Annotated in this window: 115 protein-coding genes, 3 tRNA genes and 1 pseudogene (1 of these 119 running past the window's edge); 46 read left to right on the forward strand and 73 right to left on the reverse strand. The window is 41.7% G+C overall.

Annotated elements, in window-relative coordinates:
* The first annotated feature begins 14 nt into the window (after positions 1 to 14).
* The 4 genes from HPC40_RS00970 (at position 15) to tilS (ending at position 4,207) form a co-directional block, all read left to right on the forward strand.
* Positions 15 to 743, forward strand: coding sequence for a site-specific integrase (locus HPC40_RS00970; protein ID WP_235972257.1), 729 nt, complete (start codon positions 15 to 17; stop codon positions 741 to 743).
* Positions 744 to 1,060: 317 nt separating this feature from the next.
* Complete coding sequence (gene accA, locus HPC40_RS00975; protein WP_208117617.1) at positions 1,061 to 2,014, forward strand: acetyl-CoA carboxylase carboxyl transferase subunit alpha; 954 nt, start codon at positions 1,061 to 1,063, stop codon at positions 2,012 to 2,014.
* 18 nt (positions 2,015 to 2,032) lie between these two features.
* Positions 2,033 to 2,896 (forward strand): pyridoxal kinase PdxY, encoded by an 864-nt coding sequence (gene pdxY / locus HPC40_RS00980; RefSeq protein ID WP_208117618.1) that lies wholly within the window; start codon positions 2,033 to 2,035, stop codon positions 2,894 to 2,896.
* Between the two features lie 9 nt (positions 2,897 to 2,905).
* Entirely contained in the window at positions 2,906 to 4,207 is a 1,302-nt protein-coding gene (tilS, locus tag HPC40_RS00985; RefSeq protein WP_208117619.1) for a tRNA lysidine(34) synthetase TilS, read from the forward strand.
* 27 nt (positions 4,208 to 4,234) lie between these two features.
* On the opposite strand, the gene HPC40_RS00990 is transcribed toward tilS, so the two are convergent.
* Complete coding sequence (locus HPC40_RS00990) at positions 4,235 to 5,578, reverse strand: NCS2 family permease (RefSeq protein WP_208117620.1); 1,344 nt, start codon at positions 5,576 to 5,578, stop codon at positions 4,235 to 4,237.
* 191 nt (positions 5,579 to 5,769) lie between these two features.
* On the opposite strand from HPC40_RS00990, the gene galE reads away from it, so the two are divergent.
* Both galE and HPC40_RS01000 read left to right on the forward strand, forming a co-directional pair.
* Positions 5,770 to 6,786 (forward strand): UDP-glucose 4-epimerase GalE, encoded by a 1,017-nt coding sequence (galE, locus tag HPC40_RS00995; protein ID WP_208117621.1) that lies wholly within the window; start codon positions 5,770 to 5,772, stop codon positions 6,784 to 6,786.
* A gap of 52 nt (positions 6,787 to 6,838) precedes the next feature.
* Positions 6,839 to 8,125: an AmpG family muropeptide MFS transporter gene (locus HPC40_RS01000; RefSeq protein WP_208117622.1), complete on the forward strand. Its 1,287-nt coding sequence runs from the start codon at positions 6,839 to 6,841 to the stop codon at positions 8,123 to 8,125.
* Here HPC40_RS01000 and gloB read toward each other — a convergent pair.
* Positions 8,122 to 8,817: a hydroxyacylglutathione hydrolase gene (gene gloB / locus HPC40_RS01005; protein WP_208117623.1), complete on the reverse strand. Its 696-nt coding sequence runs from the start codon at positions 8,815 to 8,817 to the stop codon at positions 8,122 to 8,124. The genes HPC40_RS01000 and gloB overlap by 4 nt on opposite strands.
* Before the next feature lie 27 nt (positions 8,818 to 8,844).
* Here gloB and HPC40_RS01010 point away from each other — a divergent pair, with 27 nt between their 5' ends.
* The gene (locus HPC40_RS01010) at positions 8,845 to 9,561 is read left to right on the forward strand and encodes a methyltransferase domain-containing protein (protein ID WP_208117624.1); all 717 of its coding nucleotides are present in this window, start codon (positions 8,845 to 8,847) and stop codon (positions 9,559 to 9,561) included.
* Here the strand turns inward: HPC40_RS01010 and rnhA are convergent.
* Positions 9,546 to 10,010 carry a ribonuclease HI gene (rnhA, locus tag HPC40_RS01015; RefSeq protein WP_208117625.1) on the reverse strand — a complete coding sequence of 155 codons (465 nt, stop codon included), beginning with the start codon at positions 10,008 to 10,010 and terminating at the stop codon, positions 9,546 to 9,548. The two genes, HPC40_RS01010 and rnhA, sit on opposite strands and share 16 nt — an antisense overlap.
* Positions 10,011 to 10,070: 60 nt before the next feature.
* Between rnhA and dnaQ the strand changes: the two genes are divergently transcribed.
* The 3 genes from dnaQ to HPC40_RS01030 all read left to right on the forward strand — a co-directional run bounded on the left by dnaQ (position 10,071) and on the right by HPC40_RS01030 (position 11,117).
* On the forward strand, positions 10,071 to 10,832 hold the full coding sequence (gene dnaQ / locus HPC40_RS01020) for a DNA polymerase III subunit epsilon (RefSeq protein WP_208117626.1): 762 nt from the start codon (positions 10,071 to 10,073) through the stop codon (positions 10,830 to 10,832).
* An 89-nt stretch (positions 10,833 to 10,921) separates the two neighbouring features.
* Positions 10,922 to 10,998 (forward strand) — tRNA-Asp (locus HPC40_RS01025).
* 42 nt (positions 10,999 to 11,040) lie between these two features.
* A tRNA-Asp gene (locus HPC40_RS01030) sits at positions 11,041 to 11,117 on the forward strand.
* Positions 11,118 to 11,192: 75 nt separating this feature from the next.
* Here the strand turns inward: HPC40_RS01030 and HPC40_RS01035 are convergent.
* From HPC40_RS01035 to HPC40_RS01060, 6 genes are all read right to left on the reverse strand, one after another.
* Complete coding sequence (locus HPC40_RS01035; protein WP_408021813.1) at positions 11,193 to 11,486, reverse strand: POTRA domain-containing protein; 294 nt, start codon at positions 11,484 to 11,486, stop codon at positions 11,193 to 11,195.
* Positions 11,461 to 11,742, reverse strand: coding sequence for a hypothetical protein (locus tag HPC40_RS01040; protein WP_208117628.1), 282 nt, complete (start codon positions 11,740 to 11,742; stop codon positions 11,461 to 11,463). Before HPC40_RS01040 ends, HPC40_RS01035 begins: the two co-directional genes overlap by 26 nt.
* A 248-nt stretch (positions 11,743 to 11,990) precedes the next feature.
* A complete protein-coding gene (locus tag HPC40_RS01045) occupies positions 11,991 to 12,179 on the reverse strand; it encodes a hypothetical protein (protein ID WP_208117629.1) in 189 nt (62 codons plus the stop codon).
* A 13-nt stretch (positions 12,180 to 12,192) separates the two neighbouring features.
* Complete coding sequence (locus HPC40_RS01050) at positions 12,193 to 12,762, reverse strand: hypothetical protein (RefSeq protein ID WP_208117630.1); 570 nt, start codon at positions 12,760 to 12,762, stop codon at positions 12,193 to 12,195.
* A gap of 187 nt (positions 12,763 to 12,949) precedes the next feature.
* Positions 12,950 to 13,111 (reverse strand): conjugal transfer nickase/helicase domain-containing protein, encoded by a 162-nt coding sequence (locus tag HPC40_RS09475; RefSeq protein ID WP_208117631.1) that lies wholly within the window; start codon positions 13,109 to 13,111, stop codon positions 12,950 to 12,952.
* Between the two features lie 180 nt (positions 13,112 to 13,291).
* Entirely contained in the window at positions 13,292 to 13,750 is a 459-nt protein-coding gene (locus HPC40_RS01060; protein ID WP_235972258.1) for a YhcB family protein, read from the reverse strand.
* A gap of 286 nt (positions 13,751 to 14,036) precedes the next feature.
* On the opposite strand from HPC40_RS01060, the gene rplM reads away from it, so the two are divergent.
* Together rplM and rpsI are read left to right on the forward strand one after the other, a co-directional pair.
* Positions 14,037 to 14,465 (forward strand): 50S ribosomal protein L13, encoded by a 429-nt coding sequence (gene rplM, locus HPC40_RS01065; protein ID WP_208117632.1) that lies wholly within the window; start codon positions 14,037 to 14,039, stop codon positions 14,463 to 14,465.
* 16 nt (positions 14,466 to 14,481) lie between these two features.
* A complete protein-coding gene (rpsI, locus tag HPC40_RS01070) occupies positions 14,482 to 14,874 on the forward strand; it encodes a 30S ribosomal protein S9 (RefSeq protein WP_208117633.1) in 393 nt (130 codons plus the stop codon).
* Between the two features lie 112 nt (positions 14,875 to 14,986).
* On the opposite strand, the gene HPC40_RS01075 is transcribed toward rpsI, so the two are convergent.
* The gene (locus tag HPC40_RS01075) at positions 14,987 to 15,883 is read right to left on the reverse strand and encodes a Dyp-type peroxidase (protein WP_208117634.1); all 897 of its coding nucleotides are present in this window, start codon (positions 15,881 to 15,883) and stop codon (positions 14,987 to 14,989) included.
* 157 nt (positions 15,884 to 16,040) lie between these two features.
* On the opposite strand from HPC40_RS01075, the gene HPC40_RS01080 reads away from it, so the two are divergent.
* The gene (locus HPC40_RS01080; RefSeq protein WP_208117635.1) at positions 16,041 to 16,856 is read left to right on the forward strand and encodes a 5'-nucleotidase, lipoprotein e(P4) family; all 816 of its coding nucleotides are present in this window, start codon (positions 16,041 to 16,043) and stop codon (positions 16,854 to 16,856) included.
* A 56-nt stretch (positions 16,857 to 16,912) separates the two neighbouring features.
* Here the strand turns inward: HPC40_RS01080 and selD are convergent, their stop codons facing one another.
* On the reverse strand, positions 16,913 to 17,998 hold the full coding sequence (gene selD / locus HPC40_RS01085; RefSeq protein WP_208117636.1) for a selenide, water dikinase SelD: 1,086 nt from the start codon (positions 17,996 to 17,998) through the stop codon (positions 16,913 to 16,915).
* A gap of 245 nt (positions 17,999 to 18,243) precedes the next feature.
* On the opposite strand from selD, the gene HPC40_RS01090 reads away from it, so the two are divergent.
* From HPC40_RS01090 to oppF, 5 genes are all read left to right on the forward strand, one after another.
* On the forward strand, positions 18,244 to 19,884 hold the full coding sequence (locus tag HPC40_RS01090) for an ABC transporter substrate-binding protein (RefSeq protein WP_208117637.1): 1,641 nt from the start codon (positions 18,244 to 18,246) through the stop codon (positions 19,882 to 19,884).
* An 80-nt stretch (positions 19,885 to 19,964) separates the two neighbouring features.
* Positions 19,965 to 20,885 (forward strand): oligopeptide ABC transporter permease OppB, encoded by a 921-nt coding sequence (gene oppB, locus HPC40_RS01095; RefSeq protein WP_208117638.1) that lies wholly within the window; start codon positions 19,965 to 19,967, stop codon positions 20,883 to 20,885.
* A 17-nt stretch (positions 20,886 to 20,902) separates the two neighbouring features.
* Entirely contained in the window at positions 20,903 to 21,811 is a 909-nt protein-coding gene (gene oppC, locus HPC40_RS01100) for an oligopeptide ABC transporter permease OppC (protein WP_208117882.1), read from the forward strand.
* Between the two features lie 10 nt (positions 21,812 to 21,821).
* Positions 21,822 to 22,802 carry an oligopeptide ABC transporter ATP-binding protein OppD gene (oppD, locus tag HPC40_RS01105; RefSeq protein WP_208117639.1) on the forward strand — a complete coding sequence of 327 codons (981 nt, stop codon included), beginning with the start codon at positions 21,822 to 21,824 and terminating at the stop codon, positions 22,800 to 22,802.
* Positions 22,802 to 23,800: a murein tripeptide/oligopeptide ABC transporter ATP binding protein OppF gene (gene oppF, locus HPC40_RS01110; protein ID WP_208117640.1), complete on the forward strand. Its 999-nt coding sequence runs from the start codon at positions 22,802 to 22,804 to the stop codon at positions 23,798 to 23,800. The genes oppD and oppF overlap by 1 nt, the downstream gene beginning before the upstream one ends.
* Positions 23,801 to 23,827: 27 nt before the next feature.
* On the opposite strand, the gene HPC40_RS01115 is transcribed toward oppF, so the two are convergent.
* From HPC40_RS01115 to HPC40_RS01130, 4 genes are read right to left on the reverse strand one after another with little or no spacing between them, the layout of a single operon-like run.
* On the reverse strand, positions 23,828 to 24,481 hold the full coding sequence (locus HPC40_RS01115) for an ABC transporter ATP-binding protein (RefSeq protein ID WP_208117641.1): 654 nt from the start codon (positions 24,479 to 24,481) through the stop codon (positions 23,828 to 23,830).
* Positions 24,478 to 25,275 carry an ABC transporter permease gene (locus tag HPC40_RS01120; protein WP_208117642.1) on the reverse strand — a complete coding sequence of 266 codons (798 nt, stop codon included), beginning with the start codon at positions 25,273 to 25,275 and terminating at the stop codon, positions 24,478 to 24,480. The genes HPC40_RS01115 and HPC40_RS01120 overlap by 4 nt, the downstream gene beginning before the upstream one ends.
* Positions 25,275 to 26,426: a capsule biosynthesis protein gene (locus HPC40_RS01125; protein WP_208117643.1), complete on the reverse strand. Its 1,152-nt coding sequence runs from the start codon at positions 26,424 to 26,426 to the stop codon at positions 25,275 to 25,277. The genes HPC40_RS01120 and HPC40_RS01125 overlap by 1 nt, the downstream gene beginning before the upstream one ends.
* Before the next feature lie 7 nt (positions 26,427 to 26,433).
* Positions 26,434 to 27,585, reverse strand: coding sequence for a polysaccharide biosynthesis/export family protein (locus HPC40_RS01130; protein ID WP_235972259.1), 1,152 nt, complete (start codon positions 27,583 to 27,585; stop codon positions 26,434 to 26,436).
* A gap of 207 nt (positions 27,586 to 27,792) precedes the next feature.
* On the opposite strand from HPC40_RS01130, the gene HPC40_RS01135 reads away from it, so the two are divergent.
* The 3 genes from HPC40_RS01135 to HPC40_RS01145 are packed head-to-tail and all read left to right on the forward strand — an operon-like array spanning position 27,793 to position 32,732.
* Complete coding sequence (locus tag HPC40_RS01135; protein WP_208117645.1) at positions 27,793 to 28,908, forward strand: stealth family protein; 1,116 nt, start codon at positions 27,793 to 27,795, stop codon at positions 28,906 to 28,908.
* Positions 28,895 to 31,561 carry a bifunctional glycosyltransferase/CDP-glycerol:glycerophosphate glycerophosphotransferase gene (locus HPC40_RS01140; RefSeq protein ID WP_208117646.1) on the forward strand — a complete coding sequence of 889 codons (2,667 nt, stop codon included), beginning with the start codon at positions 28,895 to 28,897 and terminating at the stop codon, positions 31,559 to 31,561. The genes HPC40_RS01135 and HPC40_RS01140 overlap by 14 nt, the downstream gene beginning before the upstream one ends.
* Entirely contained in the window at positions 31,554 to 32,732 is a 1,179-nt protein-coding gene (locus HPC40_RS01145; protein WP_208117647.1) for an SGNH/GDSL hydrolase family protein, read from the forward strand. The genes HPC40_RS01140 and HPC40_RS01145 overlap by 8 nt, the downstream gene beginning before the upstream one ends.
* 22 nt (positions 32,733 to 32,754) lie before the next feature.
* Here the strand turns inward: HPC40_RS01145 and HPC40_RS01150 are convergent, their stop codons facing one another.
* Positions 32,755 to 32,931: a hypothetical protein gene (locus HPC40_RS01150; protein WP_208117648.1), complete on the reverse strand. Its 177-nt coding sequence runs from the start codon at positions 32,929 to 32,931 to the stop codon at positions 32,755 to 32,757.
* A gap of 105 nt (positions 32,932 to 33,036) precedes the next feature.
* Between HPC40_RS01150 and kdsA the strand changes: the two genes are divergently transcribed.
* Genes kdsA through HPC40_RS01170 form a run of 4 tightly spaced genes read left to right on the forward strand, consistent with a single transcriptional unit; the run spans position 33,037 to position 38,148 of the window.
* The gene (gene kdsA, locus HPC40_RS01155) at positions 33,037 to 33,867 is read left to right on the forward strand and encodes a 3-deoxy-8-phosphooctulonate synthase (RefSeq protein WP_208117649.1); all 831 of its coding nucleotides are present in this window, start codon (positions 33,037 to 33,039) and stop codon (positions 33,865 to 33,867) included.
* A complete protein-coding gene (locus HPC40_RS01160; protein ID WP_235972260.1) occupies positions 33,867 to 35,915 on the forward strand; it encodes a capsular polysaccharide biosynthesis protein in 2,049 nt (682 codons plus the stop codon). Before kdsA ends, HPC40_RS01160 begins: the two co-directional genes overlap by 1 nt.
* A 17-nt stretch (positions 35,916 to 35,932) precedes the next feature.
* Positions 35,933 to 37,177 carry a capsule biosynthesis protein gene (locus HPC40_RS01165; RefSeq protein ID WP_208117650.1) on the forward strand — a complete coding sequence of 415 codons (1,245 nt, stop codon included), beginning with the start codon at positions 35,933 to 35,935 and terminating at the stop codon, positions 37,175 to 37,177.
* Positions 37,174 to 38,148, forward strand: a complete 975-nt coding sequence (locus HPC40_RS01170; RefSeq protein WP_208117651.1) for a DUF1266 domain-containing protein — start codon at positions 37,174 to 37,176, stop codon at positions 38,146 to 38,148. The genes HPC40_RS01165 and HPC40_RS01170 overlap by 4 nt, the downstream gene beginning before the upstream one ends.
* Before the next feature lie 48 nt (positions 38,149 to 38,196).
* On the opposite strand, the gene HPC40_RS01175 is transcribed toward HPC40_RS01170, so the two are convergent.
* Positions 38,197 to 38,535, reverse strand: coding sequence for a carboxymuconolactone decarboxylase family protein (locus tag HPC40_RS01175; protein WP_208117652.1), 339 nt, complete (start codon positions 38,533 to 38,535; stop codon positions 38,197 to 38,199).
* A 128-nt stretch (positions 38,536 to 38,663) separates the two neighbouring features.
* On the opposite strand from HPC40_RS01175, the gene HPC40_RS01180 reads away from it, so the two are divergent.
* Positions 38,664 to 39,572 carry a helix-turn-helix domain-containing protein gene (locus tag HPC40_RS01180; protein ID WP_208117653.1) on the forward strand — a complete coding sequence of 303 codons (909 nt, stop codon included), beginning with the start codon at positions 38,664 to 38,666 and terminating at the stop codon, positions 39,570 to 39,572.
* On the opposite strand, the gene HPC40_RS01185 is transcribed toward HPC40_RS01180, so the two are convergent.
* Positions 39,547 to 40,098: a nitroreductase family protein gene (locus HPC40_RS01185; protein ID WP_208117654.1), complete on the reverse strand. Its 552-nt coding sequence runs from the start codon at positions 40,096 to 40,098 to the stop codon at positions 39,547 to 39,549. The genes HPC40_RS01180 and HPC40_RS01185 overlap by 26 nt on opposite strands.
* 92 nt (positions 40,099 to 40,190) lie before the next feature.
* Between HPC40_RS01185 and sppA the strand changes: the two genes are divergently transcribed.
* Positions 40,191 to 42,053 carry a signal peptide peptidase SppA gene (sppA, locus tag HPC40_RS01190; protein WP_208117655.1) on the forward strand — a complete coding sequence of 621 codons (1,863 nt, stop codon included), beginning with the start codon at positions 40,191 to 40,193 and terminating at the stop codon, positions 42,051 to 42,053.
* Positions 42,054 to 42,112: 59 nt separating this feature from the next.
* Here sppA and trxA read toward each other — a convergent pair whose 3' ends face one another.
* The 3 genes from trxA to hldE all read right to left on the reverse strand — a co-directional run bounded on the left by trxA (position 42,113) and on the right by hldE (position 44,972).
* Positions 42,113 to 42,439 (reverse strand): thioredoxin, encoded by a 327-nt coding sequence (gene trxA / locus HPC40_RS01195; protein ID WP_208117656.1) that lies wholly within the window; start codon positions 42,437 to 42,439, stop codon positions 42,113 to 42,115.
* Between the two features lie 103 nt (positions 42,440 to 42,542).
* A complete protein-coding gene (locus HPC40_RS01200; RefSeq protein WP_208117657.1) occupies positions 42,543 to 43,535 on the reverse strand; it encodes a 2-hydroxyacid dehydrogenase in 993 nt (330 codons plus the stop codon).
* A gap of 9 nt (positions 43,536 to 43,544) precedes the next feature.
* Complete coding sequence (gene hldE, locus HPC40_RS01205; RefSeq protein WP_208117658.1) at positions 43,545 to 44,972, reverse strand: bifunctional D-glycero-beta-D-manno-heptose-7-phosphate kinase/D-glycero-beta-D-manno-heptose 1-phosphate adenylyltransferase HldE; 1,428 nt, start codon at positions 44,970 to 44,972, stop codon at positions 43,545 to 43,547.
* A 142-nt stretch (positions 44,973 to 45,114) separates the two neighbouring features.
* Here hldE and HPC40_RS01210 point away from each other — a divergent pair, with 142 nt between their 5' ends.
* Positions 45,115 to 46,053 (forward strand): Kdo(2)-lipid IV(A) acyltransferase, encoded by a 939-nt coding sequence (locus tag HPC40_RS01210; RefSeq protein WP_208117659.1) that lies wholly within the window; start codon positions 45,115 to 45,117, stop codon positions 46,051 to 46,053.
* Between the two features lie 35 nt (positions 46,054 to 46,088).
* Here the strand turns inward: HPC40_RS01210 and HPC40_RS01215 are convergent, their stop codons facing one another.
* The 3 genes from HPC40_RS01215 to HPC40_RS09390 form a co-directional block, all read right to left on the reverse strand.
* Positions 46,089 to 46,715 carry an MBL fold metallo-hydrolase gene (locus tag HPC40_RS01215; protein ID WP_208117660.1) on the reverse strand — a complete coding sequence of 209 codons (627 nt, stop codon included), beginning with the start codon at positions 46,713 to 46,715 and terminating at the stop codon, positions 46,089 to 46,091.
* Positions 46,716 to 46,718: 3 nt separating this feature from the next.
* Positions 46,719 to 47,276, reverse strand: coding sequence for a YcbK family protein (locus HPC40_RS01220; RefSeq protein WP_208117661.1), 558 nt, complete (start codon positions 47,274 to 47,276; stop codon positions 46,719 to 46,721).
* 143 nt (positions 47,277 to 47,419) lie between these two features.
* The gene (locus HPC40_RS09390) at positions 47,420 to 49,297 is read right to left on the reverse strand and encodes a L,D-transpeptidase family protein (protein ID WP_235972261.1); all 1,878 of its coding nucleotides are present in this window, start codon (positions 49,295 to 49,297) and stop codon (positions 47,420 to 47,422) included.
* Between the two features lie 157 nt (positions 49,298 to 49,454).
* Here HPC40_RS09390 and xthA point away from each other — a divergent pair, with 157 nt between their 5' ends.
* Together xthA and HPC40_RS01235 are read left to right on the forward strand one after the other, a co-directional pair.
* Positions 49,455 to 50,258 carry an exodeoxyribonuclease III gene (xthA, locus tag HPC40_RS01230; protein WP_208117662.1) on the forward strand — a complete coding sequence of 268 codons (804 nt, stop codon included), beginning with the start codon at positions 49,455 to 49,457 and terminating at the stop codon, positions 50,256 to 50,258.
* Between the two features lie 10 nt (positions 50,259 to 50,268).
* The gene (locus tag HPC40_RS01235) at positions 50,269 to 51,039 is read left to right on the forward strand and encodes a TIGR01619 family protein (RefSeq protein ID WP_208117663.1); all 771 of its coding nucleotides are present in this window, start codon (positions 50,269 to 50,271) and stop codon (positions 51,037 to 51,039) included.
* Between the two features lie 47 nt (positions 51,040 to 51,086).
* Here HPC40_RS01235 and HPC40_RS01240 read toward each other — a convergent pair whose 3' ends face one another.
* The 11 genes from HPC40_RS01240 to HPC40_RS01290 form a co-directional block, all read right to left on the reverse strand.
* The gene (locus tag HPC40_RS01240; protein ID WP_208117664.1) at positions 51,087 to 52,448 is read right to left on the reverse strand and encodes a sulfatase-like hydrolase/transferase; all 1,362 of its coding nucleotides are present in this window, start codon (positions 52,446 to 52,448) and stop codon (positions 51,087 to 51,089) included.
* A 10-nt stretch (positions 52,449 to 52,458) separates the two neighbouring features.
* Positions 52,459 to 53,961: a tripartite tricarboxylate transporter permease gene (locus tag HPC40_RS01245; protein ID WP_208117665.1), complete on the reverse strand. Its 1,503-nt coding sequence runs from the start codon at positions 53,959 to 53,961 to the stop codon at positions 52,459 to 52,461.
* A 10-nt stretch (positions 53,962 to 53,971) separates the two neighbouring features.
* A complete protein-coding gene (locus HPC40_RS01250) occupies positions 53,972 to 54,427 on the reverse strand; it encodes a tripartite tricarboxylate transporter TctB family protein (RefSeq protein WP_208117666.1) in 456 nt (151 codons plus the stop codon).
* A 26-nt stretch (positions 54,428 to 54,453) separates the two neighbouring features.
* Positions 54,454 to 55,422 carry a tripartite tricarboxylate transporter substrate binding protein gene (locus tag HPC40_RS01255; protein ID WP_208117667.1) on the reverse strand — a complete coding sequence of 323 codons (969 nt, stop codon included), beginning with the start codon at positions 55,420 to 55,422 and terminating at the stop codon, positions 54,454 to 54,456.
* A 186-nt stretch (positions 55,423 to 55,608) separates the two neighbouring features.
* A complete protein-coding gene (locus tag HPC40_RS01260) occupies positions 55,609 to 56,868 on the reverse strand; it encodes a cytosine deaminase (RefSeq protein ID WP_208117668.1) in 1,260 nt (419 codons plus the stop codon).
* Positions 56,869 to 56,877: 9 nt separating this feature from the next.
* Complete coding sequence (codB, locus tag HPC40_RS01265; protein ID WP_208117669.1) at positions 56,878 to 58,098, reverse strand: cytosine permease; 1,221 nt, start codon at positions 58,096 to 58,098, stop codon at positions 56,878 to 56,880.
* A gap of 116 nt (positions 58,099 to 58,214) precedes the next feature.
* Positions 58,215 to 59,366 carry a chorismate mutase gene (locus HPC40_RS01270; RefSeq protein ID WP_208117670.1) on the reverse strand — a complete coding sequence of 384 codons (1,152 nt, stop codon included), beginning with the start codon at positions 59,364 to 59,366 and terminating at the stop codon, positions 58,215 to 58,217.
* Between the two features lie 63 nt (positions 59,367 to 59,429).
* Positions 59,430 to 59,714 carry a type II toxin-antitoxin system RelE family toxin gene (locus HPC40_RS01275; RefSeq protein ID WP_208117671.1) on the reverse strand — a complete coding sequence of 95 codons (285 nt, stop codon included), beginning with the start codon at positions 59,712 to 59,714 and terminating at the stop codon, positions 59,430 to 59,432.
* Positions 59,711 to 59,965 carry a type II toxin-antitoxin system Phd/YefM family antitoxin gene (locus tag HPC40_RS01280; RefSeq protein WP_208117672.1) on the reverse strand — a complete coding sequence of 85 codons (255 nt, stop codon included), beginning with the start codon at positions 59,963 to 59,965 and terminating at the stop codon, positions 59,711 to 59,713. Before HPC40_RS01280 ends, HPC40_RS01275 begins: the two co-directional genes overlap by 4 nt.
* 112 nt (positions 59,966 to 60,077) lie before the next feature.
* Positions 60,078 to 61,085, reverse strand: a complete 1,008-nt coding sequence (locus tag HPC40_RS01285) for a porin (RefSeq protein ID WP_208117673.1) — start codon at positions 61,083 to 61,085, stop codon at positions 60,078 to 60,080.
* A gap of 341 nt (positions 61,086 to 61,426) precedes the next feature.
* Complete coding sequence (locus HPC40_RS01290; RefSeq protein WP_208117674.1) at positions 61,427 to 62,410, reverse strand: porin; 984 nt, start codon at positions 62,408 to 62,410, stop codon at positions 61,427 to 61,429.
* Between the two features lie 483 nt (positions 62,411 to 62,893).
* Here HPC40_RS01290 and priC point away from each other — a divergent pair, with 483 nt between their 5' ends.
* On the forward strand, positions 62,894 to 63,433 hold the full coding sequence (gene priC / locus HPC40_RS01295) for a primosomal replication protein PriC (RefSeq protein ID WP_208117675.1): 540 nt from the start codon (positions 62,894 to 62,896) through the stop codon (positions 63,431 to 63,433).
* Between the two features lie 14 nt (positions 63,434 to 63,447).
* Here the strand turns inward: priC and HPC40_RS01300 are convergent, their stop codons facing one another.
* Positions 63,448 to 63,798 (reverse strand): YegP family protein, encoded by a 351-nt coding sequence (locus HPC40_RS01300; RefSeq protein WP_208117676.1) that lies wholly within the window; start codon positions 63,796 to 63,798, stop codon positions 63,448 to 63,450.
* 188 nt (positions 63,799 to 63,986) lie between these two features.
* Between HPC40_RS01300 and ycaO the strand changes: the two genes are divergently transcribed.
* Positions 63,987 to 65,741, forward strand: coding sequence for a 30S ribosomal protein S12 methylthiotransferase accessory factor YcaO (gene ycaO / locus HPC40_RS01305; RefSeq protein ID WP_208117677.1), 1,755 nt, complete (start codon positions 63,987 to 63,989; stop codon positions 65,739 to 65,741).
* A gap of 17 nt (positions 65,742 to 65,758) precedes the next feature.
* On the opposite strand, the gene HPC40_RS01310 is transcribed toward ycaO, so the two are convergent.
* From HPC40_RS01310 to HPC40_RS01335, 6 genes are all read right to left on the reverse strand, one after another.
* Positions 65,759 to 66,196 carry a YcgN family cysteine cluster protein gene (locus HPC40_RS01310; RefSeq protein ID WP_235972262.1) on the reverse strand — a complete coding sequence of 146 codons (438 nt, stop codon included), beginning with the start codon at positions 66,194 to 66,196 and terminating at the stop codon, positions 65,759 to 65,761.
* A gap of 34 nt (positions 66,197 to 66,230) precedes the next feature.
* Positions 66,231 to 67,910 (reverse strand): glutamine--tRNA ligase, encoded by a 1,680-nt coding sequence (glnS, locus tag HPC40_RS01315; RefSeq protein WP_208117679.1) that lies wholly within the window; start codon positions 67,908 to 67,910, stop codon positions 66,231 to 66,233.
* Positions 67,911 to 68,125: 215 nt separating this feature from the next.
* Complete coding sequence (gene cspD / locus HPC40_RS01320; RefSeq protein ID WP_208117680.1) at positions 68,126 to 68,335, reverse strand: cold shock domain-containing protein CspD; 210 nt, start codon at positions 68,333 to 68,335, stop codon at positions 68,126 to 68,128.
* A gap of 284 nt (positions 68,336 to 68,619) precedes the next feature.
* Entirely contained in the window at positions 68,620 to 71,220 is a 2,601-nt protein-coding gene (topA, locus tag HPC40_RS01325; protein WP_208117681.1) for a type I DNA topoisomerase, read from the reverse strand.
* 123 nt (positions 71,221 to 71,343) lie between these two features.
* The gene (locus HPC40_RS01330; protein ID WP_208117682.1) at positions 71,344 to 71,970 is read right to left on the reverse strand and encodes a riboflavin synthase subunit alpha; all 627 of its coding nucleotides are present in this window, start codon (positions 71,968 to 71,970) and stop codon (positions 71,344 to 71,346) included.
* A gap of 31 nt (positions 71,971 to 72,001) precedes the next feature.
* On the reverse strand, positions 72,002 to 72,235 hold the full coding sequence (locus HPC40_RS01335) for a hypothetical protein (protein WP_208117683.1): 234 nt from the start codon (positions 72,233 to 72,235) through the stop codon (positions 72,002 to 72,004).
* A 259-nt stretch (positions 72,236 to 72,494) separates the two neighbouring features.
* Between HPC40_RS01335 and HPC40_RS01340 the strand changes: the two genes are divergently transcribed.
* Complete coding sequence (locus HPC40_RS01340; RefSeq protein WP_208117684.1) at positions 72,495 to 73,895, forward strand: MATE family efflux transporter; 1,401 nt, start codon at positions 72,495 to 72,497, stop codon at positions 73,893 to 73,895.
* A gap of 44 nt (positions 73,896 to 73,939) precedes the next feature.
* Here the strand turns inward: HPC40_RS01340 and fdx are convergent, their stop codons facing one another.
* The 8 genes from fdx to trmJ form a co-directional block, all read right to left on the reverse strand.
* Positions 73,940 to 74,278, reverse strand: coding sequence for an ISC system 2Fe-2S type ferredoxin (gene fdx, locus HPC40_RS01345; protein ID WP_208117685.1), 339 nt, complete (start codon positions 74,276 to 74,278; stop codon positions 73,940 to 73,942).
* An 8-nt stretch (positions 74,279 to 74,286) separates the two neighbouring features.
* Positions 74,287 to 76,146, reverse strand: coding sequence for a Fe-S protein assembly chaperone HscA (gene hscA, locus HPC40_RS01350; protein WP_208117686.1), 1,860 nt, complete (start codon positions 76,144 to 76,146; stop codon positions 74,287 to 74,289).
* Positions 76,147 to 76,189: 43 nt separating this feature from the next.
* Positions 76,190 to 76,705, reverse strand: coding sequence for a Fe-S protein assembly co-chaperone HscB (gene hscB / locus HPC40_RS01355; RefSeq protein WP_208117687.1), 516 nt, complete (start codon positions 76,703 to 76,705; stop codon positions 76,190 to 76,192).
* A 3-nt stretch (positions 76,706 to 76,708) separates the two neighbouring features.
* Positions 76,709 to 77,032, reverse strand: a complete 324-nt coding sequence (gene iscA, locus HPC40_RS01360; RefSeq protein ID WP_208117688.1) for an iron-sulfur cluster assembly protein IscA — start codon at positions 77,030 to 77,032, stop codon at positions 76,709 to 76,711.
* Between the two features lie 30 nt (positions 77,033 to 77,062).
* A complete protein-coding gene (gene iscU / locus HPC40_RS01365) occupies positions 77,063 to 77,446 on the reverse strand; it encodes a Fe-S cluster assembly scaffold IscU (protein ID WP_208117689.1) in 384 nt (127 codons plus the stop codon).
* Positions 77,447 to 77,463: 17 nt separating this feature from the next.
* Entirely contained in the window at positions 77,464 to 78,678 is a 1,215-nt protein-coding gene (locus HPC40_RS01370) for an IscS subfamily cysteine desulfurase (protein WP_208117690.1), read from the reverse strand.
* A gap of 30 nt (positions 78,679 to 78,708) precedes the next feature.
* Positions 78,709 to 79,185, reverse strand: a complete 477-nt coding sequence (gene iscR, locus HPC40_RS01375) for a Fe-S cluster assembly transcriptional regulator IscR (protein WP_208117691.1) — start codon at positions 79,183 to 79,185, stop codon at positions 78,709 to 78,711.
* Between the two features lie 113 nt (positions 79,186 to 79,298).
* Positions 79,299 to 80,021, reverse strand: a complete 723-nt coding sequence (trmJ, locus tag HPC40_RS01380; RefSeq protein WP_208117692.1) for a tRNA (cytosine(32)/uridine(32)-2'-O)-methyltransferase TrmJ — start codon at positions 80,019 to 80,021, stop codon at positions 79,299 to 79,301.
* A gap of 159 nt (positions 80,022 to 80,180) precedes the next feature.
* Between trmJ and HPC40_RS01385 the strand changes: the two genes are divergently transcribed.
* Positions 80,181 to 80,558, forward strand: a complete 378-nt coding sequence (locus tag HPC40_RS01385; RefSeq protein WP_208117693.1) for a surface-adhesin E family protein — start codon at positions 80,181 to 80,183, stop codon at positions 80,556 to 80,558.
* Between the two features lie 40 nt (positions 80,559 to 80,598).
* Here HPC40_RS01385 and hpt read toward each other — a convergent pair whose 3' ends face one another.
* Positions 80,599 to 81,138: a hypoxanthine phosphoribosyltransferase gene (gene hpt / locus HPC40_RS01390; protein ID WP_208117694.1), complete on the reverse strand. Its 540-nt coding sequence runs from the start codon at positions 81,136 to 81,138 to the stop codon at positions 80,599 to 80,601.
* Between the two features lie 219 nt (positions 81,139 to 81,357).
* A complete protein-coding gene (pmbA, locus tag HPC40_RS01395) occupies positions 81,358 to 82,710 on the reverse strand; it encodes a metalloprotease PmbA (RefSeq protein ID WP_208117695.1) in 1,353 nt (450 codons plus the stop codon).
* 117 nt (positions 82,711 to 82,827) lie between these two features.
* On the opposite strand from pmbA, the gene yjgA reads away from it, so the two are divergent.
* Complete coding sequence (gene yjgA, locus HPC40_RS01400) at positions 82,828 to 83,358, forward strand: ribosome biogenesis factor YjgA (RefSeq protein WP_208117696.1); 531 nt, start codon at positions 82,828 to 82,830, stop codon at positions 83,356 to 83,358.
* The gene (locus HPC40_RS01405) at positions 83,351 to 84,211 is read left to right on the forward strand and encodes a VirK/YbjX family protein (protein WP_208117697.1); all 861 of its coding nucleotides are present in this window, start codon (positions 83,351 to 83,353) and stop codon (positions 84,209 to 84,211) included. Before yjgA ends, HPC40_RS01405 begins: the two co-directional genes overlap by 8 nt.
* 30 nt (positions 84,212 to 84,241) lie before the next feature.
* Here the strand turns inward: HPC40_RS01405 and recR are convergent, their stop codons facing one another.
* From recR to seqA, 11 genes and pseudogenes are all read right to left on the reverse strand, one after another.
* A complete protein-coding gene (gene recR / locus HPC40_RS01410) occupies positions 84,242 to 84,841 on the reverse strand; it encodes a recombination mediator RecR (protein ID WP_208117698.1) in 600 nt (199 codons plus the stop codon).
* Between the two features lie 41 nt (positions 84,842 to 84,882).
* A complete protein-coding gene (locus tag HPC40_RS01415; RefSeq protein WP_208117699.1) occupies positions 84,883 to 85,212 on the reverse strand; it encodes a YbaB/EbfC family nucleoid-associated protein in 330 nt (109 codons plus the stop codon).
* Between the two features lie 62 nt (positions 85,213 to 85,274).
* Positions 85,275 to 87,293 carry a DNA polymerase III subunit gamma/tau gene (gene dnaX, locus HPC40_RS01420; RefSeq protein ID WP_208117700.1) on the reverse strand — a complete coding sequence of 673 codons (2,019 nt, stop codon included), beginning with the start codon at positions 87,291 to 87,293 and terminating at the stop codon, positions 85,275 to 85,277.
* 9 nt (positions 87,294 to 87,302) lie between these two features.
* Positions 87,303 to 87,851, reverse strand: a complete 549-nt coding sequence (apt, locus tag HPC40_RS01425) for an adenine phosphoribosyltransferase (RefSeq protein WP_208117701.1) — start codon at positions 87,849 to 87,851, stop codon at positions 87,303 to 87,305.
* A 69-nt stretch (positions 87,852 to 87,920) separates the two neighbouring features.
* A complete protein-coding gene (gene lpxM, locus HPC40_RS01430) occupies positions 87,921 to 88,883 on the reverse strand; it encodes a lauroyl-Kdo(2)-lipid IV(A) myristoyltransferase (protein ID WP_208117702.1) in 963 nt (320 codons plus the stop codon).
* Positions 88,880 to 89,647: a TSUP family transporter gene (locus tag HPC40_RS01435; protein ID WP_208117703.1), complete on the reverse strand. Its 768-nt coding sequence runs from the start codon at positions 89,645 to 89,647 to the stop codon at positions 88,880 to 88,882. The genes lpxM and HPC40_RS01435 overlap by 4 nt, the downstream gene beginning before the upstream one ends.
* A gap of 30 nt (positions 89,648 to 89,677) precedes the next feature.
* Complete coding sequence (gene mepA / locus HPC40_RS01440; protein ID WP_208117704.1) at positions 89,678 to 90,526, reverse strand: penicillin-insensitive murein endopeptidase; 849 nt, start codon at positions 90,524 to 90,526, stop codon at positions 89,678 to 89,680.
* Positions 90,523 to 91,611 (reverse strand): chorismate synthase, encoded by a 1,089-nt coding sequence (gene aroC, locus HPC40_RS01445; RefSeq protein ID WP_208117705.1) that lies wholly within the window; start codon positions 91,609 to 91,611, stop codon positions 90,523 to 90,525. Before aroC ends, mepA begins: the two co-directional genes overlap by 4 nt.
* A 157-nt stretch (positions 91,612 to 91,768) precedes the next feature.
* A pseudogene (gene mscK / locus HPC40_RS01450) lies at positions 91,769 to 95,104 on the reverse strand (mechanosensitive channel MscK); the annotation flags it as partial.
* On the reverse strand, positions 95,097 to 96,545 hold the full coding sequence (menE, locus tag HPC40_RS01455; protein ID WP_208117707.1) for an o-succinylbenzoate--CoA ligase: 1,449 nt from the start codon (positions 96,543 to 96,545) through the stop codon (positions 95,097 to 95,099). The pseudogene mscK and the gene menE, both read right to left, overlap by 8 nt.
* Entirely contained in the window at positions 96,517 to 97,125 is a 609-nt protein-coding gene (seqA, locus tag HPC40_RS01460; protein WP_208117708.1) for a replication initiation negative regulator SeqA, read from the reverse strand. The genes menE and seqA overlap by 29 nt, the downstream gene beginning before the upstream one ends.
* Positions 97,126 to 97,248: 123 nt before the next feature.
* Here seqA and HPC40_RS01465 point away from each other — a divergent pair, with 123 nt between their 5' ends.
* From HPC40_RS01465 to HPC40_RS01480, 4 genes are all read left to right on the forward strand, one after another.
* Positions 97,249 to 98,034: an alpha/beta fold hydrolase gene (locus tag HPC40_RS01465; RefSeq protein ID WP_208117709.1), complete on the forward strand. Its 786-nt coding sequence runs from the start codon at positions 97,249 to 97,251 to the stop codon at positions 98,032 to 98,034.
* A gap of 135 nt (positions 98,035 to 98,169) precedes the next feature.
* A complete protein-coding gene (fldA, locus tag HPC40_RS01470; protein WP_208117710.1) occupies positions 98,170 to 98,694 on the forward strand; it encodes a flavodoxin FldA in 525 nt (174 codons plus the stop codon).
* 97 nt (positions 98,695 to 98,791) lie between these two features.
* Positions 98,792 to 99,238 (forward strand): ferric iron uptake transcriptional regulator, encoded by a 447-nt coding sequence (fur, locus tag HPC40_RS01475; protein ID WP_208117711.1) that lies wholly within the window; start codon positions 98,792 to 98,794, stop codon positions 99,236 to 99,238.
* A 110-nt stretch (positions 99,239 to 99,348) separates the two neighbouring features.
* Positions 99,349 to 99,951 carry a YagU family protein gene (locus tag HPC40_RS01480; protein ID WP_208117712.1) on the forward strand — a complete coding sequence of 201 codons (603 nt, stop codon included), beginning with the start codon at positions 99,349 to 99,351 and terminating at the stop codon, positions 99,949 to 99,951.
* Between the two features lie 48 nt (positions 99,952 to 99,999).
* On the opposite strand, the gene HPC40_RS01485 is transcribed toward HPC40_RS01480, so the two are convergent.
* A complete protein-coding gene (locus HPC40_RS01485; protein WP_208117713.1) occupies positions 100,000 to 100,968 on the reverse strand; it encodes an oxidoreductase in 969 nt (322 codons plus the stop codon).
* A gap of 103 nt (positions 100,969 to 101,071) precedes the next feature.
* On the opposite strand from HPC40_RS01485, the gene ybaK reads away from it, so the two are divergent.
* Positions 101,072 to 101,548, forward strand: coding sequence for a Cys-tRNA(Pro) deacylase (ybaK, locus tag HPC40_RS01490; RefSeq protein ID WP_208117714.1), 477 nt, complete (start codon positions 101,072 to 101,074; stop codon positions 101,546 to 101,548).
* Between the two features lie 7 nt (positions 101,549 to 101,555).
* Here the strand turns inward: ybaK and HPC40_RS01495 are convergent, their stop codons facing one another.
* Positions 101,556 to 102,326 carry a lysophospholipid acyltransferase family protein gene (locus HPC40_RS01495; RefSeq protein ID WP_208117715.1) on the reverse strand — a complete coding sequence of 257 codons (771 nt, stop codon included), beginning with the start codon at positions 102,324 to 102,326 and terminating at the stop codon, positions 101,556 to 101,558.
* Between the two features lies 1 nt (position 102,327).
* Positions 102,328 to 103,074 (reverse strand): GNAT family N-acetyltransferase, encoded by a 747-nt coding sequence (locus HPC40_RS01500; protein ID WP_208117716.1) that lies wholly within the window; start codon positions 103,072 to 103,074, stop codon positions 102,328 to 102,330.
* Between the two features lie 280 nt (positions 103,075 to 103,354).
* Here HPC40_RS01500 and HPC40_RS01505 point away from each other — a divergent pair, with 280 nt between their 5' ends.
* Positions 103,355 to 104,473, forward strand: a complete 1,119-nt coding sequence (locus HPC40_RS01505) for a CynX/NimT family MFS transporter (RefSeq protein ID WP_328805295.1) — start codon at positions 103,355 to 103,357, stop codon at positions 104,471 to 104,473.
* Positions 104,474 to 104,533: 60 nt separating this feature from the next.
* On the forward strand, positions 104,534 to 104,923 hold the full coding sequence (locus HPC40_RS01510) for a hypothetical protein (protein WP_208117718.1): 390 nt from the start codon (positions 104,534 to 104,536) through the stop codon (positions 104,921 to 104,923).
* Positions 104,924 to 104,963: 40 nt separating this feature from the next.
* Here HPC40_RS01510 and HPC40_RS01515 read toward each other — a convergent pair whose 3' ends face one another.
* From HPC40_RS01515 to HPC40_RS01535, 5 genes are all read right to left on the reverse strand, one after another.
* Positions 104,964 to 106,880 (reverse strand): ABC transporter ATP-binding protein, encoded by a 1,917-nt coding sequence (locus HPC40_RS01515; protein WP_208117719.1) that lies wholly within the window; start codon positions 106,878 to 106,880, stop codon positions 104,964 to 104,966.
* An 8-nt stretch (positions 106,881 to 106,888) separates the two neighbouring features.
* On the reverse strand, positions 106,889 to 107,788 hold the full coding sequence (locus HPC40_RS01520; RefSeq protein ID WP_208117720.1) for a mechanosensitive ion channel family protein: 900 nt from the start codon (positions 107,786 to 107,788) through the stop codon (positions 106,889 to 106,891).
* 17 nt (positions 107,789 to 107,805) lie between these two features.
* Positions 107,806 to 109,182, reverse strand: a complete 1,377-nt coding sequence (locus tag HPC40_RS01525; RefSeq protein WP_208117721.1) for an MFS transporter — start codon at positions 109,180 to 109,182, stop codon at positions 107,806 to 107,808.
* An 89-nt stretch (positions 109,183 to 109,271) separates the two neighbouring features.
* Positions 109,272 to 110,396, reverse strand: a complete 1,125-nt coding sequence (gene tyrA, locus HPC40_RS01530; RefSeq protein WP_208117722.1) for a bifunctional chorismate mutase/prephenate dehydrogenase — start codon at positions 110,394 to 110,396, stop codon at positions 109,272 to 109,274.
* Positions 110,397 to 110,405: 9 nt separating this feature from the next.
* On the reverse strand, positions 110,406 to 111,476 hold the full coding sequence (locus HPC40_RS01535) for a 3-deoxy-7-phosphoheptulonate synthase (protein ID WP_208117723.1): 1,071 nt from the start codon (positions 111,474 to 111,476) through the stop codon (positions 110,406 to 110,408).
* A gap of 254 nt (positions 111,477 to 111,730) precedes the next feature.
* Here HPC40_RS01535 and rpsO point away from each other — a divergent pair, with 254 nt between their 5' ends.
* Positions 111,731 to 112,000 (forward strand): 30S ribosomal protein S15, encoded by a 270-nt coding sequence (gene rpsO, locus HPC40_RS01540; protein WP_208117724.1) that lies wholly within the window; start codon positions 111,731 to 111,733, stop codon positions 111,998 to 112,000.
* Between the two features lie 164 nt (positions 112,001 to 112,164).
* Positions 112,165 to 112,255 (forward strand) — tRNA-Ser (locus HPC40_RS01545).
* Positions 112,256 to 112,302: 47 nt separating this feature from the next.
* Here HPC40_RS01545 and HPC40_RS01550 read toward each other — a convergent pair.
* Both HPC40_RS01550 and dcuC read right to left on the reverse strand, forming a co-directional pair.
* Positions 112,303 to 113,562, reverse strand: coding sequence for a M20 family metallo-hydrolase (locus tag HPC40_RS01550; RefSeq protein WP_208117725.1), 1,260 nt, complete (start codon positions 113,560 to 113,562; stop codon positions 112,303 to 112,305).
* A 10-nt stretch (positions 113,563 to 113,572) separates the two neighbouring features.
* A complete protein-coding gene (dcuC, locus tag HPC40_RS01555) occupies positions 113,573 to 114,865 on the reverse strand; it encodes a C4-dicarboxylate transporter DcuC (RefSeq protein WP_208117726.1) in 1,293 nt (430 codons plus the stop codon).
* A gap of 128 nt (positions 114,866 to 114,993) precedes the next feature.
* On the opposite strand from dcuC, the gene HPC40_RS01560 reads away from it, so the two are divergent.
* Positions 114,994 to 115,343: the start of a Zn-dependent hydrolase gene (locus HPC40_RS01560; protein ID WP_208117727.1), read on the forward strand. Its footprint extends 886 nt past the window's final position; the window shows 350 of its 1,236 coding nt (coding positions 1-350); the start codon lies at positions 114,994 to 114,996; its stop codon lies beyond the right edge, outside the window.

Here is a 115,343-nt window from a genome sequence, read left to right on the forward strand (position 1 = left end):
GTTTTTGAAGATCATTGACAACCATACGCAATAAATTGTCTTTTTTACGTGCTGCATTAGATGAAGCGATTACTGATGGCGTTATCCAAATTAATCCTGTTGGATTAGTTACAGTAGAACGTTATAAATCAAAAGATAGCACCGATCAATCAGCCTATAAAGTCGATCCATTTACACCTAGTGAAATTGAAAAAATTCTCAATAATTGCAAGTTTGAACAGCATAAGAATCTATTTCAATTTGCATTTAATACTGGATTACGTAGTTCAGAATTGTGCGCACTACGTTGGATTGATATAGACTTTGACGAAAAATCAGCGCACATTCAAAAAGCAAAAGTTGTTGGTATCATTAAAGGTACAAAAACACGCTCTGCAAATCGAGTTATTGAATTATCAGATTCTGCTATTCAAGCGTTAATATCTCAACAGCTCTTCACCGCGGAGTGTTCTGATTATGTTTTTTGCGATCCTAAAACTAAAAAACCTTGGTCAGGTGCTGATGCTATCAGAAAAAAAGCGTGGCTACCGACACTATTAAGTGCAGAACTTCGTTATAGGAATCCCTACCAAACAAGACACACTTTTGCTACTATGCACATAAGCCAAGGTGTAAATCTATTTTGGCTTGCTAAACAAATGGGGCACAAAGGCTTAGAAATGTTGTTTAGAAATTATGGTTCTTATTTGAAAGACTATGATAATAAAACACAAAAAGAGCCGTTGATGAGCCGTACTGATTAATAAAAACAATAATTATTTCAAAATCAATAAGATAATAAAGCATTGCTCTGGGGTTCAACTCCCCCCAGCTCCACCAAATTAAGATAAAATAAAATATAATCCAATATGTTCAAAAAGCCCTAAAAAATCAAGATTTTAGGGCTTTGTTGTTTTCCAGTATGTTCCATGCGATAGCATATATCTAAGTTTTTTAGTAATACGTTATACTAACCCCACAAAAACGCATTATTAAGAGGCGCATTAACACGTTAGAATTTGAAGAATCTGTGCTATACTGCGAAAATAAATAAAATTGACCTTGATATTAAGGATAAATGATGAGCCAAGAATTTTTAGATTTTGAATTACCGATTGCAGAGTTAGAAGCCAAAATTGAATCTTTACGTGCTGTTACACACGAAGACGGTAAAATTAACCTTGATGATGAAATCAAGCGGTTACGCAAAAAAAGTGAAGAACTGACTAAAAAAACTTTTGCTAATCTCGATCCATGGCAAGTATCTAAAATGGCTCGCCACCCACAACGCCCCTACACACTGGACTATATTAGTGAAATTTTCACTGAATTTGAAGAGCTTGCAGGCGATCGTGCTTTTGCTGATGATAAGGCGATTGTCGGTGGAATTGCACGGCTAGACGGAAAACCGGTTATGGTAATCGGACATCAAAAAGGGCGCAGTGTAAAAGAAAAAGTGCTACGAAACTTTGGAATGCCAGCCCCTGAAGGTTATCGCAAAGCTCTACGTTTAATGCAATTGGCAGAACGTTTTAATATGCCAATTATTACCTTTATTGATACGCCAGGTGCATATCCTGGCGTGGGCGCAGAAGAACGAGGGCAATCTGAGGCGATTGCACGCAATTTACGAGAAATGTCCACATTGAAAGTGCCTGTGATTTGTACTGTAATCGGTGAAGGTGGCTCTGGTGGTGCATTGGCAATCGGTGTGGGTGATAAAGTCAATATGTTGCAATATAGTACCTATTCGGTTATTTCCCCCGAGGGCTGCGCTTCTATTTTATGGAAAAGTGCGGAAAAAGCCCCGCTTGCTGCTGAAGCGATGGGCATTACCGCAAAACGATTAAAAGAATTAAAATTGATTGATAACATCATTGAAGAACCGCTTGGGGGGGCACACCGTAATATGCCGTTAATGGCACAAAGTCTTAAAGCTCGTATTGTAGAAGATCTGAACCAACTCTCTGCGTTGGATACAGACGCATTGCTTGCACGTCGCTATGAGCGTTTAATGAGCTATGGCTATTGTTAATACATAGGCAACCTCATCATGAAAAATGTGTTATCAATACAATCCCATGTTGTGTATGGTTATGCTGGCAATAAAGCGGCAGTATTTCCAATGCAGCTACTCGGCATTGATGTCTGGGCTCTTAATACCGTACAATTTTCGAACCATACCCAATACCAAAAGTGGGCGGGAATGGTTATGCCCAAAGGGCAAATTACCGAAATTACCAACGGCATTGCGGATATTGACGCCCTTCAAGAGTGCGATGCGGTGCTTTCAGGTTATATTGGTGCCGCCGAGCAAGGGCAGGAAATTTTAAATACGGTACAACAGATTAAACGTCTTAATCCAAACGCACTGTATTTTTGTGATCCCGTAATGGGACACCCTGATAAAGGCTGTATTGTTGCACCAGGGGTTGCAGAGTTTTTAATTCATCATGCGTTACCACAGGCCGATATTCTCGCCCCCAATTTAGTTGAGCTACGTGAGCTCAGCGGGTTAACTGTTGATAATTTCACCCAAGCATTACACGCTATTGAGTATTTACTCAATCAAGGCGTGAAAAAAGTCCTGGTCAAACATTTAAGCAACGTAGGTAAAGATCGCACCAAATTTGAGATGGTTTTAGCAACGCAAGCTGGTATTTGGCATATCAGTCGTCCATTACACCAATTTGTTGGGCGCGATCCTGTTGGTGTCGGCGATATAACTAGTGGTATTTTTCTTGCCAATATTTTAAATGGGCTAGACGACATTAGTGCATTTGAACACACTGCCAATGCGGTAAATGATGTGATGACAACCACGCAGCAAGCTGGCAAATATGAACTGCAAATTGTGAGTGCACGCCATGCAATCATCCAACCGCAAAGTCACTACTGCGCAGAGAAAATTGCCTAAGGAAAAACAGTGGGGCTATTCACGCACTTTATTCGCACACTTGAGCATTATGCCCCTCAGCAACGCCATTTTCTGCTCGCTTTTAGTGGAGGGTTGGATTCAACCGCACTTTTACTGCTATTCACACACTTAAAAAAGCATCAGCCTGACATCAGCCTCCGTGCAGTGCATATTCATCATGGTCTAAGCCAATATGCCGATCAATGGGCACGCCATTGCCAGCAATTATGCGAGCAAATTGGCGTTGAATTTATAATAAAAAAAGTGCACATTCCCCCTCAAAATCTAGAAGCCAATGCTCGCCAAGCACGCTACCGCACTTTGCACTCACTCTGTCAGTCCAATGAATGGCTTGTTAGTGCTCATCATTTACAGGATCAAAGTGAAACTTTCCTGCTTGCCCTAAAGCGAGGCAGTGGCATTCAAGGCTTAAGTGCTATGCCCATGGTGAAAAAACGTGCTGGTATAATACACTTTCGCCCGCTGCTTAACGTCAACCGTGATGAATTAATCGATTTTGTGAAAGCACAGCACATCACATGGATTGATGATGAGAGCAATGACAATCAACGCTTTGATCGCAATTTCTTGCGCCATAGCATTTTGCCACCACTGAGAAACCGTTGGACACAGATTGACATGATGATTGCACAAAGTGCGGCACAATGTGCTGAGCAACATGCCTTGCTCACAGAGCTTTTACAACCGCACTTTACGCCACGTTTTAATGCACAAAATGGTAGCTTTGATATTGCCCAATTCGATACCTTATCCAAACCATTACAACAGGCTTTATTACGCCATTGGCTTGCTCAACTAGCCTGTCCTATGCCGAGCCAATTTAAACTCAATACCTTAATCACGCATGTCATTTTTGCAAAACACGACGCTATGCCACAACTAACCTTAGGCAACCATGTTATTCGTCGTTTTCAACAACGGTTGTATCTCACGCCTTCCTTTGCGCCAACGCGCCATTGGCAAGGCAATTTAACGTTTGATACGCCTCTCGTCTTGCCTGATAACCTTGGCTCGCTGACGCTACGACAACACGGTAACAAAGTAGAGATCATATGGGACGACCGCACTTTTATATTGCCTATTTGCCCACAGCCACTTACCGTAAAATTTGCATACAGTGGCAAAGTGCGGTTAACGCCGACGGCATGCAACACCGACATCAAAAAAATTTGGCAAACACTTGCCATTCCACCATGGCAACGATCGCGTATTCCACTGATTTTTAGCGATGATAACCTGGTTGCGGCATTAGGCACATTTATCGTTGAACATGAAAAAATCCGCCAATAAGCGGATTTTTTTAGATTTGGAATCGCATTATATTGCCCAATGCCCAGCGTAAAATGTCACCAAGGCAATAGCAATAATCACAGTGCCAATATTGAGTTTTTTAATTTCTCCTGACACAAGTCGACCAATCACAAGGCTTGCGAAACCGAGCATAATCCCAGTGACAATATTCGCCGTTAGCACAATAAACACCGCACAAATTAAACCGCTCATTGCACCGACAAAGTCATTAAAATCCAATTTGGATACATTACTCAGCATCAACAAGCCAACATACATTAATGCAGGGGCTGTCGCATACGCTGGCACGATAAACGCAAGTGGTTGAAAGAAAATCATTAACAAGAATAAAACGCCCACCACAATCGCAGTGATTCCCGTCTTTCCACCTGCCGCGGTGCCTGCCGCCGATTCAATATACACAGCAGCAGGGGCAGTACCCAACACGCCCGAAACAACACTGCTAAGTGAGTCAGAGGTCAGCGCTTTGCCGCCATTAATAATTTGCCCTTGTTTATCAAGTAAATTGCCTTGCCCCGCCACAGCACGGATAGTGCCTGTAGCATCAAAGACTGCCGTCATCACAAGTGCAAACACCACGGGCAAAATGGCAGGTTGCAATGCGCCTAAAATATCCAATTCCATGACAAGCGAATTTTCCCCAAACGATGGCTGTTTAAAAATCTCGCCATTAAAGGTTACTGTCGGATCGGCGATTAAACCAATTAACGTAATCGCAATAATCACTAACAAAATACCCCCTTTGACTTTTAGTTTTTCTAAGCCAATTGTCAGTGCTAAGCCAATAAGTGCCATCATGACTGGAAAAGAGGTAAAATCGCCCATTTTTACGGGTAAACCTGCATCATTTTTAACCACCAAGCCTACGCCATTCGCAGCAATCAGCAACAGAAACAAACCGATTCCGATGCCTGCACCATTAGCAATAGCACTCGGCAGATTTCGTAAAATCCAGCTACGAATTCCTGTGATACTAATTAAGGTAAACACAACCCCCATTAAAAATACAGCCCCCAGTGCCACAGGAATGCTCACTTGCTGCCCTAACACCAAACTAAACGCCGTAAATGCAGTTAATGAAATCGCACAACCAATTGCCATCGGTGCATTTGCCCAAAAGCCGATTAAAATTGAGCCAAGCCCTGCCACCAAACACGTTGCGACAAAAACCGATTCAGGCGGAAATCCAGCCGCACTTAACATATTAGGTACCACAATGACCGAATACACCATCGCCAAAAATGTGGTTAAACCTGCAATTATCTCTTGCCGCAAATTACTCCCGCGGGCACGAAGGGAAAAATGTTTGTCGAGCCAGCCCGACTGGGTTGGTTGAGTTTGGGCGTTCATAGTTGTTCCTCACGTTAAATGTAAAAGTGCGGTGCTATTTTACTCAATGATCGCCTAATAATCCATCGGCTTATTCAAAATTTTTGCAACAGTGTTTTTTATCATCATTCCGCATTTTTTGTGATATTAGGCAATGAAATTTACCGTAAAAGGCATTAAACTAACGTCATTCGTTGATAGAGGATAATATTATGGCAATTTTAGTAACAGGTGGTGCGGGCTATATTGGCTCACATACGGTACTTGAGCTCTTAAACGCTGGGCAAGAAGTCGTGGTGTTGGATAATTTATGTAATGCTAGTGCAAAATCACTTGATCGAGTGCAAGAACTCAGTGGTAAAGAACTGTCTTTTTATCAAGGTGATATTCTCGATAGCACGCTATTACAACGTATTTTTGCAGCACATCATATCAGTGCAGTTATTCACTTTGCCGGCTTAAAAGCGGTGGGTGAAAGTGTGCAAAAACCGATTGAATATTATCGCAATAATGTGGAAGGTACGCTCAATTTAATTGATGAAATGCGCAAAGCTGGCGTATTTACGATTGTATTTAGTTCATCGGCAACGGTATATGGCGATCCACAAATCATTCCAATTACCGAAGACTGCCCCGTTGGCGGCACAACCAATCCGTACGGCACTTCAAAATTTATGGTAGAGCGCATTTTAACTGATGTCGCACATTCCGATTCTCGCTGGAGCGTAACATTATTGCGTTATTTCAATCCTGTTGGGGCACATCCAAGTGGACGAATTGGTGAAGATCCGAATGGCATTCCAAATAATTTATTGCCTTATATCAGCCAAGTGGCTATTGGAAAATTACCTCAGCTCTCCATTTTTGGGGACGATTATAATACCCCAGATGGCACTGGCGTACGCGATTACATTCATGTGGTTGATCTTGCCCTTGGGCATTTAAAAGCATTGGATAAACATCATGCTGATAGTGGCTTACACATCTACAATCTCGGCACAGGGCAAGGCTATTCCGTCTTAGATATGGTATACGCCTTTGAAAAAGCAAATAATATCGCCATTCCCTACAAAATCGTTCCACGCCGTCCAGGTGATATTGCTACCTGCTATTCTGATCCAAGTCGCGCAGCCCGTGAATTAGGTTGGATGACCCAATTTAATCTTGAGCAAATGATGCAAGATACATGGAATTGGCAAAAAAATAACCCTAATGGCTACAACGACTAATCACACAACCGCACTTTGCAGGATAAAAGTGCGGTTTTCTTGAGGGCATTTCATGAGTGAGCAATCTCCAAGCATAATGCAACAAATTTTTACCCGTAGAATGCTGATCTGCGTATTCGCTGGATTTAGTTCTGGCTTACCGTTGTATATTATTATCTCATTAATTCCACTGTGGCTGCGCACGCAGGAAGTGGATTTAAAAACCATTGGTTTTTTTGCACTCACAGGGCTACCCTATATATGGAAATTTCTTTGGTCGCCTATTTTAGACCGCTATGTTCCCCCCTTTTTAGGGCGGCGACGTGGTTGGTTATTTATTTCACAAATCTTGCTGATCATCTCTCTTGCCTTATTTGGTTTTCTTGATCCTAAAGAACACAGCCAACTCACATTAATCGCAGCTCTGGCCACCTTAGTCGCCTTTTTTTCCGCCACACAAGATATTGTCATTGATGCGTATCGACGTGAAATCCTGCCTGATGCCGAACTTGGACTCGGTAACTCACTCAGCGTCAACGCATATCGCATTGCGGGCTTTGTGCCTGGATCGCTATCACTGATTTTAGCGGATATTTTGCCATGGCGCAGTGTATTTATGATCACCGCACTTTTTATGCTGCCTGGCATCTTAATGACGCTCTTTCTCGCTTTCGAGCCTAAAATTGATCTCGGACGAAACCGTACGTTGCGAGCCATGGTCATAGAGCCTTTTAATGAATTCTTCACACGCAAAGGTGTTCTCTCTGCCCTTGGTATATTAATTTTTATCTTTTTATATAAAATTGGCGATACGATGGCGACCGCACTTATCACGCCATTTTATTATGATATGGGCTTTAGCAAAACCCAAATCGGTTTGGTCGTAAAAAATGCGTCCGTATGGCCTATGTTACTGGCAGGCATTGCAGGTGGTATAATTATGCTGAAAATCGGCATTAATCGTGCACTTTGGCTATTTGGCTTGGTACAAATTGTGACGATTTTAGGCTTTGCATGGCTGGCATCGTTCGGGCATTTTGATGTGGTTGATACCAAAGCCCTCGTTATATTGACCATCGTCGTTGCTGCCGAATATATCGGCATAGGGCTTGGCACAGCGGCCTTCGTGGCGTTTATGGCGCGCGAAACCAATCCCCTTTACACCGCTACTCAATTAGCATTAATGACCAGCCTCGCCGCTCTGCCACGCACCATTTTTAACTCCTTTGCGGGCTCTTTGATTGAGTTTTTTGGTTATTATCACTACTTTTGGTTCTGTTTTGTTATCGCTATTCCTGGCATGCTATGTCTGATGTGGGCAGCCCCCTGGAATGGTGAAAAAAGCAAAAGTGCGGTCTAAAAATGATCTTTTGCTTGGCGCAGTTGGGTAAATTGCGCCACTGTTTTCGCCTGTAAAAAAGGGTTAATCTCTCGCTCTTGTGCCATCGTGGTTGGTAATGACGGCTTTCCTTGCGCACGTAACTTTTCCACATGCTTAATCGTGTTCTCAATAACCGCACTCGGATTAACCGATTGTGCAAATGCCAAATTAGACAGCGTATATTCGTGCGCAGGACAAACAATTGTATCATCAGGTAAGGCATTCAAACGCTGTATACCCGCAAACATCGCATCATAGTCATGTGTAAACACTCGGCCACAACCAGCGGAAAATAAACTATCACCACAAAATAAATGCCCTTCAATCAAATAACTAATATGCCCTTTTGTATGCCCAAATGTGGGGATCACCTCCACTTCATACCCTGCGATAGTTATTTTGCTCTCAGGTGCTAGATGATGAACATCGCCTTTCACTTCATCGGGAGCATACACAGGCAACGTGGGATACTGTGCTAAAATGCCATCAATGCCGCCGATATGATCGCTATGATTATGGGTAATCAAAATCGCAGCAGGCGGTGTATTATGTGTACGCAAAAATGCTAATACTGGGTGAGATTCTGCGGGATCGATAATCAAAATGCCGCGATGATGCGAGCAAAAAAGCCAAATATAGTTGTCATTTAGTGCATTTAATGGTATCAACATAATAAATCCCTCATGAGGAGAAACACAATGCAGCGTGCAAAATCCACCACACCAATCCAACAACTGCAAAGCTGGCAACAATTAAAGTGCGGTGAGTGTTATCATCATGCGTTAAAACGCTATTTTACCCCATGGGCGGATAAACGGCAGGCGCAAACACATCTGTTTCTCGGCAATTTAAGTGGTGAAATTATCGCACTTGATAAGCAAAACATCAATTTACAACTAAGTCCAAATCCCGAGTCTTTTATGCCAAGTCATGCACGCCTATTGGTAAAAGCCGATCTCTGTCAGCTTCCGTTGATTGAAACATGCGTGGATAACTGTTGGCTAATCAATACATTAAATTTTAGCCACGATCCCCACCAGATCTTGCGTGAGGTTAATCGCGTATTATGTGATGATGGTTACCTATTTATCGCCCTATTCAACCCGTGGAGTAGCTTGCTTTGCAAACGCCATTTTCACGACCGCCTCCACCGTAACCGCACTTTACCGTTTCGCCAATTTATTTTATGGCGTGTCATCGACTGGCTAGACTTACTCGGTTTTGAAATTATTCAACATACCACGCTGGCACGCCCTTCATGGTTTTCTGGCCATCATTTACGTGCTATTGTTGCTCGAAAAACGGTGCTATCCCCCACCTTAAATACAGAAAAAGTGCGGTTTCACCGCCCCGTACTACACCCAGCGAGTGCATTGACGTCTCAGCAGAACAATGTGCCTCATTCATCACAATAACCTTCATCATGAAGCGTCGGATTTTCCGCTCCTTGCCGAGCCAGCGCATCAACACGCTCATTTTCAAGATGCCCCGCATGCCCTTTAACCCAATGCCATTCTATGCGATGACGGGCAATTGCATGATCCAAGCGTTGCCATAAATCCTGATTTTTCACAGGTTGTTTACTTGCCGTGCGCCAATTATTCCGTTTCCAGTTATGAATCCACTGATTAATCCCATTTTTCATATATTGGCTATCACTAAAAAGCGCGACCTGACACGGACGTTTTAGCGATTCTAATGCCAAAATCACGGCTAATAACTCCATGCGATTATTGGTCGAACGGAAATAGCCCTGTGAAATCGTTTTTTCATGCTGTTTATAGCGCAACAACACCCCAACCCCGCCAGCTCCAGGATTACCTAAACACGAACCGTCGGTATATATTTCTATCTTGTCTGACACTGTGATAAACTCCTTAACGACTGAAAGAATAGCACAAATCTCTGGTATAAAGGAAAAATTATGGCACCAACGCATCCAACCCGCCAAGTGGTACTCGATACTGAAACCACTGGAATGAATACTGATGCTGGCAAACCGCACTTTGAAGGTCACCGCATAATTGAAATTGGAGCGGTGGAAATGATCAACCGTCGCCTCACTGGGCGCACGTTTCACGTCTATATCAAGCCTGATCGCAGCGTTGATCCCGATGCAGTTGCTGTGCATGGTATTACTGATGAAATGCTTGCAGACAAGCCTGAATTTGATGAAATTGCTGATGAATTTATTGCCTTCATCCAAGATGCGGAACTCATCATTCACAATGCCCCGTTCGATGTCGGCTTTTTAGATTATGAGTTTAGCAAAAGCCAGCATCAAAAGGTCAAACAGAACAAAATTGCCGATCTTTGCCTTGTTACTGATAGCCTGAGTATGGCAAAGAAAAAATACCCTGGAAAGCGCAATAACCTTGACGCACTCTGTGATCGCTTAAATATCGACAATAGTAGCCGTACGCTACACGGCGCATTGCTCGATGCGGAAATTCTTGCTGATGTCTATCTCAAAATGACAGGCGGACAATTTGCCTTATTTGAAGAGGAACAAGCCCAAAGCAGCGTAAAAAAAACACAAAGTGCGGTTCAATTAAATAAAACATATTACGACAACCTTACCGTCATCTTGCCCAATGATGAAGAACGTGCCGCCCATGACGAATACCTCAAATTATTGAACAAAAAAAGCGGCGATAATTGCCTTTGGCTGAAACAAATACACTAATTTCGGCTATGGATTAAGCAAACAACACACTTTTCAAAAAAAAGGGTTGACTGAATTGCCCAACCCTTATATTATGCCCCCACTTTAGCGGAGTGGTAGTTCAGCTGGTTAGAATACCTGCCTGTCACGCAGGGGGTCGCGGGTTCGAGTCCCGTCCATTCCGCCAATATTTTCAGGCTTATAGCATATGTTGTAAAGCCCCTAACTCGGAGTGGTAGTTCAGCTGGTTAGAATACCTGCCTGTCACGCAGGGGGTCGCGGGTTCGAGTCCCGTCCATTCCGCCATATATAACGCACAGTTTCTACTGTGCGTTTTTTTATATTATATAAATAAACTAACTTAACCAACTTTACCTCACATTAAATTACATTCAATACCTCACCCGCTCGCATCGGCATCGCTGTCCATAATATACCTGCTGTTGCTGTCGGAAAGCGGCTTTGATCTTGTAGCTGAATGGCTGAAAGCTTTCCTGGAATAATGGTTAACTCCAGTTCACCTGTTCTTAGGTCTTGCGGTTGAACTAACACACGGATCGTCACATAACCTTGCTCAATTAATTTGTTTTGAATACGCTTGAGAAGAATATTCATTCCTTGCATCCCCAAACAATGCGGTAGCTGTAAATCATGTTCTTGATAAATGGCATTCAATGCGCTTGAGAATTGACTTGGTTTGTGTTTTTTGTCGGTGGTTACCGTTGTCAGAAAAATCAGTGAGATAAATATGAGAGATGGGATAACAATTAGCTTCATGTTCTGGCAATTTCCCAGCCAATTCAGATTGCGCATCAATGCGTTGCGCTGCAATCACCTCTGGTTTAATATTGCTTGGACTACTTGCGCAAACGGCTAAGGCTAGTTCTGTGAGTCCAATAACCAATAAAAGTGAACGAGAACATAAACGCATGACATGACTCCAAAAGATAATGACATATCTTTCAGAGTATAGTTTTCTATACTTTTTAGATCAAATAATATCTAGCTGTTTTATTGATCTTTGTCACAGATAAGTTTTAACCTCAACTTGTTGAAAACTTTTTTGTTCGCCAAAATTTTTTTATCTAAAAAATACTTTTTATTAAACTGTTAAATATTATCTTTCTCTAAAGCTATCATCAACAGTAGATTGTAATGGACTGAGTAAATAGCTGATGATTATTCGGTTTCCAGTTGTTGATCAATCACCTCATAAGTATTCAAAAATCGATCAGCCTGGAGTGTATTCAGATGTCTCTCTTTTGTAAATGCATTTTTAATTTCATTCTTAGTTTTAACACTGTCATTAGAGTCAAAAAAATCAATATAAGCAGCTGAGGCTAATAATGCTTTATTTCCATCACTCATGGTGGTCTCCTAACTAAAAATTATAGTTTTTTTGTAAAAACTCTACTAATTTTAAATAATTATCTAATTCGCCAACATTATTATACCCGCCAGCGAGGTATAATGGATAAAGTCCAAAAACATCTTTAACCGAAGCTATAGTCTTATTGATAATTGGATCATAATAGAGGTAATAACTCGTACCTAAAACACACCCACCGAAACTATTTCTAGCTTTTCTATTATCATGATCATATAAAATAATACCTGTTTTTTTATCAATAAAACCCGCCTCATATTTTCGTCCTTCAAATTCAATGCTTTTAGGAAATTCAACATCACTATGCTCAACTTCTCGCAAAGATATCCACTCTAACGGTGGAGTCGAAGAGGTTGCAACGGTGATAATACCTCTTAATCTACGCCATTCATCGGGTTTGACATAAATCTTAATAGCGTCTTTTTCTATCATTTTGGCACGGATAGGGGTGGTGATTTCGGCAATGATCCAAGGTTGGAAAGGAAGGTAAATAAGATAAAGAAAAAATAAACAAATAAAATGTCTAGGTTTAAACTTCGATATAAATTGTATTAATTTATTCATAACATATTCACATTAAAGAGATAAAAAGATTAACTATCATATAATTGCACCTTGTTTCATATTTTCAGAAATTCATCAAAAAAAGCAGGCTGAACAAAAACAACCTGCTTTACTCCAATAAATTAAAATTTTAAGACAAGTATAGTTTTATATATGTTCCTAGTCAATATAAAATACCTATTTTTAGTTAAAGATTCTGATTTCTTTGTATCGTTAATCTAAGGTTATTGAATACTTTTTTCTGACCTAAAATTTTTACTTTATCTTCAATAAGATACCCCACAAGTGAAGAGTCACGACGAGGGCCTGATACAACACACGTCCAAAAATTCGTCGATCCCAAAATCATGACCAGCACTTCTCACATGGTTTGGTTTCTGTGTAAAACAACAAAAAAAATCAATAAGATAACAAAGTATTTCTCGGCAGCTAAACTCCCCCCAGCTCCACCAATTTTCGTGAAATGCAAAGACGCTCCATATTAACGGAGCGTTTTTTCTTAATGAGGAATAATTTTTATTAAATCCCACTATTTTTGTTCATTTTTTAGTAGCCCTGATGATCCCTTTGAATAATCTTTTGGCGGCTCTTGTTCATTAGTGGTTATTTCTGTGGTACTTGCAATTTCACCTTCTAATGTTACATCTTTAGATTCTACAGGAGCTAAAAGTGCGGTTTGATTGAATAGTGCTTTAGATTTGTCCTCTGCGAGTAAATTTACAGAGCTACTCGCAAGGTGTTTGTACAATTTTTGATAGTCCTGTGCAAGAGATTTCATGAGATCCGCACTTTCCGCAAAATGCGCTTCAATTTTTGCTTTTTGCTCATCCACTTCATGACGCACTTGTTTTAATTCAGATTGTGTTTGCAGTTGTTTACGCACATTACCGCTACTAGCACGAATGACAAAAAATGCCAAAATAAAACCTATAACTAGCCCGCCAAGTCCCATAAGCCATAACTGTTGTGTACTTGTTAACTGCTCCATAAATTTCTCCTAAAATACATTGATAAACCACTCATTATTTAAAATTATAATCCCAATTCAACTAATGTCTAACCGAAAAATACGATTTTGCCATGCATAACACGTTTTTTACGAAAAAAATTCGCAATTTAATTTTAAATTAAGTATAATCTTGCAACCCTGTTATTACATTGGTTTTTCCCACCGTGTAAAATTTTGACTGTAACTAGCACTCGAAGGGGTGATTAGGCAGCTTAAGGTGTGCTTTTTAAGCATAGGGTTTAAATTTTTATAAATGGTATTTTTAATGAAAACTTTTGTAGCAAAACCAGAAACCGTAAAACGTGACTGGTATGTAGTTGATGCGACAGGTAAAACATTAGGTCGCTTAGCTACTGAAATCGCAAGTCGCTTACGTGGTAAACACAAAGCTGAATATACTCCACATGTAGATACTGGTGATTATATCATCGTGATCAATGCAGAAAAAGTTGCTGTCACTGGCAGAAAACAAAGTGATAAAATGTACTACTGGCATACAGGTCACATTGGTGGAATCAAACAAGCGACTTTTGCAGAGATGATCGAACGCCGTCCTGAGCGCGTGATTGAAATCGCAGTTAAAGGTATGTTGCCAAAAGGGCCATTAGGTCGTGCAATGTATCGTAAATTGAAAGTGTATGCAGGTGCTGAGCATAATCATGCCGCACAGCAACCACAAGTATTAGACATTTAATCACGGGGTCAAGATAATGGCAGAGAATCAAAATTACGGCACAGGTCGCCGCAAAAGCTCTTCAGCCCGCGTGTTTATTAAACCGGGCAGTGGTAAAATCACTATTAATCAACGTGAATTAGACGTTTATTTCGGACGTGAAACATCACGAATGATCGTACGTCAACCGTTAGAACTAGTGGAATTAACTGATAAATTAGACCTTTATATCACTGTAAAAGGTGGTGGTATTTCTGGTCAAGCTGGTGCTATTCGCCACGGTATCACTCGCGCATTAATGGAATACGATGAAACCCTCCGTCCAGCACTCCGTGCTGCAGGCTTCGTTACACGTGATGCTCGTCGCGTTGAACGTAAAAAAGTGGGTTTACGCAAAGCACGTCGTCGTCCACAATTCTCAAAACGTTAATTTTTACGTTTACTAAACTCAAAAAGCCGATGTTATTCATCGGCTTTTTTATATGGGTATCCTTTCTTTATTAAAGTGCGGTTATGTAGAGAGCTGACCGCACTTTGATACTTTATGTATTTAACGCCTCTAACTGTTCGATTGAGGGTGCATAATAATATCCTCCGCTAACGGCTTTCGTAAACCCTAAGATGCGATCCGTTTTGCCATCTCGCTCACCAAACATGCTGAGCAACTGCTGTTCAATATTGTGTAAACGTGCACAATATGAAGCGAAATACAAGCCATGCGCCCCGCTCACTTTACCATAAGGTAAACTCTGACGTAAAATTTTCAGCCCTTTACCATTTTCTTTAATATCAACACGCCCCACATGAGAGGTCTCAGGCACATTATCCAATTCAACGCTATCAGGTTTGGTACGCCCAATCACATTTTCTTGCTTACTATCACTCAGCTTATGCCACTTGTCTAGTTGATGCTCATAACGTTGTACAAAGAGATAACTGCCACCAGCATCTTGCCCTTCTGCAATCACAGCAACCGTCGGGCGATCTTCACCTTGTGGATTTTCAGTGCCATCAATAAAACCCGTTAAATCACGTTCTTCAATCCAACGAAATCCATGCGTTTCTTCTTGCACTTCAAGTGCGGTTCCAAACACCGCCATCGCCATAAGCCCTGCTGAAAAACACACATCTTGACGTAACGCTTGGATATGAATGAGCATATCACGCTGAGTGGCAGGTGCACTCAAATTTCCTTTCCCAAGTGTTGTAAAGGGTTTGAGTTCCGCGGCACTGCCCGCTTGCCCAATCTGTTTCCAAATCCCATCACTAAACGCCAATACCGCACCTAGCCCCGCATCAGGATATTGATGTTGTAATTGTGTTAGCTGCGCTAAAAATGCAGTGCACTGTTGCTTTATCACGGGTAAATCCAGCACTTTCGCTTCTAAAAAAATCCCTGCTCGGCAATGCTCCAATAAAATTCCGCTTTGTGCAGACATAAGATCTCCTTGCGTTATTATTTTATATCGTATTTTAACGCAAAATTGAGAATTAAAAAATGAAAGGTTAATCACAATTTTTAAATCCGCTCAACCGCACTTGTTATTTTTATGTTAGAGTATGCTCGCATGTCAACTTAAAGGAGAAGTTAGTACTATGAAACAATGGAAATTAGGTGTGTTATCGGTGTCTGTTTTAGTGGCATTAACAGGCTGTGCGACCCATTCATCAGATGATTCAGCGCAAGCTCAGTTAGCACAACAATCTACACTGGGTGTTGTTTGGATGCAACAATCTGGCGAATATCAGGCACTGGCACATCAAGCGTTTAATGCTGCTAAAGTGGCATTTAATCAAGCGAAAGTGCATAAAGGTAAAAAGAAAGCTGTTGTGGCTGACCTTGATGAAACATTACTTGATAATAGTCCTTATGCTGCATGGCAAGCGAAAAATGGGCAACCATTTACAGGCGAAACATGGACAAAATGGGTCAATGCCCGTGAAAGCGGCTCACTTCCAGGTGCGGTTGATTTCGCTAACTATGTTAATAGCCATGGTGGTACGATGTTCTATGTCTCTAACCGTAAAGCAGACGGTGAAACAGAAGGTACGATTGATGATATGAAACGCCTTGGCTTTACAGGGGTAAGCGATAACACATTATTGTTAAAAAGAGATAAATCTGCCAAATCAGCACGTTTTGCTGAAATTGAAAAACAAGGCTATGAAATTGTGCTGTATGTCGGCGATAATTTAAACGATTTTGGCGATGCAACCTATCACAAAGCCAACAGTGAACGCCGTGATTTTGTCGCAAAAAATGCGTCACTTTTCGGCAAAAAATTCATTATGTTGCCAAATCCAAATTACGGCGATTGGGAAGGTGGCTTAGCTGAGGGATATTTCAAAAAAGATAATAATGGTAAGCTCAAAGCCCGCGAAGATGCACTTAAAGCCTGGAGCGGTAAATAAGCTTAAACTTCTCTAAAAAGCAAAGTGCGGTCTTCTTGAAGACCGCACTTTCTCTACTAAATCACCTCAATCAATACTGTATCAGATTTGGCTTCACTCAATGCGCCTATCGCATGAAGCAAAATACCCTGCTCTTGGGCTATTTGTTCAACGTCAGATACCGCACTTGGATCAACGGCGATAAGTAATCCTCCTGACGTTTGTGGATCGCATAAGATTGCACGCTGAGTCTCACTCATTGCGCCAATTAAATGCCCATAGCTGTCAAAATTACGTTTGCTGCCACCAGGAATACACCCTTTTTCAAGGTAATAATCCAAATCGGGTAAACATGGCACTTGTGCAAACCGCACTTTGGCATTGAGATTTGAACCTTGGCAAATTTCACTCAAATGCCCTAACAACCCAAATCCCGTAACATCCGTCATGGCATGTACCCCTGCAAGATGTGAAAATGCTGCCCCAATTTTATTCATTTGGCACATCAATTCCGCAGCCTTACCGTGGTGTGATGTTTTCAGCTTGCCTTTTTTCTCTGCGGTTGTATAAATGCCAATGCCCAATGGCTTGGTTAAAAAGAGTTGGTCGCCCGCTTTTGCTTGGTTATTTTTTTTGACTTTATCCGTATCAATAATGCCTGTAACAGCCAAGCCAAAAATAGGCTCAGGTGAGTCAATACTATGCCCTCCTGCCAGAGATATGCCTGCCTCTTTGCATGCGGTGCGCCCGCCATCAACGATGCGTCGCGCCACTTCAGCGGGTAATTTATCAATAGGGAAGCCCAAAATCGCAATTGCCATTATGGGTTTCCCGCCCATGGCATAAATATCGCTGATGGCATTGGTTGCAGCAATGCGTCCAAAGGTAAATGGGTCATCAACAATCGGCATAAAAAAATCGGTGGTAGAGATAATCCCTTTGCCGTCGCCAATATCATATACTGCGGCATCATCACGGCTATCATTCCCCACGAGCAAATGAGGGTCGAGCCATTTGCCTGCCTCAGAATGAAGGATTTTATCTAAAATTTTCGGGGAAATTTTGCACCCACATCCTGCGCCATGACTATATTGTGTTAAACGAATAACATCACTTACCACCGCATTAAATTGCTGTTCGTTCTGTTCGTCAGTTTGTTTCATTATACGTTCCTTTTTCAAACCATTACCCCTACCATATCATAAAAATGTGTGGTTTAGCGTCTAAATCGCTTATTTATGCAATTTTGCACAAAAAAAAACCACTATTTTAAAAAAAATATCGCCTTACAATAAATTCTGCTATTTTCGTCAATGTTTTATTTTCATTATTTCCATTTTATGAAAAAATAGCAAAATTGGCACATAAACTATACGTCTATTTTTAAATGAAGTTAAGGAGAACGATCATGACACTACGTCTATCTCGTCTAAGTCTTGCAATGGCTTTAGGGCTGACCGCACTTTGCACCAATACATTTGCCGCACAAGTTCCAGCGGGTACGGAGCTTGCTGAAAAACAAGAAATTGTATTTAATAACTCGGCAGAACCCGCCAGCCTTGATCCTGCAAAAATTCAAGGTGATGTTGAAGGTTCTTTGGCACATCAATTATTTGAAGGTCTTGTTAACTCAGACGAAAAAGGCAAAATTTTACCGGGCGTTGCTAAATCATGGGAGCATTCCGATGACTATAAAACCTGGACATTCCATTTACGCGATAACGCAAAATGGTCTAATGGTGAACCCGTGACTGCCCATGATTTCGTGTATTCTTGGCAACGTTTAACTGATCCAAAAACAGCGAGCCCATATCAAACCTATCTTGAATTTTTAGCGGTTAAAAATGTGAAAGATGTTGCTGAAGGGAAAAAACCAACGAGCGAATTAGGCATTAAGGCTTTGGATGACTATACTCTCGAACTGCAACTTGATGCACCAATTCCTTATGCAGATAAACTTGTAGAACATTACGTTTTATTGCCCGTCAATAAAAGTGCGGTTGAAAAATTCGGTGATCAATGGACAAAAGTGGGCAACATTGTTGGCAATGGTGCGTTTAAACTGGATGAACATCGTGTAAATGAAAAAATTGTGCTTACACGCAATCCGCATTATTGGGACAATGAGCATACTGTGTTAAATAAAGTGACATATCTCCCAATTGTTGAGGCAAGCACTGACATTAACCGTTACCGTGCAGGTGAAGTCGATATCACGGGTAAATCATTGCCTCCTGAAATGTTTGAAAAATTGAAAAAAGAATTGCCAGATGAATTAGTCGTTGGGCCAATTTTGTGTACTTATCATTACGAAATCAATACGAAAAAAGCCCCATTTAATGATGCCCGTGTACGCAAGGCGTTAACCCTAGCCCTTGATCGCGACATCATCACCGAAAAAGTATTAGGGCAAGGTCAAACACCAGCTTATGTGTTCACACCACCATATACTGCTGATGCTGATAGCATTAAAAATCCAGAGTGGGCAAGTTGGCCGCAACAACAACGTAACGAAGAAGCTAAAAAGCTGCTTACCGAAGCTGGCTTTAGTAAATCAAATCCACTCACGTTCAATTTGCTTTACAATACAGATGAAAATCATAAAAAAGTGGCCATTGCTACCAGCTCTATTTGGAAGAAAAATTTAGATGGTTTAGTGAATGCCAAACTTGAAAATCAAGAATGGAAAACTTATATCGACACGCGCCACAGCGGGAACTATGACATTGCCCGTGCAGGCTGGTGTGCTGATTATAATGAACCTACAACATTCTTAAACTATTATCTATCCAACTTTGCAGCGAATACTTCATTTTATAACAATCCAGAGTATGACAAACTGCTTGCGGATGCCAAAATTGCGCCAACAGATGAGCAACGTAAAGCTGACTACGCCAAAGCAGAAGAAATTCTCGCAAATGATGTTCCAGCCGTTGATGTCTATCATTATGTTCAACCGCGCTTAATTAAAAGTTATGTGAAAGGGTTTGCTGCATTTAATCCTACGCAATCGTACTATTTCAAAGATGTTTATATCATTAAACACTAAGAATAGCCGATAACATAAAAGTGCGGTCGAGATATGCTTCAACCGCACTTTTCCCTTTTTAACTAACAGACAAAATTACTATGTTGAAACTCATTTTTCGACGGCTATTACAAGCCATTCCAACACTATTTGTGTTGATTACGCTGTCGTTTTTTATGATGCGCTTAGCACCGGGCAGCCCATTTTCTAGCGAAAAAGCCTATCCACCAGAGGTAATGGCAAATATTGAAGCCAAATATCATCTTAATGAACCTATTTTGAAGCAATATGGTCATTACTTAATCGGGCTTGCACATGGGGATTTTGGTCCTTCGTTTAAATACAAAGATTTTACCGTTAACCAACTGCTCGCTGAATCCTTTCCTGTTTCACTGAAGCTGGGTTTTTTTGCCTTTATTATCGCCTTTGTTGTCGGCGTGAGTGCCGGTACGCTCGCTGCAGTAAAACAAAATAAATGGCTTGATTATCTTATTATGACATTTGCCATGACAGGCATTGTCATTCCAAGTTTTGTTGTCGCGCCTTTACTGGTATTTTTGTTTGCGATCATTTTACAATGGCTGCCCGCCGGTGGTTGGAATGGCGGACAATTGACGAATATACTTCTCCCGATGACCGCACTTTCACTGTCTTATATTGCCAGTATTGCGCGTATTACACGCGGCTCAATGATTGAAGTGTTACATTCTAATTTTATTCGCACTGCCAAAGCAAAAGGCTTGCCAGCACGTCGTATTATTTTTACGCATGCGTTACGTCCTGCCCTGCTTCCCGTTATTTCTTATATGGGGCCTGCGTTTGTCGGTATTATTACAGGTTCAATGGTTATTGAGAGTATTTTTGGGTTACCCGGTATTGGGCAACTTTTCGTCAACGGAGCCCTTAATCGTGACTATTCTTTAGTGCTGAGTTTAACCATCTTGGTTGGCACTCTAACCATTACTTTTAATGCAATAGTGGATATTTTATACGCCATTATTGATCCCAAAATTCGCTACTAATTTTTAAGGATAAAATGATGTTAATAAAAAAAGAAGATAGTGAATTATTACAACAAATTGATAGTAGCCTTGAAATAGAAGGCCGCAGCTTATGGCAAGATGCTCGGCGACGTTTTTTACATAATAAAGCGGCGCTGCTTAGCCTATGTGTATTGGTTTTGATTACGTTATTTGTTATTTTTGCACCAATGCTAAGCCCGTTTCCATTTGATGATACCGATTGGTCAATGATGTCCATGCCACCAGATATGGAAAGCCAGCACTATTTTGGTACGGACTCATCGGGGCGAGATTTACTGGTTCGTGTTGCAATCGGTGGGCGTATTTCCTTAATGGTTGGGATCGCAGGTGCGCTTATTGCTGTATTATTTGGTACACTTTATGGTGCAACATCAGGCTATGTGGGAGGCAAAGTTGATGCCATCATGATGCGCATTTTAGAGATTCTCAATTCATTTCCCTTTATGTTTTTTGTCATTTTGCTCGTTACATTTTTTGGGCAAAATATTTTTCTTATTTTTCTTGCTATTGGCATGGTTTCTTGGCTAGACATGGCTCGGATTGTACGCGGGCAAACCTTGAGCCTAAAACGCAAAGAATTTGTTGAAGCAGCTATCGTATGTGGTTCATCAGCACCTAAAATTATTTGGAAACACATTGTGCCCAATGTGCTAGGTGTGGTTGTAGTATATGCTTCGCTGCTGGTACCGAGTATGATTTTATTTGAATCTTTTTTAAGTTTTCTTGGACTCGGCACCCAAGAACCATTCAGTAGTTGGGGCGGTTTATTAAACGATGGTGCACGCTCAATGGAGTTTATGCCTTGGTTATTAATTTTTCCTGCTCTATTTTTAGTTATCACCCTATTTTGTTTTAATTTTATTGGTGATGGCTTGCGTGATGCGCTCGATCCAAAAGATCGTTAAGGACAATTCAATGCACAACACACAATCCGATATATTACTTGATGTAAATAATTTACGTGTTATTTTTAACACGCATGACGGCGATGTAACGGCTGTCAACAACCTAACATTTTCCCTTAACGCTGGGCAAACGCTGGGCATTGTTGGGGAATCAGGCTCAGGAAAATCACAGACGGCTTTTGCTATTATGGGATTACTGGCAGATAATGGGCGTATCGAGGGGTCAGCTAAATTCAATGGTAAAGAAATTTTAAACTTACCAAAACGTGAGCTAAACCGCTTTCGTGCAGAGCAAATTTCAATGATTTTCCAAGATCCGATGACATCACTTAATCCTTATATGAAAGTCAAAGATCAACTGATGGAAGTGTTGATACTACACAAAGGAATGGATAAAAAAACGGCCTATAACGAATCACTTGCGATGCTTGATGCCGTAAAAATGCCTGAAGCCAAAAAACGGATGGATATGTATCCCCACGAATTTTCGGGCGGAATGCGTCAACGTGTGATGATCGCGATGGCATTACTTTGTCGCCCTAAATTATTAATTGCTGATGAACCAACAACCGCACTTGATGTTACTGTTCAAGCGCAAATTATGGCACTACTTAATGAACTCAAACGTGAATTTAATACTGCCATTATTATGATCACCCATGATTTGGGGGTTGTGGCTGGCATTTGTGACAATGTCTTAGTCATGTATGCGGGACGAACCATGGAATATGGTACCGCGGATCAAATTTTTTATAACCCAACGCACCCATATTCCATTGGTTTAATTGATGCTGTACCGAAGCTCAATGAAGAAATTGGCGAACTCACAACCATTCCCGGTAATCCGCCTAATTTATTAAATTTGCCGAATGGCTGCCCATTCCAACCACGTTGTCAGCGAGCCAGCTCCCTGTGCTTAACTGCCCCTGAGCTCACTCGTTTTGATACAAACCGCCTACGTGCTTGCGCTATTCCTGTTGGAGAGATTTAATGTCAACTGAATCAAAAAATTTACTACTGGAAGTTGATAATTTAAGTGTTCACTTCCACATTAAAAATGACAAGAAACGCTTATTCGCTAAAACACAAACATTAAAAGCTGTTAATCACGTTTCTTTTAAACTTTATCAGGGCGAAACTCTCGGCATTGTTGGCGAATCAGGATGTGGTAAATCAACACTGGCGAGAGCCATCATCGGACTTGTTCCTTCTGCTGGCGGGAAAATGGTATGGCTAGGTAACGATCTGGGGCGACAAACACCAAAACAATGGCATGCTTTACGCAATGACATACAAATGATATTCCAAGATCCCCTTGCATCGCTTGACCCACGGATGACTATTGGCGACATCATTGCAGAACCACTACGCAATTATCAGCCACAACTCAACCGACAAGCAGTAAAAGCGCGTGTGCAAGCTATGATGGAAAAAGTAGGATTACTACCAAATCTTGTCAACCGCTATCCTCACGAGTTTTCAGGCGGTCAGTGCCAACGAATTGGTATTGCGCGTGCTCTAATTGTTGAACCTAAACTGATTATTTGTGATGAACCTGTTTCCGCACTTGACGTATCTATTCAAGCGCAAGTCGTCAATTTATTAAAATCATTACAAAAAGAAATGGGATTATCGCTTATTTTCATTGCCCACGATTTAGCCGTAGTTAAGCACATTTCTGACCGTGTGTTAGTGATGTATCTAGGCAACGCAGTGGAGTTAGGCGATTATGTTTCGGTTTATACCGACACCAAGCATCCATATACCAAAGCCTTAATGTCGGCAGTGCCAATTCCCGATCCCAATTTAGAGCGCAACAAACAAATCCAACTACTCGAAGGTGATCTCCCCTCCCCTATCAACCCACCGAGCGGCTGCGTATTTCGCACTCGTTGCCCACTGGCAGACAGTGCCTGTGCACTCAATAAACCTGAACTAAAAGGCAACGCTCATCACCAAGTCGCTTGTGAAAAAGTAGCTATCATCTAAAATGCAAAGTGCGGTTAAACCGCACTTTTACTTTTGAGTGTTATTATAATAGTTATACGCTTCATCAATAGAAGGGAAATTATACATATACCCTTTTTCTAATACCAACGCATTATCACAATATTCGCGAATTGCTGAGGGACTATGAGAAACTAGAATAATCGAACGATCTTTGCGCTTTTCAAACAATTCATACTTGCATTTTGCAGCAAAACGAGAATCACCTACTGCAATCACTTCATCAATCAAATAGCAATCAAATTCCACTGACAGTGAGAGAGCAAAGGCTAAGCGGGCTTTCATTCCTGAGGAATATTTCTTAACGGGCTCATAGAGATAATCACCCAGCTCGGAGAACTCTTCGGTAAAACGCTTGACGTAGTCAACATCCACATCATAAATACGACAAATAAAACGCAGATTATCCATGCCCGTTAAGCTACCTTGAAATGCACCGCTAAATGCGAGAGGCCAAGAAATACTCATACTACGATGAATAACACCTGTTGTAGGAGGCTCTACACCACTAATTAAGCGAATCAGCGTGGACTTACCCGCTCCATTACGCCCAAGAATACCAATTTTTTCACCCTTTTCCAGTTTAAAATTAATGTCATGTAATACTGTTTTCCACCCACTGCGAGTTTGGTAGCGTTTGCTCACATTTTCAACACAAATCATGAAGGCTCCACTCCTTGGCTGAATTTATTTACCAACGCAAGCCCGATCAACAGCATAGTTAAATTACATAAAATTAAAAAATATGGATCTTCGTGCGTAATAACTTGGTTACCAAAATAGCCATGTCGAAGCATTTCGGTACCACTCACCATTGGTATCCATTTCACATATGCTTGCACACTTTCTGGCAACGAGTTTACAAAAAAGAAAGCACCCGATAGTGGTAAAATAATAAAACTCAATGTGCTCCAAATTTTAGAAAATGCCTCAAAATAAAAGGCAATGGCACTAATGATTAACCCAAGCCCTAATGCAAACATTGCCATTAACGACCAAGCAAATAACATATAAAGCGTATCATTTGGCAGATCAATCCAACCAAGCAAAACAAAAACAGCCATAATGATAATTTGCGCAATGCTTGCCCCCGCAATTTCAAGCAACATACGAGCAATCAGCGTATCCAATACTCTGACATTGCGATGATACAACAGCCCAATATTTGCATTAATCGCACCAATGGCACGACTTGACGCATTTCGCCACATCATAGCCATTGGATAACCCGTTATAACAAATGCAATAATATTTAAAGTTGAATAACGATCAGCACGGAAAAATTTCCACATTAAGACAATCGCAAACGTAAGCAATAATGGTTCAACAAATAACCATAAAAAACCAAGATTTTTACGACCATAGCGTGTAATGATTTCGCGCATCAATAATGCACCAATTACTCGCCCTTGAATTGCAAGAGATTGACGAAATGTTGTTTGATCTCCGTATTGCATTAGTTTTTATGCTCTCTAATACTCGCAATTAATAAACTCAACACCCCGTATAAAATGAGACCAATAATAAAGGTCGATAAAATATTATACAGCCGCTGTGGTAATAGTGCTAAATCTGGTTTACTCGGTTGACTTATAACTTCCAAATAAAGTTGCTGGCGTTCAGCTTCATTCTTCGCATTTTGTAAAGCAGTTAATGCACTTGTTAATTGCTGTTGTGCAAGCGTGTTATCTAGCACTAATCGTTGATATTCTGCCGTTTGATTCACCATGGAATCATCCCCACCAAGCACTGATTGCATCTGTTGTGCAATCTCTCGCTTAATACTCTCCTCTCGACTTTTTAGGGTCTTAACTTGTGGGTTATTTGGCGTAATAGACCGCACTTGATCAAGCTGAGTTTGAATAGAAATTAATTCATCCTGAAGCTTAGAAATCAGTGTTAATACAACCTCAGATTGTGATTTCACATCAAAAATTCCGTTTTTGACACGGTAATGACTTAATGCTTGGGCTGATTCGTTAACACGGTTTTCCGCTTCCTTAACTGTTTGTTGTGCAAATAAAATCGTATCTTTACGAGCACGCTCATTCAACAAATTAATTAAACTTTCACCTTGTTTTAATAATTCTTGATTGACTGCTTGCGCATCATCGGCACTAAATGCTTTAATCGACAATGTTGCGATGCCAGAAACCGAATCTAAACTAATATTTTCTTGCTTTTGAAAATAGTGATAGAACGATTCCTCTTCTGAATTAATGCCGAGAGGGGCAAAGCGGGAGAATAAATCCCCTTTCTGCGTATAAAAGTCTCTTAACGGCAATACTTTTTGCAAATCAGCAAGTGCGGTTCGAGAACGCATAAATGCCTGTACTGTATAAGTATCATCTTGAGAACGCGCAAAACCAATGCTTTGCAATAACGCCCCAAAGCCACTAAGTGATGCTTGGCTACGAGATGATCGTACGACAAACGACGACTCTGATACATACACATCAGATGCCCATATGCTAAAATAAAATGCAGAACACACCGTTGGAATAATCACTGTAACCCAAAATAATGGATTAAATTTTTTCCATAATGACTTTTTAGATGAGGTTATAGCAACCGCACTTTGTGTTTTTTTCTCTAAGTCCTCAGTCATACTTACCTCAATCTGCAATACGCTCGATATTAGACACTGTACCTGTTACAGGTGAAGTAATCGAGAAAATTAAACGCAAGAATTTTTGGAATTCAGCTAATGGCGCATTAGACACATATACAATGTCATGATCTTCAATCGGGAAATGTTGTAACCAGAACAGTGATTTAGGCTCAAGCAAATTCAAACGGTAAACGGTTGGAATATCCATACCTGAAGTATAACCATTATTCGCCCACTTTTGCTTATCAACTATATTTAAATCATCAAATGGAATATAACGAAAGACAAAGACACCTCGCGGATCAGAACGGTTATCTAAAAGACCGCCCATTCGCCCAATCGCTTCAGCTAACGTTAGCCCTTTCGCTGCAAACCGCACTTCACGATTTGAACCTACAGCCCCCATTGCAGTGAAACTTAACGGATTATTTAGCAATGTTACTACATCGCCTGAACGTAAAGGAATATTCTCTTTGGGATTAGAAACGAGCGTATCTAAGGCAATTGTTTTCACTTGATTACCACGCGCAAGCTGCACGGACACATTACGCATATTATCTGATGCGCCCCCCACTGCTGCTACAGCATCCAAAACACGCTCTCCGTGGGCAGTTAATGGCATTCGCACACCATTGCCTTGACGTAGCACGGTAACATTAGCAGAATTATTTTTAACAATACGCACCATCACCTGCGGCTGATTCGCCATCCCTGATAAACGTCGTCGAATATCTGTTTGAATCTGCTCAGGTGTTTTTCCTCGCACAGAAATAGCACCAATAAATGGCACTGTAATACGCCCATTCTCACTCACCATTTGCTCAGGTAAACGAGTGACATCCGACGCACCCGCACCCGATTGGCTCAACACAGAGCCAAACAGCACCGCAGGTGGCGCCTCCCAAATCACAATGTCAAGCACATCACCCACATTCACCGTGCCACGATACACACCCGCGCTGCCACTGAGATGGCTAAACGACTGCGCCTGTTTTTGACGAAATAACTGATTTGAAACATGATCATTAACATCAATAACATCCACTGTTGGCAGCTCATTCTCGTCATTTTTCAGCTCAATCACCTTACTTTGGCTCGGACCTGAGGTTGGCATCAGATTGCAGCCTGAAAGCAACACGGCAGAAACGCAAAACATAAAAACCTTTATTTTCATAGTATTACATCTTAATTGACTTATATGATAATTAGCTATAATACACCTAAACACCTTAATCCACAAAATAAATCATATATTCTTGAGTGCATTTATATTATACTAAATGGATAAGTTAGCATTTTCTGCTTAATACACTGTAACAAATATGGCAACGCGTCAGGGAGATAAATTAAGCATAGGTATAGTATGCAGTTTCGTAAAATCCGCAAATTTCTCAAAAGCCCTGGGCTATTTTTCAGGGATTATTTCAATAAAAAGTACCCTGTCATTAATACTGAACAACAGCTAAATGAAGAAGATGAATACGCGATAATCAAAAACCAAACCAACCTGCAAGCACTGGAATCGAGCGTGAAATTCTCACATGAAGTGCCAGTGGACGCTGTGTTCACCTGGGTGAATGACCAAGACCCAGTCTGGCAGGCCAAATTTGCCCGATTTTCAAAATGTAGCACGCAAGATATCGCTCTCTTTGGAAAAGACAAAGCCCGCTTTAGCAACCACAATGAGTTGTTTTATTCCCTGCACAGTGTGCGCACCTATCTGCCTTGGATACGTAAAATTTTTATCGTGACCGACAACCAAGTGCCGCAGTGGTTCACCCCTAGCGACAACATCGTGATTGTGGATCATAAAACCATTATTGATCCCGAGTATTTGCCCACCTTCAACTCCCATGTGATTGAAGCGAATTTGCATAAAATTCCCGATTTAAGTGAAAACTTTATCTATTTCAATGATGATGTGTTTGTAGCCCGCCCGCTACTGAAAGAACACTTTTTCCGCAACAATGGCATTGCCTCTATTTTTATTTCAAATAAAAGCCTCAATGCCATGTTAAAAAAAGGCGTGATCACCCCCACACTCAGTGCCTCACTCAATGCGCGCGCGTTGTTGCGCATTCACTACGGCAGCGAGATCGACATCCCACTGGTGCACACGTATGTACCCTTGAAAAAAAGTGCTTATTTGAAGGCATGGGACACCTTTTTTGAAGAAATTCACGCTTTTTTGCCCAATCGCTTTCGCGGCAAGGAAGACATGAACCTCGCCACCTTCCTCGTGCCGTGGATTATGTACCTTGAAGGCAAATCTGTTTCAAGCAGAGAAATATGCTATTATTTCAACATTCGTTCACCTAATGCACTTACGCATTATAAAAAATTACTGACACAAAACACCAATGGCACGCAGCCACACTCGTTTTGTGCGAATGATTTTAAAGATGCTAAATTAATCCAAAGTTATCAATCTGACTTTGAAAAATTTATTACGGAGTATTTCAAAAATGAATCAAAGTAACGCATTCACCCCATTTTTTTCATTAATTATGCCAGTTTATAATGCTGGACCTTGGATTAGTGAAGCGATAGAAAGTATCATTAATCAAAAAAGAATCTCATTTACTAAAGAAGTACAATTAATACTCGTTGATGACAAATCAACAGATAACAGTTATACCATATGCCAATCTTTTCAAATTAGATATCCTAAAAATATTATATTGATTGAAAACCATTCTAATCAAGGACTATCTAAAACTCGCAATATTGGACTTGAATATGCAACAGGAGAATATATTAATTTTTTTGATCCTGATGATATTCTAACTAAAAATACACTATTTGAAATAAAAAACTTTATCAATAAAAACAATGAAGAAATTGCACATATATCTATCCCTCTAGAATATTTTGAAGCCGCTTCAGGAGCTCATCCAAAATATAAATTTCTTGGTGATAAAAACAGGATTATAGACTTAAATAAAGAAGGACATAATTTCATTTTATCATCTGCAAGCTCTTTTTATAAAAAAGATTTGATCAAAAATTTAAAATTTAATGATGCTATATTTGGTGACGAAGACACTTTATTTAACTTTTCTTTATATAGTAAAATCACTAAGTTTGGTTATATTTGTGAAAAAAACGTTAAATATATGTATAGAAGAAGAAAAACATCGAATTCACAAGTTGATAAAAGTAAAATCACTCCAGAAGCATTTTATACTCCTATTTATGTTCTCAACAATATTAATATCAATAAAAATTCAGAACTGTATTATGAACTGGCCATATATTTATTAAGATCTAGAATAAAAAATATCAAAAAGTCTATTTTTAAAGATTCAAAAGAATTTAACATCATTATAAATAATTATCGAGATATCTTAGAAAAAATACCTCTAAATTTTATTCAACACAAAAGTAAATTTGCAGATAATTCTATCAAGCTTCTGCTTTTAACAAATATATACAAAAATAAATTTGATATAAACAATAATGGAGAAATTTTAATTAAAAACCAGCCTGTTTTAAAAATTAATTATCTACCGTTGGATATTAAAGAAATCAAACTATATAACAATAATTTAGTTATTGAAACCTTATTCAATCATTTTGGTCTAAAAAACATAGAAATAGTAATATTCACTGAAGATAAAAAATTCATATATCCACAAGAAAAATATTACTGTGATAGTGTATACATTTATAGAGTAGATGATATTAAATCAAACGAAACAATTTTGTATAGCAGGTTTGAAATACCTGTATGCAAAAGCATGAAATTCAAATTATATTTTTTAAACAAAAGAAACGGATATATTCATATTATCAACAGACTACAAACTTATTCTGAAAATCCTTTCTTGGGATCTAGTATCTTCAACACTAGATCATTTAGACTATACTGTAAGACTGGTTATGACATCTCTTTCTATAGTAGAACTTTTTTTATCGAAAAATATAATAGAGCTAAAAAGTTCAAAAATAGACTGATCGCCTTCTATTCAATTTACAAAAATCATAAAAAATTTAAATGGTTAAGGCTTGCAAAACAAAGAAAAGCAGAATATTGGCTTTTCAATGATCGACCAATAACTGCAAATGATAATGCTGAAGCCTTATTCAGATATATATGTAATAACTATCCAGACTTCTCGAAAAGATGTTATTTCGTTTTAGATAAAAAATCTCCAGATATTAAAAGAATTAAAGCTATAGGAAATGTTGTAATTCAGAACAGTCTTAAGCATAAATATTTATACTTAAATGCAAAATATATTTTTACATCACATTTAGCATTAAATTTTTTCAAACCTATTCAGTATAGATTTTTAAAATATTATAATGATTTAATTGAAAGTAAAATAATTTGGCTGCAACATGGAATAACAATGAATAATATTGAAAGCGCTGCGAACAAGTTCAATAAACATGTTGATAAAGTTGTTACAGCTGCTAGTTTCGAAAAAAATATTTTTGGAAATAAAAGTTTCTTTTATAAGAAGACTGAAATCATTGAATCTGGATTTTCTCGCTATGATATACTAAATTCAAAAAGTGAAAATATTATTTTAATAATGCCCACTTGGCGTTCTTATTTAAGCGGAAAAATATTATCAAGTGGCATGCACGATAAGATAGACGGATTCGTTGACTCCGACTATTATAAAAATTTTAGCGAACTATTATCCAGTTCAAAATTACATAATTTAATTACTAAAAATAATTATCGAATTAAATTCGTACTACATCCTGGACTTAGACAGTATGCTGAGTACTTTTTTAAACTTCAAAGTGAAAGGATAGAAATAATATCCAAAAACTCTATATCGTATAGTCAATTATTTAATAAATCAGCTATCATGATAACCGATTATTCAAGTGTATTTTTTGATTTTAGTTATCTAAGAAAACCTTGTGTGTTTTTTCAATTCGATGAAGAGGATTTTTATTCAAAACATTATAAAAAAGGTATTTTTGATTTCCATTCGATGGCCCCTGGCAAGGTTTGTCATAAGTCAGATGAAGTTATCGACCAACTAATTCATATCGTCAACAACAGAGGAAAAATGGATAAATTATATCTTGAAAGAACTAATAAAATATTTTTAGCCATCGACAACCAAAATTCGTCAAGATTATTTACGGAGATTTTAAGAAATGACTGATATGAAAAGAACAATTAGAATTAAAGAATTCAAACCATCAATCTTGAGAGTTCATGTTCCAGAGGATTCATACATAAAAAAAAGCACTGGACTTCAAGAAAATATTGCTTATATGCAGAAAACAGATGACCAAGGTTTTTTAAAATCATATTTAGATTTAAGCTCAAACAATAAGGTTGTTATTATTGGTGATTCTTTTGTAGAAACAATATTCGTCAATGAATCAAAAAGAATACACTCTCTTGTTGAGGAAAAACTTTTAAAAAATTTTTATAAAAACATTAAAGTATATAATGCTGGCGTCTCTGGCGCAACGGGAATAAATATATTAAATACTATTATTAATAAAATAGCTTTTATGAAACCTGAAATCTTAATATATATTCAACCCTCTTGTGACTTTACTGCTTTACAGTTTGAAAACGGCTATTCAAACAATAGTAAATTCTTTTCCAATTTTACACCAAACGATAGTTTCAATGAAAAAATATTTTTTGAAACAATTGAGGAAAATTCTTACCAGATACTCAACAACATTAAAACGATAAATTATATATGCAAGTTAAATAATATAAAATTATGCATAGCTACATGCTGTTCAAACTCATCAAGAAGGCAATTAAATATAATGAATAACATTATATTAAAAAATTCTCATATTGGATATGATGTCATCGATTTGGATTCTTTATACCCTAATAAATCATCTGAGTTTTTTTATGACAAACAACATATTAACGAAAAGGGATGTGATTTTTTATCTGATATTCTTTCTGAATACATAAATTCAACAATTAAAAGTGAAGACCATAAATACACCATAAAAAAAACAAACTTAATAGAATCTAAAAAAGAAATTAATAATCATTTAACGATTAGTCATAGCATTGGTATATTCAAACCTAACAAAGTTTCAGTGAACTTCACCTTCAACAGTGCCATGGGGAGAAAAGAATCCAAATCCATTAAAATAACAGCAAAGTACAAAATAAGCAATGAATATCACAGTGAAGAAACTTTTGTATTACCATATATTAGTGGGTATAAAATGAATTTTTCTATAAATTTAAAGAAAAATATATTAAATTCTATAGAGATAAAAATAGAGTCCGAAATAATAGATTTGGTTCTTGAGCATTGTGAGTTGTGTGTCGTACATTCAATGAGCTAGAATTAATATTGAAAAATCCCTACTAACGTTGGGATTTTTCTTTTGAACGTTCATGCTTGTCACGCTTCTTCGGCCCATAAGCCTCTTCATGATCGGTGGCGAGGAAACGTTTATCGTTAAGGAGTTTGTTGCCGTGTTTAAGCAGTATGTTTAAGCATTTGCGGTATTTTTCTTCGTCGTATTCAAATTCTTTTTCCATCGTTCCTCCTCTTTGCCAAGCTAAGTGCCAAAGTGCGGTTGGGCTATGTTTTTGGCACTATTTGGTGTAATATAAGACAACAATTAACTGAAATATGCTTTGCTTATGAACACATTATCACTCTCAAATACCTCCCCTTTCACGCTCTTCGGTGGCATTAATGTGCTGGAGGATTTGGATTCCACGCTGAATGCCTGTGAAAAATATGTCAAGGTGACAGATAAACTAGGGATTCCTTATGTATTTAAGGCCTCTTTTGATAAAGCGAACCGCTCTTCAATCCATTCTTATCGCGGGGTGGGACTTGATGAGGGGATGAAAATCTTCCAAGCTGTTAAGCGTGAGTTCAATGTACCGGTGATAACCGATGTTCACGAGCCGTGGCAGTGTGAGATCGTTTCGGAAACCTGCGATGTGCTGCAACTGCCCGCATTTTTAGCACGCCAAACCGATTTGGTGGTAGCGATGGCAAAAACAGGGCGTACTATCAACATTAAAAAGCCGCAATTTTTAAGCCCGCACCAAATGAAAAATATTGTTGAAAAGTTCAATGAAGCGGGCAACCATGATCTCATTTTGTGCGAGCGCGGTGCTAATTTTGGTTATGATAATCTAGTTGTTGATATGCTAGGTTTTGGGGTGATGAAAAAAGTATGTGGTAATTTGCCGATTATTTTTGATGTTACCCATTCTCTACAACAACGTGAGGCAGGTGCTGCCGCTTCAGGTGGGCGACGTGATCAAGTCCTTGATCTTGCGCTTGCTGGCATGGCTACTGGTTTAGCGGGGCTGTTTTTAGAATCCCACGCTAATCCAGACAAAGCGAAATGTGATGGGCCAAGTGCACTGCCATTGAACCTGTTGGAAGACTTTTTAACCCGCGTGAAAGCCGTCGATGATGTGGTGAAATCATTTGGTAAATTAGATATTCAATAATGCAAAAATCACTTGCGCTCGTTTTTTCTCGTGGCATTTGGCACACACCGCACTTAGCCCAATTTTTGCCGGAATACACTCTCACGCAAAAAAAGCAAAGTGCAGTTAGCACGGTGTTAGGTTGGGGCTTGCGTCCAACGACGAAAAAAGCACGCGACTTTGCCAAGGCGCATAATCTACCGTACATCGCGCTGGAGGATGGTTTTCTCCGCTCTCTCGGCTTAGGTTGTGAAGGTTATGCACCATTTTCGATGGTAATCGACAATCTTGGCATATACTACGATACAACTCGCCCTTCACGCCTTGAGCAACTGATTTTATCCCCCATTCCCCCAGAAATCTTGACTGATGCACAGCGTGCATTGGGCTTAATTGTTGACTACAAACTTAGCAAATATAACCATGCACCTAATTTTGTGGATGACACACCGCACAACAAACCTCGCATTTTAGTTATTGATCAAACATTCGGTGATATGGCGGTGCGTTTTGGGCAAGCCGATGAAAACACGTTCAATCTGATGCTTGACTGTGCGTTGGCTGAAAACCCAAACGCTGAAATTTGGGTGAAAACACACCCAGATGTCATCAGTGGCAAAAAACAAGGCTACCTGACCGCACTTTCACATTTTAAAGACAAAGTGCGGTTAATTAGCGACAATGCCAATCCGCTCTCATTGCTTGAGTGTGTGGATAAAGTCTATTGTGTAACGTCTCAAATGGGATTTGAGGCATTAATGCTCAATAAACCTGTGGTCATCTTTGGCGTCGCTTGGTTTGCTGGTTGGGGCTTAACCGATGATCGTCATCCTGCTATTAAACAATTAACTACTCAAAAGCGTAGAGCTAACCGCACTTTACTTCATTTATTTTCCTGTGCCTATCTGCAATACAGCCGTTACATCAATCCTGTTACGGGCAAGACCGGTACTATTTTCGATGTGATTGATTATTTAAATCAAGGAAAACAACTCAACCAACGTTTGGCTGGCAATCTCTACTGTATCGGTATGTCGTTATGGAAGCGCGCCGTGATTAAGCCGTTTTTCCAACTTCCAAGCTGTAAATTGCACTTTTTCTCATCCATCAAGAAATTACAAAACCGCACTTTGCCATCTGATGCCAAACTGCTAATTTGGGGGCAAGGACAAGAAGCATTGCTCCATTTTGCCTCCCTGCGTGAGCTAAGCGTGTTACGTATGGAAGATGGTTTTATCCGCTCTGTTGGTCTAGGGTCTAACCTAGTTGCACCATTATCACTTGTCATTGATGATCTCGGCATTTATTTTAATGGACATGCCCCATCAAGATTAGAATATATTTTACAAAATCACCTTTTTACCGATCACGATCGCATACAGGGAGAGCATTTACAGAATACCTTAGTAACGCAACATATCGGCAAATATAATGTTGGTGAGAGTGGATTTTCGGTTCAACATAACGGAAAAAAAGTTATTTTAGTGCCAGGGCAAGTAGAAGATGATGCCTCTATTCGTTTTGGTTCACCGCAAATTAAGACAAATCTAGCGTTATTACACGCTGTGCGGCAAGCTAATCCGAACGCATATATTATTTATAAGCCCCACCCTGATGTGGTCAGTGGCAATCGAATCGGGTACATTGATATACAACAAGCACAAATTCTCGCGGATGAAATTGTAGAGAAAACTAATATTCTTGACTGTATTAACTGTGCCGATGAAGTGCATACAATGACATCTCTTTCTGGCTTCGAGGCCTTGCTACGAGGTAAAAAGGTGTTTTGTTATGGCTTACCGTTTTATGCCAATTGGGGCTTAACATATGATGCAATCCAAAGCCCAAGGCGTACTCGCACGCTGAAATTGAGCGAGTTGGTGGTGGCAACATTAGTCTATTACCCACAATATATTGACCCCACACGCAAAACACGCATAAATGCACAACGAGCAATTGAAATATTACAGCAACAACGGGTAAAATTAAAAGATGATAATGGACTGTACAGAAGTTGGTGTTCTAAGCAAATTGGAAAGCTAAAACAACTTTATCTTTCAATACGTTAAGCTGATTTGAGGAGTGAGTGTTGCAACATAATTTAGATGAACTGCTTGCCAGTGGCGAGCGTTTTTTGCTTTTACAAGGACCGATTGGGCATTTCTTTCGTGAATTGGCTCAGTGGCTTGAAGCACAAGGCAAGCAGTGCACTAAAATCAATTTTAATTTTGGTGATGAGCATTTTTATCCTGAAGGCAGCTCACACAATGTGATTGCTTATACCTCAACACTGGATGCTTTTGAACATGATTTGACCGACTTGGTGCAGCGTGAACAAATTCAAGCCATTATCTGTTTTGGCGATAATCGCTACTACCACACCATTGCTAAGCACGTAGCTGAGAAATTTCATCTCACCTTTTGGGCGTTTGAAGAAGGCTATTTCCGACCGCACTTTATTACACTGGAAAAAGACGGTGTAAATGATTTTTCTACTATTCCACGCTCAGCCGATTTCTATCTTGAACACGGTCAACACTTAACGCTTCCCTCTGAGCCTATTCCTGTTGCTTCAGGTTTTATGCCTGTTGCACGTCTTGCGATACGTTATTACACCAAAGCCTATTGGAATCGTACAAAATATCCACACTATAAGCATCATCGGCTTTTAAATATCAATTACTACATTCGATTATGGGTAATATCAGGTCTCAAGCGTCTATGTTATGCACTTGAAGATGCCAATTTTGCTAAACGTGTCGCACGAGGTGAGTTTGGCGATTTTTATATTGTCCCTCTACAAGTCTATGATGACAGCCAAGTTCGGGTACACAGTGATTTTGCTACTGTGCGTGATTTTTTAGAGCATGTATTAACATCTTTTGCTCAGCATGCCCCTGAGCATGTAAGTCTAATCGTGAAACATCACCCGATGGATCGGGGTTTTATTGATTACAGTGATGTCATTAAAAAATTTAAACACCGCGATCCCAAACTTAAACATCGCATATTCTATATTCACGACGTTGCCATGCCCATTTTTTTGCAATATGGCAAAGGCATGGTCACATTAAATAGCACTAGCGGTATTTCTGCCTTAATTCATAATATGCCCATCCTCACATTAGGGCGTGCAAATTACAATATGTCAGGATTAACCTATCAAGGCTCACTTGATGAATTTTGGCATAATCCTATTGCGCCAGATAAAAATGTATTTACGGCTTTCCGACATTATCATATGAATAAAACACAACTAAACGGCAACTTTTATACGCATACCATCTTACGCACCCCTTACAATCAAAATGCAGAATCGGAGTCTTCATGAAGCTCAAGCAACGTCTCTATTTAAAACAATTTAATTTTTTTATGCCGCTACTGGCGTCACTATTTTTGTGCTATTTCACTTTTATTTCCCCTTCGCAAACCGTGCCGTATTGGCTATTGCTGATCGGTGTGGTGATTTTAGGGCTTTATACTACGTTTAAAGTTTTTTTAAGTTTAGTTTTTGTGAAACGCGCTAACCAGCCATTAGGACGTTGCTTTTTTGGTACACTGCATACCGCCAAACCGCACTTTGCCTTAAAGAATAAAGCGGAAGAATTTGCAACACTGGCTGAGAGTTTATATGAGGTCACTCTCATCTGCTCCAATCAAAACAGTGCGTTAATTGAGCTTGCACGAAACCCACATTATGCACTCACAGGAACAGATGCCATGTATCTTAATGCGCTCGAAGGGCTTAAATCTCATGATGCGGGCTTCACTGGTCTGAAAGCACTATTGCAAACTTCATGGTCAGTCACTGATGGCGATAGTGCAATGAAAGCCATGCAGACACTTTGGCAGTCGGTGTTGCGCCAAGAAGAACAGATGATTGCAAGCATACCGCACTTTACGAAATATGACCAATGCCTCCGTGATTTTGGCTATGAGATAAACCCGCAAGATACACATGTCAACAGTGCTGGCTCTGATCTTGTGCAGTTTATTTGGCTGACGCGCGCCTGCTTCACGCTTGGTTTTATCAATGAAAATGAAACACGCAATATGCTCAGAGCTGCCGCCGTGTACCTCGCTGGAAATTATCAAACTTGGCAGCAATTAGCCTATTCGTATTTGATCACTTTTATTGACTGGGCTGCACGGGCGAAGCTCGATGTTCTTGCCTATTCATTAGTCAAACAGCGGATTTTTGCCGTTACTCAACTGTTTAATGATGCCAATAGCCCATTACACGGGGTGAAACTGGATGAACTACGGGCGTTTATTTTAGCGCAAGGGCAAGAAAAGCAATAAAAAACCGCACTTTCACATTAAAAGTGCGGTCAAGATCAAATGCTGTGCTTATTTTTGCGTTTCAAATGCTTCCAATGCACGCAATGAATAAGTGTATGCTGCCCCAGCATTGAGTGCAATTGCAGTGGCTAATGCGGCTGCCACTTCCTCTTCCGTTGCACCAGCTTTAACGGCTTCTTGAGCATGCACAGAAATACAGCTTTCACAGCGTGTTGTCACAGCAACTGCTAGGGCAATCAACTCTCGCGTTTTGGCATCCAGCACATTACCTTCCGCAGCTGCAGCATTCAATGCACCATAGGCTTGAAGCATTTTAGGGTATTTTTGCCCTAATTGACCAAATGATTTTTTCACATGTGATGTCTGATTTTTCCAATCTGCAAACATAATTTCTCCTTAATCCATATTGTGATTTACATCGTAAGATTGCTTGCGTATTATTGATACTTTAAAGCATACTTTCTTGTTATTTAGTATCATTATCTGTTTTTTTAATATTAAAATAGACACAACCGATGGATTATCTGGATAATTTAATTCAACTTGCTGATGTGCGTGGCGAAATCAATGTGTTATGCCGTTTTTGCGATAACTGGCAAATCACTCATGCAAAACAAAATCGTGGCATTTTCCATATCATCACTGTCGGGCAATGTGCGGTACACATTGGCAAAACACGACACTTACTCAAAAAAGGCGATATTCTTTTTTTACCGAATGGCATACCGCATTGGTTAGGAAATGTATTGGCAGGAGAAGAGAGCTCTCTTCATATGCAACGACAACAATATGGCGTATTTGAATTGCGTCAGAATAACATTCAACGCTATGATTTTGAAATGTTTTGTGGCTATTTTGATTATACGCAAAATGCTCTTTTATCCAATATGCTGCCCGATTATTGGATTTTATCAGGACAAGAAAATATTACCCTGCCACTGGTAATGATTCTGCAACAGGAAGCCAACCATCAACTCGGATCGCACGCAATTATCAATGGCTTATGCCATGTGTTATTAACCTATCTCATTCGTGATTACATTCAACACGGCGATACACTTGAGCAAAATATCTTTTCTGCCTTGCAAGACAAACGGCTATTTCATGCTGTAGATGCGATGTTAAAACAGCCCGAAAAAGCGTGGACTATGCACTCATTAGCTGAATGCTGTGCCATGTCTCGTGCCAATTTCATCCGCCTGTTCAAACAAAAAACAGGCACACCGCCAGGAAAATTTTTACTTGATCTGCGTATGCAAAAAGCACAAATGTTATTGAAAAATAGCAATAAATCTGTGCTGCATATCGCATTAGAAGTGGGTTATCAGTCAGAATCGCATTTCAGCAAAGTGTTTAAAAACCACACGGGTATCTCACCTAGCCATTATCGCATACATCTTAAAGATAGCTCAGGTACTCACTGACATTGTATTCACGACATCCATCGGGTTTGTGCTCTGCTGTGCCAATCATCACAAGTGCGATAACTTTATCATGAGCACCACACCCAAGAGCCTGACGCAATGCACTGCCCTCTACCCAAGGCCCCGTTACCCATACATTATCAAATCCTTGTGCATTTGCAGCGAGTTGTAACCCATAAGTGGCACAGCCTGCACATAGCATTTGTTCCCAACCTGGCACTTTTTCCAGATCAGGATTAACTTTTGCCACAACCGCAATTATCATCGGTGCTCGATGACTAACGCTATGCGCCTTGGCTTTTCGCTCTTCACCCAAATTGAGCTCTTCAACCGCACTTATCAATAAGTGTTCTAATTTATCCTGCCCTGCTTTATCAATCACCACAAAACGGTAAGGTTTCAACTTACCATGATCGGGGGCGTGCATTGCAGCCTGAATCATTTTTTCCAATTGTTCCGCATTAGGGGCTGGCTCAATTAATTTTTTGGTGGAACGACGTTGTAATAACAAATCCATTGCGTGCATTTTTATTCCTCGCGCTACTTTTTTAAAAAATTATTGCTACAATATACCCCATTTTTAATTAATGTATAAGTAATTATACTGAGGAAATGTTCATGACCGCCATTCTCTCTTTGTTGCGCTTTTTCTGGCGTGGACTTTGCTTTGTGCGTGATGTTGTAGTCAATATCTTCTTTATTGTGTTTATGTTGTTTGTCCTGAGCATAACCGCACTTTTCATCCGTACAAGCGGTGACATCCCAACGCCTGAAGGCGCATTGGTGCTCAATCTCGACGGATTTCTCGCCGATAACCGTCCAGAACGCGATCTAATTAGTCTATTACACGAAATGGATGATCGCAGTCTGCCACGACAAATTTCGACCTTTGATGTCGTTAATGCCATTATGACAGCAACACGCGATGAGCGAATTAAAGGCATTGTGCTGGATCTCAACTATTTTATCGGAGGTGATATTCCCTCTATTAACTTTATCGGAGAGGCTCTCAATGGCTTTAAAGCCACAGGCAGACCCGTTTATGCCTTAGCGCACCATTACACACAAAAACAATACTTGCTTGCAAGTTACGCGGATACAATTTATCTCAATCCCAATGGTGAAGTTGGCATTCAAGGAATGGCAACCAATACGCTATTTTTCAAATCACTATTGGAAAAATTGGACGTGACGCCACATATTTTCCGTGTTGGCACATATAAAGCCGCCGTTGAGCCATTTTTGCGTGATGATATGTCGCCAGAAGCGAAATCCAATACCGCACTTTGGTTGAATCAACTCTGGACACATTATGAAAAAACGGTTGCGCAAAATCGTAACATTGATCAAAGTGCGGTTTTGCCTGAGGCAAAACAGTTCCTTGAATTGTTACGCCAATACGATGGCGACAGCGCAAAATATGCGGTTAACACAGCATTGGTTACTCGCTTAGCGGACGATAACACCATCCGAGATGAGTTTATTCATACCTTTGGCGAAAATGATAAGGGCGAGTATCAACATATTACCTTATCAGACTATGTCTCTCTGTTGCCAAGTCGTTTTGATATTGATGCAAAAAATAAAATTGCGGTGGTCAATGTGGAGGGCGAAATCATCGACGGTTATAGTACTAATCAAGCCGTTGGTGGCGATAGTGTTGTCGAACAATTAGAGCGAGTCAGTAAAGATGAGGATGTAAAAGCCTTAATCTTGCGTGTCAACTCACCTGGCGGCAGCGCGTTTGCCAGTGAACTTATCCGCCAATCCGTGCAAGCCCTTAAAGCGAAAGGTTTGCCCGTGGTTGTCTCAATGGGGGGAATGGCAGCCTCTGGTGGCTACTGGATTTCAGCAGAGGCAGATAAAATTATTGCAAGCCCTACAACATTAACTGGCTCAATTGGCATTTTCTCCGCCTTCTTTACACTGGAAAACAGTTTAGCCAAACTTGGCATTCATAGCGATGGTGTTGCAACCAGCCCACTAAGTCAAATGGCATTAACCAATGCCTTGCCAAAAGAGATGGAAGACTACTTACAATTAAGCATTGAACATGGCTACAAACAATTCTTAACGCTCGTCTCTCAAGGACGACACATTAGCCTAGAACAAGCTGATCGTGTAGCGCAAGGGCAAGTGTGGCTAGGCGAAACCGCACTTGATAAAAAATTGGTCGATGGGTTAGGCGATTTTAATACAGCTGTTGATGAAACGGTTGATCTGATTAACGCCAAACGCCAGCAAGCAGGGCTTGAAAATGTATCGTCGATTAAAGTCCAGTGGTTCGTTGAACAAGATCATAGTCTGCTTGGCAAACTGCTCAACGATGGACAAGCAAAAGTCAAACAATGGGTATTAACTGCGTTTGGAATTCACCCGAGCTCAGCACTCGGCGTTGCCGCACAGCAATTAGGAACATTAAGCCAATTTAATGATCCGAAAGGGCAATATCTCTACTGCCTTGATTGCGGTTTACAATAAAAAACCGCACTTTTAAAAGTGCGGTCTAACATCAAGCCTCTCTATTGAGAGGCTTATCATTATGCGATGGATTTTTCGATTAATGCTGTTAATTGTGTTTTAGGCAATGCACCTACTTGGGTATTTACAGCTTTTCCTTCTTTAAAAATAACCAATGTTGGAATACTACGTACGCCAAATTTAGCCGCAACTTGCTGATTTTCATCAACATTAATTTTTGCAATTTTCACTTTGCCGTCTAATTCAGCCGCAATTTCATCAAGAATTGGCGCAATCATTTTACAAGGTCCGCACCACGGTGCCCAGAAATCCAAGACAACTGGGGTACTTGATTGTAAAACATCTTGTTCAAAACTTGCATCAGTTACGTGTAATACTTCACTCATTTTTTCATCCTTATATGTTATGGTGATGTTATCAAGAATAAGGGCTTATGCACGATTTTTCAAGTCTATTGCAAGAATTAAGACTAAACCGCACTTTTATTCCTTATGGGGTCACTTCATTCGCACACGGAATATTTCGCACCACATCAGCAATATTGCGTAAGGTTACCTCCGCAATATTCGTAATGGCATCTTCAGTCAAAAAGGCTTGATGCCCCGTCATCAGCACGTTATGTGATGCTGCCAATAACGAGAAAGTATCATCTTGAATAACATCATTGGATTTATCTTCAAAAAATAATCCTTGCTCATTTTCATACACATCAATACCAAGCCCTCGAATTTTATGACTTTTTAAGGCTTTTAATGCGTCTTTGGTGTTAATTAAAGAACCGCGGCTGGTGTTCACAATCAACACGCCATCACGCATTTTATCGAAGGCTTCCTTGTTTAACATATGGTAGTTTTCAGGCGTTGCTGGACAATGTAATGTAATCACGTGAGATTGGCGATATAGCGTATCTAAATCAACATATTTCGCACCTAACTCAAGCGCCTGTGGATTTTCAAATGGATCATACGTTAACACATTCATTCCAAGCCCTTTTAAAATCCGCATCACTGCCACACCGATTTTCCCACTGCCAATCACACCAGCCGTGCGTCCATACATATTAAAGCCCATCAGCCCTTCTAAGGAAAAATTCGCGTCTCTCGTACGGTTATAAGCACGGTGAATACGGCGATTAAGAGCCAACATCAACCCTACGGTATGCTCTGCTACGGCTTCAGGAGAGTAAGCTGGCACTCGCACGACTTTAATGCCAAGCTCTTGCGCCGCCTTCAAATCGACATTATTAAAACCAGCACAACGCAGTGCCACTAATTTCACACCAATGGCATTTAAACGTTCAAGCACACGACGATCAGCTACATCATTGACAAAAATACACACTGCATCAGCACCTTCTGCCATTTTCGCTGTACGTTCCGTGAGCATAAAATCGTAAAACTCTAGCTCAAAACCATATTTCACATTGACCAGCTCAAAATAATTCTTGTCATATTTTTTTGTGCTGTACACCGCAACTTTCATTTCTTGCTCCTAACCATGTAATTTAATTCGTTCAACAACCTTGGAGGTAGAATACCCATTTTCAAAATTCAGTACCTGTACATCGCCACCGTTCGCCCAGACTTCTTGACTGCCGGCAATCTCTTGCGGTTTATAATCGCCCCCTTTCACCAATAAGTCAGGCAGAATCTCCGCTATCAACTGTTGTGGGGTATCCTCCTCAAATGAGACAACCCAATCTACCGATGAAAGCCCAGCTAACACCGCCATACGTGCGTTAAGTGTGTTAATCGGGCGTGTTTGCCCTTTTAATCTACGCACCGATTCATCGCTGTTAACAGCAACAATTAAGCGGTCGCCTAATTTCCGCGCATTCTCTAAATACGACACATGCCCTGGATGCAAAATATCAAAACACCCATTGGTCATCACAATTTTCTCACCGCGCGCCTTCGCATCATGCACGAGTGTTTGTAACCGCACTTTATCGACGACACCAAAGCCTTCATCCGTGCGTTGATGCACCGCATTTTCCAACTCAACAGGGCTGATCGTCGATGTTCCCAATTTACCGACCACAACACCTGCCGCCGCATTCGCCAGATAGCATCCCTCCTCGAGCGTTCGCCCATCGGCAATCGCTGTGGCTAGCACGCTAATCACTGTATCGCCAGCACCCGTCACATCAAAGACTTCTTTAGCTTGTGTTGGTAAATGAAACGGAGGATGATTGAGTTGCAACAATGTCATTCCCTTTTCGGAGCGTGTAATCAACAGTGCTTGTAAATTCAATTTTTCAATTAGCGCAAATCCTTTAGCACATAGCTCCTCATCATTGGCACACTTACCCACTACGGCTTCAAATTCCGATAAGTTTGGGGTCAACAATGTAGCATGTTGATAACGATGAAAATCTGTTCCTTTCGGATCGATTAATACTGGTAAATTATGTGCATTGGCAATGGCGATCATCTCCTGCACACTATGGAGCGTACCTTTGCCATAATCCGACAGCACCAAAGCACCAAAGTGCGGTGCAGCAGCGCGTAATTTCTCCAACAACACCGCACTTTGTTGTTGGTTAAATGCCGTTTCAAAATCAAGCCGTAAAAGTTGCTGATGGCGTGACAAAATGCGCAACTTGGTGATCGTTGGATGCGAATCTACGGTCGCAAAATCACAATCAATGTTTTCATGGCGTAACATCGTTTTCAAGGTTTGTGCTGGCTCATCATTACCCACTAAACCCAATAATTTCACCGCCACATTCAGCCCAGCGATATTCATTGCGACGTTCGCTGCACCACCTGCGCGCTCTTCATTATGATTGACTTGCACCACTGGCACTGGGGCTTCAGGCGAAATACGTTGCGTTGCGCCAAACCAATAGCGATCTAGCATCACATCGCCTAGCACTAACACGCTGGCTTGGTTAAACTGTGTGATATATTGCGTCATAATTTGCTCCAACTTTTTTGCTGATTTTACCATATTCTGCCACGCCTGACAGAAAAATCACGCCCGTGCAGGCAATTTACTCGGCACTGTTTATCTTTTTTGTCATCTTCGGTAAAATAGCGTTTTCAACGAAGGATTATCAATGACAGACAAACATCGCTTGCCGCCATTTAAAATCGCATTTTTACATCCTCGCTACTGGTTTTTATGGCTTGGGTTTGGGTTATTTAGACTCGTTTTACTGCTCCCTTATCCTATTTTGCTCAAATTGGGGTATGGAATAAGCTGGCTTTTTATACACCTCAACGTAGGAAAACGACGAGCAAATATTGCACGACGCAATCTCGAACTGGCGTTCCCACAAAAATCCGTGCAAGAGCGAGAGCAAATTTTAACCCAAAATATACGTTCTGTTGGCATGGCCATTATTGAAACAGGTATGGCGTGGTTTTGGTCGGATGCCCGCATAAAAAAATGGTCTTCAATCAGTGGACTTGAGCATTTAAAAAAACATCGCCAAGGTGGGATTATTTTTGTTGGTGTCCATTTTTTAACCCTTGAATTAGGCGCACGTATTATTGGGCTTGTGCATCCTGGTGTTGGGGTTTATCGCCCAAATGACAATCCTGTGTTTGATTGGATCCAATATCGAGGACGTATTCGATCTAACAAAATGTTACTCGATCGCAAAGACTTGCGAGGTATTTTAAAAGCACTAAAAAATAATGAAACCGTGTGGTATGCACCCGATCACGATTATGGGCGAAAAAACGCTGTATTTGTGCCGTTTTTCGGTGTCCCTGATGCGGCTACAACAACAGGCAGTTATTATCTCATCAAGGCTAATGATGAAGTGGCTGTTGTACCTTTTGCGCCTTTGCGTAAACATGATGGTTCAGGGTATCATGTGTCAATCTCAGAGCCCGTGACCTTTCCGCATGACGCAAATAAAGAGCAAGTCGCTACACAAATGAATCAGGTTGTTGAGCGTGAAATTGAAAAGGATATTACGCAATATATGTGGCTACACCGCCGCTTTAAAACTCGCCCTAACGACACTATGCCGTCATATTATCAATAGAGCGACAAAAATAAAAGTGCGGTTTAACCGCACTTTTACTGTACAAATGGATTCAGTTTACGTTCACGCCCAATATGCGTTGCAGACCCATGTCCTGGAATGATGATTAAATCATCATCAAATACAAATAATTTCGTTTTAATTGCATGAATTAAATCCGCATGGCTGCTACGTGGAAAGTCCGTACGACCAATGCTGCCATGAAATAACACATCGCCTGTAAAACCAACATTTTTTTCTTTTTCAATAAAGCCTATATGTCCTGGTGTATGCCCTGGTAGATGCAATATATCAAATGTTATCTCTCCGACAGTAACCTGTTCGCCTTCATGCAGCCATCTATCAGGTAAAAATGGGGCTATTTCCGCTAATCCAAAGCGTGTTGCTTGTTCTGGCAAAGAATCAAATAAAAACTGATCTTCAATATGTGATCCAAGCATTTCTACATCAAAATGCGCTTGTAACGCTTTCGCTGCTCCCACATGATCAAGATGTCCATGCGTGAGCAAAATTTTTGTCAAATTGAGACGATTTTCTTCAATAAATGCAATTAAGCGAGCACTTTCTCCACCTGGATCAATGATTGCTGCATTTTTATTATCATCCCAAACTACGCTACAATTTTGCTGAAAAGCAGTAACAGGAATCAGCTCAACATGCATGATTTAACCTCGCCATGTACGTACTGGTCCTGTGTCAATATGCACGAAATTACTACGTGGATAATAACCAACCCCACCATTATTAAGCCCTGCGGCTGCTTTTCTGACTTGTGAAAGCGATATACCATCAATACGGAAATCAATGGCCTGTCCCCGTGTGTGATAACTATTTTTAGCAACACCACGACTACGACGACGCATTGAGGCATTCGTCGCCGGTGCACGATAACCACATATAATTTGAATTTCAGTATTACGCAAACCGAGTTGACTCTGAATTTGGTAAAACTTACCGAACAAATTAGGATCCATTCGGCAAACTTGCTGAGAACGACGATCGCGCAAAAAATAATTTAACTGCTGTAATGCGGCACTGCCGGTGATTTTTCCATTAATAAATTGGGACGTTAAACGTTCACCATTATTAATATTCCGAAAGCGTAAAATGCGAGGTTTTGGCGTTGAGACGGCAGCGAATAGTTGCGTTGGCATTATTACACTGCCAAGCACAATGCCGCCTAATGCAAGCCATCTACGACGTTGTTGATTAGTTTCTGTCATCATTCATTAAAAGTTGTTGTGGTGTTAGCGTAAGACAATAAAAATAAGAATTAGTTTTAATCATGCATCAAATTCTGTTTAGAAAAACATAAAAAAAGCTATTTTTCAATAGCTTTTTTACATATTTGAGTATTAAATCACGTTTACAGCAAATTTTTCTTAATATTTGCCCAATTCACATTGGTTTTACCCAATTTTCTATCGTGATTATAAATATCAGGAGCGGTGTGAATTTGACCATCGTTACCGACCCACATTGTGACATAGTATAAATACACATCATCACGTTTACTTAAGTTAGCAGAAGTCGTTTTCTTACTTGCTAAAACCTGCTGTTTACGCGCCGTCGTCCAGCCATTTTCATTTAACAATAATGTGGCTAATTCATCTGCTTTATGCACCCGAACACAACCTGAACTTAACGCACGATCTGAACGAGAAAATAATCCTCGAGATGGTGTATCATGTAAGTAAATGGCTTCTGAACTTGGCATATTAAATTTAAAACTACCCAATGCACTATCTCCACCTGGTGCTTGACGCAAACGGTATGGGAATTTTTTCGCCGTCATATTTTCCCAATCAATCGTATAAGGATCAATGGTCCGCCCTTTGCTATCTACAATCGTGTAACCATTACGATAGATATAACTTGGATCACGTCGCACTTTTGGAATTAAATCTTCGTTAATTAAACGCGTCGGCGCATTCCATGGCGGATTCACAACCACATTACTCAAACGGCTAGTCATAACAGGTGTCGGGCGTGCTTTTTTCCCCACAATAACTTTTGAATTAAGCACTAACTGCCCATTACGGTAATAATTAAGCTGATAAGTTGGGATATTTACAAAAATACCATTCACTTCATTTGGCAGCACACGTAAACGTTGTGCATTAATCGCTAATTTATATAAATTACCACCAGCCGAAACTGTCGCTGGGTTTAAACGATGTCGCGTATTTGCACCAACTACCCCATCAGCACTCAAGCCATTACGCGCCTGAAATGCTTTCACTGCATCAACCAGTTCACCACTATACAGATCACTATTGGTATTCCCTGAATAGAAACCTTTATTTTTCAAAATAGTGGCAAGATCTTTCACTTCACTTGAGCGATCACCTGGTTTTAAGGTTTCGCTAACACTGGCAACATTGGCAATGCCACCTGAAGGCAGCGATGCCAGAATACGATTTACCGCTGCTTTGTATTTTTTATTGCTAGGCTCTAAACTCTGTACAAAACTTGTCACATGATTAGTGCTAATCGCTTGGCTCCATGCGCTAATGCTTGACTGGCTCGGTAACGCTGCTTTATAACTGCTGTTACCATAAAGCCAATGACGTTGTGCACCTCGTACATTTTGTGCATAGTTCAAATAATTTAAAAACGCATCACTCAGCAAAATATCGCGTTGCATTGTATCCGTGCTGCGACTAATTGCGGCAAGTTGTGTAGCAGCTTGATTTGACACCCCGCTGAGTACCCATGGCACGAACTGACGCATCAAATATTGGGTGGCTTGGTTGTTATGCCATAAAGGCTGAAAACCGTGCTCACCATAAAGTTTAGCCAGTGCAGTGGTAAACACAACATTTTGCCCTGCCAATAATTGCTGCAATTTTGCTTTATTTTCTGCGAGCTGCTGCGCTTGAATCGCCTCATTTTCAGGGGACGCGACATCATCAGATTGCGCATTAATTTGCCCTGTTGCATCTTGCAAAATTTTCTCAGTGACCGCAGGTACCGCACTTTCATGTGGTTCAAGCTGTTCATTCGCTGGTATTGAGGTCGCCTTTTCATGCTGAATTGACACAGGTGCATGAGGCTGAACCGCACTTTGTGTTTCGTCTGACGGCGTGTTGATCACTGACTGTACTGCTTCTATCGTTTCAGCGGTTTCATTAACCACACGCTGCCCCGCAGTGCCTGTTTCCTGCGCAAAGGTTGTGCTTGCAAGCGCAAGCCCACCAACAGACATACAGAGTGCTTTGGTCAATGTCGTTTTGGTAAACATAAATCTTCGTCCTTGGTTATTGTAAAACTGTTTTATTTTAACAAAAATTAACCAATTGAGAAAACAGAATTTACATAGTCCATACAAGAATGAAAAGGACAGACACTCAAATACAATTCTGATAAAATACGCGTCTAATAAATATAAGGAAACGACGATGAAATTTATCTCTTTTAATATTAATGGGTTGCGCGCACGCCCAGCACAGCTTGAAGCCATTATCGATAAACATCAGCCTAATGTTATTGGGTTACAAGAAATTAAAGTGGCTGACGACGACTTTCCTCACCACTTGGTTGATCACTTAGGCTATCACGTTTTCTATCACGGACAAAAAGGGCATTATGGTGTCGCATTACTATGTAAACAAGAGCCAATCGCTGTACGCAAAGGATTTCCAACAGACGATGAAAATGCCCAACGTCGCCTTATTATGGCTGACATCGCCACACCGCATGGCATGATAACCGTCATTAATGGCTATTTCCCACAAGGGGAAAATCGTGCACACGAGACTAAATTTCCGGCTAAAGCCAAATTTTATGCCGATCTTACTCACTATGTCGCCAACATACATCCGAAAGAACAACATTTAGTGATTATGGGCGATATGAACATTAGTCCAACCGATTTAGACATCGGCATCGGAGAGGAAAATCGTAAACGCTGGTTGCGTACTGGGAAATGTTCATTTTTACCCGAAGAACGGGAATGGCTTGCCAACTTGCTTCAGTTAGGGCTAGTGGATACATTCCGCATGCAATATCCGCACGCAGCGGATAAATTTTCATGGTTTGACTATCGTTCTAAAGGCTTTGACGACAATCGCGGATTGCGTATTGACCTCATCTTGGCAGATCAAACGCTAGCGCAGAAATGTACAGCCGCCGGTATTGATCTAGAGATTCGTGCGATGGAAAAACCGTCCGATCACGCCCCTATTTTTGCTGAGTTTGCATAAGGATTGAGATATGAATGCCCAATATCAATGGGATAGCTACCGCACTTTAATCAATGAACAAGAAGCATTTGTGATGGTCAATATTGGTGTTGTGCAGCAGCTTGACGAAATGCACTTGCCATACGCATTGTCATTTTCCTTACCTTTTGATGCCAACATTCATGGGCAAAATTTAGTTGATTCTCAATGGCAATGTGAATCATACCTTGACCAACTTTCGCAAACGCTACTGCCGTTAGTAGGCTTAACCCAAACTGTTCTAGTGGGGTTTATCATCATCGGGAATAAAACAACAGTCTATTTTTACAGTAATGATCCCGATCGATTTCAAGACAGCCTCAATTACCAGCATTGCCAAGATTTTACGGTACAGCGCGATCCAAATTGCGATATTTACTTTGATTTTCTCCTTCCCTCCCCGCTTGAGATGAAAATCAACGCTACCGCACAGACATTGGAAAGCCTAAGCCAAGAGGGCGCAAATCTAGATTTACCGCACCCTATCACACATAAATTTCAATTTGAAAGTGCGGAAAAAATGCAAGACTTCATTGACTATTGCATGAAAGAATTTGGTTTTATTGATATTCGCTACACACAAGATCCCGTGCAAGAAGAGGATGAGGCATATTATTTAGTCATGTTACAGCACGATCTCGTATTGAGCGATGACACTATTTTTGAATTTGTCAAAACATTTGATAAAAGTGCGGATCAATTTGAAGGTGAATACAACGGGTGGGAATGCCAAATTCAAAAGCAAGAAAAACCATTGCATTAAATGTAAAGTGCGGTCTGACCTCAATCTGACCGCACTTTGTTTTTTCATTAAAGCTGATCTTTAATCATTGGGCGAGGTTCACCTGCCTGCACCATTAAATCACAAAGGCGTTCACGTAATTGTGCTTTAATGTGCTGATATTCAGGCTCTGCCACGACATTTGTCAGTTCATACGGATCTTTTGTAAGATCATAGAGAAAATCATCGCAATACACATCACTGCCGCCCTGTACACCACCATGTACATTTGGTGCGTAAACACTGTAAAGATAGTTTTCAGTACGAATGCAACGCCCAATGCGACTTTCACTGATTTGCGCAAAAATTTCATTTTTACGTTGTGGATCCCGATGTGCCACCACATCATGCAAATTTTCACCAATCATTTTATCGCCAACGTCAATGCCCGCCATGGCAAGAAACGTTTTTGGTAAACTCGCCGTACTCACCAGATCTTTGATGCGCAAGCCTCCTTTATAACCTGGCCCTGCAATAATCAATGGCACATGTAAAGCACTAGAGTGACAACTGCGCTTATAATCATCGTAACCATTAAGATGCTCGTCTTTATTACGCGTCATAAAGTGTGAGCCATGATCTGAGGCATAAATGATAATGGTATTATCAAATAAGCCTTTTTCTTTGAGCTTATCAATGACTCGCCCCAGATTATCATCAAGGCTGCGACAACATCCCAAATAATCTGGATACATCTCATCCGCATTACCACCTAATACTTTCAGATCGTGTGGTAATTGATAATGCTCAAAGCGTGTTTTTGACCCTTCTGGCCCTTCATAAGTATGGCGATCATTTTGGTGGTGTGGCTCAATGTGGGAAATCGTCATAAAAAACGGTTTTTCATTGTTATACTGCTCTAAAAATTCCAGTGCAAAATCAGTAATGCAATCAACACGATAGCCTTTAAACTCACATTTATTCATATTTTCATCAAATACGAAACCATCATAGCCATGGGAGGTAAACTCTAATACATCAGCCGCTCGCCAAAAACCTTTATAGCCTCCCCGACGCTCAGGTGGTATCGCCGTGATGGTATAATCTATGGTTGGCGTGGCTTCTAATTCGCCATCACTGGCTAAATGCCATTTACCAATATAAGCCGTTTCATAACCATTTTCAGTGAAATAATCTGCCAATGTTTTAGTATCTAGCGGTAATGCAATATTATTACGAAAACAGCCTGTTTGTGTTGGATATAGCCCACTTTGAAAAATTGAGCGACATGGTCCACACACAGGTTGCGGCGAATATGCCTCCTCAAACAAGACGCCTTGACGTGCCAGAGCGTCTAAGTGCGGTGTGACATCTAATGGTTGTCCATATGCACCAATAGTGTCCCAACGCTGTTGATCAGAGAAATAAAATAAAATATTTGGGCGCGACATAATAACCTCTTTATTGGCGTGTTTTTTTCGCTTTTTTATAATTGTTATAAATCAGCATACAAAGCACTGAAACTAACAAAATGAAAAACGCAAGTGAATAAGGGCGTGTAACGAAAATATCCCAATTACCGTCAGAAATCATCAAAGAGCGGCGGAAATTCTTCTCAGTCAATGAGCCAAGAACTAAACCAAGCAACACAGGAATCGCTGAAAAACCAAGTTTACTCATCACGTACGATACCACCCCAAAGGTAATGGCTGTGCCGAGATCAAACATGGAGTTTTTAATCGAATAAGCCCCTGCAAAACAAAATACCGCAATAATTGGCACAAGAATTTGGCTTGGTACTTTCACCACTTTTGCAAACATTCTGGTCAAATATTTGCCTTGTAATAGCATAAATAAATTCACAAATATCAGCCCAATCATAATCGCATAAACAGTTGTACCATGATTTTGGAATAAATTTGGACCTGGCGTTAATCCATTTATCATTAATGCACCAAGCATAATTGCCACTGCACCATCGCCTGGAATACCTAACGTTAGCAATGGGATCAATGTTGCCCCTGTTACGGCATTATTCGCTGATTCCGCCGCAGCAATACCCTCAATAGAACCTTTACCAAATTCTTCAGGCTTTTTAGAAACTTTTTGTGCAACATCATAGCTTAAAAATGACGCCATTGACGCACCTGTGCCAGGAATAATACCAATAATAGAACCAATTAATGATGAGAACGTTAATGGTTTTGACATTCTCATCCACTCTTTTTTACTTAAACGTTCATGTTCAAATTCAATTTTTTCGTTCTGTTTCGCCTGTGATGTTTTCGCTAACAAATGCCCTTTATTAATAATTTCCACTAACGCAAACAAACCAATTAACACAATGACCAGATCAAATCCGCCATAAAGATAGATATTATCGAACGTAAAACGCATAACGCCACCGCCAATAATATCTTGACCTACTGTGGCTAAAAATAGCCCAAGACAGCCTGAAATAATCCCTTTTAATAAACTCTCACCACTCACACCAGCGATGATTGTTAAACCAAATGCACAAATCAAAAAATATTCAGGCGATCCCATCTTCAGTGCGACTTTGGCAACCTCTGGAGCAAGGAAAAGTAACACCAATGCACTAAATGTGCCGCCGATAAACGAAGCATACAGTGCGATATTCAATGCTTTTTGTGAATGCCCTTGTTGTGATAGCGGATTGCCGTCCATCATCGTAGCCGTTGCATGAGGTGTTCCTGGTGTGCGGATAAGAATTGCGGAGATCGAACCACCATAACTACCTGCACAATAAATCCCGAGCAAAAACATAAAAGAATCTATCGCGCCCAAGTTATAGGTAATCGGTAATAACAGCACCAAACAGAGCATAACCGTAAGCCCTGGCACCGCTCCAAAAATAATGCCAAGAAACAAGCCAAGATTAATATATAAGAAGCTGCTTAATGAGAAAAACGCATCAAAACCATTGATAAAATGATCCCACATAACCCACTCCTTACGGTAATTTCACATGCAAAATATGCTCAAATACCACACTTACTAAAATCACTGTGGTGCACACAATGGCATAGTATTTCCAATTACGGCAACGTGAAAGCAGCAAAAACGCATTCACAAAAATCAATGATGCCACCAAAAATGGCAACGCATCTAATAAAAACCAATATGCAATTAATAAGGCAATTAAAATAAATGCACGATATTCTTCACCCAGATCGAAGCTCACCACTTTCACAGGTTTTTTCTGTATTAATAAGACGATCTCTTTTGCGACCAAAATCGCACTACAAAGCCACATCAACCCAACAATAATGCGTGGAAAGGTTTGTGAATTAATTGCCTCAGCACTCTCTCTTAATACAATCTGAGTAGGGATAAACCACCACAACAGTGATGAAAAAATCAAAAAAACAATACCACCAACTAAATTTTGTTTAATCTGAATTTTCATTGTTTACCCCCACTATTAATTGAATCTTATTTCACCAACTCAGCGTATTTTTTCGCTTTTGTCATACTGGATTCAATATAGTTTTTCACCCAAGCACCGTCTTGAATATCGATACGCACACCGATATTTTTCGCAATACCTTGGAATTTTTCATTTTGCATAATATTTTTCAATGCGGTGTATGCTTTTTGTACATTCGCATCATCAGTGCCAGCACGCATAAATACAGCACAAATATTGGTCATCCAAGTATCGTAACCATGCTCTGTCACACTTGATAAATCATACACATCATCTTTCAATGATTTATCATCAAACGCCACCACAGGGTTTACACTGCCCGCTTTCACAAACTCTTTAGCTAACGAAGCGTGAGTGGTCGCAAAATCAACTTCACCAGACACCACCGCCGTTAATGCTTCATTTGCGCCTTCATAAGGAATGATTTTAAATTTACCGCCCATTGCATCAATTAGTGCCGCCGATTGCAACGCTTCAGATGAGTTTGTGCCATTCGCCGCAATTTTCACCACTTTGCCTTCTTTGACATAGTTTTCCAAATCCGCAAAATTTTTAATATTTAATTTTGGATTTGAAATAAAGACGAACGTCGAAGAATACACATTAATGACAGGCACAAATTGATCAAATTGATAGCTAACTTTCATTGTCAACGGTGCAATAGCAAAACTGCCTTCACCGCCGAAAATCATCTTGTCGGAATTCGGTTTTTCTTTCACATATTCCGTTAATGCCACTGCACCGCCAGATCCCAAAATATTGGTTGCTAACAACGGTTGACCAAATTCCGCCTTGCCAAACTCGGTCATTGCACGCGCAACTTGGTCAGCTAACCCACCCACAGCCCACGGGGTAATAATTGTTACCGGACCTGTTGGCCAACTTTCTGCTTTGGCACTCGCTTGAGCAGAAAATAAAGACACACCAAGTACACTAGCAAGGCTCAAACTTAACAGTTTTTTCCATGGTTTCATAGGGTTCTCCTTCAATAATTACACATAGGGTTGTAGATAATACAAATCTCATCATTAGGTTATAAGAGATTTGTTTATTACCCTATGACGATTGTCATATTGTGTAAGTGAGAAGGATCACATTTTCAGGAAAAAATCACAATTTGATTACAAAAAAGTAAAGTGCGGTCTAACCGCACTTTAGGATTAGATAAAATCTATACGCTGTGTATTATCGAGGAAGATCGTTGTTTGGGCAGGTTCAGTCTGTGCAATGATGTTGCCATGACGAATAGAAGACCGTGTTGGCACTTGTCGACGGAGTGCATCAAATCCATTTTCTGCAGGCAGCAGTACAAAATTTGCACTATTTCCCTCCACAATGCCATAATCGCTCAAATGCAGTGCTTTCGCACTATTTTCTGTTACCAACGCAAGGCTGTCATTAAGCTGTTGATACCCCATCAGTTGGCAAACATGCAATCCCATATGTAACACTTGCAACATGTTGGCGGTACCCAACGGATACCACGGATCGAACACATCATCATGCCCAAAACAGACATTAATACCTGCCTTGAGCATCTCTTTTACACGGGTTACGCCACGGCGTTTCGGATAAGTATCAAACCGCCCTTGTAAATGAATATTAACCAATGGATTCGCCACAAAATGGATGTTGGAGAGTTTCAATAAACGAAATAAACGGGACGAATAGGCGTTATTATAAGAGTGCATTGCGGTTGTATGGCTTGCCGTAACCCGCTCACCCATCTCATATTTCAAGGCAAGTGCGGCAACGGTTTCAACAAAACGTGATTGCTCATCATCAATTTCATCGCAGTGAATATCCATCAACGCATTAAAACGCCGTGCTATATCAAACGCGATGTGCATCGACTCCACCCCATACTCTCGGGTAAATTCAAAGTGCGGTATGCCACCAACAACATCAGCCCCCATTTCCATGGCTTTTTCTAATAATTGCACCCCATTTGGGTAAGACAAAATGCCCTCTTGTGGAAATGCCACAATTTGCAGATCAACCCAAGGAGAAACCTCCTTTTTGACGTCCAGCATAGCTGAAAGTGCGGTCAAGGTCGGATCAGACACATCCACATGCGTGCGAACATACTGAATGCCATTTGCAATTTGCCATTTTAGCGTTTTCCACGCGCGGGTTTTCACATCATCCACACTCAACAATGCCTTACGCTCAGCCCAACGCTCAATCCCTTCAAACAATGTGCCTGATTGATTCCATTTTGGCTGCCCTGCCGTTTGCGTTGCATCTAAATGAATGTGTGGCTCAACGAAAGGCGGATAAGCAATCAGGCCTGTACCATCAAGCTGATCCTGTTCTGCTTGGTGCTGAGCTGTTGGAAGAATATGAGCAAATTTGCCCTGTTTGATGATAATGTCCCAATGCCCTTCACGCCCTGCAATACGCACATTTTTAACTAACATATCCCCTCCTTAGGCAAACTGCTTACGCAAAATCGGATTTAACACTAAATACGCAATAGCACCACTCATCACAGCATTAAGGGGCACAATACCGGGTAAAAAATGACCACACAGCACCCCAACGCCCACTGCAATAATTGCTGCCCAGTTAATATTGACAAAATGTGCTTGCTCAAACTTCGTATACGCGTTGCGGCGAGTGAGATAGTCGGCAATTAAAATCCCGCCTATCGGTGGAATGGCGGCAGACAAAAAGGTTAGCCAGCCAACAAAATTATTGTAAAGCCACAATGCACACAGTGTGCCCACAATGCCGTTGAGCACTGACAAAATGCGGCTGCTCACGCCTGTGATATTGGCAAAGCCCAGCCCTGACGCATAAAGCGCATTATCGTTGGTCGTCCAGATATTCAGCCCTAACACAATAATGGCAGGTAACAATAACCCCTGTGCGACCATCACATCAGAAATATCTGCTACCCCTTTCACCGCCGCCCCTGCTGCACCGAAAATAAACATCAATGAATTGCCTAAGAAAAACGCAATCATCGTGATCAATACCGCATATTTTGCCCGCTTGCCAAAACGCACAAAATCAGCCGTCAATGTGCCCGCACTGATGAATGACCCCACCACTAACGTGATCGCCATTGGCAAGCTCATGGTTTCTTTCGGCGTAATCTGTTCCAGCACGCTCAAGCCGCCAGCATCCGTTATGGCAAGATAAACCGAATAGCTCCCTAAAATGGCAATCGCAGGCACTGCGACAAGAGAAAGTGCGGTCAGTGCGGAGATGCCGAAAAAGACCGTAATCGTCATCAGTCCACCTGAGAGCAAAATCAGCGTATTCACATCGATGCCCGTAAATTTATTCACTGGAATAGCAAACATCGCCACGCCCACGCCAAACCAACCCACTTGCGTGCCACCCAACAACGCTGAAGGCAGCCACGAACCACGCACTCCAAACGAATAACGGGCTAACATATGTGTTGTTAAGCCCGTTTTCGCACCAATGTAACCAAGAAAGGAGGTATAGATCCCCAACATCAAATTTCCCAGCAACACGGCGATAAAAAAATCATCAAAGGATAACGATGTGCCAAGCGTGCCGCCCGTCCACATACTTGCCGAAAAAAATGTCAGCCCCAACATCACAAAGGTTAATGCCACCACGCCTTTACGCTCAGACTGTGGCACAACTTGCAAACTGTAATTATCCATCGCCATAATTGCTTCCTCAATTCAAATTTGAGTAAATTATAGGCGTAATACGCACAAAAAGAAACCGATCAAAATCAAAATTGTGTTTTAAATTAAAAAGTGCGGTCTAACCGCACTTTTCGTTAGGCAGGAATAACGAGATCGCTAGGATAGCACCCCAACACTTTCAGGTATTGGCTTACCTCCTCCAGTTCACGCAAGGCTTGCTGTGTTGTGTCATCATTGATATTGGCGATAATTTCAAGGTAGAACATTTCTTCCCACGGTTTGCCATAAATCGGACGCGATGCTAATTTGGTCATTTGAATATGATGTTTTTTGAACACCAGCAACGCATCCACTAACGCCCCAGCTTTTTGCGTGGTGCTCATCAGCAATAAGGTTTTGCTTTGCACTTGTGGCGAAACCTTAACCGCATGTTTAGCAATAATAATAAACCGAGTGATGTTATTGGGCTGATTAGCAATGTGATCGTGCAAAACATGCAGACCATACAATTTGCCCCCTTCCGCATTGCCCAGTGCGGCAATATTCGGCTTGTTAAGCTGTGCCACAAGTTGCATCGCATGCGAGCTGCTCTCACAATAATGCACGTTCACATTCTCTAACCCGTGAATAAACTGACTACATTGCGTAATCACCTGTGGGTGGCTATACAACGTATCAATTTGTGAAAGTGCGGTCGGTTGGCTAACCAGCACACAGTGCTTGATCGGATAAGTCAGTTCGCCCACAATCGCCAAATCGGTATGCTGCAACAAATCATAAACATCGTTAATAACACCCGACGTTGTATTTTCCAGCGGCAGCACGCCAAACTCTGCCTCGCCATGCTGGACTTTATCGAAAATCTCGCTGAAGCTGTTGCAACTCAGTTCGGTGAGTTGCTTTTGCACGCGTTTGGCATAACGGCGAGCGGCAAGGTTAGAATAAGATCCTCGCATCCCTAAAAATGCCACCTTAACCGCACTTTGCGCTGCCGCATTCAATTTATTTTGCAAATAGGCTTGCTGAGTCAGCACAGAATCTTCAATCACACGTTGGAACATGGCGATAATGTAATCACTGTCCAACCCTAAATTGTGGGCGGTGGCGTATTCCACTAATTCTTTGAGTAATGCCTGCTCACGATTAATATCACGCAGCGGTTTTTTCGTTTCTTCTTTGCTTTTGACCACATCAAATGCCAAATGGTGTCGCTGGCTTAACAGCGTTAATAACTGGCGATCAATCTCGGTGATGTGTTCACGAATTTCAGATAATGGCTTCGTCATAATACTCCTCACTTTCACGCCATTGTAGCAAGGATTACGGCATTTGTGATGGAAAATTTACCCTCACAACCGCACTTTGGCATTTCGATAAACAAGATTACGCTCACGCTTGCCCACCGCAATAACTTTAACAACAATACGCTCGTCAATTACCTGATAAACCAAACGAAAGCCCGCTGAACGCAGCTTAATTTTGTAGCAGTCTTTCAACCCATGCAGTTTAGCACTAGGTACTCTTGGATTTTCAGCTCGCTCACGCAACTTTGATACAAATTGCTTTCGAATGCTCAGATCTAACTGTCGAAATTCCTTTTCCGCAGAGGGAATGAACTCAATCGTGTAACTCATTTGAGTAAATCATCCAAATCAACCGGGTAACTTTCCTCGCCTGCGCGGGCTTGCACGAGTTTGGCCAGTTCGGCATCTTCAGCCAGCTCCAGCAAGTAGGCGTACGTTTGCGGAGAAAGGCAATAAAACGCAGGTTCATTGTGGTTCAAAATTGCCAGTGGCTGCCCTTTAGCGGCTTTGATCACCGCCATTGGGTTGTTTTTGAACTCGGTGATACTGGCAACCGTATCCGTTAAAATGATATTCGGCATAAAATCCCCCCTTTATTTTGGGTTAATTTTAGCCTGATAAACCGCACTTTGGCAATCGTTAGGCATAAAAAAAGCCAGCGTGAAGCTGGCTTTTTGTTGTGCATTGCGTTTATTAGAAGTATACGCGTAAACCTGCACCGTATTTGTTTTCGTAGTCTTTTTTGCTTTCTGCGTCATTCCATTTTTGCGCACGAGCAAATTCAACAAATGTTACAACATTTTTGTGAAGTTTGTAATCAACGCCTGCAACATAGCTGTTAAGTGCAGATTCGTCAGTTGTTTTTTCACGCATCCATTGTCCATATAAAGTTGAAGTGTCTGCGATAGTGTATTTACCACCAACTAAAAGGTAAGTAGTTTTAGTATTATCGCCTTTCAATTTACTTTGACCATAGTTAGCTGCCAATGCTGCAGGTCCAAATTCAAATTCAGCTGCTGCACGCCAGTTGATTTGAGTATCGCCAGCATTATTTTTATCTTGACCATAACCAGCCGCTAAGTTCATGTTCACACCTTCAGTGAATGGGGTGGTGTAAAATACTGCTGCACCATAGCCATTTTTACGGGCTTTATTGTACACGTTTTCAAGACCTTGAGGTGCATCTTTAAGTGCTGTACCGAAAAGGTAATCTAAACCAAAGCTAAAACCATTAAAATCTGCTGAACGGAATTTGATAGATTTTCTTGATTCGGTTGTTAAGTTGTTGTTTCCACCCCAAACATAAGAGTATTCACCTAATTCAACATCATCACCGTTGGTTAATTGACGACCAAAGCTTAATGCACCAACACCCTCTTGTTTAAGACCTGCATACAAACGTTTAGTGACAGGGTTACCGAAAGTGCTCTCATCTTCATTGTCTAGCAATTTGTGTTCGCCAAAACGAATTTCTACATTACCAAACGCACTTAGACCATTGCCTAAGTCTTGTTGTGCATTGAATTTTAAACGTGAGCCATTATTTTTAAGATCACCACGTTGGTCACCATCACGAGCCAATAACACACGAAGTGAACCTTTTACTTCAACTTTAGAACCATCGTTGTCATAAACAACGGCTGCGTTTGCAGAGGTTGCAGCCACTGCTGCTACTGCTAAAGCTACTAATGTTTTTTTCATAATAGTCTGCCTTTTTACTTAAGTTAAGGTTTTGTTTATTTACGATGCTAGTGCATAAATAAACTATTAATGTGAACTTTTTGCCAAGCAAAATGTCCAACGGTTATAAATTCGAGTTCATACTGACAGAAAGGCAATGCAGTGTCAAGCCTTGTGCTGATTTTGTCGCATTTTTAAATTGATATAAATCAATAGATTACAAAAAACAATTATTCATTCGCGTAATTTTTAGCAACTTTTTGCTCGATTTTGTGAACTAAATCGCTTTTTTGTAACACACCAAAACCGCACTTTAAGATGAAAAGGCTGGTTGCCCAGCCTTGTGGTGAGATTTGATTATATTAGAAAATATAACGGAAACCTGTGAAGTATTTGTTTTGGTACGCTGACCCTTCTTTTTTGGTATCTCTATCACGTGCAAATTCGAGGTAAGTACCAAAGTTTTTGTTGAGCCAGTGATCAACGCCTACCACATAACCATTAGATTTTTCTTCACGTTTTTCTAATTTTAATTGGGCAAACACGCTGGTCATATCGGTGATGTTATATTTCGCTGCGAGAAAATGACGAGTTTCTTTTTTCTCAACAACGCCGTTATTTTTCGCGCGAATTTCACCATAGTTATACGCTAACGCTACAGGGCCTTGCACTAATTCAGCCGCTGCACGCCACGCTTTTTTGTAATCCGCATTTTCAAAACGGTCATGTGTTAAACCCGCACGCACACGCAATTTTGTCGCTTCTGCTAATTGACCATCATAGTATGCTGCCACGCCGTAGCCGTTTTTCAATACATGCCCTTCAGCGTTTTTATCCGCTGTGCCGAAAATGTAGTCAGCCCCAACACGGAAACCTGAGAATGCCGCACTGCGGAAATGAACACCTTTTTTCGCAGAATCGGTTAAGGTGTTACGACCACTTGAGCTACTTAATTGATAGTCGCCCAGCATAATTGCATCACCGTTGGTTGGTAAACGCCCAAAATATAAGCGAGCGATGTCTTTTTGCTCAAAACCCGCATAAAGTTGATCCGTGGTTGGGTTGCCGAAAGTTGAGCCTGATGTGTCTTTGTCATCTTTGCCATTGAAAGTTAAGCGGTATTTACCCACAGCAGAGAAACCATTGCCTAAATCTTGGTTTGCCATCACTTCTAAACGGTTACCACGGTCATAAAGATCGGTACGAGAATTGCCGATGCGTTGTAATTGCATACGGAATTGACCATTCACTTGCACTTTCGTTCCGTCTTGGTCATAAACCACAGCAGCATTGGCACTGGTAGCCGCCATCGCAGCAACAGCTAGAGCAACGAGTGTTTTTTTCATAATGTCTATCCTTTTACGTTAGGTTAATACTCAAATAATAGAAAATACACTAGTACACAAAGGGCGAAAAATAAACTTAAAATGGCAGTTCATTTTTCTCCGTTGGGCAAAATATGACAGCTTGCAAAAAGGCTGTTAAGGGTTCGCAGGATGGCTATTTTAGATGTTTCATTAATGTTAAATTGTTATTTTTCAACTAGTTACCAAGATTAGCTATTCAGTCCACCCTAAAAGTGCGGTATGCTTGACAAATGGCACGTATAACGAATTTGTTTCAATGACTTTCGTTTTTTATTATCTTATTGAAAATAAATTAATTCCCCCTATGCTGAGGGCTTTCATTTTGTGGGCGAAATGCTTGCGTTATTTTTCTGTGACGCAGATCGAATTTCTGAAAAAAACACCCTATTTGACCGCACTTTTCTGTTTTTTGCCTATCATTTTAATTGTGCTACACTGGGTCTATACCATTAAGAGAGATTTATGAGCGAGACACTTTCACGCAAACTGCAACAATTAGCGCAGGCAATTACCCATTTCGATGCACAGGCTACACGCCCACTGCCAGCGTTTTTCAGCCCTGTCCTGTTTCCTGACGATCCGCAAACGGTCGGCGAGGCACAGCACTATATGGCGCAAACCTTGGCGGCACTCAAACACGCCCACGATGCACAGGCGGCGCAATTTTATGCTGAGAAATTGGCAGGGCAATATCACGCCTTGACTGCCGCCCTAAAAACGGCTTCCACGCCCAGCTCACCCACAACGCCAGCACAACGTGATAACGATTATCAACAGTTGCCGCCGCGTGAGCGATTGGCGTTGTACTATGGTTTTCTCGCCCGCTTAAAAACGATGCTTGAAACGCAACACAATGCCCAATTAAGCGATAAAAGTGCGGTTTTGGCACGCCAAATTGAACACACACAAACGCGCATTGCACGCTGTCAGGCGGCGATCGATCATTTAGAGGACTATTTGGCGTTTGTTAAACGCAGGGAAGAAAAGAAAAGTGCGGTATGACCGCACTTTATCCATTAGGCTTTTTGATCTTGGGTTTTGTCTTTCACCACTGTAGTGGCTGCATTACGCATCACAGAGGCAATGCCTTTTTTCGCCACAGCTTGGCTGCTGTAATATTGGCTGCGTCCAATTTCTTGATGATTTTTGGCTTTCAGCACAAAATAAGGTTTGTTATTTTTCGCCATTCGCACTTCATAAAGCGATTCCGTTGCGCCATTTTTCTGCACTGAGGCAATGCCATTTTCCGCCGCCGCACGTGTTTTGTACATTTCGCTGGTTAGAATCACTTGGCTGTTTGCCGCTTTTAAATTAAAAAGAAATTGACCATTTTTTGCCAATTTCAGTTCATACCACCCTTGTGCCATAAAAGTCTCCTTTGCTGTGTTGTTATTGCCCAAATCACCTTTGGTTTCTTTCAAGAATAGTTTTTTTTGGAAAATTTTCAATCATTTTTTGTACACCGTGTGTAAAAAGTGTGCGGCGAGCCACAAATTTGGGTTGCCTGTTTGCGGTTTCTTGCCTATTATTCGCCTTTTGCACGCAGGAATACGCCATGACCGATACCCATATTCTTGGCAAAGATGCCAGCCTTGAGCAAAGCATTGCTCGCTTTACTGAAAAATTAACCGCACTTGGCATTGAGTTGGACTATTTGCATCAGCTTAACCCTGTGCCGAATGTCTATTCGGTGCATATTCGCGACAAGCACTGCCCTTTATGTTTTACGAACGGCAAGGGTGCAAGCGAAAAAGCCGCTCTTGCCTCTGCACTGGGAGAGTATTTTGAGCGACTTTCCAGTAACTATTTTTTTGCCGATTTTTATCTCGGGCAAACCATTGCCAACGGCGAGTTTGTGCATTATCCCAATGAAAAATGGTTTGCCATTGAACACGACGCAATGCCACAAGGCTTGATGGACGATACACTGTGGCACTATTTTGACTGCGATGGGGAACTTAGTCCCTATGATTTAGTAGATCTGCAATCGGGTAATGCCGATCGTGGTATTGTCGCACTGCCTTATGTGCGTCAGCGTGATCATCAAACGGTCTATATTCCGCAAAGTATTATCGCTAACCTTTATGTATCCAATGGGATGTCGGCAGGCAACAGTGAAAACGAAGCACGTGTGCAGGCGTTGTCGGAGATATTTGAGCGTTTCGTGAAAAATAAAATCATCAGCGAACGCATTTCCCTGCCTGAAATTCCAAGTGCGGTGTTAGCACGCTACCCGCACATTCAACAAGCCATTGCTAAATTAGAACGTGAGGGCTTCCCAATTTATGCGTTTGATGCGTCTCTCGGTGGGCAGTTTCCTGTGATTTGTGTGGTGCTATTAAATCCTAACAATGGCACCTGTTTTGCATCTTTCGGTGCGCATCCTAATTTTGCAGTTGCATTGGAGCGTACAGTTACCGAATTGCTACAAGGGCGTAGTCTAAACGATTTAGATGTGTTTTCACCGCCATCATTCGCCGATGATGATGTTGCTGATCACGCTAATTTGGAAACGCACTTTATTGATTCCAGCGGATTAATTTCGTGGGATTTATTCAAAAATGTGAGCGATTTTGAGTTTGTGGATTGGGATTTTTCAGGTACGACTGCACAAGAGTTTACTAACTTAATGGCGATTTTCACCGCACTTGAGCATGATGTATATATTATGGATTACACCCACCTTGGTGTGTATGCTTGCCGTATCATTGTGCCTGGTATGTCGGATATTTACCCTGTTGATGATTTGCTTTATGCCAATAATAATATGGGGATGATGTGGCGTGTGCCAATACTGGCTCTGCCCCATTTCGATCAACCACCGCACTTTTATCAACAGATGCTCAATACCCTTGATGAACAAGGCATTGATGACTTCACCCGTGTGCGTGAATTTTTAGGCATTGCCGTCGAAAAAAGCAGCGCATGGTATACCTTACGCATTGGGGAATTAAAAGCGATGCTTGCCCTCGCTGCGCGCGATTTAGACACCGCACTTGACTGGGCGCAATGGACGCTTGAAAGCAGTGAATCGGTGCTTAGCACTGAACGCATTCGTTATTACCGTTGCTTAGTGCAATCGCTGGAACTTTTCTTAGATAATACTCGAAACCCTGAACACTATCACGGCGTGTTTACCGCACTTTTTACAAGCGATATTGTCAACGCCTGTTGGGGTGCCATTAAGGGAGATAATCCCTTTTATGGCTTAACAGCCAGTGATGAAAATTTGCGGGAATTCGCTCCGCATCAGGCTTTGTTGGCGGTTTATGATAAATTGCAGCGTGCCAAAGTGCAAAGTGCGGTCTAATCTAACGTGCGGTGCAATTAATACACATTTTGTACCGCAATCACATAATGAGACCAATCTCGCACATTACGGGCGTGTACGCCATTTTGAATGGCGATGCCTGCCCGTTTTACACTCTCTTTCGATCCTGAAATTAAGGGATGCCAAGCGAATAAGGGCTTGCCTTCTGCACGCAAGCGATAGGCACACGTTTCAGGCAACCAGGCAAATTCAGCTAAATTTTCACGCGTGAGTTTGGTGCACTCAGGCTCAAGGGTAAAGCGATCAGAATAGTTGCTGCATTGACAGGTGCGAAGATCAAGCTGATCGCAGGCAATACGGGTGAAATAGAGCTTTTCGTGAATGCCGTAGCCGTCGATCATTTTATGAAAGCAACACAAACCGCAGCCATCACACAACTGTTCCCATTCTTGTTCGCTTAATTGCGTTAGCGTTTTCTTTTCCCAAAATGACATAAGCATCTAAAGTGCGGTCGCACCGCACTTATTCTTAAAAACCCGCACTCTCTTTTAGGCTAACCGTCAGGTTAAAAACCAACGCCTGTGCACGAGAATCTTTGCTATCGGCACAGAAATAGCCTTCACGCTCAAATTGATACGCCTGCTCGGGTTTCGCATTCGCTAAACTCTTTTCCACTACGCCGTGGGCAATACGCAACGAATCAGGATTTAACACAGATTCTAAATCCTCCGCAGCACTTGGATTTGGCACGGTAAACAGACGGTCATATAAGCGAAATTCTGCTGGGCAATGGGTATTTGCGTCCACCCAATGGATAACGCCTTTAACCTTGCGACCATCGCTTGGATTTTTACCTAGTGTATCGGGATCGTAGTGACAGAAAATGGTGGTGATATTGCCTTCGGCATCTTTTTCCACCCGTTCTGCTTTGATTACATATGCATTACGCAACCGCACTTCTTTACCTAATACAAGGCGTTTATACTTTTTATTGGCTTCTTCACGGAAATCCGCTCGATCAATAAAAATCTCACGACTAAATGGCAATTCACGCTCGCCAAGCTCTGGTCGGTTTGGATGATTTGGAGCAATCAAACGTTCCGCTTCTCCATGAAAGTTTTCAATGACCACTTTCACAGGATCGATCACGGCCATCGCACGTGGGGCATTGACATTCAAATCATCGCGAATACAAGACTCAAGTGCGCTTAGCTCAACAACATTATCTTGTTTAGTTACGCCAATGCGTTGACAAAATTCTCTAAGCGACGCTGGCGTATAGCCTCGACGACGCAAGCCTGAAATGGTTGGCATTCGTGGGTCATTCCAGCCATCCACGATGCCATTTTGCACTAAATATAACAATTTTCGCTTCGAGGTCAGTGTACCCTCAAGGTTTAAGCGTGAAAACTCATACTGATGTGGCAATGGGCGCTCAATGGAAATATGCTCCAACACCCAATCATATAAACGGCGATTATCTTGAAATTCAAGGGTACATAATGAGTGAGAAATACGCTCAATAGCATCGGAAATACAGTGGGTGAAATCATACATCGGGTAAATGCACCATTTATCCCCTGTTTGATGATGGCTGGCAAATTTAATGCGATAAAGCACGGGATCACGCATCACCATAAACGGGCTTGCCATATCAATTTTCGCACGCAAACACGCCTTACCTTCTGCAAACTCGCCACGACGCATTTTTTCAAATAATGCAAGATTTTCTTCCACGCTACGATCGCGATATGGGCTATTTTTACCAGGTTCTGTGAGCGTGCCACGATATTGGCGAATCTCATCGGGTGAAAGCTCGTCCACATACGCCAAGCCTTTTTCAATTAACTCTATTGCATAGCGATACAATTGATCGAAATAATCGGAGGCATAGCGTACATCACCTGCCCAACGAAAACCAAGCCATTCGACATCTTGTTTGATGGAATCAACATATTCCACATCTTCTTTCACTGGATTGGTATCATCAAAACGCAAATTACATAGTCCTTGATAGTCCTGCGCAATCCCAAAATTTAAACAAATCGATTTAGCATGCCCAATATGGAGGTAGCCGTTTGGCTCAGGTGGAAAACGCGTGTGCACCTTTTTAACATTGCCTTGTGCTAAATCGTCATCAATAATATGACGAATAAAGTTACTCGGGCGGTTCGTATTTTCCGCAATCTCTTCGTGATGTTCGCTCATAACAATCCTTGAAACTTAAATTTTTGTTAAGGATCGCATTTTACACATTTTTAAGCAAGAACAAAACTCACATACGAGGAGAACATTAAGCAATATACAAGATTAGATGATGACAATCAGCACAAATTACAGCACGGTATAATAGAATAGGTGGGAAAAAGAAGAAATAATGGCTATGAAAACACATAGCCATATGTAGTGTAGTAGGTTACCGATTAACTGTTAATTGGGACAATTTTAGTAGCATGCGAACCTTTATCGCCATGAATGGCTTCAAACTCTACTTTTTGCCCAGCTTTTAAAGAACGGTATCCCTCCATTTCGATAACAGAATAGTGTACAAAAATATCTTCATCTCGACCTTCTTCTGCAATAAAACCGAATCCTTTCGCATTATTAAACCATTTCACTGTTCCGATTGGCATAATTGACCTCTCTATTTGAAAAATATATTAACAGAACCAAAATTTATTGGTTAATGCAAGGATTGTCCTAGTCTGTGCTATTTAATGAACGTACCTTTATGAGTATTTTCGATTAAAAAGTGTAAATCTACAATTACAAGATGAACAAAATAAGAAGCGGATCACAAAATAAATACTATTTTGTTACATTTCACCGCACTTTAACATTAAAATCAAAAAAGTGAGTGATAATATATTGATCTAAAAACACAAAGTGCGGTTAAAACCGCACTTTTTATGATGAGTTATTTTCTGGTTACCCATTTACCATCAAGATAATCTACGATCCATTTTGTCGCCTTGCCTGCTTTTTCTGAGGTGACATATTGGCGTTTTTCTTTACGACTATAACGCACTAATGCTTTATTTCCATCAGGATCTTTTTCTGGCGCAGTGGTCAAGTAGTGGAATTTCTCAGGTAATCGCGCTTTAAAACGCACCAATTCTTCAATATAAGGGGCTCGTGTCTCGCGCGATTTTGGAAAATTATGTGCCGATAAGAAAATCCCACTTGCGCCATCACGCAGCACAAAATAGGCATCGGATTTCTCACATTTCAGTTCAGGAAATGGCACAGGATCTTCTTTTGGCGGCGCAACTTCCCCATTTTTCAAAATCTTACGTGTATTTGAGCACTGGGTACAGCCCATATACTTGCCAAACCGCCCTAGTTTTAAGTGCATATCACCACCGCACTTATCGCACTCCACCACGGGTCCATCATATCCTTTGATTTTGTATTCGCCTTCTTCAATCAGATAGCCATCACAATTTGGGTTATTACCACAGATATGCAATTTGCGATGCGCATCAATTAAATAGCTATCCATTGCAGTATGGCATTTCGGGCAACGCTTACGTTTGCGTAGCGCATCCGTTTCCGAGTTATCATCTAAAACATTGAGCAATTCCGCCTCAGGAATTAAATTAATGGTGGTTTTACACCGCTCTTTCGGTGGCAACGCATATCCTGTGCAGCCTAAAAATACCCCCGTACTCGCTGTGCGAATCGCCATATTACGCCCACACGTTGGACACTGAATATCCGTTTCAACCAAATTATTCGGCTGCATGCCCCCTTCAAGTTCATCAAGTTCAGCGGTGGTTAATTGTTCAGAAAAATCAGTAAAAAATTGATTAAGCTGGGCTTTCCAATCAGCATTACCACTGGCAATTTGGTCGAGTGTATCTTCCATATTTGCCGTGAAATCATAATTCATTAAATCACCAAATGATTGATTGAGGCGATCGGTAACAATTTCCCCCATTTTTTCGGCATAAAAACGGCGGTTTTCCACACGCACATAACCCCGATCTTGGATTGTCGAAATGATTGCTGCATAAGTTGAAGGGCGACCAATCCCACGCTTTTCAAGTTCTTTCACCAATGCAGCTTCAGTATAACGTGCTGGCGGTTTCGTGAAATGTTGTTCAGGATGCAAGACATCTAGCTGCAAATGTTCCCCAGCACTCACCTCAGGTAACACTTGATCTTCCGCACTTTTGCCCAGCGGTAGCACGCTTGTCCAACCATCAAAACGCATAATTCGCCCTTTGGTTTTTAAAGTATAATCGCCCGCATTAACGGATAATGTAGTGGAATCATACTGTGCTGGTGGCATTTGGCAGGCTAAAAATTGTCGCCAAATTAAATCATACAAACGCACCGCATCTTTATCGACACCACTGACCGCACTTGCGGTAACATTCACATCTGATGGACGAATCGCTTCATGCGCTTCTTGTGCGTTTTCTTTGCTAGAATAAAAATTCGGTTTCGTCGGCAAATAGTCATCACCAAATTGCGTGCTGATATAGCTGCGCGCCATATTCAACGCATCTTGGCTTAGGTTGGTCGAGTCAGTACGCATATACGTAATATAGCCCGATTCATATAAGCGTTGCGCTAGCATCATGGTTTTTTTCACACCAAAGCCCAAGCGTGTGCTAGCCGCCTGTTGTAAGGTTGAGGTGATAAATGGCGGTTTTGCTCGCGATTGGGTCGGCTTGGTTTCAATGCTTTCTACCACAAAAACCGCACTTTCCAAGGCGTTGACCGCACTTTGTGCTTGTTTTTCGTTTTCTGGTGCGAATTTTTTCCCGTTAACATGAGTAACATCAAGCCGAATCGCTTGTTGCTTATGCGTGAGTGTATCTGCTTGAATGGTCCAAAACTCTTGCGGATCAAATGATTTAATTTCTCGTTCACGCTCTACCAAGAGCTTCACAGCAACGGATTGTACACGCCCTGCTGAAAGCCCGCGCGCAACTTTTTTCCACAATAATGGGGAGACCATATACCCAACTACGCGATCTAAAAAGCGTCGCGTTTGTTGGGCATTGACACGATCCATATTCAATTTTTCAGGCTGAGCAAACGCATTTTGAATCGCATTTTTTGTGATTTCATTAAACACTACACGGCTAAAGCGGCTATCATCCCCGCCAATCAGCTCTTTTAAATGCCACGCAATGGCTTCCCCTTCTCTATCCAAATCGGTTGCAAGATAGATGTGATCCGCCTTTTTAGCCGCCGATTTTAATTCCGATACGACTTTTTCTTTGCCTGGCAGCACCTGATAATTGGCTTTCCAGCCATGATAGGGGTCAACCCCCATACGTTTAACCAAGGCTTCCTGATCGCGCTCACATTTGATTTTGGCTTTTTCAGCTGCACTCATGCCTTTGGTAGAAATGGCTTTACGCTTCTCTCCGCTGCTTGATCCCACCGTGGGCAGATCACGCACATGCCCTACGCTGGATTTAACCACATAATCCTTGCCCAAATATTTATTAATTGTTTTAGCTTTGGCAGGTGACTCCACAATCACTAATGATTTGCTCATTTTTATTCCATTTACGTTGTTCTACCTACCTTTGGTTGTAGGCGTTAAAATTGCACAGACAATATCAACTATTATTTCGTTTGACAATAGTTAGCGTCACAATTTATGACATTGCGGCGTGGTTTATGCCCTCTCAGGCAATTTTTGAGCCAAATAACGTTCAACTGTGTCAATAATGGCTTGTGTTTGGCTGTCGATTTCAATATTCACCTTATCCCCTACCCTTTTTTGTGCAATGATGGTGCGTGTTAATGTTTCAGGAATAAAGCTGATAGTAAAAGTGCGGTCATGATAATCCACATCAACGATGGTTAAACTTGCACCATCGATTGCAATAAATCCTTTTGGCAATACATACTTAATCGCTTCATTATCAAGATGAAACCGCACTTTATAATAATTATGATGCTGTTCTATGTGGTTGATTATTGCAGTGCAGTAAATATGCCCTGACAGCAGATGCCCGCCAATTTCATCTCCCATTTTCATCGCTCGCTCAATATTGATTTTGTCCCCTTCCTTAAGCTCCCCCAAATTCGTAATATTGAGTGTTTCTTGCATTAAATCAAAACTGACAAGATTGCCATTAATGTTGGTCACGGTTAAGCACACGCCGTTATGAGCAACCGATGCACCTATCGTTAAGCCGTCTACTAAATCATGGGGCATCTCTATGAGATGGGTTTGGAAATTCTGCTGACGCAAAATGGTGTGTACGCATGCTTTACCTTGCACAATGCCTGTGAACATACTCTGCCTTATTAGTGTAAATCGCTCATCATTACGCTTTGTTTTGCACCTTGTACCACTTACGATACTGTTCATATTGTTCGCGCAACATATCGATCCACTCTTCTAAGGTTAAATTTTGAAAGCGAGCATTAGGATATTCATTAAAAAATTTAAAGCGTTGCTCAGCCTCTTTTCTAATTAAATTTTTAAATTCTTCTTCATTCATTGGTCCAAGTGCGGCTGCCATACTGCTTTCATAACGTGTTTGTTTATCTTGTGACATAATTAAATAGCTCCATAATATGAAATATCGTTTTAATTTTATAAAATTTTTATGTTCAGTGTTATCATTTTTTGCTATTTTGCAAGTTATATCACAAAAATTAGCCGACTTTTTCTGAAATTATGCTGGAAATACAAGAGAAAATAGTGTGATCGCTTGATTAATAAAAGGTATCTGTGTAAATTGAAAGCGATTAATTCAACATCTACGTTATTTCATATCGGAGCTATGGTGAGAACATAATGCCACCATAAAAGTTATGCTAAAAAAACGCTTATCTAACACCAATATTCGTCACGAAAGCAAACAACTTTTCAAAATCGCAGGTCCCATTTGGATAGCACAGCTTTCGCAAAGCACCATGGGTATGGTTGATACCATCATGGCAGGGCGGGTCAGTGCCAATGATATGGCTGCAATTTCTATCGGTGCCTCAATTTGGCTACCGTTACTCCTTTTCGGACAAGGCTTGCTACTCTCTCTCCCTCCTGTAATTGCGTATTTAAACGGATCAGGACAACGTGGACGCATTGGACATCAAGTGCGGCAAGGTCTATGGATCGCACTGATTGTCAGCATTCCGCTGACATGGCTTATTTTTAATAGCCACCTGCTGCTTAATTTACGAGAAATGGATGAGAGCTTACGCACAATTGCTGATCACTACTTACAAGCGATTTCTGTTGGCGTGGTTGCCTATTTGGTCATGATCAATTTTCGTGGCTTAAATGATGGAATGGCGAAAACAAAACCGGCGATGGTAATCGGTTTTATTGGGCTTCTTTTAAATGTAATTCTGAACTATATTCTCATTTATGGCAAACTTGGACTGCCCGCATTTGGGGCTGTTGGCTGTGGCATTGCAACGGCATGTGTGAATTGGTTAATGATGCTAATGCTCATTGTATATTGCATTAAAGCTAGCCACTTGCGCAAACTTGCACTGTTCCCACGACTGATTGAACGACCTAACTGGGCGACACTACGCAAATTACTCAATCTCGGCGTGCCAATTGCGTTAACATTATGTGCTGAAGTCAGCCTCTTTGCGGTAGTTGGATTATTACTTGCACCGCTTGGTGCGAATGTCGTTGCCAGCCATCAAATCACGCTAAATACGAGTTCTTTTTTCTATATGATGCCATTGTCTATCTCTATGGCAACGACCATTTTAGTTGGACAACGTTTAGGTGAACAAAACCTTGATGGGGCAAAGCTGGTCAGTTATCTGGCTATCGCCCTTGGTCTATTAGTCGCCTCCCTCACTGCCATTATCACCTTTGCTTTCCGAACACAAATTGCACAAATATTCGTGCATAATCAGCAGGTTATTGAAATGGCCTCATTCTTATTATTGTTTGCAGCGGCTTATCAATTACCTGACTCAGTGCAAGCAATTGCAGGCGGTGCATTACGCGCCTATAAAGACACTAAAGCAGTGCTTATTATCTCACTTTTCAGCTATTGGGTTGTGGGAATGCCTGTAGGGTATATCAGTGCATTAACCGACTGGGGATTTCCACCGCTCGGGGCAGAAGGCTTCTGGATTGGATTTGTGCTATGCTTAACATTAGCTGCCGTGTTATTACTGATCAGAATGCGCAATCTTCAGCGAATTCCTACACAAGATTTACTGGCTCATTTAGAACGAATTAAATAAAAAAGTGCGGTCAAAAACCGCACTTTGCCTATTTACACAAAACATCAATGCTCTTCACGCGCATGGTTAACCGTGTAACGAGGAATATCAATGACTAAATCGTCATCTCCTACAATCGCTTGGCAACTTAAACGACTATCCATTTCCAAGCCCCATGCTTTATCAAGCATATCTTCTTCTAAATCCGATGCATCATTTAAGGAATCAAATCCCTCACGCACCACCACATGACATGTGGTGCAAGCACACGATTTTTCACACGCATGCTCAATCTCAATGCCCGCATTTAAGGCAACATCTAAAATGCTTTCTCCTTTCTGTGCTTCAACTACCATACCATCTGGACAAAGTGTTTCATTTGGGAGAAAAATTAATTTTGGCATATGTTTTCCTATTCTTGTTCTATATCACTGACTTTTTGCCCTTGGAGTGCTTGGCGAACAGAGTTATCCATCCGTCGAGCGGCAAAGTCTTGCGTTAATTTATCGAGTTGATGAATATGGCGTTTAATCAGCTCTGCATCTTGACCGCGGCACGCATTTTCTAAACTATCAATAGCCTTTATAATCGCACTATGCTCAGTCTCAGATAGCAAAGTGCGGTCTTGCTTGATTGCCTCACGCACACTTTCAATGACCCTAGCACCTTCCACGCGCTGCTCATTTAAACGGCGTGCATCACGATCATCAGCCGCGTGCTCAATAGAGTCATGAATCATCACACGAATTTGCTCTTCATCAAGCCCATAAGACGGTTTAACCTGCACGGAAGCTTGAACTTGGGTTGATTTTTCCATCGCCGTGACATTCAAAAGCCCATCTGCATCAATTTGGAACGTTACCCGAATATGTGCAGCTCCTGCCACCATCGGTGGAATGCCACGCAACGTAAAGCGTGCTAATGAACGGCAATCTTGCACCATTTCACGCTCACCTTGTAACACATGGATTGACATTGCCGTTTGCCCATCTTTAAAGGTGGTAAACTCTTGTGCTCGTGCGGTTGGAATCGTCGTGTTGCGTGGCACAATTTTTTCCACCATTCCGCCCATAATTTCAATCCCAAGAGAAAGCGGGGTAACATCCAGCAACAACATATCGCTATCCGCTTTATTACCCACTAAAATATCAGCTTGAATTGCCGCCCCTAATGCAACGACTTTATCGGGATCAAGGCTTACCAACGGAGGGCGTTTAAAAAATGAACCGACTTCGCTACGTACATACGGGATACGTGTTGACCCGCCTACCATCACAACTTGTAACACCTCATCAACACTCACGCCCGCATCTTTCAACGCTCGTCGGCATGCCATAATAGAGCGTTTGACCAACGGTGCAATTAACGCATTAAATTGTGCACGGGTTAACTCACCAGTCCAGCGACCAAATTCGAGCTGTACACTATCATTATCACTTAATGCAATTTTGGCACGAATCGCACTTTCGATTAACTGGCGACGTTGTGCACTATTTTGTGGCTCTTGACCTGCACATTGCACAATCCAATCAGCAATTAAATGATCAAAGTCATCGCCACCCAGTGCAGTATCACCGCCCGTCGCTAACACCTCAAACACACCTTTGGAGAGGCGTAAAATAGAAATATCAAATGTGCCACCGCCAAGATCATACACGGCAATGATCCCTTCCTGCCCTGAATCTAAGCCATAGGCCACTGCCGCTGCTGTGGGTTCATTGAGTAATCGCAAGACATTCAACCCTGCGATGCGTGCTGCATCTTTGGTTGCTTGACGCTGTGCATCATCAAAATACGCTGGCACCGTGATAACCACCCCCGCCAACTCACCACCTAAGCGTGCTTGTGCTAAGCTATTGACTCGCTTTAAAATGTCGGCAGAAATCTGGATAGGGCTTAAATTGCCAAGTGCGGTTTGAATAAGCGGCAAGCCATTATCACTCGCCGTCAATTTATAAGGTAAATTCGGATAACGAGTGTGAATATCAGCTAAGCTTCGTCCAATTAATCGCTTGACTGAGATGATGGTCTGGCTTGCCTCATCAACAGCATTTGCCAGTGCAGCACGCCCAACACTAATCTGACCATTATCCGCATAGTGCACCACAGATGGGATCAATGCCACATCATCTTCATCGGCTAGAATCTCACTTTGTCCATTGCGTAACGTCGCAACTAACGTATTTGTTGTGCCAAGATCAATTCCCACCGCAAGACGATGTTGGTGGGGAGCCGCACTTTGCCCGGGTTCTGCAATTTGCAATAATGCCATTGTTTATTTCACTCAAATAATAAAACCTGCGTTGGCAGGCTAATTAATCATAGAACTGCTCTTCTAGAGCATCAATTTCACGCTGAAATTTTTCAATGAATTTCAATCGATTAAGGTAACGCTTCACCTCATTCCAATCTTGCTGTTCAACCGCACTTTCAAGATGTGTCATTTGCGTTGTCAGTAATTGTTCATTCTCTTCACGCAATATATCAAGTGCGGTTTCATTTTTCGATTGCTCGACGTCAGAGAGCTGTTCACGCAAGTTGAGCTGCTGCAATAAAAACGCACTATCATGGACTGTTTGCTCACCATTCCACTCTTCACCGCCTGCCCATTGTAACAGTGCTTGTGCACGTCGCAATGGATTTTTTAATGTGTGATATGCCGCATTGATATCAGCGGTCTGTTGTACAGCCTGTAATTGACGCTCACTGCTGGCATTCGCAAAATTATCTGGATGATGTGCCTTTTGTAATTGCAAATAACGCGCATTGAGCACAGTCAAATCAAGATTAAACACCAATGGCAAATCAAATAGCTCAAATGGATTTTGCATACATTACACCGTAAAACTCTCGCCACAGCCACATTCGTCTTTGACATTTGGATTGTGGAATTTAAAGCCTTCGTTTAATCCTTCTTTTACAAAATCCAGCTCTGTGCCATCTAAATACACTAAACTTTTACGATCGATGATGATGTTAACGCCATATTGTTCAAAAACTTCATCATCCTCATTCAGCTCATCGACAAATTCTAGCACATATGCAAGCCCCGAACAGCCTGAAGTTTTAACGCCCAGCCGTAAGCCGATGCCTTTGCCACGATTATCTAAAAACGTGCGTACGCGATTTGCCGCACTTTCAGAAAGCGATACGCCCATATATCGTCCTTGTCTTTTTCAACCGCACTTTTATTTGTTATTTTTGGATTTGTAATCCGCAATCGCCGCTTTAATGGCATCTTCTGCCAAAATTGAACAGTGTACTTTCACAGGCGGTAGCTCAAGCTCTTCGGCGATTTGGCTATTTTTAATTGCTCCCGCTTCATCAAGCGATTTGCCTTTTACCCATTCCGTAATCAATGAACTTGAGGCAATGGCAGAGCCGCAACCGTAGGTTTTAAAACGGGCGTCTTCAATAATGCCGTCATCACTGACTTTAATTTGCAGTTGCATTACATCGCCACACGCTGGCGCACCGACCATTCCACTGCCAACATTTTGCTCTTTTTTGTCAAATGACCCAACATTGCGTGGGTTTTCGTAGTGATCAATCACTTTTTCACTATATGCCATAATAATCTCCCGTTAAATTAATGCGCTGTCCATTGTACCGTGCTTAAATCGATCCCTTCTTTGAACATATCCCAAAGCGGAGAGAGATCGCGTAATTTTTGAACCGCTCTTTTTACCAACTCAATGGTGTAATCAATCTCTTCTTCAGTGGTATAACGTCCGATAGAAAAACGGATTGAGCTATGTGCCAATTCATCGTTTAGTCCTAACGCACGCAATACATAAGATGGCTCAAGGCTCGCAGACGTACAAGCTGAACCTGATGATACAGCAATATCACTTAATGCCATCATCAATGACTCACCCTCAACATAGTTAAAGCTGATATTCAAATTATTCGCCACACGGTGTTCCATCGAGCCGTTAACATGGGTTTCTTCAATATCTTTTAAACCATCATACAAGCGATCGCGTAACGCTTTGATACGTGGCATTTCCGTTGCCATTTCTTCTTTACAAATGCGATACGCTTCGCCCATCCCCACAATTTGGTGTACTGGTAATGTCCCTGAACGCATGCCACGCTCATGCCCACCACCATGGATAATTGCCTCTAAACGTACTCGTGGTTTACGACGTACGAACAAACCGCCAATACCTTTTGGTCCATAAAGTTTATGGGCTGAAAACGACATCAAATCCACAGGCAATTCCGCCAAATTGATCGCAATTTTTCCAACACTTTGCGTAGCATCTACATGAAAAATAATTTTTCTCGCACGACAAAGTTGTCCAATTTTCTCAATATCTTGCACAACCCCGATTTCATTATTCACGTGCATAATGGAAACCACAATCGTATCATCACGCATTGCCGCTTCTAATTTTGCTAAATCAATCAAACCATCACTTTCAGGTTCAAGATACGTTACCTCAAAGCCTTCACGCTCAAGCTGACGGCAGGTGTCGAGCACCGCTTTATGCTCTGTTTTACAGGTAATAATATGCTTGCCTTTGGTTTGGTAAAAGTGCGCTGCCCCTTTAATGGCAAGATTATCCGACTCTGTCGCCCCTGAGGTAAACACAATTTCACGGGCATCGGCACCAATCAGATCAGCAACATGGTTACGTGCAATATCCACGGCTTCTTCCGCTTGCCAACCAAAACGGTGCGAGCGTGAAGCGGGATTGCCAAAAATCCCGTCGAAGGTCATATATTCCATCATTTTTTTCGCAACACGCTCATCCATTGGGCACGTCGCGGCATAATCAAGATAAATTGGTAATTTCATTGTCACTCCTAAAATAAGCCGACCGCACTTTTATAGGCGATTTTCGACTTCAAAACTGTGTTGATGCTTATGTTGTTTTAGTGCGCTACGTTGATTTTCTTTATTAACCAAATCGCCAATCGTGATGCCATTTAAAAACGTTTCAATTTCATCACTTAACTGTTCCCACAGCGAATGAGTCAAACAACGCACGCCACCTTGGCAATTACCTTTTCCATGGCATTTAGTCGCTGTAATATTTTCATTTACTGCAGCAATGATCATACCAATAGAAATTTGATCAACCGATAAGCCTAGCAAATACCCACCGCCTGGGCCACGTACGCTTTTAACCAAACCACGGCGACGCAATTTAGCAAACAACTGTTCTAAGTATGAGAGCGAAATCTGTTGACGTTCTGAAATATCTGCAAGCGTAATTGGCGTTTCGTTCTCGTTTGATTGAGAATGTAGTGCAATATCCAACATTGCGGTGACTGCATAACGCCCTTTTGAGGTTAATTTCATAGTTTCACTCCACGTTAAATAATGGAGCAAATTTTTTCATACCTTACTAATTTAGTCAACTTTAAACTTGACCGTTTTTGTAAGTTTTACACAATTACTACGATAGTTGCTGATTAAATGCGCTTATCAATCGCACTTAAAATGCCTTGCAAGATATTCACTTCATTTTTTTCAAGGCGTGCTCGATTATATAGCCGTCGCAATTTTTCCATGACGGCTGCATTTTGAATAAACCCTAAAGTGCGGTATGTCTGCTCACTGTGCGCTAAAAAATGCTCAATTTCTGCAACGCTCGCATAGCGGCTTGCGGTCAATTTTGATTTTTGTACATTCTGCGTTGCAGCAAGATATGCCATTCGCACTTCATAACAAATCAACTGCACCGCCATTGCGAGGTTTAACGAGGCATATTCAGGATTGGCGGGAATCGTCAAATGATAGTGACATTTGAGCAATTCATCATTTGTAAGCCCCACGCGTTCTCGCCCAAATACCAGTGCAACCGCACTTTGACGATGTTGCATAAGCTCGGAAATCGCCATTTCTGCCCCAACACGCGGTGTTACCAATGTATTTTGTAAATGACGTAAGCGTGAACTCGATCCCATCACCAGTTGACAATCAGCAATGGCATCATAGAAATGCGGCACAATGTGACTCGTCTCAAGCACCGCTTTCGCACCCGCCGCCAAAGCGAATGCTTGCTCATCTAATGCACAACGAGGATTGACAAGCACGAGTTTGCTCAATCCCATTGTTTTCATCGCACGCGCAACCGACCCAACATTGCCACTGTGCGACGGTTCAACTAATACAATTCGAATATTTTCTAACATAACCGCACTTTATAATGTATTTATGCTAAATTGTAGCCCCTTTAGATAAGGCTCGCAATCATTGTGAAGAAAAATCAAAAGTCGACGTTAATTGATTGTTTTCCGCGAAACTCAGTGATAATCTAACAGTGAAACAATGCCTAACGTGAAGGAGGTATGATGAAAAAATGGATTATTTTCTGCTTGGGAATGTGCAGTCTATCTACTTGGGCAAACCAGTGGCACTACATCGCAGACACCCTAACTGGCGATAAAATTTATATCAATTTACAACGTAGCCGAGTCTTGACTGATCGCGTGTGGGTGAAAGTGAATTTTAAAAAGCCACGCAATGATTTAGGTGAGCAAAAAGGCATTACCCATTTAATGATGGAGTATCAATATTCCTGTGATGATTGGACGATTGCTAACCGTCAAACCCTTATTTATGGCAAACATAATAAGAAAATCGGGCAAGAAACTAACAAAAAACCACAAGCACAACCGATGCCTGACACGGCGAAAGACGGCATTTTAAAAACAATTTGTCGTAAATAAAAGTGTGGTCGAAACAGGCGAGCTTATGCTCGCCTTAACATTATTCTTCCAACACCACATGCCCAATATAGCTTAAATTGCGGTAGCGTTGTGCATAATCAATGCCATAACCCACCACAAACTCATCAGGAATGGTAAATCCAATCCAGTCAACGGGCACTTCAACCTCACGTCGTGAAGGTTTATCCAATAAGGTGCAAATCGTCAATGAGGCAGGATCACGCAACAGGAGCATTTGCCGTACTTTATCAAGTGTATATCCCGTATCGATAATGTCTTCAACAATCAATACATGCTTAGCCTTAATATCACCATCAAGATCTTTTGTGATCTTCACATCATGGTTAGAATACAGCCCCGTACCGTAGCTCGTGGTCGTCATAAATTCAATTTCAGTAGCAATATTAATTTGACGCACCAAATCCGCCATAAACATAAATGAACCACGCAATAGCCCAACAACCGTAATGCAATCCACCTGCTGCTGTTGATAAAAGCGTGTAATTTCTTGACCTAATTCTTGAATGCGAGAAACCACCTCAGCCTGTGGAATTAAGGTTTCAACGTGATGTTTTTTCATGGGAATACCTTTCGTAAAGATGAGAGTATGTATCATACATCAAACTTAAGATTTAGCCAAAAAGAAAGGCTGAAGAACCCCTCAGCCTTAAAACTTAACGAATTTACTTTTACTCTACATCTGCATTGCTGCGGACATCGCTACACCCAATCGCCGTGTAACTGGTTATCATCTTATCAGGTTATTTATTAATGTCAATAAGAATTATTATCAATTGCATTAATTTCCTGAAATTTTCATCTCACCCAATAAAATTGAGCCTGATTGAATATTTGAACGATGCTCAATATCATCACTCATCGCCACCATATTCCTCAACATAGCTTGCAAATTGCCTGCAATAGTGATCTCGCTGACGGGATAGCAAATTTTCCCTTTTTCTACCCAAAAACCTGCCGCCCCACGCGAGTAATCGCCTGTAACCAAATTTACGCCCTGCCCCATCAACTCGGTAACCAACAAGCCAGTATCCATTTGCGATAAAAGTGCGGTTAGCCCCCCTTGCACATTCGGCGTCACTTGCCAATTGTGGATGCCACCCGCATGCCCCGTGCTTTGTAGCCCGAGTTTTTTCGCACTGTAGGTTGTTAATAAATATGTCTGTAACACTCCGCTATCAACAATCACTCGCTCTTGGGTTTTCACACCTTCACTATCAAATGGCGTTGAAGCAAGTCCTGTTTTCAAGTGCGGTTTTTCCGTGATACTCAACCAGCTTGGCACAATAATGTCGCCTAATTTATCCAACAAAAAACTGCTTTTGCGGTAAATACTGCTACCACTGGCAGCCCCCACAATAGTGCCCAGCAATCCTGTTGCCACATCATTTAAAAATACAACGGGCGCAGTACACGTCGCCAATTTCTGAGGATTTAACCGTTTGAGTGTTTTTTCGGCACACATTTGCCCAACCCACTGGGGTTCTGCAAGCTGATGAAAATCGCGTGCAATCGTGTATTCATAATCACGTTCCATTGCGCCGCCGTCTTGTCCTATAACACTGCACGAGAGGGAATAACGTGATGAGAGATAACTGGCGAGCATACCATGCGTGTTACCATAAACTCGAATGCCACTATGGGCATTTACGCTTGCACCTTCGCTGTTGGTGATGCGATCATCATAATCAAGTGCTGCGGTTTCCGTAGCTAATGCTAACGCGATAGCCTCATCAACTCCCATTTCATAAGGGTGATACAATGCCAACTCAGGAGGTTCGAATGCAAGCAAGTGCGGTTCTGCCAAGCCGTTGCAATCATCTTCTGACGTATATTTCGCAATACTTAATGCCGCCTCGACCGCACTTTTTACCGCATTTGGACTAAGATCCGAGGTGGACGCATTACCTTTGCGAGCCCCCAAATAAACCGAAATACCTAACGCACCATCGTTATTAAATTCAATATTTTCCACGTCTTTTAAGCGGGTAGAAACCGACAAACCAGCGGTTTTTGTCGCCCCAACTTGCGCACTTGCCCCCGCTTGTTTTGCATATTGCAGTGCCATTTCTGCTGCGTTGAGTAGATCTTGTTGCTGTTGGCGTAAAAGGGCTTGTTGTGTTATTTCTGCCATACTCTTCTCTTTTTGTTAAAATTTGCCCTATTCTACCGCACTTTTGCACGGCTGTTTAACGTAATTGTAGAATTTATGCTATGATAAGCACAATTTTAGTCACACTAGATACTTTTTATGCAAAACAATACGCCTGATTTTTTAGATGAAGACGAACACGATGACATTATTTGGGTTAGCAAAAGCGAAATTAAGCGCGATGCCGAAGAACTCAAAAAATTTGGGGCGAAATTGGTCTCGCTCCCAGCAGGGCAACTGGAAAAATTGCCATTAAATGAAAAATTGCATGATGCCATTATACTGGCCCAGCGTTCTCAGCGGGGGGCGTTGCGACGCCAGTTGCAATACATTGGTAAGCTCTTGCGCAATATGGATATTGCCCCTATCAAAGAGGGTTTAGAAAAGTTAGAAAATCGCCATAATCAGCAACAGATTCTCTTTCATCGCCTTGAAAAATGGCGCGATGCCCTGTTGGAAACGGAGAATAATGCGGTATTTTCAGAACTCATTGAAACGTATCCAGCACTGGATATTCAGCATTTGCGTAATTTAATCCGTGGAGCGAAAAAAGAACGCGCTGCCAATAAACCACCAAAATGTTATCGTGAGATTTTTCAGTATTTAAAAGATATTAGTTGTAATGAGTAAGCCATTTCCCAACGCAAGTACACTCTTCCCTCGTCATAAACGCAAGCTGAAAACACTACGCTCACGCCTGCGTTACTATTATTACCGCACTTTCGCTAATGCAGAATGTGCTCCGTGGATGGACTACCTCGAATCCCATCCACTCACTGCTACATTATTTGAAACACAGCCCTATCGCCACTATGCGTTGCTCTATTGCTATGGCGACAAACGCTTTTCACCTGCTGAGCGTCGTGGCGCAATGCAATACACCTTTGATACGATTGCACAACAGCTAGGCTCACGCTATGAGCAACTCATCACGCAGCAATCGTTACACCTTACATCGCTGACTGACGAGATTAACGTCTATTTGAATGTCAATCAAATCGATCCCTTAGAAGGTTTTTTCTCGATTAATTTACGCACTCAGCACAGTGAGCGGCTCTATGATCTCGCCTTTATTTTATTGCCTGAAAAACGGATTCTGATCACTTCGTTGCAAGGTCCGAAAGGGGAACACGCACAAGCATTGGTGCGTAGCCTAACCAAGCAATTACATGGCATGCGACCGCACTTTATGTTGGTCAATATCATGAAAATGCTCGCTCAACACTGGGGTTGCACCCTGTGGGGCGTGGCACATAAAAACCAAGTAAAATACCGCTTCAATGATCGCTCTCGTTTGGTATTTAATTACGATGAATTTTGGGCTGAAAATGCGGGGATTTTTGATACTCAAACAGGATTTTGGCAACTGCCCTGCACAATTGAACAAAAACCTCTAGAAGATATTGCCAGTAAAAAACGCAGTATGTACCGCAAACGCTATACGATGTTTGCGCAAGCGCAGACAAATATCGCCACATTGTGAACAGCCAAAGTGCGGTTCTTTGACCGCACTTTATAGTTTTCGCCGTCCGATTAAAGCATGAGAAAGGGTGGTTCCGTCAGTATTTTCTAGCTCACCACCAACAGGAATGCCATGTGCAATGCGTGTCACAGGAATATGATATTGTTGACATAATTGAGCAATAAAATGGGCAGTAGCATCGCCTTCTACCGTTGGATTGGTCGCTAAAATAACCTCGCTGAATCTTTCTTGCGCCAAACGCTGCTCTAATAAGTCTAAACCAATGTCTTTAGGACCAATGCCATCAAGCGGCGATAAATGTCCCATCAAGACAAAATAACGTCCAGAATATTGCCCTGTGAGTTCAAGTGCTTGAATATCCGACGGCATTTCAACCACACACAACTGTTGACTTTTCTCTCTGCGAGGGTTGCGACACAATGAACAAACGTCTTCTTCGGTCAGCGTGCGGCACAACTCACAATGCCCAATGCGGCTCATTGCCTGCGCCAGCATGTGTGAAAGGTGCATGCCGCCACTGCGATTACGTTGCAACAGATGATATGCCATTCGTTGCGCTGATTTTGGACCAACGCCAGGCAAGCAACGCAACGCATCAACAAGTTGATCTAATAATGGGCTAATTTGCATAGTAATGTGAAAATCGCCAATTAAACAGGCAATTAAATAGGTTAAAATGGCATTTTAAAGCCTGGTGGTAATTGCATACCACTTGTTACAGATGCCATTTTCTCTTTTTGTAGCTCTTCGGCACGACGCACGGCATCATTGTAAGCTGCCGCAATGAGATCTTCTAGCATCTCTTTATCATCGTCCATTAATGAAGGATCAATTTCTACACGACGACAATTATGCGCACCATTAATTGTGATTTTTACCAAGCCCGCGCCAGACTCGCCCGTCACTTCCAGTTGTGCGACTTCTTCTTGCATTTTTTGCATGCGCTCTTGCATTTGCTGCGCTTGCTTCATCAAATTGCCTAGTCCACCTTTTCCAAACATAATTATAATTCTCTCTCAATCAAAATTAAAAATTGCATTTTAGCTTAAAACCCTTGCGCTGACTAGCCCACAGGACGAATGCTATCAAGCTCCAATGTGGCATCAAATGCCTCTTTCAGTAATGCGATTTTTTTATCGTCTTGCAATGCCGTTTGTGCGGCTTGACTAAGTTCTTGATAAATCTCACGCCGCAATTCAATTGGCGTTAATTTAGTCATATCATCACAAGTTTCAATGCGTAAACGCAAGTGCGGTTGCGAAAAATGGTGTTGCAATTTTTCGCTTAAGGCTTGTACATAATTGTCGCGATCAAGGTGACTAAATTGTGAGCGCAAACCTAATACGAACTCGTCTTCATTATGTGATAATACCCGTGCATTTAAGGCAAGTTGTTTTGTCAATCCCGTCATGCCAAGCTGCTCTATATCCGCCGCCCAACTATCACGTTGCGAGCACAATTTAACCACCTTCTCCACCACATCGGGGGTATAATCTTGCAAAATGGCTTGCTTAATCTCCGATGGACGCAGGCGATTTTCATCACTGTTTTCGAGCTCAGGATTAAGCCATTGCCAGTGATAATCCTCACCAATTTCATCTTCGCTTTCACGAGTAGCATCTGATTCAGCTTCAACCTCTTTGGGCGAGATTTCAGATTGTTGTGTTGTACGTTGCGCAAGTTGATTTAGCCTATCAAGTAAACCCACTTTATCGGTATTTTTGACCACTTCATGTGTATTCTGTGGTGGCGATTTAATGGGATCAGGTCTTGTTACTGGCTTTTTTTTTTCGTTTTGGTTTAACGCTTTTAAAGCTTGTGCTGCTCTCAGTGCGGGGCTAACCGCACTTTCATTATCAGGTTGTAACGTCTCGACGTCTAACGGGGCAGGAGTAAGTACCTGAGTGGGCTCTTCAACCGCACTTTTACTTTTTAAATTCTCTCGCATCGCCTCAATTTTGCTAGCGGTGTTTTCCCCCTCTGCGTGTGCTTTTGGCTGTTCCTGTTGCCAATTTGTCGGATGGAAGGCCAATGCGCGTAATAGCGTCATTTCAACGCCAGTGCGTGGCTCAGGTGCATAGGGTAATTCTTTACGCCCATTGAGTATGAGTTGATAATAAAACTGTACATCCTCTGGCGGAAGGTGTTGTGCCAAAAAGCCGATCCGATCATCGTGGTTTTCTGTTTTCAACAACTGACGCATTGCAATGCGATGAAGCTGTGTTGCAAGCTGCTGTAACAATTGATCCCAACCGATCCCTTTCTGTGCCACATCGGCAATGGTGTGCATCAGTGCATTGCCATCGGCAATTTGTAGAGCTTGGATGATATCCAGTGCCTGATTGTCATCTAGCGTACCAAGCATATGCTGCACCGTTTCTAACCGCACTTCACCATTGCCCATAGCAATAGCTTGGTCGGTTAAACTCAAAGCATCGCGAATACTGCCCCTCGCAGCCCTAGCTAAGTGTTCAAGTGCGGTTAAATCAAATGCGATTTTTTCTTGATTTAAAATAGTGCCTAAGTGTTCGCTAATTTGCTCAGGATCTAATGCTTTGAGATGAAATTGAATACAACGCGATAAAATCGTAATGGGCAATTTTTGTGGGTCAGTTGTGGCAAGCAAAAACTTGACGTACTCAGGTGGCTCTTCCAATGTTTTCAATAAGGCATTGAAACTGTGTCGTGAGAGCATATGCACTTCGTCAATCAGATAAATTTTAAAACGACCTTGCACGGGTTTGTACTGCACATTGTCCAGTAGATCTCGCGTATCTTCCACTTTTGTGCGAGAGGCGGCATCAATTTCTAACAAATCAATAAAACGCCCCTCTTCAATGGCTTTACACGTTTCACATTTACCACACGGTGTGGCAGTGATGCCTGTTTCACAATTTAGCCCTTTGGCAAACAGACGGGCGATCGACGTTTTCCCCACCCCGCGTGTGCCAGAAAACAGGTAGGCATGGTGCAATCGCTCGGTGTTTAAGCCATTTTGCAATGCACTAAGAACGTGTTGTTGCCCAACCACGCTTGAAAATGTCTGTGGTCGCCACTTTCTTGCCAATACCTGATAACTCATTTTACCTACTTAATACTGTTCTTCGCTAAATTCTACAATATCAAAGCATTCAATATCTTCTTGGGCTAACCGCTCTTTGCCACCCAGATCAATTAATCGGATAATGAAGCCTGCGTGATGTGCTTTTCCACCAAGTCGACGCACCAATTTAGCCGTCGCTTCTACTGTGCCGCCTGTTGCTAATAAATCGTCAACAATTAACACGTTATCTTGCGCATTAATCGCGTCGGTGTGGATCTCTAATGTATCTTCACCATATTCTAATTGGTAACGCTGCGAAAGCGTTGTGCGTGGTAATTTCCCAGGTTTACGCACCAACACAAACGGTAAACCCAGTGCTAAGGCAACTGGTGCTCCAAAAATAAAGCCGCGCGATTCTGTACCAATGACTTTTGTAATGCCTTTATCCTTATAATGTGCCACTAACGTGTCAATGGTCGCTTGAAATGCACATGGATTTTCCAGCAAACTGGTAATATCACGAAAAATAATGCCTTCTTTTGGATAATCAGGAATTGCTTTAATCGCTGAGCGAATCAATTCACGGTTGCTCGTCATTATTGAACCCTTAAAAAGTATAAATCAAATATAAAAATGTAGGATAACAAAACGCCCATTTTGTGCAAGCTATTGTGCGGGCATTTTGTATATATCTTCACCATCTTTGCGTGTTTTTAATAGACGCAAAATCCAGACATATTGCTCTGGCATATCGCACACAAATTCTTCAATAATTTTATTCATAGTGCGTGCCATTTCCACATCATCATCACTGAGTGATAACGGTGATTTTATTTTTAAGATATATTTGCCTTCTTGTGCGCTGTAACACGCAAACATCGGAATAACAACAGCTTTGGCAATTTTTGCCATTTTATTTAACCCCGGCAGAGTTGCTTTATAGGTCGCAAAAAAATCGGCATATACGCTCAGTGCTTCGCCATAGTCCTCGTCTGGCAAATAATAGCCCATTTCACCTGCTCTCACACGATTTAAAAATGGCTTGATTCCATTTTGGCGAGCTTGCATTTTACCACCAAAACGTTCACGCGTTTTATTCCATAAATAATCAACCAGTGGGTTACGGTGCGGATTATACATCGCCGTCATTGGCATGCCTTGTGTATGCAAAATAATACCTGAAGCATCTATCGCCCATGTATGTGGCACCAATAAAATAATATTTTTGCCCTGCTGGCGTGCCGCTGTAATATACTCTAATCCTTCAAAACGTGTCCGAGCTTTCAAATGTGCACGAGAACGCAATGCAATTTCCCCAATGCCGAGCATAACTTGGCTAACCGTGACGAACATCTGCTCAATAACCGCACTTTTTTGTGTTTCACTCCATGTAGGAAAGCAATAATCAAGATTCACTTTTGCACGATGATATTGTTTTTTCGCCTTGCGGCTAACAACTCGCCCCAATTTTGCCGCAACCGTATCACGCAAGCGATAAGGCAAAAATGCCAATAGGGCAATTATGCCAATACCAAGCCAAACACCCCAATAATGAGGCAATAAAAATCGCCACGACCATGCAGGATCATAGCCTACACGCGATGTTAACCGAATATTTTCATCACTCATCCGTTAAACCATCCATTATCGATTGCCAATTTGATTGTCATAATTAATGACATCAGCACTACCATAGGACGAATTAATTTCTGCCCCTTCGTGAGCACCATCTTAGCACCTACACGCGCACCTAAAAATTGCCCAAGCATCATCACAAACCCAATCCCCCACACAACATGCCCGCCGAGGATAAAAAAGAGAAGCGATGCACTATTAGACGTGAAATTCAACACTTTTGCATGTGCGGTAGCTTTCGCCAGATTAAATCCCAATAACGCAACAAACGCAAGACTAAAAAATGACCCTGTTCCTGGTCCGAAAAAGCCATCATAAAAGCCCACACCGAAACCTGCAGTTAGTGCAAATACACTCAAACTCACACGATGATGTTTGTCCACTGCGCCTAAGTTAGGTGAAAATAAAAAATATAACCCGATCGCTAAAATCAAAAAGGGTAAAATTTTCTTTAAAAAAGAAGCATCAATTTGTTGTACCAATATTGTCCCTAACGCAGCACCGATAAAAGTACACACAATTAAAAACCACACCGAACGAAGATCCACCGCTTTTTGACGGATAAAATACCAACTGGCAGAAAACGAACCGCCACAGGCTTGCAGTTTATTAGTTCCCAGCGCCATTGCAGGCGGCATTCCAGTTGCTAATAATGCAGGAATAGTAATTAATCCTCCACCACCTGCAATCGCATCAATAAATCCTGAAATACACGCCAACACAAATAACAGTGCAATCATATCAAAGCCTAATTCCATACATCCCTCATTCATTCAAAGTGCGGTCAGCTAGTCTTGCAACCATTTATATTTATCAGGGGCGTCCAGCACTTGCTGGCATAACGCAGGTAAGACTGGCACTGTTTTCTTCGGTGGTGTAGTCGTAGGTTTTGGCGGTTCAAACCATGAATAAAGCTCCGCACCACACCCTTCACCTGCGGGAATGGGGGCTTGCTCTTGACAGTATTTAGCATCACTTGGACAGTGTAACCGCACATGAAAATGTGCATCGTGCCCAAACCACGGTCGAATTTTACGCAACCAACTGCGATCACCTTTCACACTTTGACAAAGTTTCACCTTAATCGCGGGGTTGACAAAAATCCGTGCAACACGTGGATCTTGACTAGCTAATTTTAACATTGTCGTCTGCCCTGGTGTCCACACCCGTTCATCTACGACTTTGCGAGCCCGATCAACCATCAAAGTCGCCACTGGTGTTCGGGCTTCTTTATCGCTTAATGGACCAAAGCGCAGCCAAATATCAGCATCAAGTCCGATTTGGTGGCTGGCATGTCCTGTTAAAAAACGCCCGCCCCCTGGCATGGCAATATCCCCCACTAACATCGTTGGCAATCCAGCTTGCTTGATACGTTTACCCAAATCTTGTAAATATTGAATCATTACTGGGTGCCCATAGTAACGATTTTTCTGCATACGGATAACCTGGTAGCCCTCTCCACGCCACGCCAACGGTTTTGCCCCAATGATACAACCATTACTATATCCGCCCACAGGCAAGGCGTCCCCAGGAATGGGCCGCTTAATTCTCTGCCACTCTGTTTGTGCAACCGCACTTTGCATACTCAAAAGTGCGGTGAGCAAAAGCCCACCTAACCTTCCTGCAATTTTCATCATGCTATATCCTTATGACCACACTGTGCCTGATGGCGTAAAAGGTGATCAAGCAATACAATTGCCATCATCGCTTCAGCAATTGGCACAGCACGAATACCCACACAAGGATCGTGTCGTCCTCGGGTTACTACGTCAACCGCCTGATTATGAATATCTACACTGCGCCCTGGAATCGTAATGCTGGAGGTAGGTTTAAGCGCAATGTGTGCCACAATCGGCTGCCCCGTGCTAATACCGCCTAAAATGCCACCTGCATGATTAGAACAAAAACCTTCTGGCGTCATTTCATCACGGTGCTCACTCCCTGTTTGATTAACCACCGCAAAACCATCACCGATTTCGACACCTTTTACCGCATTAATACTCATCAGAGCGTGGGCAAGATCTGCATCCAAACGATCAAATACAGGCTCCCCCAACCCCACGGGTACATTTTCTGCTACCACAGTTAATTTCGCACCAATGGAATTGCCTTCTTTTTTGAGTTGTCGAATCAACTCATCAAATTGCTCGACCGCACGCTGATCAGGGCAGAAAAAAGGATTGCTGTTCACCTGCTGCCAGTCAATATTTTCAATCTGTTGCGGCGCAATTTGTATCTCGCCAATTTGGCTCAAAAAGGCATTGACCGTTACGCCAAACCGCACTTTAAGGTATTTTTTTGCAATCGCTCCCGCGGCAACACGCATCGCCGTTTCACGGGCGGAAGAACGCCCACCGCCACGATAATCACGCAGCCCATATTTTTGCTGGTAAGTAAAATCTGCATGCCCTGGGCGAAATTTATCTTTAATATCGCTATAATCTTGAGAACGCTGATCGCCATTTTTAATCAACAATCCTATGCTTGTGCCTGTGGTTTTGCCCTCAAACACACCAGATAAGATTTGCACTTCGTCATCTTCGCGCCGCGGCGTAGTATAGCGTGATGTTCCAGGTTTACGGCGGTCTAAATCACCTTGTAAATCAGCTTCACTTAATGCTAAGCCTGGTGGCACGCCATCTACAATACACCCTAGCGCAACCCCATGTGATTCGCCAAATGTCGTTACTCGAAAAAGTTGCCCTATGCTATTTCCTGCCATGTTTTATCCTTGTTTAATGATCATCATCGCCATCAAAATCCATATCATCGTCATCACGATGATGCTCTTCATATTCTTTAATAAGCGCTGGTTTACGCTTTATTTTCGGTCGTTGAACCGCACTTTTACCCTCAACCGCACTTACGTTTTTTGCCACATTCTCATTCGCTAAAGCCTGATGGTCAAGTTTGAGCTGTTTGCCATCCGCAAGATTTTTAATGTAAACATCGAGTTGATTAAAGGCAATTTCAATATTATGTTGTTTGAATAGCTCATCAATTCGACGATTGAGGAAATCAATTGTCGGATTGCGATATTCAGTTTGACTCACATAAACACGCAATTCATGATCCAGTGTGCTCGCACCAAATGTTAAGAAATACACAGACGGGCTCGGCTCTTTCAGTGCATGCGGTGCTTCATCTGCCGCTTGTAAAAGCAAATCGCGCGTAAGTTCTAAATCTGAACCATACGCCACCCCCACTTCAATGACAATTCGTGTTACGGTACTAGATAGCGACCAGTTTGTTAGCCGTTCGGTTACAAATGTTTTATTCGGCACAATGACTTCTTTACCATCAAAATCGACGATAGTCGTTGCACGAATGCGAATTTTTGACACGGTACCGCTAAATGAATCAATCGTAATAATATCGCCAATCCGTACAGGACGCTCAAATAAAATAATAATACCTGATACGAAGTTAGCGAAAATTTCTTGTAAACCAAACCCTAGCCCAACAGAAAGTGCGGCAAATAACCACTGTAATTTGCTCCACGACATGCCAAGACTCGAAAATGCACTGCCTGCCCCTAGTGCAATAATTAAATAACTTAAAATGGTCGTGATAGCATAAGGCGCACCTTGTGATAGGCGAATGCGTGAGAAGACTAAAATCTCTAATACTCCGCTTAAATTTCGCACCACTAAATAGGTTCCCCAGAGAATTAAGAACGAACTCAATAAGTTGAGTAGCGTAATCGACTCCAACTCTGTTGTGCCGTTTTCGCCAGTGCTGGTTTGTTGCCAGAGACTAATGCCATCAAGATAGTACGCCACACTCAGTAAATCTGACCATACCCAATACAATAACCCAACCAGCAAAATCCACATCACAATATCACTGACTTGGCTAATTTGCTGATTAACGGTGGCAATTGCAATTTGCTCTTCTTGTGCATCAACCATAAATTCTTCGCCACGCGTTTCTTGCTCTTGCAGCTCACGCTCGCGCTCACGTTTTTCTTTTAACCGACGATAAGCCAATTTACGTGCCGACACCCGAATCGCACGATGCACAATTTCTCGTAGATAAAACCATAAAATTGTAACTACATAGGTATAGGTAATATATTTGATCAGAATAAGTGCGGTGTAATAATACCCAAGTATAATTAACACCATCAACGTAATTGGGATCAATACCAATAGCACGCTAAAAATACGCAATACCGTTGTGTAATTAGTTTGTTCACGACTATTTTGGTGATCGGTTTGCATATGTTTCACCGCAGTGCTAAAAGCTGGGCGAATTTGAAATAAGAAAATCAGCAATGCCACCATAATCATGGTTTCGCCAAGATAATCGTTCGTAACCCCTGTATCTTCAAGCCCCGTAAAAATAGAGGCATTTAAGAGCACCACAAGAATTGGGATAGATCGTTTTAGCGTATTACGAAATAATTCATTGGTTGTTTGCGAAAAATTAAAGTGACGATAGCTAATGCCATTTGGACGCAATAACGCCAACATAAAAGCAAAAAAGAGCCAAAACAGTGCCATTTTTAACGCCCATAGCAAATAAACAAGAGGCGTTTTAAACATAAAAAACAAGATAAGAATCAAACTTGATAGGAAAATAAGTGTGCTTGGTAACGCCAAAATAATGGTATAGAGCAACACCATAACCGTGCGCCATAAGCTATCACCATTGAGTGTATTCACTTGGGAGTTATGGAATGTAATACGTTTTTTAATCCACTCTTTTCGCCAATTAATTAAAAATACTGGCGTTAGCAACACCAATAACAGTAATAAAACCGCTGTAATATGCTCACGCCAATGACTAAAGCCCATTAAACTAACAATTTGTTTTATTTGTGCGCTCGCCATTTGGGGTAACGTTTTAAACCAGGTCCAGTCCACTGGAATATTACTACGCACCCAGAAACTTTGCTGCTCAAGTTTATTTTGTAATTCATTACTAATACTCACGACTTGCTGTTGATTGAGCTCAATATTAATCGCATGGTTAAGTTGCTCATTAAGCTGAGTAATAATATCCGTTAATAATTTACGGCGATCTTGCAAAATTGTTGTTAGTTGTTTTTTCTCCACCGCACTAAATTGTGTGTGCTGCTCATTTTCTAAATTTTCAATATAATGAGCGGGATTAAACACCTCGTCACGTTTTTCATTGACATCAAATAACATCACACGTAACTGCGTGATGCGATTAGGTAAATCACTAATCAAACTATCACTTGGCAAAGAATGACGTTGCTTATTAATCACTCTTGACAATAATAACGTGCCTTGCAATGCGCTAATTTGTTCTTCTAAGTTACGCTGCGTTTGAATAAGGTTATCTAACGTATTACGAATGCGTAATCCATCTTGCACTAACTGATTATTGGTATTGGTTTGATCCAGCAGCTCTTGGCTTAATTTAGAATTTAATGCCAGCTCAGATTTAATCAATGGGTTGGCTAAATTATTATCACTACTTTGCTCAAGCTGTGCCACTTGTTGCTGCGACAATGCTAAACGCATTTCACTTATTTTTTGCACTAAGCGTGTTTGAATGGCTTGGATATATTGCTGCTCTGCTGTTTTTTCGGCGATTTGTGATTCGTATAACGATGTGAGCCGCGACCCGCCATTCAAACTCAATTGATTATATTGATTACGCAAGTCAATCAATTTCAATTCAGCTTTATATTTATCACGCAACGAGGCACTCACTTGTGCACTAAACATCAGTTTATTCAGTTGTTGCGTTCTCGCGAGATTATCGGTCAATGCACTTTGAATGCGCTCTGGTGCAGAACGTTGCGCAACCAACTGCGTGTTTAAATTGGTCAATTGTGTTTGAATCTGTTGCAACGTAGCATCATTGCTTGCTTGCAACGCTGTTAATTCATCTAAACTTTTATTTTCCCACTGCTGCGCCACATCATCGGGTTTGGGTTGATCATTAATTTGATTTAAATTATTTTGGCTTGTTTGAATAAGGCTATCGGCTTGATTGACTGTCTTACGCAGTTCCGTAATCGCATTTTCTTGTTGCGCGATTTGCGCAAGCAACGCCAAGGTGTCACGCAAATTCGTTAATAAAAGCTCACTATCAGGCTCTTTTTTATCACTTTTTTCTACGGCATCAATTTGTGCTTGCACATCTGTACTACTTGGTAGCACATCATCTGCTATCGCCAGACTGCTAAAAAGCATCAGCAACAGAATTGACAAGAAACGAAAGCCTAACTTAAACATAATCGTCCTTTTTTCTCGATAATACAGGCAGCAACTTCTGTAATGCTGCACGTGAAACTTTAATTGCCCCTGAGGTCGTATCAGGCAGTGGATAATACGCAATCGGCTGTTTAAAACGCTCTAATTTGCCACAAATTTGCTGAGCTAACAAGCGACTTTGCAGGGCGAAATCCGCTTGTTTAAATTGTACAAACGCCACCACCTTATGCCCAAACTCTGCATCCATTTGCCCGACTACATAAGCTTGGTGAACTAAACCTGTTTGATATAATATGCGCTCAATTTCTTCTGGCTGCACATTTTCACCGCCACAAATGAACATATTATCCATTCGTCCTGTAATGTTCAATCGTTCGCCATCAAAATAACCGCTATCGCGGGTTTGTAGCCAACCTTGTGCATTAACAATCGGCATAATCTTACCGTGTTGCCATACCCCCAGAGCGAGCCCTGCACCACGCACCCAAATTTCTCCCTGTTCAATACGTAGTTCTCGCCCACGCAACAAACCAAAGTGCGGTTTTTCGTCATCGCGCTCAATATAAATGGTCGACGCCATTTCCGTCATGCCATACCCACGAAAAATGCTCAGCCCCTGCTGACTGGCTTGCTGACATAAAATCGGATCGAGATACGCTCCCCCCAGTAGCACAGCTTGACATTGCCCGAGTACACTTTGCCTGTTCGTTTTCTGTTGTAAATAACGCCATAGTTGCGTTGGTACCAGCGAGCAATGACTACTCCGTGTGATGTCATTCACAAGATCATCTGATGGAAAAATCAATTTCGCCCCTTGCGTCAGCCAACGCCACACAATGCCTTGACCAGAGACATGAAATAACGGCAGCGAGTACAGCCACGAATGCTGTGCGGTGAATGCCATTCGCTCACACACACCATCTGCATTCGCAATATGCGCCAACACATTATGCACAATCGCTTTCGGCGTTCCCGTTGAGCCTGACGACAATGTCATCGTCAGCCCTTTTTCCCACGCCCAAACCGCACTTTGCGCTTTGAGCTCAGGCATAAGCTGCGGGATGTTCAGCTCAAGTGCGGTTTCCGCCCAGTAATATGCAAGCTGGTTGTCAGTACAAATACGCTGAATTTTCGCCAACGGAAAATCAGGATTGATAACCATAACACGCGCACCCACCGCAAGGCTGGCAAGATACAGCAATAACTGCGTTAAACTATTTTTTCCGATCAATGCCACACCGCTATTATGCGTAACCCCTTGGGTGATAAGGGCTGCACAAAAACCATCAAGTGCGGTCAACAGCTCACGCCAACGCAAAACACCAGACGAAAAAAGCAAGTTATCTATTGAACTTGCTTTTATTGAGCCGAACGTGCAGGCAATGGCATCACTGTGCCGCAATCTGCGCAACTGGGCATAAAAGGCATGCAGATCAGGCGGTAAAATAGGCTCTGACATCATCAATTAAATCAGCAGGTAAATCCATTGAACTCATCGCACCTTCTAGCATTAACATTTTGCGCTGACTATTGGTATTCGTAATCACCCAATAGGGGGTTTCAGGGATTTGTTTTGGCTTGGTATGCGTGCCTGCTTGTAATAATGTGGCTTCATCGCGTGCAAAATAAACGCGCGTGCGCCCAGACAGTGATTCCGTTGCCTGTGCAAACGTTTCAGGATTAGCACGATAAAGTGCGGTCAAAATCATTAAAAATTTCACTACGCCTTTGCTTTCGTGCTGAAACGCCTCAGAATCAATCACTTTACGCACACGATTGACCACATGCATAATGGCCTCTTGCGATTGCATTTTTCGCCCACTGTTTACAGGCTCCGCCGCCACTTTCACCTCATCAAGCGTTGGTGGTGTTGGCTCCGCTTCAACACGTTTCGTAACATTCGGCGCAAGATTTGGCGTGGAAACATTGTCTGATGATAAATTTAGCAGGCGGCGTAAAATATCCGACGCACTCTCGCCAATTGATTGCGTGTTAGCAACCAGATATTGATAAATTTCTTCATCAACTTCAATAATTTTCATGCTTCTCTCCTCTCTTGCGCCCCAGTAAAATCCGTACCTATGGCAGCGATTGCTTGATTTGAATATTATTTTGCCCCATTATACCTATTTAAAGTGCTTTTAACTACGATTTAACAAATACAAATGTCACAAAATACACAATTTCTCCATTACCAATGGCAAAATGCACAAAAAACGGCAAGCACAACACCCACAATTGTGCTATTACACGGCTTGTTTGGTGATTTAAACAATCTTGGCGTCATCGCCCGTGCTTTTGCACAGGACTATCCTGTGTTAAAAATTGATCTGCGTAACCACGGACATTCATTTCATCGTAGCGAAATGAATTATGAGCTGATGGCACAGGATGTCATTGCCCTGCTTGATCATTTGCACATTGAAAATATTATCCCTATCGGGCATTCAATGGGCGGAAAAACCGCAATGGCGGTGGCAGATAAACTCGGTACGCGTGTAAATAAACTCGTGGTACTTGATATTGCGCCCGTTGCATATGGCAATAATGGGCATGATGATGTATTTCATGCCTTATTTGAAGTGCAGAAAGCCAAACCGAGCACTCGTCAAGAAGCGAAGCCTATTTTACAACGCCATATTCTCGCAGAAGGCGTGCAACAATTTATGCTCAAATCGTTTGATGCAGCTTCACCTGAACGATTTTTGTTTAACCTAACCGCACTTTACCAAAATTATAACCATATTATGGGATGGCAAACGGTGCATATTAATATCCCAACCCTATTTATTCGCGGCGGGCATTCAAATTATGTGGCAGACAGCTATCTAAGTGCCATTCACGCACAATTTAGTGATGCGCATATTGTGACCATTGAAAATGCCGCCCACTGGCTACATGCAGAAAAGCCAAGTGCGGTCATTAATGCCATTCAGACATTTCTGGTGTGATGGTCATAATTTAACTTTTTTGAAAAGTGTGGTATAGTTCGCACATTTCCAACGGCTTATCATTCTCACTTAAAAAGAACGGTAAATGCCACAATTTCCATACAGAAAGAACAAAAACAAAATAGGGTAATTAACATGGCAGTAGTCGGTTTATTCTACGGCAGCGACACAGGCAATACTGAAAGCGTCGCAAAAATGATTCAAAAACAATTAGGTGACAATCTCGTTGATATTCGTGACATCGCGAAAAGTACAAAAGAAGACATTGAAGCCTATGATTTCATTCTTATTGGCATCCCGACATGGTATTACGGTGAAGCACAAGCCGATTGGGATGATTTTTTCCCTACATTAGAAGAAATTGATTTTACAGATAAAATCGTGGGAATTTTCGGCTGTGGCGACCAAGAAGACTATGCAGAATACTTCTGTGATGCAATGGGAACAGTACGCAACATTATTGAGCCACATGGCGCAACAATTGTGGGACATTGGCCAACGGAAGGTTATCATTTTGAAGTGTCTCAAGCGTTAGTGGATTCAGAAACATTTGTGGGGCTTTGTATTGATGAAGATCGCCAGCCTGAGCTGACAGAGCAACGTATTGAAAAATGGTGCAAGCAAATTTTTGATGAAATGTATTTAGGCGAATTAGCCTAACGATTATCATTTGCAATTGATAAATATTCCACATAAAATATAAGGAATTTATGTGGCAAGCAAATAAGGCAAACATTGCCTTTTATAGAGAGGAAATATGTCTGAACAAAATATTCAATTACTCAAGAAAGCAGGGCTCAAAGTCACTGAGCCTCGGTTGAAAATTTTGGCGTTAATGCAAGCAACAACCAACACGGAATTACAGCATTTTTCTGCGGAAGACATCTATAAAATGTTGCTTGAAGAAGGTGAAGAAATCGGACTTGCTACAGTCTATCGTGTATTAAATCAGTTTGACGAAGCAAATATCCTAACGCGTCATAATTTTGAAGGCAATAAATCCGTATTTGAGCTAGCTCCTGTTAGCCACCATGACCATATTATTTGCACAGATTGTGGTAAAGTTATTGAGTTTAGTGATGATCTCATTGAAAAACGTCAACGTGAAATCAGTGAAAAATTTGGCATTGAGCTAGAAAATCACAGCCTCTATCTCTATGGCAAATGCAACAATGCCAATAAATGTGACGACAGTAAAAAGTAATTTTTTTACATAAATAGATTGCTTTTATTGTCAAATCATCCCAAAATAGGTCGCCTAATTATTTTAGGTTATAAAATAATTATTTTTACTAACTTATTTTGGGATTTTTTATGTCTATTTTTCAACAAACTAACCCGAATCGCCGCCGTTATGGCGTTGCCATTTTTGTCGGCATTATCGCTGGATTAATTTCCGCTTTCGTAAAATGGGGAGCTGAACATCCATTCCCACCGCGTAGTCCAATTGATCTTTTTGTGGCAGCATGTCAAGATCCATCGCAAGCATTGGAGGTCTGTTCTCGTGCATTTCTAAACCCTCCACATGTATTTTTGCGGGATTATTTAGGAATTAACCCTATTGATGCGGCATTCACATTTGCTGATCAAGCATTTAACTGGATTGGCGTAACGCATATCATCTTCTCTTTAGTGTTCGCTATCGGCTACTGCCTTGTGGCTGAAGTATTCCCTAAAATTAAATTCTGGCAAGGTATTGGAGCGGGTCTTATCGCCAATATTTGTGTGCATTACATTACCTTCCCACTCTTAGGATTGACGCCACCTGTACTTGATTGGCCATGGTATGAGCATATCTCCGAATTGGTTGGGCATATTTTCTGGTTCTGGACCATTGAAATTATTCGTCGTGACTTGCGTAATCGCATCACCCATCAACCCGATCCTGAAATGCCATTAGATCAACCTTATCGTTAATCATGCACAAAAAACCGCACTTTCAACGTGCGGTTTTCTCTTGGTATTTTAATAACCATAATCATGACACAACTGTGCCAATTTTATCCCCAACGTTGCAATCGAAAAGGTTTGATCATCTGCAACTGAGAAAAATGTAACGCCATTTTCCTGCTCTTCAATCGCACTAATATGTAATGTAGGCTCTAATTCCCCCGCTTTTACAGGGGTTAACACCTCTTTTTCATACACAGTAACCAAATCATTTTGTTGCCACTGCAACAATAGATTATCCAAAGGCATTTGGTACTCGCCCCACACACTCACATGTTGAGCAAGCCCGTAGAAAACCGCACTTTGAATCGGGTGAAGTGTCAGTTCAACTTCTGCAGGTAACACTTTCCGAAATTGTTGCAATAAGCGAGCTTGACTAAAGTGCGATGCTGTAAATGGGGCAACATTAAATGCCAAACGTGGCTCATCTTCATCAAGCCCAATTCCATTAAGCAGTTTTGCTGTCTGTCCAGCGAGGCGGCGCACTTGCTCTTCATTAACATAGGACGCAGGCAATAGTGAGCTGACAACCACATTCGACACCGCACTTTCTAAGAGTGGTGCAATGGCCAAAATAAGTTGGCTAATTTGAGGGTCGGGCAAAGAAACAATATTGTGATTGCGTAATTGCTCAAGCTGCGCCTCATTCACACTCGGCACCACCAATGGCACATCATGCAAACTGGCAAATATGCCTAATAAATCCACAACAACACATCCATTTTGTGCCGCCTGATGAACCGCTTGTGCATGTTCAATATTGCCCGCAAAAAAGAAATACCGCACTTCACTCCATGCAATGTCATCCATCGCTTTTTGTGCCACAGCCCGATTATTGAAACGCACCCCTTGTTCATCACCAAACGGTATAATATCCGCCGCGACTACATTTTCCACAGGCAAGTCACTGTGTTCTAATGCTTCAATTACTTTTTCAGCTAGCGCAAATTCCGCTGCAATCACCACATTCATCATTTCTGGCATAATTTCCCCTAACTGTGCAACTGCACGTTGACTTTTTTATTGACATCATGCGCTATTTTACGCAATTCTATGGGCTAAGTCTTAAAAAATTTATGGAGGTTATATGACCCCTGCTATCCAATTATTAAAAAAACACGCTGTGGCATTTAGCTTGCATCCCTACGATCACGATCCCACCAACACCCATTTCGGTGAGGAAGCCGCAGAAAAACTCGGCATAAGCCTTGATCAAACGTTTAAAACACTGATGGTGTCCGCCAGTGGCGAAAGCAAACCGATTGGCGTGATGGTGCTACCAGTATCACATCAATTAAGTTTAAAAAAAGCCGCAAAAGCTCTCGGTGTGAAAAAAGTTGATCTTGCACCGCTTGATATGGCACAAAAAACCAGTGGCTATTTAGTTGGAGGCATCAGCCCGCTTGCACAGAAAAAAGCCTTACCCACATGGATTGATGAGAGTGCTAAACACTGGGAACACATCTATATCTCTGGCGGAAAACGGGGATTAGACATTGCCCTTGCCGCCCACGATTTAGCGAAACTCACACGTGGGCAATTTGCTGATTTGCGTGATGAATAAAGTGCGGTTACGCACTATTCGGCTGGCGTAATCGCTGCGCCAATACATGAGAAATCTGATGCTGTGCTTTGTCTGCCAGTTCACGTCGGGTTTGGTCGGATACTGGCAATTCGGGTAAAAAATGCAACTCTACAACCGCACTTTGCTGTTTGGCTAAGGCTTTCATAGACTGAAATAAGCTAATATCCCCGTAATATGCCATGGTATGATTACACCCCACTTGCTGATGAGCAGGATAAAAAACAAGCAATGGCGTAATCGGCACATCCGCATCAATCGCTGCTTGGAAAAAGCTGCTTTTAAATGCTAATACTGACGTACCGTCTGTGGACGTACCTTCAGGAAACAGCGCAACTTGCTCACGATGCTGTAACGCCTGCGCAACCCCTTGTACTTTGCTTTGGGTTGTGGCATTCCCACGTTGGCGAGAAATAAAGATCGTTTGTGCCTGTGCGGCCAAATAACCAATAATCGGCCATTTTCGCACATCTTCTTTCGCAATAAACCGCCCTGGCAACACACTATTCAGTGCAAAAATGTCAAGCCACGAGACATGATTGGCGACAATTAATCTGCCACCCTGCTCATTGGTTTGAGGCAAATTAAATGCTATCACGCGAATATTAAAAATGGCTAATACATTTTGTGACCAGCGTTGAATGCGCCGCAATTTCTGCTCTGGTGTATGTCGCGGAAAAAACACCAGAATTTGTAGTACGCCGCTAATAAGATAATAAAATACCAACAGTAATCGCCACACAGCTCTTATTTTTTGCATATCACTCTCGGCTTAAATGTTTAAAATAGCGTTCATCAAGGCGATCAATACTCATTAAAATCAACACATCTGCGGTATTAAAATCAGGATCAAATGTTGGCTCGCCACAAATATAAGCTCCTGCCCGTAAATACCCTTTGATCAACGGCGGTGTGGCAACATGTAAATCATGATTAAATTGGGTTAAATCAATCGGGTTGCGTGGAAAAACACGCCATTGTGGAGGCGATAAATAGTGCTGAGCAAGTTTGCGATAAAGGCTAGCGACCCTATCGCCGCCATGTTGCATACTCATACTGCCACAGCCAATCATATATTTTAACTGATTATCGTGCATAAATTTAACCAGCCCCGACCATAGCATTAACATCACGGTCCCTGTGCGATAATCCTTGTGAACACATGCTCGCCCAAGTTCTACCGTATCGGGTAATAACGGCTCAATATTACGTAAATCAAATTCAGTTTGGCTATACCACTGCCCTAATGCGTTTGCTCCTGCCTGCGTTAACAAGCGATAACACCCCACCACAGTATTTAACTGTGTATCAATCGCAATCAAATGTTGGCAAAATGGGTCATATTGGTCAACATCACGCCCGTCTATACTCTGTACTTTTGCCCCCATTTCTTCGGCAAAAACGGCATAACGCAAACGTTGCGCTTGTTCTATTTCTTGTTGGCAATTCGCTAATCGAACAACGACAGTGTGATCTACTTTTTCAGATGATGATTGTTGCGGCAACATAGCGTCCCTTTACTATCTCGCTTTTATTGCTAATAGTTAATAATACCACTGTTCGCCATGTGATTAAACTATTGAATACTACGCTGCGTGCGATTTCTATACCCCGCCAACCGCACTTTAATATTCAATATCGCAATCAGATTGGCATTACATATTGACTATGCCTAATAAATTGCTATGTTAGTCACTCACATAGCAAGAGCGAGTAGTATATGACAACACACAAACCCCAACGGCAATTTTCAACCCTTTTTTTGCATTAGCCGTCTTTTTCTTAGCGATTAATTTGCGCCCTGCCATTATTGCTATGGGGCCTGTGGTTGATATCGTACAAAAAAGTTTGCACACCAGCGCGACGATGATGGGTGTGGTCGGCACATTACCCGTTTTGGCATTTGCGATGTTCTCGCCTTTTGTTGCACGCCTTGCCAAACGCTTTGGTGCTGAACAGGTGATTATTATGGGCATGATCAGCATTGCACTGGGATGTGTGCTACGTTCAGCGTTTAATCATATTTGGACCGTGCTATTTGGCACATTTGTATTTTGTGGTGGCATTGCGATGGGCAATGTTCTGCTTTCTTCAATGATTCGCCGCTACCGCCCACGCTATGTTGAACGCCTAACCGCACTTCAAATGCTCGCATTTAGTATTGGGTCAGCCATTGCCTCGAGCATCTCTGTGCCACTGGCGCAGTGGTCGAACTGGCAACTCGCCCTTGGCATATGGGCGGTGGTGGTCATTCCTGGGATTATTATTTGGTGGCAATTACGTCAAAAAGTGAAAACGCAAACATCCGATGCCCCCCATCCAACCACACAACCTTGGCATGGCAATATTTGGACAAGTCCACTTGCGTGGAAAATCAGCATTTATATGGGGTTGCAATCAATGATGTTTTACACAATGGCAAACTGGTTGCCATCACTGATTGCCGCACGCGGCTTTAGCTCTGTTGAAGCAGGAAATTACAGCACCATTTTTCAATTTATCGCCTTTCCAACCGCACTTTTACTGGCACCATTAGCGGAAAAAATCAATATCCGCTATTTAATGACGGGTGCTTGTGTATTCACTTTAGCGGGTTTTTTATTACTTTGCTATGCTCCCACATCGTTAATGTGGTTGGCAACCGCACTTTTAGGTATTGGAGGGTGCGCCAGTTTTACCTTGTGTCTCATGTTGTTTGCACTGAAGGCAGAAAGTGCTGCTCATGCCGCCGCACTCTCTGGTATGGCACAAACGGTCGGCTATCTAATCGCTTCAGTAGGGCCAATTGGGGTAGGTTATCTCTATCAAATCAGTGAAAATTGGACGTTACCAATTTACGCAATCATCATCGCATTATTGCTACAATTGATCGCCTCACTCGTGGTAGGGCAAGGCTCTCGTACATAAATGCGAACTTTTCACTGAAAAAACACTCTAATAAACACAATAACCTAAAGGAGAATAAAGATGAAACAACATCTCAAAACGATGGCAGTCGCTGCCATTACCGCAACATCTGTGCTGGCATTAGCTCCTGCCGTGAATGCGGCAACAAGCCATACTAGTGTCAACGTGCATTTCCAAAAAGGGGCTTATGCCGCCACTTATCAAGGCGTGATCAAAGGCTACCAATACAACAGCTATATGTTTACTGCTAAAAAAGGGCAAAAATTAACTGTCAACGTTAATACCAAAGGAAATGCTAACGCTGTTCTTTATGGCTATGACGATTTTATCGAAGGCGAAAGCTATACCTTACCGAAAAGTGGCAAATACGAAGTTCGCGTGCTACAGCCTCGTGCTATCGCACGCAAAGGGAAAAAATCACACTACGATGTCACTATTCATATTCAATAGAAAAAAGCTGAGGTTAACCTCAGCTTTTTTACCCTAATACCTACGCATTTTTAATACGCTCCAGCTCTTCCCAGCGTATCAACTGCTGCTCCAACGACTGCTCTTTCTCGGCTAACAATTCAAGCATTGCACTGGTGGTTTTATGATCTTGATTAAAAAAGTCAGGATCGCTGACTGCTCGTTGTAATTCATCAATCTCCTGCTCAAGTTGTTCTAACAACTGCGGCAGCTCATCTAATTCTCGTTGCTCTTTAAAACTCAATTTGCGCACACGATCCCGTTGCTTGTTTTTTTGTTTCGCTTTGTCTGTAACATCAACCGCACTTTCAACTTTCTCTGTACGTATTTTGGTGCTCAAAGCGTTATCTTGCTGTTGCTTAGCATCATAATAACCGCCAATATAAGGCATAACAACGCCGTTCCCTTCAAAAAAATAGCACTCGGTGGCGGTATTATCAATGAACTGGCGATCGTGGCTAACAATAATCAATGTGCCCTGATATTGGCTTAAAATATCTTCTAATAACTCTAATGTTTCAACATCTAAATCATTCGTTGGTTCATCGAGAATCAGCAAATTATTTGGTTTCAACAACAATTTTGCTAATAACAAACGGTTTCGCTCCCCACCCGAGAGGGCTTTAACAGGGCTCATCGCACGTTTTGGCGGAAAGAGAAAATCTTGCAAATACCCCAACACATGGCGTTTTACGCCATTGACTTCAACATCTTGTTTGCCATCTGCCACATTGTCCATGACCGTTTTTTCAGGATCAAGTGCTGCACGATGTTGATCGAAATAAGCTATGTCTAATTTTGTGCCTGACCGCACTTTGCCTGTTTGAGGTTGCAACTCACCCAGCAGAAGTTTGATGAACGTTGTTTTGCCACAGCCATTTGGTCCAACTAGTGCGATTTTATCCCCTCGCATTAACGTCGCAGAGAAGTTCTTGATTAATTCACGTCCACCAACCGAATAACTAATATTATCAAGCTCAAACACTATTTTGCCCGAACGTACGCTTTGGTCGAGCTGAATATTGACATTACCCAGCACCTCACGCCGCTCACGGCGTTCTTGACGTAATGCTTTCAATGCCCGAACTCGCCCTTCATTGCGGGTTCGCCGTGCTTTGATACCTTGACGAATCCATACTTCTTCTTGTGCAAGACGTTTGTCGAATAACGCATTTTGCTCAGCTTCTATGCGCAGATCCTCTTCTTTTGCCTGTAAATAATGGTCATAATCCCCCTGATAAGAGGTCAATTTACCGCGATCAAGATCGACGATACGCGTTGCCATTTTGCGGATAAATGCACGATCGTGAGAAATAAATACAATGCTGCCGTTAAATTCCAACAAAAATTGTTCAAGCCAAGCTATCGACGCAATATCAAGGTGATTAGTCGGTTCATCCAGTAATAAAATGTCCGGATGACAAACTAACGCACGTGCTAATGCAGCCCGACGTTGCCACCCACCCGAAAGATCCGATAGTGCGGTTTCAGCGTTGAGCTCTAACCGTTGCAATATATCATTTATACGATTTTCAAATTGCCAGCCGTTAGCATGATCCAACGCTGCTTGCACCTCGGAAAGCTCGCTCATCAGAGCATCCGTGCAATGTTGTGCAATTTGTTGTAACAAGGCGTGATGCTTTTTCAATAAACCCGCCACATCGGCAATGCCTTCCGCCACATAGTCAAAGACACTGCCTTGTACATTGCGGGGTGGATCTTGCGGCAGGCGCGCAACCACAACCGCACTTTCGCATTGCAGCTGTCCATCGTCAAGTGCGGTTTCACCTGCCAACACTTTCATTAATGTTGATTTGCCTGCGCCATTGCGCCCAACTAAACAAACACGCTCACCTGCTTCAATATGCAAATCCGTATGATCAAGTAATGGCGCATCACTATATGCCAAATAAGCATGGGTTAAACTTAACAGTGCCACAAAAATCCTTATTTATTCTCATTTATCATCAAGGGTTTATCAAACACATTCACGCCACCTTTCACCCCAAAATCAAGTGTCGTCACGTTGTAGGCGATGGAGATATTTTCCTGCTCAAACCGCTTTTTCAATGCCATAATAACCGCACTTTGTGCTGCCAAATAATCATTATAATGGGAAAATGCAATCCAAAACCGCACTTCAAAATTATAGGTCGAACTGCCAATATCAGTAAAATAAAAATCGGCTTGTTCATGTTCGACTGTACAAGGTAATGCCTTGACCACGTCAAGCGCAACAGATTTCACATGCTCAAGATCGTCACCATAAGATACGCCGCTAGACAATACCACTCTCAGGCGATCTTGGGCAGAATAATTAATAAAAACACCATTATAGATCAACTGGTTAGGCACATAGACTATTTTCCCTTGCAAACTTTTCAAGGTAACCGATACCAAACCTATTTGCTCGACAACGCCAAGATAATTTTCAATTTTCACCCAATGCCCAATATCGAATGGACGTTGCGTTTTGATCAACGCCCCTGCAAACGCATTGGATGCGATATCTTTAAACGCAAAACCTGCAATAATACCAACAATGCCGGCTCCAGCGAGCAAATGCGTAATAAAGGTGGTGAGATTGAGGATATCTAACGCTAAAATCACGCCAGAAAAACACATAAAAATAAACACCACTAACGACACCACCGCCCCCATGCGTTGAGCTTGAGGAAATAGACGCTCGTAGGTTTTTAAACTTGCCTTGCGTAAAAGTCGTGCGAGAAAATAAAATAACACTAAAACAATAATTGCTGCTACGACATTCGGCAACATTGTCAATAACCAAGTCTGCCAGCCTTCAATTGTATGTGCCACAACGGAAATGGGTTTATCTGTTTGCATAAAAGCCTCTTGTTTGATTAATCTATTTTAGGGGAGATGATATTTTCCTGACTCTCAGATTCTGACCGCACTTTTGTCGTTTGATCAGTGATATTTTCGTCCGTTTCAATCTGTTCCAAACACTCTTGATATTCTTGTATAAGTTCTTCATCAAATGGTTGATCGGTTGCTTCATCGTTACGCGGATCAAGTTCTGTGGCAATCGTCGTGGTTGCTGTAGCTGGCATTACGACATATTCACTTCGCTCTTCTTCTGGAATAGATTTTTGGCTAAGCGTATAACACACCAAGATCACAGAGCAGATGGCGTAAAAACTGTAAAAACCATAATCAACAAATTGTGACATTACCACACCGAGTAATGGCGGTGCGATCAGTGCGCCCGTCCCATAAGCGAACAATAAGCTACGACTCACTTCAACGGTGCTCATTTCATTCGGAATCACGTCATTGGCTCGTGCAATGCTCAACGCATAGAGCGTGAATAAGCTGGCACCAAGCAAAAACGCCACGCCGTACTGTAACCACCTATTTTCAACCCCATAAAAAATGGCTACGATGCCAAGTAGAGAACTCATCGTTGCTAAGAAAGCACAAACTAAAATGGCATTGCGTCGCCCATAGCGGTCGGACAGGCTCGCAATAGGAAGCTGACTGACAAATCCCCCCACCATGGCAACCATTAAATAAATAGAAATTTGTTGTACGCTGAATTTTAAATTCAATAAAAATACCGATGCCATCGTATAAAAGCCATTCACTAACACTCCACCAATAAAACTGGCAACTAATGCAAGCGGTGCTATCATCAGCACACGTGGCACACTAATACGATCACGTGGCGGCAATTGCGGTTCTTTAATGCGTGTAAGCGAAACAGGCAACATCGACATTACCACAAACATTGCCGCCATAATAAAAATATTATTACTACTCAATTGGAGCGACAATAACGCAATACCCAGAGTAAACGAGAGATAAAACACTAAATTATAAGTAGCCAGCACTTTACCACGGGTGCTAACAGTGGTTTTTTCACTAAACCAGCTTTCAATAATCATTAATAAGCTGTAATAGCAAAACCCTAACGAGATTCTCAATACTCCCCACACCCATAGATTTTCTAGCATAATATGCCCTAGTGCTGAAATCGCAAATAACGCACCAAACACACTGAAAGAGCGGATATGCCCAACACTCGACACAATACGGTGTGCAGCGACCGCACTTGAGGCCGCACCAACAAAAAATGCCGCATTCAAAATCCCAATTGTGATTTCACCAACGCCCATTTCCGCCAATTTCACACCAGCGGAGTTCAAAAATAATCCATAGCCTGCAAATAAAAGAAAAACGCTAGAAAAAAGAGAATAAAATTTTGTTGATGTTGGCATAGTTTGACTCATTAGACGTGTAATAAATAAGGCTCACTGTTCAGCGAGCCTTAAAATATTAAAGGGTATAAAGCACTTGCGCAATCATTTTATGTTTTTCGCACATCATTTGCTTGTTGTAATAATTGCCGACTTTCTGTCAAAAACTGCTCAGAATAATCACCAAACCAATGACGCACCTGATTAAATTGTTCAATAAAGCCCTGTTTATCCTGCTGCTGGAATAATGCCAGTGTTTCTTGATAACATGCCTGTAATGATTCAATCACAGCAAGATTTTCAGGTTTATCCATAATAATATCAGCATAAAGTGCGCCATCTTGAGCAAAGAGTCGCCCAATCATCGCCAGTTCCAAACGGTAAATCGGCGACGATAGTGCGAGCAACTGCGCCAATTCCACTGGCTGCTGCGAAAGATGCAAGCCATTCACAAAAGTGGAGAAATGGCGTAATGCTTGCACATATGTCATATTTTTATCGTGCGCGGCAGCATCAGTATGATAAATGATCGCCCCCCAAATTTGGATTTGCTCTAAAAGCCACGCATATTGCTCAGGCTTACGTCCTTCACAGCACACCACAACTTGCTTAGCAAAACTTGGAATATCAGGACCAAACATCGGGTGCAGCCCAACAACAGCTCCCTGATGAACCTCCAACATTTTCGCCAATGGACGAGCTTTAACCGACGTTAAATCAAGTAACAACATATTCTCTTGCAAGTGCGGTTGTAACTGTTCAATCACGGCAATCGTGTCGTGAATTGGCACACTGACGATGACCACATCAGCATCTTGTAAAATCGCACCCGCATGTGCCCAATCGTTGCGCTCAAGATGTTCACAGTGATAGCCTGAAAGGGTCAAATAGCGCGAAAATAAGCCGCCGAGCTTTCCAGCTCCCCCCACAATGACAATTTTACGAATATCGGGATTGACACATTTAAAACCTGTTTTATGCTCATTTTGATAAGATTCTCGCATGATGCGACGTAGAATATCCTCAATCAAATCTGGTGATACCCCACACTGTTCCGCCTCTTGGCGACGTGCGGCGAGCATTTGTGCTTCTCGCTCAGGCGCATAAACGGGTAAGCCGTATTGATGTTTCACTTCCCCCACTTGAGCAACCAATGCCAACCGTTGTGCTAACAGCTCCAATAGCGCTTTATCCACACGGTCAATTTTATCGCGTAATGGCTTTAACGGCTCCATTCTCTCCCCTTACAACGTGCGGTCAACTAATTTGTGATGTAAGGATTTTAACAGGCTTTCCGTAGTTTCCCAATCAATACAGGCATCGGTGATCGATACGCCATATTTGAGTTGTGAGCGTGGTACATCGGCATTTTGATTACCTGCGTGAATATTACTTTCAATCATCAAGCCAGTAATAGATTGATTCCCTTGACAAATTTGTTCAACCGCACTTTCCGCTACGATTGCTTGGCGAGTGTAATCTTTATTCGAATTCCCATGGCTACAATCAATCATTATCGACTGCTCTAACCCTGCTTGTGCCAAAATTTGCTCACATTCTTTAACAAAGTGCGGTTCAAAATTCGGGGTTTTACCGCCACGTAAAATCACATGCCCATCACGATTCCCCGCAGTTTGCAGTAAACTCACTTGCCCTTTTTGGTTTATACCAATAAAGCGATGCCCCTGTGACGCCGCTTTAAGTGCATTGACAGCAACATCCAAACCGCCATCGGTGCCATTTTTAAAGCCAACGGCCATTGATAACCCTGATGCCATTTCACGGTGTGTTTGCGATTCCGTCGTGCGCGCCCCAATTGCCGACCAACTGAACAACTCCGCCATATATTGTGGCGAGATAGGATCTAAAGCCTCACTGGCAAGTGGTAATCCCAACTTGATAATATCCAGCAAAAGTTTACGGGCTGTGTAAAGTCCATGTTCCACATCAAAACTGCCATCTAAATGTGGATCATTGATCAATCCCTTCCACCCCACTGTTGTGCGTGGTTTTTCAAAATAAACGCGCATCACAATATATAAGGTATCTTTCATTTCATCTGCCAATTTTTTCAAACGTTTGGCATAATCCAACGCCGCCTCTGGGTCATGAATAGAACATGGCCCAATCACGACCAACAGGCGTTTATCACGCTTATGAATAATATCCGCAATTTCTTGACGTGTGCTGGCAATAAATTGTTTTTCATTCTCATTGAGTGGCAACTGCGCCTTTAATTCATATGGTGTGATCAGGATTTTCTCATCATCAATATTCACATTGTGCAGCATATCCTTATTGAGTACAGCGTTCATGTTTGTTCCTATCTCTCTTTTTGTTGTAAAAAATTTATTACATACAATGTATTTTAATCGTTACAATACTATATTTTTCTGATGTTATCAAGAGAGAAAGGGAATGTAACCACACTTTTATTGCTGAAAAGTGCGGTTAGCGTGAAAAGGTTGCTTGCAATGGGCGTAAACTCACAGTAGAATGCACATGCCTGTCATAGCTGAACTAGAGATCGGCTATTGATGTATTTAACCAACTTAATTTAGGAGTTAACATGTCTCTAAGTGCTGAAGCAAAAGCGAAAATTATCGCAGAATTTGGTCGTGACGGTAAAGATACTGGTTCATCTGAAGTACAAATCGCATTACTCACTGCACAAATTAACCACTTACAAGCTCATTTCTCAGTTCATAAGAAAGATCACCATGGTCGTCGTGGTTTATTGCGTATGGTTTCGCGCCGTCGTAAATTATTAGATTACTTAAAACGTACTGATGTTCAATTGTATCTTTCTACTATTGAGCGTTTAGGTTTACGTCGCTAATCGTAACTCTTTTATGTTTCAAAACCTGCTTCGGCAGGTTTTTTTATACGCAAAATGACTAAGACTGACCGCACTTTGCATATTATTTCCGCAATCAAAACAATTCTTTTTAATTCCTTGTTGACTTAGCAAGGCGAAGTTTGTATCATCTGCACCACTTCAACGGAGGAATGGTCGAGTGGTTGAAGGCACCGGTCTTGAAAACCGGCGAGGGTTGATAGCCCTCCGTGAGTTCGAATCTCACTTCCTCCGCCATATTTCAAAAAACCGCACATTAATGTGCGGTTTTTGCATTTTAAACGTTACTGATTTAATGTCCGTAAAAGTGCGGTATAAATTTCATATGCGGTGAGTAACTGCCGCTCATCAAAATCAAATTCCGCTTGATGATGCCCTGCCGTTCTATCCGCACCTACGATAAAATAAATCGCTTTTCCACCATGTTGCTGCACCCGTTTCCCCAAAATAGTTGCGTCTTCACTACCATTAAACGGATGATTTTCAACAACATTTTGAACGGCGTGCGTATTTTTCGCAATCTGACCAATGAGCGTTATCAGTTCATCATCATTAATGAGATCGACCGCTTCTCCCATCACTTCGGTTTCTAATTCAACCCCAAAGCTAGTCGCAATGCCCTGTGCGATCGACATCACATTATCAACCATATATTGATTAATCTTGGCATTTTCACCCCGCACTTCCAATTGAAGTTGGGCATAACTTGGAATGACATTACGCCCTTCCCCCGCATTAAAAACACCTACATTAATGCGTGTCATACCGTCGCCATGGCGTGAGATGCTGTGTAATTGCGTGACGCAGTGAGCCGCTGCTAAGAGTGCATTCTGCCCTAAATGTGGGCTTGCTCCTGCGTGTGCGGGTTTGCCGCGATAACGCAAGTCAATTTTCGTTGTACAAAGAAAATTTGTTGGATTGGTGATAATCGTGCCTGAATCAGCACAAAAACTGAGATGCGATCCTGCAAAATAATCCACATCATCCACAATACCACTTGCCGCTATCGCAGCCGCTCCCCGTACACCTTCTTCCGCTGGCTGAAAAATCAGTTTGATTTTTCCCGAAAGTTGTGTGGCATTCTCACTTATCCATTGGGCAACACCTAAGCCTATCGCTGTATGCCCATCATGCCCACAGGCGTGCATTAGCCCATTCTGTTGTGAACGAAATGCTTCTTGATTAGGAATGTGTTGCTCATTATGGGTTTCATGCACGTTAACGCAATCAATATCAAACCGAAGTGCGGTGGTCGGTCCTTTACGCCCTGTATCCCAAATGGCAACACAGCCTGTATACTCCTCCATTTTTGCTAACCATTGCGGATTTGCACCTGCGGTAATTGCGTTGTCTAAGCCTTGTTGAACAACGGCAGCAACACGACCGCGCACAAAATCTGGGTTAATAATTTTACGCCCGACTAGCACTTCAAATCCCATGCTAGATAGCCGTTCACAGAGTTTTGTGGTAGTTAAAAATTCCGCCCAGCCCGTTTCAGGAAAACGATGGAACTCTCTTCGCCATTGAATCAATTGCGCTAACATTTTCCCTCACTTATAGCATGACCAATGCTAAGAAAATAATGGCTAATACCATTCCTGGTGCTGTCCGTTTGATCATATCAATCGGATTAACACCTGCAAGACCTGCACAAACAATCGTTACCCCAGCAATAGGTGACGCTGTTCTACCAATTGCTCCAGCAACGGCTGCCGCCATACCAAGATTCACAAATTCATAGCCAAGCTCTGGTGCATGAGGTGTAACGGCACGATTAAATGCAATCGCTGCGGCATCCCCCGAGCCAGTAATAATACCCATCAAAAATGGACCTACTGTTGCTCCCCAGCGTACAAATTCATTGGAATCTTTCAAAAAGTTAATTGCAGAATCAATTGCGCCTGTCGCTTTTAATCCCGCTACAAAAACACTTGCGGTAATGATAATCCCCATAATATCTGCATAAGAATTTCCCATTCCTTTAAAAAATTGATCGGTAATTTTTCCTGGTGATGTTCTGGTTACTAATACCGCATAAATCGCACCGATTAGCATGGCTTCAGGCACTTTCATTTTTGTCCACGCAAGCCACTCAACTTGATTTAAGCTCGTTCCACCGATGATCAAAATAACCAATGGCACCAAAGGAGCTAATGCGTACAATATATTGACTTTCAAGACGTGAGACTCTGCTTCTTTATTCTTTTCTTTATATTCATCCCTAAACTTTTGCCCGTAATCCCCTAAAATAATCGCAAGAATAGTTAATGTAACTGTGCCAATCGCGGCTGCAGTTAGTGTATATGGCGCATGCACCATATGAATTTCAGCAATCGACATATCAACAAATTCACTAATAATTGCAGCATGTGATGACCCTGGACTTAACATCGAACCATATGTTCCTGCTAAAATAGCCGCCCCCGCCATTGCTGGACGAACCCCCGCAGCGATTAATACAGGAATAAGCGTCGCCCCAACTGCCGCCGCACAGCCTGCCGCTGACGGAATCGCAATATTGATAAAAAAGGTCAAAATCGTTGCAATAGGAATAAGGAAAAATTTCAATCCGCCCAGCGGTTTTGTTAAAAGATGAACCAAATGAATATCACATTCCGTAAATTTCATCACATAAGCAAACCCCATACTGGCGCAAATTGCCATAATTAAGTTGGCACTTGTCATACTTTTTGAAAAAGCTTCTAATGCCCCCATCGGGTTCATAGCCAACACCGCCATCAATAACCCAACGCCAAACAATACTGCACGCGTATCGTATTTCTTGATTAATAAAATAATGGCTGTTACAACCCCTAAAACGGCAATAATCATATTTCCATAATCCATAAAGCCTCCTTTTTTATCAATTGTTTTTGTAAAAACAACGAAATTAACGTCAATTTGATTCTACTAAAATATATCTTCACTTATACTGTTTTAGATCACATTTTGAACATTTAAAGGAGAATAACCTTATGAATATTAAAAGAATGCGAACAATGATAGAAAAAATTGCCACATTTTCTTGTCATCCTCACAACATCACTCGTTTAGCGTATTCTCCCGAAGATATCCAGGCACGAGATTATGTGCTCTCCATCGCACAGCAAAATGGGCTAACGACCAGAATAGATGCTATTGGCAATGCCTTTATCCGCCGTGATGGACGTGATAATAACCTACCAGCAGTTGCATTTGGATCGCACTTAGATTCTGTTATTGATGCGGGTAAATTCGACGGTGTTCTAGGCTGCATTGCAGGATTTGAAATTTTACTGCAGTTACAAGAAAATCAAATCCCCACCCATCGCCCGCTGGAACTGAT

It is taken from the genome of Spirabiliibacterium falconis (genome assembly GCF_014885015.1).
Taxonomy (GTDB): domain Bacteria; phylum Pseudomonadota; class Gammaproteobacteria; order Enterobacterales; family Pasteurellaceae; genus Spirabiliibacterium; species Spirabiliibacterium falconis.

Excerpts from the sequence above, each read along its gene's own strand:
- accA (WP_208117617.1), top strand. The coding sequence starts at position 1,061 with ATGAGCCAAGAATTTTTAGATTTTGAATTACCGATTGCAGAGTTAGAA.
- pdxY (WP_208117618.1), top strand. The coding sequence starts at position 2,033 with ATGAAAAATGTGTTATCAATACAATCCCATGTTGTGTATGGTTATGCT.
- HPC40_RS00990 (WP_208117620.1), bottom strand. The coding sequence starts at position 5,578 with ATGAACGCCCAAACTCAACCAACCCAGTCGGGCTGGCTCGACAAACAT.
- galE (WP_208117621.1), top strand. The coding sequence starts at position 5,770 with ATGGCAATTTTAGTAACAGGTGGTGCGGGCTATATTGGCTCACATACG.
- HPC40_RS01000 (WP_208117622.1), top strand. The coding sequence starts at position 6,839 with ATGAGTGAGCAATCTCCAAGCATAATGCAACAAATTTTTACCCGTAGA.
- gloB (WP_208117623.1), bottom strand. The coding sequence starts at position 8,817 with ATGTTGATACCATTAAATGCACTAAATGACAACTATATTTGGCTTTTT.
- HPC40_RS01010 (WP_208117624.1), top strand. The coding sequence starts at position 8,845 with ATGCAGCGTGCAAAATCCACCACACCAATCCAACAACTGCAAAGCTGG.
- dnaQ (WP_208117626.1), top strand. The coding sequence starts at position 10,071 with ATGGCACCAACGCATCCAACCCGCCAAGTGGTACTCGATACTGAAACC.
- HPC40_RS01040 (WP_208117628.1), bottom strand. The coding sequence starts at position 11,742 with ATGCGTTTATGTTCTCGTTCACTTTTATTGGTTATTGGACTCACAGAA.
- HPC40_RS01045 (WP_208117629.1), bottom strand. The coding sequence starts at position 12,179 with ATGAGTGATGGAAATAAAGCATTATTAGCCTCAGCTGCTTATATTGAT.
- HPC40_RS01050 (WP_208117630.1), bottom strand. The coding sequence starts at position 12,762 with ATGAATAAATTAATACAATTTATATCGAAGTTTAAACCTAGACATTTT.
- HPC40_RS09475 (WP_208117631.1), bottom strand. The coding sequence starts at position 13,111 with ATGATTTTGGGATCGACGAATTTTTGGACGTGTGTTGTATCAGGCCCT.
- HPC40_RS01060 (WP_235972258.1), bottom strand. The coding sequence starts at position 13,750 with ATGGAGCAGTTAACAAGTACACAACAGTTATGGCTTATGGGACTTGGC.
- rplM (WP_208117632.1), top strand. The coding sequence starts at position 14,037 with ATGAAAACTTTTGTAGCAAAACCAGAAACCGTAAAACGTGACTGGTAT.
- rpsI (WP_208117633.1), top strand. The coding sequence starts at position 14,482 with ATGGCAGAGAATCAAAATTACGGCACAGGTCGCCGCAAAAGCTCTTCA.
- HPC40_RS01075 (WP_208117634.1), bottom strand. The coding sequence starts at position 15,883 with ATGTCTGCACAAAGCGGAATTTTATTGGAGCATTGCCGAGCAGGGATT.
- HPC40_RS01080 (WP_208117635.1), top strand. The coding sequence starts at position 16,041 with ATGAAACAATGGAAATTAGGTGTGTTATCGGTGTCTGTTTTAGTGGCA.
- selD (WP_208117636.1), bottom strand. The coding sequence starts at position 17,998 with ATGAAACAAACTGACGAACAGAACGAACAGCAATTTAATGCGGTGGTA.
- HPC40_RS01090 (WP_208117637.1), top strand. The coding sequence starts at position 18,244 with ATGACACTACGTCTATCTCGTCTAAGTCTTGCAATGGCTTTAGGGCTG.
- oppB (WP_208117638.1), top strand. The coding sequence starts at position 19,965 with ATGTTGAAACTCATTTTTCGACGGCTATTACAAGCCATTCCAACACTA.
- oppC (WP_208117882.1), top strand. The coding sequence starts at position 20,903 with ATGTTAATAAAAAAAGAAGATAGTGAATTATTACAACAAATTGATAGT.
- oppD (WP_208117639.1), top strand. The coding sequence starts at position 21,822 with ATGCACAACACACAATCCGATATATTACTTGATGTAAATAATTTACGT.
- oppF (WP_208117640.1), top strand. The coding sequence starts at position 22,802 with ATGTCAACTGAATCAAAAAATTTACTACTGGAAGTTGATAATTTAAGT.
- HPC40_RS01115 (WP_208117641.1), bottom strand. The coding sequence starts at position 24,481 with ATGATTTGTGTTGAAAATGTGAGCAAACGCTACCAAACTCGCAGTGGG.
- HPC40_RS01120 (WP_208117642.1), bottom strand. The coding sequence starts at position 25,275 with ATGCAATACGGAGATCAAACAACATTTCGTCAATCTCTTGCAATTCAA.
- HPC40_RS01125 (WP_208117643.1), bottom strand. The coding sequence starts at position 26,426 with ATGACTGAGGACTTAGAGAAAAAAACACAAAGTGCGGTTGCTATAACC.
- HPC40_RS01130 (WP_235972259.1), bottom strand. The coding sequence starts at position 27,585 with ATGTTTTGCGTTTCTGCCGTGTTGCTTTCAGGCTGCAATCTGATGCCA.
- HPC40_RS01135 (WP_208117645.1), top strand. The coding sequence starts at position 27,793 with ATGCAGTTTCGTAAAATCCGCAAATTTCTCAAAAGCCCTGGGCTATTT.
- HPC40_RS01140 (WP_208117646.1), top strand. The coding sequence starts at position 28,895 with ATGAATCAAAGTAACGCATTCACCCCATTTTTTTCATTAATTATGCCA.
- HPC40_RS01145 (WP_208117647.1), top strand. The coding sequence starts at position 31,554 with ATGACTGATATGAAAAGAACAATTAGAATTAAAGAATTCAAACCATCA.
- HPC40_RS01150 (WP_208117648.1), bottom strand. The coding sequence starts at position 32,931 with ATGGAAAAAGAATTTGAATACGACGAAGAAAAATACCGCAAATGCTTA.
- kdsA (WP_208117649.1), top strand. The coding sequence starts at position 33,037 with ATGAACACATTATCACTCTCAAATACCTCCCCTTTCACGCTCTTCGGT.
- HPC40_RS01160 (WP_235972260.1), top strand. The coding sequence starts at position 33,867 with ATGCAAAAATCACTTGCGCTCGTTTTTTCTCGTGGCATTTGGCACACA.
- HPC40_RS01170 (WP_208117651.1), top strand. The coding sequence starts at position 37,174 with ATGAAGCTCAAGCAACGTCTCTATTTAAAACAATTTAATTTTTTTATG.
- HPC40_RS01175 (WP_208117652.1), bottom strand. The coding sequence starts at position 38,535 with ATGTTTGCAGATTGGAAAAATCAGACATCACATGTGAAAAAATCATTT.
- HPC40_RS01180 (WP_208117653.1), top strand. The coding sequence starts at position 38,664 with ATGGATTATCTGGATAATTTAATTCAACTTGCTGATGTGCGTGGCGAA.
- HPC40_RS01185 (WP_208117654.1), bottom strand. The coding sequence starts at position 40,098 with ATGCACGCAATGGATTTGTTATTACAACGTCGTTCCACCAAAAAATTA.
- sppA (WP_208117655.1), top strand. The coding sequence starts at position 40,191 with ATGACCGCCATTCTCTCTTTGTTGCGCTTTTTCTGGCGTGGACTTTGC.
- trxA (WP_208117656.1), bottom strand. The coding sequence starts at position 42,439 with ATGAGTGAAGTATTACACGTAACTGATGCAAGTTTTGAACAAGATGTT.
- HPC40_RS01200 (WP_208117657.1), bottom strand. The coding sequence starts at position 43,535 with ATGAAAGTTGCGGTGTACAGCACAAAAAAATATGACAAGAATTATTTT.
- hldE (WP_208117658.1), bottom strand. The coding sequence starts at position 44,972 with ATGACGCAATATATCACACAGTTTAACCAAGCCAGCGTGTTAGTGCTA.
- HPC40_RS01210 (WP_208117659.1), top strand. The coding sequence starts at position 45,115 with ATGACAGACAAACATCGCTTGCCGCCATTTAAAATCGCATTTTTACAT.
- HPC40_RS01215 (WP_208117660.1), bottom strand. The coding sequence starts at position 46,715 with ATGCATGTTGAGCTGATTCCTGTTACTGCTTTTCAGCAAAATTGTAGC.
- HPC40_RS01220 (WP_208117661.1), bottom strand. The coding sequence starts at position 47,276 with ATGACAGAAACTAATCAACAACGTCGTAGATGGCTTGCATTAGGCGGC.
- HPC40_RS09390 (WP_235972261.1), bottom strand. The coding sequence starts at position 49,297 with ATGTTTACCAAAACGACATTGACCAAAGCACTCTGTATGTCTGTTGGT.
- xthA (WP_208117662.1), top strand. The coding sequence starts at position 49,455 with ATGAAATTTATCTCTTTTAATATTAATGGGTTGCGCGCACGCCCAGCA.
- HPC40_RS01235 (WP_208117663.1), top strand. The coding sequence starts at position 50,269 with ATGAATGCCCAATATCAATGGGATAGCTACCGCACTTTAATCAATGAA.
- HPC40_RS01240 (WP_208117664.1), bottom strand. The coding sequence starts at position 52,448 with ATGTCGCGCCCAAATATTTTATTTTATTTCTCTGATCAACAGCGTTGG.
- HPC40_RS01245 (WP_208117665.1), bottom strand. The coding sequence starts at position 53,961 with ATGTGGGATCATTTTATCAATGGTTTTGATGCGTTTTTCTCATTAAGC.
- HPC40_RS01250 (WP_208117666.1), bottom strand. The coding sequence starts at position 54,427 with ATGAAAATTCAGATTAAACAAAATTTAGTTGGTGGTATTGTTTTTTTG.
- HPC40_RS01255 (WP_208117667.1), bottom strand. The coding sequence starts at position 55,422 with ATGAAACCATGGAAAAAACTGTTAAGTTTGAGCCTTGCTAGTGTACTT.
- HPC40_RS01260 (WP_208117668.1), bottom strand. The coding sequence starts at position 56,868 with ATGTTAGTTAAAAATGTGCGTATTGCAGGGCGTGAAGGGCATTGGGAC.
- codB (WP_208117669.1), bottom strand. The coding sequence starts at position 58,098 with ATGGCGATGGATAATTACAGTTTGCAAGTTGTGCCACAGTCTGAGCGT.
- HPC40_RS01270 (WP_208117670.1), bottom strand. The coding sequence starts at position 59,366 with ATGACGAAGCCATTATCTGAAATTCGTGAACACATCACCGAGATTGAT.
- HPC40_RS01275 (WP_208117671.1), bottom strand. The coding sequence starts at position 59,714 with ATGAGTTACACGATTGAGTTCATTCCCTCTGCGGAAAAGGAATTTCGA.
- HPC40_RS01280 (WP_208117672.1), bottom strand. The coding sequence starts at position 59,965 with ATGCCGAATATCATTTTAACGGATACGGTTGCCAGTATCACCGAGTTC.
- HPC40_RS01285 (WP_208117673.1), bottom strand. The coding sequence starts at position 61,085 with ATGAAAAAAACATTAGTAGCTTTAGCAGTAGCAGCAGTGGCTGCAACC.
- HPC40_RS01290 (WP_208117674.1), bottom strand. The coding sequence starts at position 62,410 with ATGAAAAAAACACTCGTTGCTCTAGCTGTTGCTGCGATGGCGGCTACC.
- priC (WP_208117675.1), top strand. The coding sequence starts at position 62,894 with ATGAGCGAGACACTTTCACGCAAACTGCAACAATTAGCGCAGGCAATT.
- HPC40_RS01300 (WP_208117676.1), bottom strand. The coding sequence starts at position 63,798 with ATGGCACAAGGGTGGTATGAACTGAAATTGGCAAAAAATGGTCAATTT.
- ycaO (WP_208117677.1), top strand. The coding sequence starts at position 63,987 with ATGACCGATACCCATATTCTTGGCAAAGATGCCAGCCTTGAGCAAAGC.
- HPC40_RS01310 (WP_235972262.1), bottom strand. The coding sequence starts at position 66,196 with ATGTCATTTTGGGAAAAGAAAACGCTAACGCAATTAAGCGAACAAGAA.
- glnS (WP_208117679.1), bottom strand. The coding sequence starts at position 67,910 with ATGAGCGAACATCACGAAGAGATTGCGGAAAATACGAACCGCCCGAGT.
- cspD (WP_208117680.1), bottom strand. The coding sequence starts at position 68,335 with ATGCCAATCGGAACAGTGAAATGGTTTAATAATGCGAAAGGATTCGGT.
- topA (WP_208117681.1), bottom strand. The coding sequence starts at position 71,220 with ATGAGCAAATCATTAGTGATTGTGGAGTCACCTGCCAAAGCTAAAACA.
- HPC40_RS01330 (WP_208117682.1), bottom strand. The coding sequence starts at position 71,970 with ATGTTCACAGGCATTGTGCAAGGTAAAGCATGCGTACACACCATTTTG.
- HPC40_RS01335 (WP_208117683.1), bottom strand. The coding sequence starts at position 72,235 with ATGTCACAAGATAAACAAACACGTTATGAAAGCAGTATGGCAGCCGCA.
- HPC40_RS01340 (WP_208117684.1), top strand. The coding sequence starts at position 72,495 with ATGCTAAAAAAACGCTTATCTAACACCAATATTCGTCACGAAAGCAAA.
- fdx (WP_208117685.1), bottom strand. The coding sequence starts at position 74,278 with ATGCCAAAATTAATTTTTCTCCCAAATGAAACACTTTGTCCAGATGGT.
- hscA (WP_208117686.1), bottom strand. The coding sequence starts at position 76,146 with ATGGCATTATTGCAAATTGCAGAACCCGGGCAAAGTGCGGCTCCCCAC.
- hscB (WP_208117687.1), bottom strand. The coding sequence starts at position 76,705 with ATGCAAAATCCATTTGAGCTATTTGATTTGCCATTGGTGTTTAATCTT.
- iscA (WP_208117688.1), bottom strand. The coding sequence starts at position 77,032 with ATGGGCGTATCGCTTTCTGAAAGTGCGGCAAATCGCGTACGCACGTTT.
- iscU (WP_208117689.1), bottom strand. The coding sequence starts at position 77,446 with ATGGCATATAGTGAAAAAGTGATTGATCACTACGAAAACCCACGCAAT.
- HPC40_RS01370 (WP_208117690.1), bottom strand. The coding sequence starts at position 78,678 with ATGAAATTACCAATTTATCTTGATTATGCCGCGACGTGCCCAATGGAT.
- iscR (WP_208117691.1), bottom strand. The coding sequence starts at position 79,185 with ATGAAATTAACCTCAAAAGGGCGTTATGCAGTCACCGCAATGTTGGAT.
- trmJ (WP_208117692.1), bottom strand. The coding sequence starts at position 80,021 with ATGTTAGAAAATATTCGAATTGTATTAGTTGAACCGTCGCACAGTGGC.
- HPC40_RS01385 (WP_208117693.1), top strand. The coding sequence starts at position 80,181 with ATGAAAAAATGGATTATTTTCTGCTTGGGAATGTGCAGTCTATCTACT.
- hpt (WP_208117694.1), bottom strand. The coding sequence starts at position 81,138 with ATGAAAAAACATCACGTTGAAACCTTAATTCCACAGGCTGAGGTGGTT.
- pmbA (WP_208117695.1), bottom strand. The coding sequence starts at position 82,710 with ATGGCAGAAATAACACAACAAGCCCTTTTACGCCAACAGCAACAAGAT.
- yjgA (WP_208117696.1), top strand. The coding sequence starts at position 82,828 with ATGCAAAACAATACGCCTGATTTTTTAGATGAAGACGAACACGATGAC.
- HPC40_RS01405 (WP_208117697.1), top strand. The coding sequence starts at position 83,351 with ATGAGTAAGCCATTTCCCAACGCAAGTACACTCTTCCCTCGTCATAAA.
- recR (WP_208117698.1), bottom strand. The coding sequence starts at position 84,841 with ATGCAAATTAGCCCATTATTAGATCAACTTGTTGATGCGTTGCGTTGC.
- HPC40_RS01415 (WP_208117699.1), bottom strand. The coding sequence starts at position 85,212 with ATGTTTGGAAAAGGTGGACTAGGCAATTTGATGAAGCAAGCGCAGCAA.
- dnaX (WP_208117700.1), bottom strand. The coding sequence starts at position 87,293 with ATGAGTTATCAGGTATTGGCAAGAAAGTGGCGACCACAGACATTTTCA.
- apt (WP_208117701.1), bottom strand. The coding sequence starts at position 87,851 with ATGACGAGCAACCGTGAATTGATTCGCTCAGCGATTAAAGCAATTCCT.
- lpxM (WP_208117702.1), bottom strand. The coding sequence starts at position 88,883 with ATGAGTGATGAAAATATTCGGTTAACATCGCGTGTAGGCTATGATCCT.
- HPC40_RS01435 (WP_208117703.1), bottom strand. The coding sequence starts at position 89,647 with ATGGAATTAGGCTTTGATATGATTGCACTGTTATTTGTGTTGGCGTGT.
- mepA (WP_208117704.1), bottom strand. The coding sequence starts at position 90,526 with ATGATGAAAATTGCAGGAAGGTTAGGTGGGCTTTTGCTCACCGCACTT.
- aroC (WP_208117705.1), bottom strand. The coding sequence starts at position 91,611 with ATGGCAGGAAATAGCATAGGGCAACTTTTTCGAGTAACGACATTTGGC.
- menE (WP_208117707.1), bottom strand. The coding sequence starts at position 96,545 with ATGATGTCAGAGCCTATTTTACCGCCTGATCTGCATGCCTTTTATGCC.
- seqA (WP_208117708.1), bottom strand. The coding sequence starts at position 97,125 with ATGAAAATTATTGAAGTTGATGAAGAAATTTATCAATATCTGGTTGCT.
- HPC40_RS01465 (WP_208117709.1), top strand. The coding sequence starts at position 97,249 with ATGTCACAAAATACACAATTTCTCCATTACCAATGGCAAAATGCACAA.
- fldA (WP_208117710.1), top strand. The coding sequence starts at position 98,170 with ATGGCAGTAGTCGGTTTATTCTACGGCAGCGACACAGGCAATACTGAA.
- fur (WP_208117711.1), top strand. The coding sequence starts at position 98,792 with ATGTCTGAACAAAATATTCAATTACTCAAGAAAGCAGGGCTCAAAGTC.
- HPC40_RS01480 (WP_208117712.1), top strand. The coding sequence starts at position 99,349 with ATGTCTATTTTTCAACAAACTAACCCGAATCGCCGCCGTTATGGCGTT.
- HPC40_RS01485 (WP_208117713.1), bottom strand. The coding sequence starts at position 100,968 with ATGCCAGAAATGATGAATGTGGTGATTGCAGCGGAATTTGCGCTAGCT.
- ybaK (WP_208117714.1), top strand. The coding sequence starts at position 101,072 with ATGACCCCTGCTATCCAATTATTAAAAAAACACGCTGTGGCATTTAGC.
- HPC40_RS01495 (WP_208117715.1), bottom strand. The coding sequence starts at position 102,326 with ATGCAAAAAATAAGAGCTGTGTGGCGATTACTGTTGGTATTTTATTAT.
- HPC40_RS01500 (WP_208117716.1), bottom strand. The coding sequence starts at position 103,074 with ATGTTGCCGCAACAATCATCATCTGAAAAAGTAGATCACACTGTCGTT.
- HPC40_RS01510 (WP_208117718.1), top strand. The coding sequence starts at position 104,534 with ATGAAACAACATCTCAAAACGATGGCAGTCGCTGCCATTACCGCAACA.
- HPC40_RS01520 (WP_208117720.1), bottom strand. The coding sequence starts at position 107,788 with ATGCAAACAGATAAACCCATTTCCGTTGTGGCACATACAATTGAAGGC.
- HPC40_RS01525 (WP_208117721.1), bottom strand. The coding sequence starts at position 109,182 with ATGCCAACATCAACAAAATTTTATTCTCTTTTTTCTAGCGTTTTTCTT.
- tyrA (WP_208117722.1), bottom strand. The coding sequence starts at position 110,396 with ATGGAGCCGTTAAAGCCATTACGCGATAAAATTGACCGTGTGGATAAA.
- HPC40_RS01535 (WP_208117723.1), bottom strand. The coding sequence starts at position 111,476 with ATGAACGCTGTACTCAATAAGGATATGCTGCACAATGTGAATATTGAT.
- rpsO (WP_208117724.1), top strand. The coding sequence starts at position 111,731 with ATGTCTCTAAGTGCTGAAGCAAAAGCGAAAATTATCGCAGAATTTGGT.
- HPC40_RS01550 (WP_208117725.1), bottom strand. The coding sequence starts at position 113,562 with ATGTTAGCGCAATTGATTCAATGGCGAAGAGAGTTCCATCGTTTTCCT.
- dcuC (WP_208117726.1), bottom strand. The coding sequence starts at position 114,865 with ATGGATTATGGAAATATGATTATTGCCGTTTTAGGGGTTGTAACAGCC.